The sequence below is a fragment of the Citromicrobium sp. JLT1363 genome (genome assembly GCF_000186705.1).
Classification (GTDB): domain Bacteria; phylum Pseudomonadota; class Alphaproteobacteria; order Sphingomonadales; family Sphingomonadaceae; genus Alteriqipengyuania.
In genome coordinates this window covers 278894-389819 of the sequence record NZ_AEUE01000004.1, presented here as the reverse complement: position 1 = coordinate 389819, position 110926 = coordinate 278894, and the positions used below count along the sequence as shown (strand labels likewise).

Annotated in this window: 110 protein-coding genes and 2 tRNA genes (2 of these 112 cut by a window edge); 60 read left to right on the top strand and 52 right to left on the bottom strand. The window is 61.5% G+C overall.

What is annotated here, in order from left to right; all coding sequences use genetic code 11:
* On the bottom strand, positions 1 to 586 hold the 5' portion of the coding sequence (locus ADAD_RS0108755) for an acetolactate synthase large subunit (protein ID WP_011413840.1). Its footprint begins 1055 nt before the window's first position; only the first 586 of its 1641 coding nucleotides appear in the window; it begins with the start codon at positions 584 to 586; its stop codon lies beyond the left edge, outside the window.
* Between the two features lie 425 nt (positions 587 to 1011).
* Between ADAD_RS0108755 and lspA the strand changes: the two genes are divergently transcribed.
* The gene (gene lspA, locus ADAD_RS0108750) at positions 1012 to 1578 is read left to right on the top strand and encodes a signal peptidase II (RefSeq protein WP_225899969.1); all 567 of its coding nucleotides are present in this window, start codon (positions 1012 to 1014) and stop codon (positions 1576 to 1578) included.
* Between the two features lie 26 nt (positions 1579 to 1604).
* On the opposite strand, the gene ADAD_RS0108745 is transcribed toward lspA, so the two are convergent.
* Positions 1605 to 2000, bottom strand: coding sequence for a MerR family transcriptional regulator (locus tag ADAD_RS0108745; protein ID WP_010412699.1), 396 nt, complete (start codon positions 1998 to 2000; stop codon positions 1605 to 1607).
* 227 nt (positions 2001 to 2227) lie between these two features.
* Between ADAD_RS0108745 and ADAD_RS0108740 the strand changes: the two genes are divergently transcribed.
* The 13 genes from ADAD_RS0108740 to ADAD_RS0108680 all read left to right on the top strand — a co-directional run bounded on the left by ADAD_RS0108740 (position 2228) and on the right by ADAD_RS0108680 (position 19770).
* The gene (locus ADAD_RS0108740) at positions 2228 to 2779 is read left to right on the top strand and encodes a cation transporter (protein WP_010412696.1); all 552 of its coding nucleotides are present in this window, start codon (positions 2228 to 2230) and stop codon (positions 2777 to 2779) included.
* A complete protein-coding gene (locus ADAD_RS0108735) occupies positions 2776 to 4707 on the top strand; it encodes a cytochrome c/FTR1 family iron permease (protein WP_011413838.1) in 1932 nt (643 codons plus the stop codon). Before ADAD_RS0108740 ends, ADAD_RS0108735 begins: the two co-directional genes overlap by 4 nt.
* A 159-nt stretch (positions 4708 to 4866) precedes the next feature.
* A complete protein-coding gene (locus tag ADAD_RS16845; RefSeq protein ID WP_137678721.1) occupies positions 4867 to 5211 on the top strand; it encodes a hypothetical protein in 345 nt (114 codons plus the stop codon).
* Positions 5212 to 5275: 64 nt separating this feature from the next.
* On the top strand, positions 5276 to 6529 hold the full coding sequence (locus ADAD_RS0108725) for a TolC family protein (protein ID WP_010412683.1): 1254 nt from the start codon (positions 5276 to 5278) through the stop codon (positions 6527 to 6529).
* An 11-nt stretch (positions 6530 to 6540) separates the two neighbouring features.
* Positions 6541 to 7689 (top strand): efflux RND transporter periplasmic adaptor subunit, encoded by a 1149-nt coding sequence (locus tag ADAD_RS0108720; RefSeq protein WP_011413836.1) that lies wholly within the window; start codon positions 6541 to 6543, stop codon positions 7687 to 7689.
* Positions 7690 to 7726: 37 nt separating this feature from the next.
* Entirely contained in the window at positions 7727 to 10990 is a 3264-nt protein-coding gene (locus ADAD_RS0108715) for an efflux RND transporter permease subunit (RefSeq protein WP_137678839.1), read from the top strand.
* 13 nt (positions 10991 to 11003) lie between these two features.
* Entirely contained in the window at positions 11004 to 11429 is a 426-nt protein-coding gene (locus ADAD_RS17215) for a hypothetical protein (protein WP_225982092.1), read from the top strand.
* A 116-nt stretch (positions 11430 to 11545) separates the two neighbouring features.
* Positions 11546 to 14041: a heavy metal translocating P-type ATPase gene (locus tag ADAD_RS0108705; protein ID WP_010412670.1), complete on the top strand. Its 2496-nt coding sequence runs from the start codon at positions 11546 to 11548 to the stop codon at positions 14039 to 14041.
* Positions 14038 to 14667, top strand: coding sequence for a cation transporter (locus tag ADAD_RS0108700; RefSeq protein ID WP_010412667.1), 630 nt, complete (start codon positions 14038 to 14040; stop codon positions 14665 to 14667). Before ADAD_RS0108705 ends, ADAD_RS0108700 begins: the two co-directional genes overlap by 4 nt.
* The gene (locus ADAD_RS0108695; RefSeq protein ID WP_010412664.1) at positions 14664 to 15530 is read left to right on the top strand and encodes a hypothetical protein; all 867 of its coding nucleotides are present in this window, start codon (positions 14664 to 14666) and stop codon (positions 15528 to 15530) included. The genes ADAD_RS0108700 and ADAD_RS0108695 overlap by 4 nt, the downstream gene beginning before the upstream one ends.
* The gene (locus ADAD_RS0108690) at positions 15530 to 16483 is read left to right on the top strand and encodes a cation diffusion facilitator family transporter (RefSeq protein ID WP_010412661.1); all 954 of its coding nucleotides are present in this window, start codon (positions 15530 to 15532) and stop codon (positions 16481 to 16483) included. The genes ADAD_RS0108695 and ADAD_RS0108690 overlap by 1 nt, the downstream gene beginning before the upstream one ends.
* Before the next feature lie 201 nt (positions 16484 to 16684).
* Positions 16685 to 18919: a TonB-dependent receptor family protein gene (locus tag ADAD_RS0108685; protein ID WP_010412654.1), complete on the top strand. Its 2235-nt coding sequence runs from the start codon at positions 16685 to 16687 to the stop codon at positions 18917 to 18919.
* Positions 18920 to 19113: 194 nt separating this feature from the next.
* The gene (locus ADAD_RS0108680; RefSeq protein ID WP_010412650.1) at positions 19114 to 19770 is read left to right on the top strand and encodes a peroxiredoxin; all 657 of its coding nucleotides are present in this window, start codon (positions 19114 to 19116) and stop codon (positions 19768 to 19770) included.
* Positions 19771 to 19868: 98 nt separating this feature from the next.
* Here the strand turns inward: ADAD_RS0108680 and ADAD_RS0108675 are convergent, their stop codons facing one another.
* Positions 19869 to 20513: a class I SAM-dependent methyltransferase gene (locus tag ADAD_RS0108675; RefSeq protein ID WP_010412648.1), complete on the bottom strand. Its 645-nt coding sequence runs from the start codon at positions 20511 to 20513 to the stop codon at positions 19869 to 19871.
* Between the two features lie 8 nt (positions 20514 to 20521).
* On the bottom strand, positions 20522 to 20884 hold the full coding sequence (locus ADAD_RS0108670; RefSeq protein ID WP_010412645.1) for a DUF3703 domain-containing protein: 363 nt from the start codon (positions 20882 to 20884) through the stop codon (positions 20522 to 20524).
* An 82-nt stretch (positions 20885 to 20966) separates the two neighbouring features.
* Between ADAD_RS0108670 and ADAD_RS0108665 the strand changes: the two genes are divergently transcribed.
* Positions 20967 to 21353 (top strand): MerR family transcriptional regulator, encoded by a 387-nt coding sequence (locus tag ADAD_RS0108665; protein WP_010412642.1) that lies wholly within the window; start codon positions 20967 to 20969, stop codon positions 21351 to 21353.
* Between the two features lie 47 nt (positions 21354 to 21400).
* On the opposite strand, the gene ADAD_RS0108660 is transcribed toward ADAD_RS0108665, so the two are convergent.
* Together ADAD_RS0108660 and ADAD_RS0108655 are read right to left on the bottom strand one after the other, a co-directional pair.
* On the bottom strand, positions 21401 to 21667 hold the full coding sequence (locus ADAD_RS0108660) for an AlpA family transcriptional regulator (protein ID WP_010412637.1): 267 nt from the start codon (positions 21665 to 21667) through the stop codon (positions 21401 to 21403).
* Position 21668: 1 nt separating this feature from the next.
* Positions 21669 to 22061 (bottom strand): hypothetical protein, encoded by a 393-nt coding sequence (locus ADAD_RS0108655; RefSeq protein ID WP_010412634.1) that lies wholly within the window; start codon positions 22059 to 22061, stop codon positions 21669 to 21671.
* 432 nt (positions 22062 to 22493) lie between these two features.
* On the opposite strand from ADAD_RS0108655, the gene ADAD_RS0108650 reads away from it, so the two are divergent.
* Genes ADAD_RS0108650 through ADAD_RS0108565 form a run of 18 tightly spaced genes read left to right on the top strand, consistent with a single transcriptional unit; the run spans position 22494 to position 40093 of the window.
* A complete protein-coding gene (locus ADAD_RS0108650) occupies positions 22494 to 22820 on the top strand; it encodes a hypothetical protein (RefSeq protein WP_010412629.1) in 327 nt (108 codons plus the stop codon).
* 26 nt (positions 22821 to 22846) lie between these two features.
* Positions 22847 to 23134: a type IV conjugative transfer system protein TraL gene (gene traL, locus ADAD_RS0108645; protein ID WP_010412623.1), complete on the top strand. Its 288-nt coding sequence runs from the start codon at positions 22847 to 22849 to the stop codon at positions 23132 to 23134.
* A gap of 12 nt (positions 23135 to 23146) precedes the next feature.
* A complete protein-coding gene (locus tag ADAD_RS0108640) occupies positions 23147 to 23716 on the top strand; it encodes a type IV conjugative transfer system protein TraE (protein WP_010412621.1) in 570 nt (189 codons plus the stop codon).
* Positions 23713 to 24468 (top strand): type-F conjugative transfer system secretin TraK, encoded by a 756-nt coding sequence (locus tag ADAD_RS0108635; RefSeq protein ID WP_010412619.1) that lies wholly within the window; start codon positions 23713 to 23715, stop codon positions 24466 to 24468. Before ADAD_RS0108640 ends, ADAD_RS0108635 begins: the two co-directional genes overlap by 4 nt.
* A complete protein-coding gene (locus tag ADAD_RS0108630) occupies positions 24468 to 25751 on the top strand; it encodes a TraB/VirB10 family protein (protein ID WP_010412616.1) in 1284 nt (427 codons plus the stop codon). The genes ADAD_RS0108635 and ADAD_RS0108630 overlap by 1 nt, the downstream gene beginning before the upstream one ends.
* Entirely contained in the window at positions 25748 to 26626 is an 879-nt protein-coding gene (locus ADAD_RS0108625) for a DsbC family protein (RefSeq protein WP_010412614.1), read from the top strand. The genes ADAD_RS0108630 and ADAD_RS0108625 overlap by 4 nt, the downstream gene beginning before the upstream one ends.
* Positions 26623 to 27207, top strand: coding sequence for a hypothetical protein (locus tag ADAD_RS0108620; RefSeq protein WP_228275084.1), 585 nt, complete (start codon positions 26623 to 26625; stop codon positions 27205 to 27207). The genes ADAD_RS0108625 and ADAD_RS0108620 overlap by 4 nt, the downstream gene beginning before the upstream one ends.
* Positions 27204 to 29753 (top strand): type IV secretion system protein TraC, encoded by a 2550-nt coding sequence (traC, locus tag ADAD_RS0108615; RefSeq protein WP_010412607.1) that lies wholly within the window; start codon positions 27204 to 27206, stop codon positions 29751 to 29753. The genes ADAD_RS0108620 and traC overlap by 4 nt, the downstream gene beginning before the upstream one ends.
* The gene (locus ADAD_RS0108610) at positions 29753 to 30157 is read left to right on the top strand and encodes a hypothetical protein (protein ID WP_010412603.1); all 405 of its coding nucleotides are present in this window, start codon (positions 29753 to 29755) and stop codon (positions 30155 to 30157) included. Before traC ends, ADAD_RS0108610 begins: the two co-directional genes overlap by 1 nt.
* Positions 30150 to 30530, top strand: coding sequence for a TrbI F-type domain-containing protein (locus ADAD_RS0108605; protein ID WP_007163821.1), 381 nt, complete (start codon positions 30150 to 30152; stop codon positions 30528 to 30530). Before ADAD_RS0108610 ends, ADAD_RS0108605 begins: the two co-directional genes overlap by 8 nt.
* Positions 30527 to 31033, top strand: a complete 507-nt coding sequence (locus tag ADAD_RS0108600) for a S26 family signal peptidase (RefSeq protein ID WP_010412590.1) — start codon at positions 30527 to 30529, stop codon at positions 31031 to 31033. The genes ADAD_RS0108605 and ADAD_RS0108600 overlap by 4 nt, the downstream gene beginning before the upstream one ends.
* Entirely contained in the window at positions 31033 to 31665 is a 633-nt protein-coding gene (gene traW, locus ADAD_RS0108595; protein ID WP_010412587.1) for a type-F conjugative transfer system protein TraW, read from the top strand. The genes ADAD_RS0108600 and traW overlap by 1 nt, the downstream gene beginning before the upstream one ends.
* A complete protein-coding gene (traU, locus tag ADAD_RS0108590; protein ID WP_010412584.1) occupies positions 31662 to 32675 on the top strand; it encodes a conjugal transfer pilus assembly protein TraU in 1014 nt (337 codons plus the stop codon). Before traW ends, traU begins: the two co-directional genes overlap by 4 nt.
* Positions 32672 to 33427, top strand: coding sequence for a type-F conjugative transfer system pilin assembly protein TrbC (gene trbC, locus ADAD_RS0108585; RefSeq protein ID WP_010412581.1), 756 nt, complete (start codon positions 32672 to 32674; stop codon positions 33425 to 33427). The genes traU and trbC overlap by 4 nt, the downstream gene beginning before the upstream one ends.
* A complete protein-coding gene (locus ADAD_RS0108580) occupies positions 33424 to 35145 on the top strand; it encodes a conjugal transfer protein TraN (RefSeq protein ID WP_010412579.1) in 1722 nt (573 codons plus the stop codon). Before trbC ends, ADAD_RS0108580 begins: the two co-directional genes overlap by 4 nt.
* Positions 35142 to 35954, top strand: a complete 813-nt coding sequence (locus ADAD_RS0108575) for a conjugal transfer protein TraF (protein WP_010412575.1) — start codon at positions 35142 to 35144, stop codon at positions 35952 to 35954. The genes ADAD_RS0108580 and ADAD_RS0108575 overlap by 4 nt, the downstream gene beginning before the upstream one ends.
* Positions 35944 to 37380, top strand: a complete 1437-nt coding sequence (locus tag ADAD_RS0108570) for a conjugal transfer protein TraH (RefSeq protein WP_029140023.1) — start codon at positions 35944 to 35946, stop codon at positions 37378 to 37380. The genes ADAD_RS0108575 and ADAD_RS0108570 overlap by 11 nt, the downstream gene beginning before the upstream one ends.
* 10 nt (positions 37381 to 37390) lie before the next feature.
* Positions 37391 to 40093, top strand: coding sequence for a conjugal transfer protein TraG N-terminal domain-containing protein (locus tag ADAD_RS0108565; protein ID WP_010412569.1), 2703 nt, complete (start codon positions 37391 to 37393; stop codon positions 40091 to 40093).
* Between the two features lies 1 nt (position 40094).
* On the opposite strand, the gene ADAD_RS0108560 is transcribed toward ADAD_RS0108565, so the two are convergent.
* Positions 40095 to 40304, bottom strand: coding sequence for a hypothetical protein (locus ADAD_RS0108560; RefSeq protein ID WP_010412566.1), 210 nt, complete (start codon positions 40302 to 40304; stop codon positions 40095 to 40097).
* A 123-nt stretch (positions 40305 to 40427) separates the two neighbouring features.
* Here ADAD_RS0108560 and ADAD_RS17210 point away from each other — a divergent pair, with 123 nt between their 5' ends.
* The 4 genes from ADAD_RS17210 (at position 40428) to ADAD_RS0108540 (ending at position 42228) form a co-directional block, all read left to right on the top strand.
* Positions 40428 to 40967 (top strand): thermonuclease family protein, encoded by a 540-nt coding sequence (locus ADAD_RS17210; RefSeq protein ID WP_011413817.1) that lies wholly within the window; start codon positions 40428 to 40430, stop codon positions 40965 to 40967.
* Entirely contained in the window at positions 40967 to 41098 is a 132-nt protein-coding gene (locus ADAD_RS17305) for a hypothetical protein (protein WP_267878786.1), read from the top strand. Before ADAD_RS17210 ends, ADAD_RS17305 begins: the two co-directional genes overlap by 1 nt.
* Positions 41098 to 41289, top strand: a complete 192-nt coding sequence (locus ADAD_RS0108545) for a DUF6961 family protein (protein WP_010412557.1) — start codon at positions 41098 to 41100, stop codon at positions 41287 to 41289. Before ADAD_RS17305 ends, ADAD_RS0108545 begins: the two co-directional genes overlap by 1 nt.
* Before the next feature lie 303 nt (positions 41290 to 41592).
* Positions 41593 to 42228: a S24 family peptidase gene (locus ADAD_RS0108540; protein ID WP_010412553.1), complete on the top strand. Its 636-nt coding sequence runs from the start codon at positions 41593 to 41595 to the stop codon at positions 42226 to 42228.
* 225 nt (positions 42229 to 42453) lie between these two features.
* On the opposite strand, the gene ADAD_RS16655 is transcribed toward ADAD_RS0108540, so the two are convergent.
* Entirely contained in the window at positions 42454 to 42666 is a 213-nt protein-coding gene (locus tag ADAD_RS16655; RefSeq protein ID WP_081432280.1) for a DUF3892 domain-containing protein, read from the bottom strand.
* A gap of 179 nt (positions 42667 to 42845) precedes the next feature.
* Between ADAD_RS16655 and ADAD_RS0108535 the strand changes: the two genes are divergently transcribed.
* Positions 42846 to 44555: a restriction endonuclease gene (locus tag ADAD_RS0108535; RefSeq protein ID WP_029140021.1), complete on the top strand. Its 1710-nt coding sequence runs from the start codon at positions 42846 to 42848 to the stop codon at positions 44553 to 44555.
* 320 nt (positions 44556 to 44875) lie between these two features.
* On the opposite strand, the gene ADAD_RS0108530 is transcribed toward ADAD_RS0108535, so the two are convergent.
* Genes ADAD_RS0108530 through ADAD_RS0108520 form a run of 3 tightly spaced genes read right to left on the bottom strand, consistent with a single transcriptional unit; the run spans position 44876 to position 48497 of the window.
* Positions 44876 to 46813 (bottom strand): AAA family ATPase, encoded by a 1938-nt coding sequence (locus ADAD_RS0108530; RefSeq protein ID WP_010412543.1) that lies wholly within the window; start codon positions 46811 to 46813, stop codon positions 44876 to 44878.
* Complete coding sequence (locus ADAD_RS0108525; RefSeq protein ID WP_010412541.1) at positions 46810 to 47313, bottom strand: ABC-three component system middle component 5; 504 nt, start codon at positions 47311 to 47313, stop codon at positions 46810 to 46812. Before ADAD_RS0108525 ends, ADAD_RS0108530 begins: the two co-directional genes overlap by 4 nt.
* Positions 47313 to 48497 (bottom strand): ABC-three component system protein, encoded by a 1185-nt coding sequence (locus ADAD_RS0108520; RefSeq protein WP_010412539.1) that lies wholly within the window; start codon positions 48495 to 48497, stop codon positions 47313 to 47315. The genes ADAD_RS0108525 and ADAD_RS0108520 overlap by 1 nt, the downstream gene beginning before the upstream one ends.
* Positions 48498 to 48738: 241 nt before the next feature.
* On the opposite strand from ADAD_RS0108520, the gene ADAD_RS16380 reads away from it, so the two are divergent.
* From ADAD_RS16380 to ADAD_RS0108505, 3 genes are all read left to right on the top strand, one after another.
* Positions 48739 to 49491: a restriction endonuclease gene (locus tag ADAD_RS16380; protein ID WP_010412535.1), complete on the top strand. Its 753-nt coding sequence runs from the start codon at positions 48739 to 48741 to the stop codon at positions 49489 to 49491.
* A gap of 420 nt (positions 49492 to 49911) precedes the next feature.
* On the top strand, positions 49912 to 50535 hold the full coding sequence (locus ADAD_RS0108510; RefSeq protein WP_010412533.1) for a helix-turn-helix domain-containing protein: 624 nt from the start codon (positions 49912 to 49914) through the stop codon (positions 50533 to 50535).
* Positions 50532 to 51746, top strand: a complete 1215-nt coding sequence (locus tag ADAD_RS0108505) for a type II toxin-antitoxin system HipA family toxin (RefSeq protein WP_010412513.1) — start codon at positions 50532 to 50534, stop codon at positions 51744 to 51746. Before ADAD_RS0108510 ends, ADAD_RS0108505 begins: the two co-directional genes overlap by 4 nt.
* 94 nt (positions 51747 to 51840) lie before the next feature.
* Here ADAD_RS0108505 and mobF read toward each other — a convergent pair whose 3' ends face one another.
* The 4 genes from mobF to ADAD_RS0108485 all read right to left on the bottom strand — a co-directional run bounded on the left by mobF (position 51841) and on the right by ADAD_RS0108485 (position 58362).
* Positions 51841 to 54753: a MobF family relaxase gene (gene mobF, locus ADAD_RS0108500; protein ID WP_010412510.1), complete on the bottom strand. Its 2913-nt coding sequence runs from the start codon at positions 54751 to 54753 to the stop codon at positions 51841 to 51843.
* Between the two features lie 48 nt (positions 54754 to 54801).
* Positions 54802 to 57141, bottom strand: coding sequence for a type IV secretion system DNA-binding domain-containing protein (locus ADAD_RS0108495; RefSeq protein WP_029140020.1), 2340 nt, complete (start codon positions 57139 to 57141; stop codon positions 54802 to 54804).
* Positions 57131 to 57460: a hypothetical protein gene (locus ADAD_RS0108490; protein WP_029140019.1), complete on the bottom strand. Its 330-nt coding sequence runs from the start codon at positions 57458 to 57460 to the stop codon at positions 57131 to 57133. The genes ADAD_RS0108495 and ADAD_RS0108490 overlap by 11 nt, the downstream gene beginning before the upstream one ends.
* A 680-nt stretch (positions 57461 to 58140) precedes the next feature.
* A complete protein-coding gene (locus ADAD_RS0108485) occupies positions 58141 to 58362 on the bottom strand; it encodes a hypothetical protein (protein WP_029140018.1) in 222 nt (73 codons plus the stop codon).
* 343 nt (positions 58363 to 58705) lie between these two features.
* On the opposite strand from ADAD_RS0108485, the gene ADAD_RS16650 reads away from it, so the two are divergent.
* Complete coding sequence (locus ADAD_RS16650) at positions 58706 to 58972, top strand: DUF6437 family protein (RefSeq protein WP_083825588.1); 267 nt, start codon at positions 58706 to 58708, stop codon at positions 58970 to 58972.
* Positions 58973 to 59038: 66 nt separating this feature from the next.
* Here ADAD_RS16650 and ADAD_RS0108480 read toward each other — a convergent pair whose 3' ends face one another.
* The 5 genes from ADAD_RS0108480 to ADAD_RS0108460 all read right to left on the bottom strand — a co-directional run bounded on the left by ADAD_RS0108480 (position 59039) and on the right by ADAD_RS0108460 (position 62585).
* The gene (locus tag ADAD_RS0108480) at positions 59039 to 59437 is read right to left on the bottom strand and encodes a single-stranded DNA-binding protein (protein WP_010412500.1); all 399 of its coding nucleotides are present in this window, start codon (positions 59435 to 59437) and stop codon (positions 59039 to 59041) included.
* 270 nt (positions 59438 to 59707) lie between these two features.
* Positions 59708 to 59977 (bottom strand): hypothetical protein, encoded by a 270-nt coding sequence (locus ADAD_RS0108475; protein ID WP_010412498.1) that lies wholly within the window; start codon positions 59975 to 59977, stop codon positions 59708 to 59710.
* A 71-nt stretch (positions 59978 to 60048) separates the two neighbouring features.
* On the bottom strand, positions 60049 to 60984 hold the full coding sequence (locus ADAD_RS0108470) for a DUF2493 domain-containing protein (protein WP_010412495.1): 936 nt from the start codon (positions 60982 to 60984) through the stop codon (positions 60049 to 60051).
* A gap of 219 nt (positions 60985 to 61203) precedes the next feature.
* The gene (locus tag ADAD_RS0108465; RefSeq protein WP_029140017.1) at positions 61204 to 61644 is read right to left on the bottom strand and encodes a hypothetical protein; all 441 of its coding nucleotides are present in this window, start codon (positions 61642 to 61644) and stop codon (positions 61204 to 61206) included.
* A gap of 11 nt (positions 61645 to 61655) precedes the next feature.
* Positions 61656 to 62585: an ArdC family protein gene (locus tag ADAD_RS0108460; RefSeq protein WP_029140016.1), complete on the bottom strand. Its 930-nt coding sequence runs from the start codon at positions 62583 to 62585 to the stop codon at positions 61656 to 61658.
* A gap of 362 nt (positions 62586 to 62947) precedes the next feature.
* Between ADAD_RS0108460 and ADAD_RS0108455 the strand changes: the two genes are divergently transcribed.
* The 3 genes from ADAD_RS0108455 to ADAD_RS15765 are packed head-to-tail and all read left to right on the top strand — an operon-like array spanning position 62948 to position 66451.
* Entirely contained in the window at positions 62948 to 64198 is a 1251-nt protein-coding gene (locus ADAD_RS0108455; protein WP_010412482.1) for a CBASS cGAMP synthase, read from the top strand.
* A complete protein-coding gene (locus ADAD_RS16375; protein ID WP_010412478.1) occupies positions 64143 to 65975 on the top strand; it encodes a ThiF family adenylyltransferase in 1833 nt (610 codons plus the stop codon). The genes ADAD_RS0108455 and ADAD_RS16375 overlap by 56 nt, the downstream gene beginning before the upstream one ends.
* Positions 65975 to 66451 (top strand): Mov34/MPN/PAD-1 family protein, encoded by a 477-nt coding sequence (locus tag ADAD_RS15765; RefSeq protein ID WP_010412476.1) that lies wholly within the window; start codon positions 65975 to 65977, stop codon positions 66449 to 66451. The genes ADAD_RS16375 and ADAD_RS15765 overlap by 1 nt, the downstream gene beginning before the upstream one ends.
* Before the next feature lie 117 nt (positions 66452 to 66568).
* Here ADAD_RS15765 and ADAD_RS0108440 read toward each other — a convergent pair whose 3' ends face one another.
* The 5 genes from ADAD_RS0108440 to ADAD_RS16645 all read right to left on the bottom strand — a co-directional run bounded on the left by ADAD_RS0108440 (position 66569) and on the right by ADAD_RS16645 (position 75339).
* Positions 66569 to 67291 carry a hypothetical protein gene (locus ADAD_RS0108440; protein WP_138619416.1) on the bottom strand — a complete coding sequence of 241 codons (723 nt, stop codon included), beginning with the start codon at positions 67289 to 67291 and terminating at the stop codon, positions 66569 to 66571.
* Positions 67288 to 67779 (bottom strand): hypothetical protein, encoded by a 492-nt coding sequence (locus tag ADAD_RS0108435; protein WP_010412469.1) that lies wholly within the window; start codon positions 67777 to 67779, stop codon positions 67288 to 67290. The genes ADAD_RS0108440 and ADAD_RS0108435 overlap by 4 nt, the downstream gene beginning before the upstream one ends.
* A 344-nt stretch (positions 67780 to 68123) precedes the next feature.
* On the bottom strand, positions 68124 to 70097 hold the full coding sequence (locus ADAD_RS0108430; protein WP_029140014.1) for a ParB/RepB/Spo0J family partition protein: 1974 nt from the start codon (positions 70095 to 70097) through the stop codon (positions 68124 to 68126).
* Positions 70098 to 70200: 103 nt separating this feature from the next.
* Positions 70201 to 74448 carry a strawberry notch family protein gene (locus ADAD_RS0108425; RefSeq protein WP_029140013.1) on the bottom strand — a complete coding sequence of 1416 codons (4248 nt, stop codon included), beginning with the start codon at positions 74446 to 74448 and terminating at the stop codon, positions 70201 to 70203.
* 75 nt (positions 74449 to 74523) lie between these two features.
* Positions 74524 to 75339 (bottom strand): DUF7146 domain-containing protein, encoded by an 816-nt coding sequence (locus ADAD_RS16645; RefSeq protein WP_425466598.1) that lies wholly within the window; start codon positions 75337 to 75339, stop codon positions 74524 to 74526.
* A 243-nt stretch (positions 75340 to 75582) separates the two neighbouring features.
* On the opposite strand from ADAD_RS16645, the gene ADAD_RS0108415 reads away from it, so the two are divergent.
* A complete protein-coding gene (locus ADAD_RS0108415) occupies positions 75583 to 76167 on the top strand; it encodes a lytic transglycosylase domain-containing protein (protein ID WP_029140012.1) in 585 nt (194 codons plus the stop codon).
* The gene (locus tag ADAD_RS17205) at positions 76143 to 76367 is read left to right on the top strand and encodes a DUF5818 domain-containing protein (protein ID WP_337442414.1); all 225 of its coding nucleotides are present in this window, start codon (positions 76143 to 76145) and stop codon (positions 76365 to 76367) included. The genes ADAD_RS0108415 and ADAD_RS17205 overlap by 25 nt, the downstream gene beginning before the upstream one ends.
* A gap of 7 nt (positions 76368 to 76374) precedes the next feature.
* Here the strand turns inward: ADAD_RS17205 and ADAD_RS0108410 are convergent, their stop codons facing one another.
* From ADAD_RS0108410 to aspS, 8 genes are all read right to left on the bottom strand, one after another.
* The gene (locus ADAD_RS0108410; protein ID WP_010412451.1) at positions 76375 to 77628 is read right to left on the bottom strand and encodes a tyrosine-type recombinase/integrase; all 1254 of its coding nucleotides are present in this window, start codon (positions 77626 to 77628) and stop codon (positions 76375 to 76377) included.
* Positions 77629 to 77806: 178 nt separating this feature from the next.
* Positions 77807 to 77883: transfer RNA gene (locus tag ADAD_RS0108405), tRNA-Met, on the bottom strand.
* A 91-nt stretch (positions 77884 to 77974) separates the two neighbouring features.
* Positions 77975 to 78499 (bottom strand): 2'-5' RNA ligase family protein, encoded by a 525-nt coding sequence (locus tag ADAD_RS0108400; RefSeq protein ID WP_010412448.1) that lies wholly within the window; start codon positions 78497 to 78499, stop codon positions 77975 to 77977.
* 8 nt (positions 78500 to 78507) lie between these two features.
* Positions 78508 to 79470 carry an endolytic transglycosylase MltG gene (gene mltG / locus ADAD_RS0108395; protein ID WP_010412445.1) on the bottom strand — a complete coding sequence of 321 codons (963 nt, stop codon included), beginning with the start codon at positions 79468 to 79470 and terminating at the stop codon, positions 78508 to 78510.
* Positions 79470 to 80729, bottom strand: coding sequence for a beta-ketoacyl-ACP synthase II (gene fabF / locus ADAD_RS0108390; RefSeq protein WP_010412442.1), 1260 nt, complete (start codon positions 80727 to 80729; stop codon positions 79470 to 79472). The genes mltG and fabF overlap by 1 nt, the downstream gene beginning before the upstream one ends.
* Before the next feature lie 94 nt (positions 80730 to 80823).
* The gene (locus ADAD_RS0108385) at positions 80824 to 81060 is read right to left on the bottom strand and encodes an acyl carrier protein (RefSeq protein WP_010412439.1); all 237 of its coding nucleotides are present in this window, start codon (positions 81058 to 81060) and stop codon (positions 80824 to 80826) included.
* A gap of 165 nt (positions 81061 to 81225) precedes the next feature.
* Positions 81226 to 82140 carry a tetratricopeptide repeat protein gene (locus ADAD_RS0108380; protein ID WP_010412434.1) on the bottom strand — a complete coding sequence of 305 codons (915 nt, stop codon included), beginning with the start codon at positions 82138 to 82140 and terminating at the stop codon, positions 81226 to 81228.
* 94 nt (positions 82141 to 82234) lie between these two features.
* Positions 82235 to 84055: an aspartate--tRNA ligase gene (gene aspS / locus ADAD_RS0108375; protein ID WP_010412431.1), complete on the bottom strand. Its 1821-nt coding sequence runs from the start codon at positions 84053 to 84055 to the stop codon at positions 82235 to 82237.
* A 181-nt stretch (positions 84056 to 84236) separates the two neighbouring features.
* On the opposite strand from aspS, the gene rnd reads away from it, so the two are divergent.
* From rnd to ADAD_RS0108360, 3 genes are all read left to right on the top strand, one after another.
* Positions 84237 to 85415, top strand: a complete 1179-nt coding sequence (gene rnd / locus ADAD_RS0108370; protein ID WP_010412428.1) for a ribonuclease D — start codon at positions 84237 to 84239, stop codon at positions 85413 to 85415.
* A gap of 9 nt (positions 85416 to 85424) precedes the next feature.
* Positions 85425 to 86345, top strand: coding sequence for a hydrogen peroxide-inducible genes activator (locus tag ADAD_RS0108365; protein ID WP_010412424.1), 921 nt, complete (start codon positions 85425 to 85427; stop codon positions 86343 to 86345).
* 172 nt (positions 86346 to 86517) lie between these two features.
* A complete protein-coding gene (locus ADAD_RS0108360; protein WP_237700797.1) occupies positions 86518 to 87480 on the top strand; it encodes a division plane positioning ATPase MipZ in 963 nt (320 codons plus the stop codon).
* Between the two features lie 12 nt (positions 87481 to 87492).
* Here the strand turns inward: ADAD_RS0108360 and ADAD_RS0108355 are convergent, their stop codons facing one another.
* Together ADAD_RS0108355 and pgsA are read right to left on the bottom strand one after the other, a co-directional pair.
* Positions 87493 to 88647: a GGDEF domain-containing protein gene (locus ADAD_RS0108355; RefSeq protein WP_010412418.1), complete on the bottom strand. Its 1155-nt coding sequence runs from the start codon at positions 88645 to 88647 to the stop codon at positions 87493 to 87495.
* Between the two features lie 143 nt (positions 88648 to 88790).
* Positions 88791 to 89360: a CDP-diacylglycerol--glycerol-3-phosphate 3-phosphatidyltransferase gene (gene pgsA / locus ADAD_RS0108350; protein ID WP_010412415.1), complete on the bottom strand. Its 570-nt coding sequence runs from the start codon at positions 89358 to 89360 to the stop codon at positions 88791 to 88793.
* A 127-nt stretch (positions 89361 to 89487) separates the two neighbouring features.
* Here pgsA and ADAD_RS0108345 point away from each other — a divergent pair, with 127 nt between their 5' ends.
* Positions 89488 to 90801, top strand: coding sequence for an MFS transporter (locus tag ADAD_RS0108345; RefSeq protein WP_010412413.1), 1314 nt, complete (start codon positions 89488 to 89490; stop codon positions 90799 to 90801).
* 9 nt (positions 90802 to 90810) lie between these two features.
* Here the strand turns inward: ADAD_RS0108345 and ADAD_RS16635 are convergent, their stop codons facing one another.
* Complete coding sequence (locus tag ADAD_RS16635) at positions 90811 to 91002, bottom strand: hypothetical protein (RefSeq protein ID WP_083825586.1); 192 nt, start codon at positions 91000 to 91002, stop codon at positions 90811 to 90813.
* 139 nt (positions 91003 to 91141) lie between these two features.
* Between ADAD_RS16635 and ADAD_RS0108335 the strand changes: the two genes are divergently transcribed.
* Positions 91142 to 92809 carry a thiamine pyrophosphate-binding protein gene (locus ADAD_RS0108335; RefSeq protein ID WP_010412409.1) on the top strand — a complete coding sequence of 556 codons (1668 nt, stop codon included), beginning with the start codon at positions 91142 to 91144 and terminating at the stop codon, positions 92807 to 92809.
* An 82-nt stretch (positions 92810 to 92891) separates the two neighbouring features.
* On the opposite strand, the gene ADAD_RS0108330 is transcribed toward ADAD_RS0108335, so the two are convergent.
* Entirely contained in the window at positions 92892 to 93062 is a 171-nt protein-coding gene (locus ADAD_RS0108330; RefSeq protein WP_010412407.1) for a CsbD family protein, read from the bottom strand.
* A 127-nt stretch (positions 93063 to 93189) separates the two neighbouring features.
* Complete coding sequence (locus tag ADAD_RS0108325) at positions 93190 to 93582, bottom strand: EVE domain-containing protein (protein WP_033193264.1); 393 nt, start codon at positions 93580 to 93582, stop codon at positions 93190 to 93192.
* Between the two features lie 196 nt (positions 93583 to 93778).
* On the opposite strand from ADAD_RS0108325, the gene ADAD_RS0108320 reads away from it, so the two are divergent.
* From ADAD_RS0108320 to ADAD_RS0108295, 6 genes are all read left to right on the top strand, one after another.
* Positions 93779 to 95455 (top strand): putative bifunctional diguanylate cyclase/phosphodiesterase, encoded by a 1677-nt coding sequence (locus ADAD_RS0108320; protein ID WP_010412404.1) that lies wholly within the window; start codon positions 93779 to 93781, stop codon positions 95453 to 95455.
* A gap of 40 nt (positions 95456 to 95495) precedes the next feature.
* Positions 95496 to 96305 (top strand): diaminopimelate epimerase, encoded by an 810-nt coding sequence (dapF, locus tag ADAD_RS0108315; protein ID WP_029140011.1) that lies wholly within the window; start codon positions 95496 to 95498, stop codon positions 96303 to 96305.
* Entirely contained in the window at positions 96302 to 97477 is a 1176-nt protein-coding gene (locus tag ADAD_RS0108310; protein WP_010412400.1) for a MiaB/RimO family radical SAM methylthiotransferase, read from the top strand. Before dapF ends, ADAD_RS0108310 begins: the two co-directional genes overlap by 4 nt.
* Positions 97474 to 98403 carry a signal recognition particle-docking protein FtsY gene (ftsY, locus tag ADAD_RS0108305; RefSeq protein WP_010412398.1) on the top strand — a complete coding sequence of 310 codons (930 nt, stop codon included), beginning with the start codon at positions 97474 to 97476 and terminating at the stop codon, positions 98401 to 98403. Before ADAD_RS0108310 ends, ftsY begins: the two co-directional genes overlap by 4 nt.
* Before the next feature lie 120 nt (positions 98404 to 98523).
* Positions 98524 to 99180 carry an inner membrane-spanning protein YciB gene (locus ADAD_RS0108300; protein WP_010412396.1) on the top strand — a complete coding sequence of 219 codons (657 nt, stop codon included), beginning with the start codon at positions 98524 to 98526 and terminating at the stop codon, positions 99178 to 99180.
* 101 nt (positions 99181 to 99281) lie between these two features.
* Entirely contained in the window at positions 99282 to 99572 is a 291-nt protein-coding gene (locus ADAD_RS0108295; RefSeq protein WP_010412394.1) for a GIY-YIG nuclease family protein, read from the top strand.
* Between the two features lie 31 nt (positions 99573 to 99603).
* Here ADAD_RS0108295 and ADAD_RS16840 read toward each other — a convergent pair whose 3' ends face one another.
* From ADAD_RS16840 to ADAD_RS0108240, 11 genes are all read right to left on the bottom strand, one after another.
* Positions 99604 to 99942 carry a hypothetical protein gene (locus tag ADAD_RS16840; RefSeq protein ID WP_139020393.1) on the bottom strand — a complete coding sequence of 113 codons (339 nt, stop codon included), beginning with the start codon at positions 99940 to 99942 and terminating at the stop codon, positions 99604 to 99606.
* Between the two features lie 4 nt (positions 99943 to 99946).
* A complete protein-coding gene (locus tag ADAD_RS0108285) occupies positions 99947 to 101896 on the bottom strand; it encodes a potassium transporter Kup (RefSeq protein WP_010412390.1) in 1950 nt (649 codons plus the stop codon).
* Positions 101897 to 102027: 131 nt separating this feature from the next.
* Entirely contained in the window at positions 102028 to 102732 is a 705-nt protein-coding gene (locus ADAD_RS0108280; RefSeq protein WP_010412386.1) for a tetratricopeptide repeat protein, read from the bottom strand.
* A complete protein-coding gene (locus ADAD_RS0108275) occupies positions 102729 to 103136 on the bottom strand; it encodes a cytochrome c-type biogenesis protein (RefSeq protein ID WP_010412383.1) in 408 nt (135 codons plus the stop codon). Before ADAD_RS0108275 ends, ADAD_RS0108280 begins: the two co-directional genes overlap by 4 nt.
* Positions 103133 to 103660 (bottom strand): DsbE family thiol:disulfide interchange protein, encoded by a 528-nt coding sequence (locus ADAD_RS0108270; protein ID WP_010412380.1) that lies wholly within the window; start codon positions 103658 to 103660, stop codon positions 103133 to 103135. The genes ADAD_RS0108275 and ADAD_RS0108270 overlap by 4 nt, the downstream gene beginning before the upstream one ends.
* Entirely contained in the window at positions 103657 to 105615 is a 1959-nt protein-coding gene (locus ADAD_RS0108265; RefSeq protein ID WP_010412377.1) for a heme lyase CcmF/NrfE family subunit, read from the bottom strand. Before ADAD_RS0108265 ends, ADAD_RS0108270 begins: the two co-directional genes overlap by 4 nt.
* A gap of 16 nt (positions 105616 to 105631) precedes the next feature.
* Complete coding sequence (ccmE, locus tag ADAD_RS0108260; RefSeq protein ID WP_010412374.1) at positions 105632 to 106111, bottom strand: cytochrome c maturation protein CcmE; 480 nt, start codon at positions 106109 to 106111, stop codon at positions 105632 to 105634.
* Entirely contained in the window at positions 106108 to 106266 is a 159-nt protein-coding gene (locus ADAD_RS17105) for a hypothetical protein (protein ID WP_010412371.1), read from the bottom strand. Before ADAD_RS17105 ends, ccmE begins: the two co-directional genes overlap by 4 nt.
* Positions 106263 to 106994: a heme ABC transporter permease CcmC gene (gene ccmC / locus ADAD_RS0108250; RefSeq protein WP_029140008.1), complete on the bottom strand. Its 732-nt coding sequence runs from the start codon at positions 106992 to 106994 to the stop codon at positions 106263 to 106265. The genes ADAD_RS17105 and ccmC overlap by 4 nt, the downstream gene beginning before the upstream one ends.
* 96 nt (positions 106995 to 107090) lie before the next feature.
* Positions 107091 to 108155, bottom strand: a complete 1065-nt coding sequence (locus tag ADAD_RS0108245) for a Leu/Phe/Val dehydrogenase (RefSeq protein ID WP_010412366.1) — start codon at positions 108153 to 108155, stop codon at positions 107091 to 107093.
* A gap of 57 nt (positions 108156 to 108212) precedes the next feature.
* Positions 108213 to 108289, bottom strand: a tRNA-His gene (locus ADAD_RS0108240).
* A 196-nt stretch (positions 108290 to 108485) separates the two neighbouring features.
* Here ADAD_RS0108240 and ADAD_RS0108235 point away from each other — a divergent pair.
* Together ADAD_RS0108235 and ADAD_RS0108230 are read left to right on the top strand one after the other, a co-directional pair.
* The gene (locus ADAD_RS0108235; protein WP_010412363.1) at positions 108486 to 109118 is read left to right on the top strand and encodes a prolyl hydroxylase family protein; all 633 of its coding nucleotides are present in this window, start codon (positions 108486 to 108488) and stop codon (positions 109116 to 109118) included.
* A gap of 113 nt (positions 109119 to 109231) precedes the next feature.
* Positions 109232 to 109549 carry a TraR/DksA family transcriptional regulator gene (locus ADAD_RS0108230; RefSeq protein ID WP_010412360.1) on the top strand — a complete coding sequence of 106 codons (318 nt, stop codon included), beginning with the start codon at positions 109232 to 109234 and terminating at the stop codon, positions 109547 to 109549.
* A gap of 92 nt (positions 109550 to 109641) precedes the next feature.
* On the opposite strand, the gene rpmE is transcribed toward ADAD_RS0108230, so the two are convergent.
* The 3 genes from rpmE to ADAD_RS0108215 form a co-directional block, all read right to left on the bottom strand.
* Positions 109642 to 109866, bottom strand: a complete 225-nt coding sequence (rpmE, locus tag ADAD_RS0108225) for a 50S ribosomal protein L31 (protein ID WP_010412358.1) — start codon at positions 109864 to 109866, stop codon at positions 109642 to 109644.
* Positions 109867 to 109967: 101 nt separating this feature from the next.
* A complete protein-coding gene (gene fabZ, locus ADAD_RS0108220; RefSeq protein ID WP_010412355.1) occupies positions 109968 to 110405 on the bottom strand; it encodes a 3-hydroxyacyl-ACP dehydratase FabZ in 438 nt (145 codons plus the stop codon).
* 46 nt (positions 110406 to 110451) lie between these two features.
* A protein-coding gene (locus ADAD_RS0108215; protein ID WP_010412352.1) for an OmpH family outer membrane protein crosses the window boundary here: on the bottom strand, positions 110452 to 110926 show its 3' portion. Its footprint extends 212 nt past the window's final position; 475 of the gene's 687 nt are visible here — the last part of the coding sequence; the start codon falls outside the window, past its right edge — the gene reads right to left on this strand; its stop codon occupies positions 110452 to 110454.

Here is a 110926-nt window from a genome sequence, read left to right as displayed (position 1 = left end):
CCGCGATGATCCGCTCGGCCGCTTCGTCGAGCGCCGCATCTCCGGCGACCGCATAACGCCTTTGATGCGGCGGTATGACCGGTTCGATCGTTTCCTCTTCAGCAATATCTTCCGGAAGCTCGAGCAGCACAGCGCCCGGTCTTTCTTCCTGAGCAAGTCGGAAACCTTCGCGAACGAGCGAGGGGATGCGATTGCCGTTCACGATCTGGGTCGAAGCCTTGCATAGCGGAGTAAACAGCGAAACAACGTCGACAATTTGGAACTGCGCCTGTTTCGATGTCTTTATCGGTTTCTGCCCGGTGATGATGATGAGCGGAAAGGCCCCGAGCGCGGCATAGGCCGCCGGAGTTGTCAGGTTCGTCGCACCAGGCCCGAGAGTTGCGAGGCAAACCCCCGCCTTGCCGGTCAGACGGCCATAGGTCGCCGCCATAAAGCCCGCACCTTGCTCATGGCGCGTCAATACCAATTCGATTGAGGACGTGCGCAGGGATTCCAGCAGGTCGAGGTTTTCTTCGCCGGGAACGGCAAAGATGTATTCCACCTTTTCAGCCTCTAATGCAGCGATAAACAAGTCAGAGGCTTTCATTTTCGATATTCCCTTTTCAGAAGCATGAATGCCCTACGGCAATGCTTTCTCACTACAACCGCAAAGAGAGTCACAGACGCAAGGAGCCTCGCCTCATTCGCACCATGCCGTTCAGCGAATGTTCTGAAATGCGCGTAGCCGCAAAAAGTATCCTAAAAACATGACCTTTGGATTTGGCAAGAAGGTAGGGACTCCGTTTCTTGACATTCCCACCGCCGCAGTATGAGTCCGCGATCCACCTCGTGTGCCCCCACGCGAAACCGGTGCAATTTGCGACATCGGCGAAAATGTTTTGCTTGCCCATCAAGGCATGGCGGAGACAGATATTTTCCCGCGCTGGGATCACGTGCCGATGACATTCGGATGCCTGAATGGCTGGGCCAGTGATCGGCGGGACAGTTGACCTCTCTGCATTGACATGATCGATGAGTACCGGGCCCAGACCTGATTTCTATCGTCCAGAGAATCAGAGATATCTGCCGATCATCCAAGGAACCAATATGTACCGAAGTCTTGGTCTTTCGATCGCCGTCGCAGTCTTCGCGAGCGATCTCATTTCAAAATGGCTTATTGTGAATGTGGTCATGGACCCTGCCCGCGTGATAGATGTTTTTCCATTCTTCAATCTGGTGCTCGGATATAATCGCGGTGTTACATTCGGCCTCCTGAGTTCCGGCAATCCAATCGCGCCCTATTTGCTGTCCGGGTTCGCGCTTCTTGTCGTGGGCGTTCTGGCCAGATGGCTCTGGCGCAGTACCGTACGCCTCGAATCCGCCGCGATAGGTTCGATCATTGGCGGTGCATTGGGTAACGTTGCCGACCGACTGGCGGACGGAGCGGTCACCGATTTTCTCGACTTCTATGTCGGCGGCTATCACTGGCCTGCGTTCAATCTCGCGGATGTCGGAATAGTCCTTGGAGTGGCATTGTTTCTCGTTACCTGGTGGTCCGGAGAAACGCAGCGCGACGATGGCACCGCGCCGAAAGTGTAGATTCTGCGCTTTTGCCAAGGCAATCTTCAGGCGGATTTTCTAGCAAGCCCGCCGATGATGCCGCAGTCGGTGGCAGTGCCCCCATCGCAGGCCCGTGCCAGGCCGATCAGTTCCTGTCTCATCGCCTGCAGCTGTTCGATCTGCTCTTCCACCCGGCGCAAATGATTTCGTGCCAAAGTCGCAGCGTCCTTGCAATCCCGGTTTGGTGCGTCCGACACTTCGAGCAGCGAGCGAACTTCGGACACCGAAAAGCCCAAACCCCGAGCCCGCCGGATGAATGCGAGCCGTTCGACATCGGCGTCTGCGTAAATCCTTCGTCCCGACTGGGAGCGCGGAGCGGGCTTCAGAAGACCGATCTCTTCATAATAGCGAACGGTGTTGACTTTGGTCCCGGTCGCGCGGGCAATTTTTCCTATCTGCATTCTTTAATCCTCGATGATGGCCATCGCAGGGTGTGTGTCTCCGCGACGCAATCGCACATCGGCCGTCAGACTTTCTGCGAAAGGTGCGCAGAAAGTCCTTGATCCTCCAGTAACTGGAGATTGTAAAGCTCAAAAATCATGAGTTTAGATGATTCGGAAGACTGTGTTGCACCGGCGACCCCGAGAGGGCGGTTGACGATCCGCAATACCGCCGCGCGCTTTGGATCGTGATTATCCTCAATGTCGGTTTCGGCATGATCGAGCTGGCCGCCGGGTTTTTAGCCGCGAGCCAGGCGCTCAAAGCCGACGCGCTGGATTTCCTTGGCGATGGCTCGATCACCTTCATCGGACTGCTTGCGCTCGGATGGACGGCATCGACGCGTGCTCGGGTGGCGCTCGCGCAAGGTTTGTTTCTGGCGGCGCTTGGTGTGAGTGTGATCGGCGCGGCGATCTGGCGCATGTTCGATATGGTGCAGCCGGAAGCCGGCATCATGGGCTGGGTGGGTTTTGTCGCCCTGCTTATCAACCTTGCCGCCGTTTTTGTGCTCGCTCGCTTTCGCAAAGGAGGCGATGCTCAAGCGCGCGCGATATGGCTATTTTCACGCAACGATGCCCTGGCCAATGTCGCGGTCATCGTCGCAGCCGGTTTGGTTTATTGGTTGGGAAGCGCATGGCCTGATATCATCGTGGCCGCTGCGATTGCGTTTTTGTTCCTCCATTCGGCTCTCGAAATTATCCGCCATGCGCGCAGCGATATGAAAACGCAGCAGATTGCATGATGAAATATTTGGCGCGCCTGTCCGGCATTTGCCTGGCCCTTCTGTTGTCGTTCGGCAGCGCGCAAGCGTTGGCGGCAGAACCCAACACGATCTGGCGCCTGCTCGATTACATGGCGGTAGATTATGCAGCTGCCGTCGAGGACGGCGAAGTCGTCAACGAAGTCGAATATGAGGAAATGGTCGAATTCGCCGGTACGGTACGATCGGGTATTGCGGAATTGCCTGAACGCCCCGGTCGCGTTCGGCTAGAGGCAAACGCGAAGCAACTTGAAGCCGATATCCTCTCGATGGCCCCCGTTGATCAAGTTGCCACGGCAGCCAGAAAGCTCGCTGCGGATCTCCTAGCCATCTATCCGATCACGCTCTCGCCTTCGAGGGCGCCCGATCTTGAGCGCGGAAGACTGCTGTACCAGGAGACTTGTGCCAGTTGCCACGGGGTGTCAGGAAACGGTCGCGGGCCGGCGTCTGCGGGCCTTGATCCACCGCCGATCGCATTTACCGACGTCGATCGCGCGCGTCAGCGCAGCATTATGGGTCTCTATCAGGTTATCGACCAAGGGATCGATGGCACCGCCATGCCCGGTTTCTCGCAGCTCTCCTCCGACGATCGTTGGGCCCTGGCCTTCTATTCGGGATCCGTCGCCTTTGAGGCGGTCGACGAAGGGGCGCGTCTATGGAAGTCAGATTCCGAACTACGCAAACGCTTTCCCGATCTTGCCGCTCTCACGAAGATCACGCCGGACGAACTGGCAGGAGAGATCGGGCAAGTGCGCGCGGACGCGCTCATGGCCTATCTTCGGGCCAACCCGTCGGCGATCGCCGATGTAGCGGGGCCTCTTGGCATCACACGTACCCGGCTCGCAGAAGCTGAACGCGCCCACGCGAACGGGAATATTTCCCGGGCCAAGGAGCTCGCACTGTCGGCATATTTGGACGGGTTCGAACCCGTCGAACCGATATTGGCGACACGCAATCCGGATCTTCTGGTGCGTATCGAGAGCGGGATGATGGACTTGCGTGCAGCCATCGACGCAGATCTGCCGACCTCTGCGATAAGCGAACGGATCCGGGCCATCGAGGGTTTGCTCGTACAGGCTGAAAATGTCCTTGCGCCGGAATCTGCGACGGGCTGGTCAACCTTCGTGGCATCTTTCGCGATCCTCCTCCGCGAGGGTCTGGAGGCATTGCTGATCGTGATCGCCATGATCGCTTTCGTGAGGAAGGCGGGACAGGATCGGGCATTGCGATTTGTTCATGGCGGGTGGACCGGTGCGCTGGTGGCAGGCGCGCTTACTTGGCTTGCGGCGACCTATCTTCTCGACATCAGCGGTGCCGGCCGGGAATCGATCGAGGCATTCGGTTCGCTGATTGCAGCGCTGGTCCTTCTGTCGGTTGGCGTCTGGATGCACGGAAAATCACAGGCAGACAATTGGCAGCGCTATATCCGCGACAAGCTTGGCAAGGCGCTTTCGCGCGGATCGCTCTGGTTCCTGTTCGGGATCGTATTCCTTGTCGTCTATAGAGAGGTCTTCGAAACCATCCTCTTTTACGCTGCGCTGTCCGCTCAGGGAAGTACGGGCTATCTGCTGGCGGGCGCTGCCACGGCCGGTTTGCTCCTTGTCGTCATCGCCTGGCTGCTGCTGCGCTACAGCCGGACGCTGCCGATCGGAAAGTTCTTTGCCTACAGTTCGGTGCTCATCGCCCTGCTTGCGATTGTCCTGATTGGCAAAGGGATCGCGGGCTTGCAGGAAGCGGGTGTGATCGGAATTGCGCCGATAGCCGGCGGTCCGCGACTAAGTATGCTTGGAGTTTATCCGACGTTCCAAGTGATTGGCGCTCAACTTGCAATGGCATCCGTACTTTTACTTGGTTTCTGGATTAATCACACCCGAGCATCAAACAATGACCGGTCACGCGATGCAGTGTGATATTATATCTTTCTATTACGGCGTTTGTGTCGACCCAGGTCGGTACATGAATAGCGCATTTGTTCGTTCTTATGCATTGAGCTGCGCGACGGCTTCGGAATTCGAAGAGAATATCGACTTGTGCCATGTGATTGGTCCTGCTAGCGGGGCCAAAGTGTCATGACCCTCCGTATGCCCCTTCTTGCCTTGAAGCCGTTTTTCGCCATGCTGATTCTCTTCGGCCTGGTGTTCAGCGTAAGCGTGGACGCGGCGGTATGCGGGCCTGAAATTGGCGAACTTACAAGTGTCGAAGCTGCAAGTAGCGAGACTGGTCAAGACTTGCCGGACAGCCCGAATGAGCAGCATGGCATCTGCGCCCACGGCCATTGCCATCATGGAGTCCAATTTGCAGGCAATGCGGATATCGGGGCCGGTGAGCGTTCATCCGGTGCACAGCATTTCTTCGAACCCGTCGGCCTGACTGCAGTCCAGCAAGCGATTTTGACGCCCCCTCCTCGAATCTGACGTCCAGTATTGCCGCCGCAATGTCGGCGCGCATTCGGCATGTCAGTAGAGGAAAAATCAATTCATGTTTGCCATTATTTGGCGAGGCGCCCTTTTTGCAGGGCTGAGCCTCGCAGTACTGCCCGGTGCGGTGCGTGCACAAGAACGCGCGGTGTTGACGCTCGACGAAGCTCTCGCGCGTGCGGGTGTGGACGAAAGCGCGCAGGTGCAATCAGACAATCCGCGTTTGATCGGGCCGCAGGCCGAAACGGACGCGGCACGCGCGCTTATCGATCAGGCACGGCTTCGGCCAAATCCTGAGCTTGCCTTTGAAGCGGAGAACATCGCAGGAAGCGGTGCCTTTTCAGGGCTGCAAGCAACCGAATATACGCTGTCTTTGAGTCAGCGCCTCGAGCTAGGCGGCAAGCGGGGCGCACGCATTCGCTCGGCCGAGGCCGAGGCGCGCGTGGCAATGCTTTCTGGAGAATTGTCGGTCGCTGAGCTGAGTCGCATGGTGCGCGAACGCTACATCGAGGCGGTCGCTTCAGCTGCGCGACTGGAACTTGCCCGCGACGTAGTCGAACGCAATCGCGAACTCGCGCGTATAGCTGGCCTGCTTGTCGAAGTTGGCCGCGAGCCGCCGCTGCGCTCGCTTCGTGCAGAAGCGGCCCTTGCTGAAGCCGAGGCGGAGTTTGAAGCCGCGCGAGCTTCAGAGATAGCGGCGCGGAGCGCGTTGGTGGCGCTCTGGGGTGAAACGTCCCCTCCCCCGGACGTGCCATCGGCGTTTCCCGGGATCGAACCTCCTGCGATGCTTCTTGCATCGCCTTCTGCTTTGCGTCTCCAAGTCGCGCGTGCCGAACGCGAGGCGGCGGACGCTGCGATCGACAGGGAGCGCTCTTTGGGTGTTCCCGATCCGGCCATCTCCGCCGGTGTCAGGCGGTTCGAGGAAAGCAGGGATCAGGCCTTCCTAGTGGGCGTCTCGATTCCCCTTCCTTTCCGCAATCGCAATCAGGGTAACATCGCCGCTGCCGAGGCCCGCTTCCGCGCGGCCTCCGCACGCGAGGCTGTCGCCCGCGCGGATTTCGAACTCGAAGTAACCCAGGCGCGCGGCCGCTTTCTCGCCGCCGAGGCTCGTGTAGAGACTCTGTCCCAAACCTCCCTGCCTCAAGCGGAAGAAGCCTTGCGCCTCGTCCGGATTGGGTATCGCAACGGCAGGTTCCCGCTGATCGAGGTTCTGGCTGCGGCCGAAGCCCGCGATGCAATCCGAGAAGCCTTGATCCAAGCCCAGGAAGATCGCGGTCGCCTGGCGGCGCAGTTGATCTGGCTTGGCGCCCAATGAGGAAAATACCCATGAACCGTAAGCGTTTGGCCGTACTGATCGGCCTGATCATTCTTGTTTTTGCGGCTGCTGTAATGCTGTGGCCGGACAACGGCGCAGAACCGCACAGCGAAGAGGAAACCGAAGAAAGCGATCTCCCGGAAGGACTGGTCCTACTCGGCGAAGAGCAGATTCGAAGCTCCGAAATCATGGTCGAGACCGTTGGTGAGGGCTCGGCGGTAGAGCTAGTGTTCCCAGCCACAATCGCCGCTAGCCCCACAGGCAGCGCGCGGATCGATGCGCGAGCGGCGGGCGTGGTGCGGAGCGTTCAAAAAACGCTGGGTGATTACGTCCGGCAGGGTGAAACCATTGCGCGTATCGAAAGTGCGGAAGCGGCAGCTTTGGCATCGCAATTGAGCGCGGCGCGCGCGCGCGTCAACGAATTGTCAGCCGCCTATGAGCGCGAACGCCGGCTTTTCGAAGCCAATGTTACGGCGCGGCAGGATCTCGAAGCGGTGCGCGCCAATCTCCAGGTCGCCCAGTCAGAACTGTCCCGCGCGCAGGCAGCGGTTGCGGCAGCGGGCGTGAGTGGCGACGGTCGGTCTTTGGCGGTTACCAGCCCTCTTGCAGGACGGGTAACGGCGGCGCCTATTGTCCTTGGTTCGTTTGTCGATGCGGGAGAGGAACTCTACCAAATCGTGAATCCTAATGCGATGCAGATCGAAGTCGCGCTCCCCTCTGCAGAAGCGAGCCGTATTCAGCCAGGCGATGAAGCCACGCTGGAACTTGCAGAAAACCGCGAGATCGGAGCGCGGGTCCGCTCCGTCACGCCATCGCTCGATCCTGAGAGCCGCAGCGCGACGGCAGTCCTTTCGCTCACGCGGTCCATCCCCGGTCTTCAACCAGGTGCCTTCCTGCAAGCGCGCATCCGACCTTCGGGCGAGGTCGACACGGGCCGCATGTCGGTGCCCGAAAGCGCGGTGCAGTCACTCGACGGCCAGGAAGTGGTTTTCGTGCGCACGCGCCGCGGCTTCCAGACCCGTCCGGTGGTGACCGGCGCACGTTCCGCAGGCCGCGTGGTGATCGAATCCGGTCTCGAAGCGAACTGGCGGATCGCAACCGAGAATGCCTTCCTGCTCAAAGCCGAACTCGAAAAAGAGGAAGCCGAACATGGACACTGATCGCATGCAGGAAACGGAGCACTCGCACCGCCACGGCCTGATCGGCATGATCCTCGACATGGCCGTGCGTTTTCGCTGGGCCATGGTCGTTTTGACGATCGGTGTCGCCATCTATGGCGTGATGAACCTTCTTCGGCTTCCCATTGACGCCGTACCCGACATTACGAACGTTCAGGTGCAGATCAATACCGAAGCGCCCGCCCTTTCCCCCTCCCAGGTCGAAACGCAGGTAACCTATCCGGTGGAAACCGGTCTCGCCGGGATCGATGGTCTGGAAATGACCCGTTCGATTTCGCGCAACGGGTTCAGCCAGGTTACTGCAATCTTCGAAGAAGGTACTGACATCTATTTCGCGCGGCAGCAGGTCAATGAGCGCCTGACGCCGATCACCGCTTCGCTGCCCGAAGGAGCAGAACCGGTAATGGGACCTATCTCGACCGGTCTGGGCGAAGTGCTCATGTATACGATCGAGTTCGAGCATCCGGGGGGCAAGGAAGCACCGAAGGGCAATGCGGTCGGTTGGCAGTCCGACGGAAGCTTCGTTACCGAACGCGGTGACAGGCTGGATAGCGATGTCGCTAAGGCTGCTTATCTGCGTACCATTCAGGACTGGGTGGTCGCTCCACTCATGCGGTCGGTCGATGGCGTCGCCGGTGTCGATTCCATCGGGGGTTTCCGAAAGCAATATCTCGTACAGCCCGATCCTGCTCGCATGACAGGCTACGGGCTTTCATTCGATGAGGTGATCGATGCGCTGGAAGCCGCCAACCTTGCCGAAGGCGCGAATTTCGTCGAGCGATCAGGAGAAGCCCTGCTGGCTCGTGTCGATGCACGGCTCGGCAGTGTCCAGGACATCGAGCAAGCAGTCATATCTACACGTGGAGGCGTTCCCATTCGCGTGGGAGATGTCGCAACGGTCAGCATTGGCGGTGATCTCAGAACCGGGGCTGCATCGCTGAATGGCGACGAGGCTGTGGTTGGTACCGTCCTCATGCGGGCAGGAGAAAACAGCCGCACTGTTTCAGCCCAGGCCGCTGAGAGGCTTGACGAAGTCCGCGCCTCCCTGCCACAAGGTGTGGTAGCCGAAATCGTCTACAATCGTTCGTCTCTCGTCGATGCAACGATCGCGACCGTCGAGAAGAATCTCGTCGAGGGTGCGCTGCTGGTCATAGCCATCCTGTTCCTTTTGCTCGGCAACATACGGGCCGCAATTATCGCCGCTCTGGTTATCCCTTTTTCGATGCTGATGGCATCGATCGGCATGAACCGGCTCGGAGTGTCAGGCAATCTGATGAGTCTGGGCGCGCTTGACTTCGGTCTGATCGTCGATGGGGCCGTGATTATCGTCGAGAATAGTGTGGCACGTCTTGCGGCCAGACAGGAGCATGAGGGCCGGCTCCTGACACTTGGCGAACGGCTGACGGAAACGCGGCTTGCCGCGCAGGAGATGATCAAGCCGACTGTCTATGGTCAGGCGATTATCCTTCTGGTGTTCGCACCGTTGCTGACCTTCACCGGAGTCGAGGGCAAGACGTTCTCGCCGATGGCCATCACGGTCATGCTGGCGCTCGCGTCGGCATTCGTACTCTCGCTGACTTTCGTCCCGGCGATGATCGCGATCCTGCTGAACAAAAAACTGACGGAGAAGGAAGTCAAACCGATCCGGATCGCCAAGGAACGCTATGGGCCTCTTGTCCGCAAAGCCATCGCCCGCCCTTGGCCGGTGATCGGGGCCGGTGCCGGCATTTTTGCCGTTGCTGCTCTGGTGTTCAGTTTCCTTGGCAGCGAGTTTACACCGCAGCTCGACGAGCGCGATATCGCGGTGCAATCATTGCGAATCCCTTCCACATCTCTCGAGCGGTCTCTGGCGATGCAGCGGCGAGTAGAAGATCGATTGGAGGAATTTCCGCAAGTGCAGCTGGTATTCTCACGTACCGGTACTGCGGAAGTGGCCAGCGACCCGATGCCGCCCAACGCCTCCGATGCGTATGTGATCCTGAAGCCGCGCGATGAATGGCCTGACCCGGATCTTTCGAAAGATGATCTGGTGGCAGAAATGGAGAGTGCTCTGGGAGGCCTGGTTGGCAATCTCTATGAGTTCAGCCAACCAATCGAACTTCGCTTCAACGAACTGATCGCTGGCGTGCGCGGCGATGTCGCGGTCAAGATCTACGGCGACGACCTGACCGCCATGACCTCGGCAGCGAACGAGGTCGCCGGGATTTTGCGCGAGGTCGAGGGAGCTGCGGATGTTAAAGTCCAGCAGGTCACCGGTTTCCCAACGCTTGATATTGCCTTCGATCGTCCAACGATCGCTCGATATGGGCTGAAGGTCGAAGACGTCGCTCAATCCGTCGCAATTGCTTTGGGCGGGCGGCCTGCCGGGCTGGTCTTTGAAGGCGATCGAAGGTTCGAGGTCGTCGTTCGGCTTTCGGATGCGACACGCGATGATTTCGATCAGCTTGGTGCATTGCCGGTGCTGCTTCCGAACGGAGCGACCATACCGCTGCGCTCGGTCGCCGAATTCCGGGTTGTGGATGGCCTTGCCGAAGTCCGCCGTGAACAGGGACGCAGGCTGGTGATCGTTTCCTCCAACGTGCGCGAGCGCGATCTTGGCTCCTTCGTTGAGGAAGCGAGGGCGAATGTCGAGGCGCAGGTCGAATTGCCCGCTGCAGCCTTCATCGAGTGGGGCGGCCAGTACCAGAACCTTCAGGCTGCGCAGGAACGGTTGCAGATCGTTATCCCGATCGCTTTCGCGGTTATTCTCCTGTTGCTCTATATGGCAGTCGGAGGCTGGGTTCCCGCTCTGGCTGTTTTCAGCGCGATCCCGCTCGCCCTCGCTGGCGGCATCTTCTCGCTGGCTCTGCGCGGAATGCCGTTTTCGGTTTCGGCGGCAGTCGGGTTCATCGCCCTCTCGGGCGTGGCGACCCTCAACGGTCTCGTGATGGTGACTGCAATACGCCAGCGTCTGGACAAGGGGATGGCGCTCGATGAGGCCATCGTGGAAGGCGGACTGGCGCGCTTGCGTCCAGTATTGATGACGGCTCTGGTCGCGTCGCTCGGGTTTGTCCCCATGGCGATCGCGACCGGCACTGGAGCGGAGGTTCAACGGCCTCTGGCAACGGTGGTCATTGGCGGTCTGATCACCGCCACTGCGCTCACCTTGTTCGTCCTTCCCGCGATCCTGAAGCTCGTCTTCGCCACCAGAAAGGATGACCGGACGTGGCGTCAACGCTGGTGGGACCGCCTGCGCCGCAACGTCACTCCCGAGGAACGGCAAGAGCTGCAAGAGGTTACGTGAATGGAGAGCATCAATGATTAGTAGCCAGCTCAGTGTGACTCTTGCCGGCGCCCTGATACTTTCAAGTGTTCCAGCATCGGCGCAGGATCAGAGCACGCTTGTTCCGATCGCCGGTGTCTGGAGCCTTGGTGAAACGCGGTCTTGTGATAGCGGACCGGCCTGGGTGTTTTTCGCAGATGGCTATTATGCCGAAGTGCAGCTTCCGGACGGTGGCCCCGCCGCCGTCGGAATTTGGCGAGACGAGGGCGATGCCATCGCTTACACCCACGCGCACATGCCATTTGAAGGTCATGAACGGCCGATGCGGGTTCGTCATCTTACCATCGAAGAGCGCACCGCCGAAAAACTGACAACCCGCAATTATCGCGGTGTCACGCGCACGTTTCACCGCTGTCCAGCGAATTCGCTGAAAGTGCCGGCAGGTCAGGACGCACATTGACGCTTTCGTTACGCAATATGCGGGCTTCGCTAGTCCCTATTCGGGTTTCGCGAACCTGCAAGCTTACGGGTCTGCGGCACCGGGAGCGGTCAATTTCCAATGGGAAGCAATAGGCAATGACGCGAACCATCGAACTCGAAGTCTCACCGCTCCTTCCCGACATCCCGAGCGAAACCGATCATTGCATCGCGCGCTTGCAGTCTTTGCTCAGCTCGCGGATCGGCGTGCACGAGGTCACGATATTGCCCGGCGAGAAAGATGCATCCGCCCGACTAGCGATATCATACGATGCCGATCGCCTGACTGTCGCCCGCATCAAGGAGTTGGCCCATGTGGCCGGAGCGGAAATCTCCGAACGCTACGGACACGTTGTCTGGCAAGCCGATGGCATCAATTCCACCCGCCGTGCCCAAACGGTCGCGGACCTGCTGGCCAGCAAACCCGGTATCCTCGAAGCAAATGCTGATGCGAGCGGGAGGTTCATCGCCGAGTACGACCGTCAGCTAACCGATGAGCCTAGGATTGCTGGCGAGCTCAAGAACCTCGGCGTGTCGGTTCTGGCGGGCGATGTCGCCAGGAACGCCGAGCACTCTTCCAAAGACCATGATCACGATGATGAAGATCGTGCCGGGCACAGTCATGGTGGCATTTTCGGCGCGAACACCGAACTCTATTTCTCGCTCGCCTCGGGCGTATTTCTCGCGACCGGGTTCGGGATTGAGAAGCTATGGTCTGGGCATCCAGGATGGCTGCCATTCGCATGCTATCTCGCGGCGTATTTCTTTGGCGGATTCTTTACCGTCCGAGAGGCGTGGGACAATTTGCGCCTGCGCCGGTTTGAAATCGACAGCCTCATGCTTGTCGCCGCTGCGGGCGCCGCCTTTCTCGGGGAATGGGCCGAAGGCGCGCTATTGCTGTTCCTGTTCAGTTTCGGCCACGCGCTCGAACACTACGCGATGGGCCGCGCCAAGAGGGCGATCGAGGCGCTCGCCGAGCTCGCGCCGGAAACGGCACGAGTAAAACGTGGAGATGACGTCGTTGAGGTTCCGGTCGAGGAGCTTGCGCTAGGCGACGTCGTAATCGTGCGTCCGAACGAACGCCTTCCGGCTGACGGCTTCATCTTGGACGGCGTCAGTGCCATCAATCAGGCTCCGGTGACCGGGGAAAGCGTGCCGGTCGACAAGAGCGCGGTTTCGAATATCGCTTCTGCGCGCGCAAATCCTGACAATCTTGCGGATGACAATCGCGTCTTCGCAGGGACGATCAACGGATCGGGCGCGCTCGAAGTGGAAGTGACCCGGCGATCGAGTGACACGACCCTCGCCAAGGTCGTCCAAATGGTGAGCGAAGCCGAGGCTCAGCAATCTCCTACCCAGCGCTTCACGCAGCGCTTTGAGCGAATTTTTGTGCCTGCCGTGCTCGCTTTGGCCGGCCTGCTCCTTTTCGCCTGGGTTGTCATCGACGAGCCGTTCCGCGACAGTTTTTACCGGGCGATGGCGGTGCTTGTGGCTGCCAGCCCCTGCGCTTTGGCGATCGCGACCCCGAGCGCGGTCTTGTCCGGAGTAGCCAGAGCAGCACGCAGCGGCATTCTGGTAAAGGGCGGCGCGCCGCTCGAGGATCTCGGCGCGCTCAAGGCCATCGCGTTCGACAAGACCGGTACTCTTACCGAAGGCGAGCCCCGCATGACCGATGTCCAACCCGCGCAGGGTGTATCTGAAAACGAACTGCTTGCGATTGCCTCGGCGGCTGAAAATCTGAGCGATCATCCCCTAGCACAGGCGATTGTTAGGGACGGCAAGCAGCGGCTTGGCGATGAGGCACTGCCCGAAGCTACAAGTCTTGAAAGCTTCACAGGCAAGGGGATCACCGCGCTTGTCGGCGGTGAGCGGGTGTGGATCGGAAAGCTCGAAATGTTCGGGCAAGACGGGGTCCCTCAGCTCGGTGCCGAACTGTCGGATGCTATCGAGTCCATGCGCGAGCGCGGGCGGACGACGATGGGCGTTCGCTCGGAAACGCGCGATCTTGGAGCGATCGGTTTGCTCGACACGCCGCGGGCGGCAGCAAAGGCGACGCTCGAAGCGTTGCGCGGCCTCGGGATCACCCGAATGATCATGATCTCGGGCGACGACCAAAGAGTGGCCGATGCGGTTGGAAAGGAAGTCGGCCTCGACGAGGCCTGGGGCAATCTCATGCCCGACGACAAGGTCAAGGCCATCCGCAAGCTTGCCGGCCAGGACAAGGTTGCGATGGTCGGAGACGGGGTTAATGACGCTCCGGCCATGGCGAACGCAACGGTCGGAATAGCAATGGGGGCTGCCGGCTCGGACGTTGCATTGGAGACAGCCGATGTCGCGCTGATGGCCGATGATCTCGCCCGACTGCCTTTCGCCGTCGATCTGAGCCGACAAACCCGGTCAATCATCCGGCAGAACATGATCGTCAGTCTCGGAATTGTTGTCGTGCTCATCCCGGCAACCATTTTCGGTCTCGGGATAGGCCCCGCTGTCGCGGTTCACGAGGGATCAACGCTAATCGTGGTCGCCAATGCGCTTCGCCTTCTGGCGTATAAAGAGAAGGGCAGCACAAAAGACATAGCAGAGAAGCCAGTATGAGCTGCAACGATGACTTCGATCTGGATTCGGCGGACAAGCGACGCACATTGTGGATCGTATTGTGGCTCAACGTCGCAATCGCGGTTGGTTTCTTTGTCGTTGCCTATTTTGCGGACTCGAACGCGCTCTTGGCCAACGGGCTCGACAATTCGTCGGACGCGCTTGTCTACGCTCTCAGTCTCCTTGCGCTGAGTCGACCGCGCTCCTGGAAGCGAGGCGCAGCGCGCTTTTCTGGCGTCATGCTTTTGATCTTTGCCGGCGGAGTGATTGCTGATGCCGTCAGGCGGTTTGTTGAAGGTTCTGAGCCGGGTGGCATCCTGATGATCGCGATGGCTGCCGTCGCGGGCATAGTGAACCTCTATTGCCTTCGCCTGTTGCAAAAGATGCAGAACAAGGACGTCAACATGCGGGCCGCCACCACATTCAGCTTCAATGACTTCATTTCGAACGGCGGGATTATCATCGCTGGCGTCATCGTTATGATCACAGGCGCGAACTGGCCGGACCTTGTGGTCGGCATCGCTGTGGCTGGCATAGCTCTTTACGGCGGGATCGATATCCTGCGCGACGCGCACAGTGACAAGCACGACGAGGCGGGAACGGTTCATGGCGAAACACGGGAATGAGCCTCGTCCACGAGATATTTGTAACTGAGGATTTGTCGGCGATCCTGACCTTGGCGATGCTGGCAAGCCTCGGCCTGGGTGCTGGCGTTGTCTGGGAAGAAAAGCACGGGCCTACCCCGAACGAAAATGGGTTCGCGGCGGCCGTCCACTCTGGCGCCCTTGCCGCACTTGCGCTTGTTTTGACCGGTCCTGCAGTTGGACAAGCAAGGGGTGACTTCATAGACGCAGCCCTGCTCCCCGCTGGCGGGACTCTCTATCTTCTGGCGGTGCTGATCGGAGGCTGGGCTTCGCATCGCGACTCAGTTGGAACCCTGTCCGACGCCGTGGGAAGACGCGGGCCGAAGATGACCATTGCGCTTCAAGGCGGTATTGCGCTGGGGTTTGGTGGCATCGCTCTGGGTGCAGCAGCAGCCGTGTCTGTCTTCGCCGGTTTCGCAGCAACACTAGGGGTTGGAATCACCTTTTTCCTGGTGGGGCGAAAGACAACAGCCGGATTTCGCGACAGCGCGATGAAACGCATGGATCGTCTAGCGATCCATGTTTTTCTGTCACTCGCCTTTGTTGCCGCAGCGGTAGCCGGGTTTTGGCTTCTCCACGGCATGAGCGAAACAGCGGACGCGCGGTTGGCAATTCTACTCGCAGGATACTTTCTTGTCTGGTCGGTTCATTTTTTGCTGCAAATCCCGGGCAGACTGGGAGGTTTGAATTTGGCAGCACTCGCGGCCTTCATCTCCGGGCTTGCGATGTTCGGAATGATTGCAGTCGGATTTAACGCCGCGATCGGAGCAATCGATAATTCCGATGCGATCCTTCAGCATCCGGATACCGCCGGCAACAAAATCGCAAATAGCGGAGAAAAGTGATGGCGCACTCGCACGATCAAGCTGGCCACAGTCACGGCGAGGAAAACCTTAGCGATCGTCAGCTGATCCTCGCGGTCGCGATCAATGTCCTCCTGACCCTTGCCCAGATTGTCGGCGGCATCCTTTCAGGGTCACTGGCGCTTATCGCGGATGCATTGCACAACTTCAGCGATGCGGCCTCTCTTGGTCTTGCGTGGTTTGCGCGACGCATAGGCCGGCGTCCGGCGGACAAGCTGATGACCTTCGGCTACGCCCAGGGAGAAGTGGTCGCCGCACTCATCAATCTGACGACCTTGCTGATCATCGGATTCTATCTGATCGTTGAGGCGATCAACCGTTTCGCCGCGCCGCAGCCGGTCGAAGGCTGGACCGTGATCTGGGTTGCCGGGATCGCACTTGTCATCGATCTCGTCACCGCATTCATTGTCTATCGCGGCGCGCATGACAGCATTAACATGAAGGCTGCCTTCCTTCATAACGTTTCGGACGCGCTGGCCTCGATCGGTGTGATCGTCGCCGGAGTGCTAATTATTCTATACGATCTCGTCGTCGCCGATCTCATCATCACTCTCATCATCGCGGCCTATGTCATCTGGCAGGGCGCGACGCTCCTACCGCGAACCGTTCGTCTGCTGATGGGAGCAGTGCCGGACGAGGTGGAATTTGATCAGATGGTTGAAAACCTGCGCGCGCTTGGCGGCGTGCAGGATATTCACCACGTCCATGTCTGGAATCTGGGAGAACATCACCGGGCGCTCGAAGCCCATCTCACTCTTGTTGATTACTCCCAAACAGCATTCGAGGGAGTCAAGCGACGCGCGCGGGCGATGCTGGAAAAGGATTTCGGCATCGCACATGTCACTTTCGAGCCCTGCCTCGCTACGGACTGCGATGATGCGCTGATCCCTGCCCACCCGGCACCCAACAACGGGAAAAACACGGTCGGTGATTAAGCTTTCGCTGGCCTGTTCCTGCCCGGCCGTTCGCAGACCCTGAGCCCTCATCGCGCGCCGGTCGCGGACGGTATTGCAGTCCAGAACCGATGCACCGCGAGCCGCCCTCACCCAATATGGGCATAAAAGCCTACTACTGCTATTGCGAATACGTCTCAATAGCAGTAGTAGGCTGGTAAATGTCTCGAAAGGATTCTTCACATGTATCGCGCTACCGCCTCGCTCATAGCAATTGCACTGGCCGCCCCTGCTTACGCCAATGAAAAAGACCCGACCGATGAGCGGCAATCGCAGGACGGGATAGCAAACCCAAGCGAATCGATTATCGTGATTGGCGGTCGCATCGATGCGTATGAAGTGGCCGGTGCGGCGGACCTAATCGATGGCGAGGAACTGAGCGAATTCGAGCATGGTGACGTCAACCGTGTCCTGCGCCAGGTGCCGGGGGTCAACATTCAGGAAGAGGACGGTTTCGGGCTATTCCCGAATATTGGCTTGCGCGGCGCGCCGGTCGAACGGTCGAGCAACATCACCTTGATGGAAGATGGCGTTCTCATTGCCCCTGCCCCCTACGCCGCTCCGGCCGCGTATTACTTTCCCGCGATCGGTCGAATGGACGCAGTCGAAGTGATCAAGGGCGCGGGCTCGGTACGCTATGGTCCTCGCACGATCGGCGGGGCCATCAATTTCCGATCGACTCCGATACCGACCGAGAGCCTGGCTGGCGAAGCTTCCGGCCAGCTTGGTTCTCGCGGCTATTATCAGGGTCATGGCTGGATTGGCGCTAGTGCCGACAATTTCGGGGCGATGGTAGAAAGCTATCAGCAAGGCAGTGACGGGTTCAAGACGATAGATGGGCTTCCCGGCGCCGAGACCGGTTTTCAACGTCAGGACTATCGCGCCCGCTTCGCCGTCCACACCAACCCAGATTCGCCGGTCGATGCTCGCCTCGAGTTCGCCTATGGTCGATCCGAACTTGAGGCGAACGAAACCTATTTGGGCCTCGCCGACGCGGATTTCGCGAGCGATCCGTACCGGCGCTATTCGGCCAGCCAACGCGACGTTTTCACGGGCGAGCACGATCAATATCGGCTCACCGGCACCCTCCGGTTGCCCGACGACACGCAGTTCGCGGTTACCCTATATCGCAACGATTTCACACGAAGTTGGTCGAAGCTACAGGACATCGATTTCGATGGTGATGGCAGCTTTGATGCCATCCAACCCGTTTTCGATGCTCCCTCCTCAAACGAGAGAGGCCTCGCAATCCTGCGAGGCGCAGACAGCGCTGAAGGTGCCCTTCGCATTCGCAACAACAACCGCGTCTATCGGAGCGAAGGCGTCCAGCTTTCGTTCGAAAGACCTTTCGAGACCGGCGAGGTCAGGCACAACCTGGCTGCGTCGCTCCGGTATCACGAGGATGAAGAAGACCGGTTGCAGAATGAGGAATTCTATACGCAAACGGATGGAGATCTCGTTTTCGTCCGGCAGACGGCTCCGGGCGCTCAAGCCAATCGCGAGGCGAAGGCGAAGGCGATCGCTTTCTATCTGGAGAACCGGATCGAGATCGGCGGGCTTACTCTGACACCCGGCATTCGGTACGAAGGCATCGACCTTACTCGACTGGACTATGATCGAGCCGACCCCGCTCGTCTCGATGGACCTGCGCGCATACGCAAGACCAACGTTGACGAATGGCTTCCCGCACTCGGTGCAACCTATGCACTGGGAGACGTGCTGTTGATTGCAGGCGCTTCGCGCGGTTTTTCTCCCCCCGGGCCCGGAAATCCGGAGGCACGAGCCGAGAAAAGCTGGAACTATGAATTTGGTGGGCGTTTTCGGAATGGCGCCATTCAAGCTTCCGCGATTGCGTTTTATTCCGACTATTCCAATCTGCTCGGAAACTGCACACAATCCGTGGGGTGTAGCGTCGGGGATATTGGCGACCAGTTCAATGCTGGGGCCGTCTCCGTGAAGGGGTTGGAGCTGGCAGCTTCGACGGAGCATCAAGTGGGTAGGGAAATTTCTATTCCCTTCTCGGTGGTTTACACGCTCACCGACGCGCAATTCGAAAGCAGTTTCGAGAGTGCGTTCTTCGGTTCCGTGTCCCAGGGCGACGCACTCCCCTACATCGCTCGCCACCAATTCTATGCCGAAACGGGGCTCGCATTTGGACCGGCATCCTTGCTCGTGAGCGCCAATTACACATCGCAAGTACGCACCGAAGCAGGTAGCGGGGATATTTCGCCCGATGAGCGTATTGACGAAAGGATTGTCTTTGATCTCGCCGGCCGGTTTGCGCTGACGGAAGGTCTCTCTTTGTTTGCCAGAGTGGATAATCTGTTCGACAATGCTTATGCTGTAGCGCGTCGGCCTTCGGGTTTGAGACCGGGGGCTCCCCGGCGCTTCGTAGCAGGCGCTAGCGTGCGCTTCTGAGTATCTACGCCGGCCGATGATCGCGCAATCTTGTAGGAGGCGGGAGCGCCAGTGAGCATTTCCGCCTCACTAAATGCAGGTGAGGTCGAGACTCACGCAATCGATTGCGCCGACATTCGACGTGCCGCAGGCCACACACCCGCCAAAATATGAGGACGGCGGACACCTCCCCCAGAATAAATAGGAGTTTTGACATGACCCTCTCCATTGGCTCGACAGCTCCCGATTTCACAGCGGAAACGACCCAAGGCACCATCACCTTCCATGATTGGATGGGCGACAATTGGGCTATCCTGTTTTCTCATCCAAAGGCATTTACCCCGGTTTGTACGACCGAGCTGGGTTACATGGCCGGTCTCGGCGAGGAATTTGCCAAACGCGACACCAAGATTCTCGGCCTGTCGGTCGACAGCAGCCAAGACAATCGCGACTGGCTACCCGATATCGAGGCGGTCAGCGGCAATAAAGTCGATTACCCGGTGGTCGGCGACAGCGACCTGAAGGTGGCCAAACTCTACAATATGTTGCCCGCCGAGGAGACTGGCAGTGCGGAGCAAAGAACCGCAGCCGACAATGCTACCGTTCGCGCCGTCTATATCGTTGGCCCGGACAAAAAAATCCGTGCGATGCTACTCTATCCGATGAGCAGCGGACGCAATTTCGAAGAAGTGCTCCGATTGCTCGATTCAGTCCAGCTCACCGAAAGTAAAGGCGTGGCAACCCCGGTCAATTGGCAGAGTGGGGATGACGTCATCATTCCACCGTCTGTTTCCGATAAAGAAGCGAAAGCGCGCTTCCCGCAAGGTTTCACAACGCTGCGCCCCTATCTGCGCACGGTTAAAATCGACTGACCAGCGCAAGCGGATGTGGTGTATTTGGGCTCGAACTCAACAGGGGAACCCGCATGAAGCTAGACAAAAGCAGTCACGCAACTGCGGCTTCTGCCGCATTACGATTTGGCACCGACGAATTCGTAAGCGCATCCTGCCAGAAACTCGCGGAAATGGAGTTCGTTCAGCTCTCGGCGGGCTGGTAGCCACGGGCGGAATTCTTCGTATTCGCGCGAGACGCCGAACGGTTTCGTAGCGAATATTCCGATTTCAATCAGCCATCGCGGCCAGCGCTCGGGGTGCTTCAGGCCAAGCAGGGCCATCCGGCCACCCGTCGGGAGAGCAGCTGAGGCGCGCTCGATGATCGCGGCGTAGTCAGGTGGCATTTCCAGTCGAAAGGTGCTGATGACTGCGCTGGTCTCGCTCGGAAAGCGGAAGGCGGCTACGTCTGACTGCACAAATTCGACATTGCTAGCTCGCAGGCGCTTCGCTCGTCGACGGGCTTGGTCGAGCATGCCTTGCGAAAGGTCGACCAGCGTCACCTTGCCGCTTGGTCCTACTCTCTCAAGCAGAAACGCGAGGTTTGCGCCGGTGACAGCACATAGATCGATCACATGGTCACCGGCCTTGAGTTCAAGCCGGTTAACCAGATCGCGTCGCCAGCGACCAAGACCGGCCCACCGAAACCCCGACACCAATCGGTCATAGATTCCCGCGTTCTTGTCGTAGAGACGTTCAACCTGTTCGTTGGATAGAATTGCCATGGCGCGTGCTAGCGAACCTCGTCCGAAGAGATGGTGAAAACCTCCGCGAGGTCGTCCGGGTATGGCATTGGCGCGAATGCGCTCACGTTTGCGCGTCCGGTATTGCCCCAGGGGAGCCGTCCGGTGAGATTACCAAGGGGAGCGAGCGCAAGACGTATGACCTGCCCCAGAACTTCGCGGCCATCGCGGGTTTCAACTGCATAGCCCAGCATCGTCATATGTGAACGAAGGTGCGGCCCGAAGAAGCCCTGGCCCAGAATATGTTCCCGCTCGAGCGCGGTCCAAGCCAAAGCCCGGTCACCAGACTGCCTGGCGGCACGGAAAACGCGCCGCTCAGCTTCGATAAGTTCAATAATGTCCTTCTTTGCCACAGGATTTTACCGTTCTGCTTGCATCTTCGAATCGTCTTATGCACCTTGTAGTGGCTACAAGGTCAAGCATTGCGAGAAACCCATGAAGATTGGTGCCCTGGCGCGGAAGACCGGCACGACCGCCGAAACGATCCGCTACTACGAACGGACCGGATTGCTGGAGGAACCACCACGCACCGCCGGAAACTACCGGGACTATGGCCCGACCGAATTGGCCAGATTGCGGTTTATCCGCCGCGCACGCGACCTCGGCTTCACCATGGCGGAGGTGCGCCAATTGCTTTCTTTGTCGGATGATCCATCGCAATCGTGCGAAGCCGTGGACTCTATTGCCAGCCTCCACCTACGCGAAGTGGATCGGAAGCTTGGTGACTTGCGAAAACTGCGAACCGAACTGCGCCATATGGTCGACGACTGCCAGCACGGAGCGGTTGGCGAATGCCGGATAATCGAAGTGCTTTCCGGCTAGCGGGACAGCGCGCGTTTATTCGAGCGGTGACGGGACGCAAACCATGATCATCTCGAAATTCGGGGCGTGTTCTGACATATCTCGTCGGTGCGTTCGACAACAGAACCGATCCAGTCATCGATCTCGGCTTCGACCCAAACCGTGCAACGGGGACCGAGCGAACGCGACTTTGGAAAACGGCCTTCGCGCATCCGCTGATAGATTGCCGTTCGGCGCAGGCCCACGCGCGCCATGACCTCGGGAAGACGAATGAGCCGGTCTGGCGTTGGCTCGACAGGAACGGCTTCCGCGTCCGTTTCGAGACCAGTCGTCATTTCAGAGAGCGAAGCTTTGTTCATCCTGCCGCTCCAGTTGCGCGAGGTGATCCGACAGGAGACCGGCGGTGCGGTGAGCGGTCCCCTTTGCCCAGCGCGGTCTCACATCGAGCAGCCTCTCGCCCAGCGCTTGATCCAAAGCAGACGGCAACTCGCTTATGAAGGTTTCAAGAAATTCCAGCACGCCGCTATTCTGCCAATCCTTGCTACGCTGCGAGTACCCCGCGAGTGCCAGCATCAGGGAGGTGCGCGGCGCGTGACCGCTCGCGTCAAGGATGGCCAGCGCCTCAAGCAGTGTGGCTGACCTTGTCCCGGCGAGGATGCGTCGGAGCGCGTCCTTGTTGATATTCGTCTGTGCGGCAATCGTCCGCCGGGACTTGCCACTTTCGTCCACGGCATGGTCGAGGAAAGCGGCGACTCCTCGCGATAGTTCTCCCCATTTGTCGTTTGTGTTTCGCGCCATTGTTCCTGCTTCCGGTGATCTTTAGCGAATCACCAACAGGCTAGGCGACGCGTCAAACTGTAGGAAAGGAAAAAGAACAAATAAGGAACTCGTAGGAAACTGGCTCATCGTCACACGATTTGATTCGCGCAGAGTCCGGTCCCTCGATCTCAGATTTCGGTATGGGTGGCGCAATGATCGGTATTCTTGGCCGCAATGTCTGCACCGGTCGCGCAAAGCCCGGTCAGATTGCCCAGAATCGACGATTTCTCTTGGTCGGAATGCCGCGTGCGGCAGTTTCCGTTTTCCTACACCCTGCCTTCCAATCGAGGAAAGAACATACAGCGAACGCATCGCTGCCAATGTTCGAAACGGAGTTCCTCGATGAACAATGCAATCACCCTTCCCCGCCCATCCGTCAAAGGCATTCGTGCCCGCGACTATATTCTTCCGGCCGCGATTGCGGTCGCCTGCGCCGGTGCCGCCTATGCCGGTGCCGACACGACCTTTGATCCGGCGCTGCAGAAGTTCACTGACTTCCTCGAAGGTTCGGGCGGCAAGATCATCACCGTCCTCAGCCTTGCCGGCGGTTTGATCGCGCTCGCCTCGGGCCGCTTCGCCCTTGGGCAGGTCGCGGTCCCGGTCGGTGTCGGAATTGGCGTCGGCACAGGCGTGCCGATCGTCACCTCGGTCGTGACCGCAACCATTTGATCGCGGTCTAACGACGGGAGGGCGGCATGGCCGACAGATACCTCGTTCCACGGCGGCTCGACGACCCGGAGCTCATCGGCTTCTGGACCATCGACGAGTTTGCGGGACTGCTCGTCCCCTTCGCGTGGGGCATCCTTTCGCAGCACATCATCATCGGCACCGGCCTATCGGTCATGACCTGGTTCGCCCTTCGAAAGGCGAAGGCATCAGGCGCAGGGTCGAAACTGGTCCATGCTGCCTACTGGTATCTGCCGGGGAGCTTCCTCGGGCTGAAAGCCACGCCGCCCTCCCACTGCCGCCTGCTCGCAGGCTGAGGGAGGACCCAAGTGAAACACGAATTCGCCTATGAGGAAGCGCAGCGTCACCTCAAACAGCGCAACCGCTTCGCCGCGCTGTCAGCCGTGCTGGGCCTTACCAGCCTGCTGGCGGTCGGCGCGGCGGCGACGCGCGAGGAAAGCGTCATTTTGGTGCCTGTCACGACCGAGCGCCTGACGCTCGGGAGCGGCGGTACCGATGCGCACTACCTCGAACTCGTAACCCGCGACACCGCGCTCATGCTGCTCAATCGCGCACCCGAGAGCCTCGACTACTGGATGGAACAGGTCCTCAAGGTGGCAGATCCGTCAGCGCACGGGAGCCTCAAGGCCGAGCTCGTCAAGATCGTCGACGAGCAGCGCGGTTCGGACATCAGCCAGGCCTTCGTCATCTCGCGGATGGAGGTCGACGCGCAGGCGCTCACCGCTGTCGTCACCGGCACGCTCAAGACCTTCGTCGGTGCGCAGGTGATCGCAAGCCAAGAGCGCAGCTTCGAATTCAGCTGGAACCGCCGCGGCCTCAGTCTCGGCCTCACCGGCTTCCGCCAGCTCCCAACCGAAAACGAGGAGGAGAACCCATGACACTCCTATCCCGCCCCTTCCCCGCCGCGCTGACCAGCGTTGCGCTGGCAATCGCCACGGCCGCCTACGCTTCACCGGCACATGCCGACCAGTTCGTCGAGGCCGCTGATGGCGCCGCGATCGACTGCGTGCTCGCGCGCGGCGCGCTGACCCGTATCGCCCTCATCGAGGACGGTTTCGCCAATGTCTCGAAGATGGCGAGCGGTTTTCCCTACAACGATTTCGAGGTGACCCACGAGCCGGTGCGCGGCGACATCTATGTCTCGGTGCCGCTGCAATATGCGAGCGCCAAGGTCAGCTTCTTCGCGACGAGCAGCGCGGGCTATGTCTACAAGTTCACCTGCCGCGTCGAAGGCGAGGAAGCGAGCCAGCTCTTCGTCACCAATCCCGCGCTCGCCAAATCCCAGGCGAGTGAATGGGAAGGCGCAGCAGTGACGCGCGACGAGGCCGCGATCCGGCTGATCGAAGCGATGGCCAGCGATGGGGTCCTGCCGGGCTTCCGCGCCCGTGCCGAACTTTCGCGACCACGCCACACCGACAGCCTCGAAGTGCAGCAGGTCGCGGAATACGAAGGCGCCGAACTGATCGGCCAAGCCTTTACTCTCCGTAATCTTGGCCCGGCACTCGTCGACCTTGCCGGTGAGCGCGAGGCGCCCGCCGGGGCGCTGGCCTTTGCCTATGGCCGCAACTCCCTCGAGCCCGGCGAGAGCACGCAAGCCTTCCTTGTCTTTACCAAGGGAGGGCTCAAATAATGGCCGATACCGACACAAGCTATACGCCCGCGGCAGCGCCAAAGGACGAGACGCGCGGCGAAGCCCGGCGCGATCTCAACCGCACGGTCGCGCAGCGCCAGAAGCTGTTGCTTGCCGGGATCGGCGGCGTGGCGCTCATCGCCGGTTCGATGTTCATCTTCGGCGGCGAGGATGAAGCGAGCGCCGACGGCGCGGGCGCAACCACGATCGAGACCGGCGCGCTGGTCAATCGCAATCTCTCGCAGCGCGAATTCGTCGCCACTTACGGCAACCGCCTCGATGCGCAGGGCAAGGCGATCAAGGACCTGCAGGAGACCCAGCTTCCCAGGGCTTCGATCGAGCAGGAGCTCGAAACGCTGCGGGGCGAGAACGCGCGGATGCTGAGCGACGGGCAAGCTGCGATCGATGCGATCTCGGCGGAGAACGCTGCCTTGCGCTCGGAACTCGAAACCGTCCGCACCAATCCCCCAGTTGCGCCGGTGGCCGCAGTCGATCCGCGGGCTCCGGGCTTCGCTCCCGGACCGCTCGAGCCACCCAGCGAACCCAAGGCAAGCCTGCTGAGCTTCTCAAACGACAAGCCGGGCACCGCCAAGGCCAAGGCAACCGAAAGCGCGCCGGCGCTGCTGCTCGAGGCAAGCCGCGATTACCTGCCGCCCAACAGCTATGCACCTGCCACCGTAATCGTCGGGGTCGACGCCTCGACCGGGGTCACCAGCCAGAGCGATCCGCTGCCCGTGGTGCTGCGGATCACCGGTCCGGCGCGCTCGGTGCTGCAGGGCAACAAGCTCCTCACCACCGATCTCACCGGCTGCCTCGTCAACGGCGCGGCGCGAGGCGATCTCTCGGCCGAGAAGGTTTACGTCAAGCTCGTGCGCATGACCTGTGCGCAGCCCGGCGGACGCTTCGCGGTGAGCGAAGTGAAGGGATTCATCGCCTTCGCCGGCAAGTCGGGCGTGCGCGGCAATGTCGTCAGCCGCGAAGGCAGCCTCGTCAGCCAGGCGCTGCTCGCCGGAATCGTCGGCGGGTTCGGCCGCGGCTTCTCGGCCAATGCCAACGGCATCTTTGCGCAGCCTGTCGGCAGCGACGGCAAGCGCGACGCGCTCTCGCCGACCGACATCCTCGCAGGCGGCCTGGGCCAGGGCGCGGGCGAAGCCGCCGACACCGTCAGCAAATACCTCATCGAACGCGCAGAACAGTACCAACCCGTCGTCGAGATGCCGACCGGCATCGCAGTCGAGATCGTCTTTCTCGACGGCGTCCATGTCAGGAGCACACCCCAATGAACTACTCGAACCAGCGGCCCGGCCTCAAGGCGCGCGCCGCGCACATATCGCTCGCCGCCGCCAGCGCAGCAGCCCTCCTTACAAGCGGCGTCGCGATCGTAACCGCCATGCCCGCGCAGGCCGCGATCACGCGAGATGTGGTTGAAGCGCTCAAGCTTCGTCTGCCCAGAACGCCGATCGACGCGCTCGATTGCACGACATTCGCGCCATGGTGCGAGGTCGTCTCGGGAGAGACGCTGTTCTACATCGACGAAGCGGCACGCTACCTCTTCGTCGGGCGGCTCTACGACATGGAGGAGCGGCGCGACGTGACTGCCGCGCGCCTGCTCGAACTCAACCCCGACCTGCTCGCCGCCGGCGCAGCCCGCCACGCCGGCGAGGACACTGGAGGGCGCCATGACGTTGCCGAAACCCGCGACAGGCAGGTCGCGACGCATGTCGATCTCAAAGCCCTTCCCAAGGAAGGCGCGATCCTGTGGGGCAATCCCAAGGGGCCGAAGCTGGTTGTCTTCTCGGATTTCCAGTGCGGCTACTGTAAGCGGCTCACCGGCGAACTCGAGAAGGCAGGCGTTCTTGTAGAGGAACGGCCGATCTCGATCTTCGGCGCATCGAGCCGGCGCAGGTCCGAGGCGGTGCTCTGCGCCGCCGATCCGATCGGGGCGCTCCATGCCGCCTATACCGGCAAGCACCTCGAACCGCGCGCCGCCTGCAAGAAAGCAGCTGCGCTCGATGCCAACGAAGCCTTTGCACAGGCCAACGGCTTTGCCGGAACCCCGGTAATCGTCCGGGCGCGCGACGGTGCGGTGCTGCACGGCTACCGTGATGCAAAGACACTGCGCGCCTTTGCCAATGCCAAGACCGGATCGAAGCAATGAGCGGCGGTGCGACCCGTGTCGGAGCGACGGCAATTCTCGCGTTGATGATCGCCGGCTGTGCGACGCTTGGCGGCAACGTCAAGGGCGACTTTTCCTGCCGGGCACCGGAGGGAAGCTGCGCGCCGACCTCGATGATCGACGATACCGCGACCCGCGTTTCACAGGCAGAACGGTCCGGTCATGCCTCTGCGGGAGCGCACAGGGCCGGTGATCGCGGATTGCGGATCGTTGTTGCGGGCTACCGCGACGGGACGGGCCACATCCACGAGGCCCGGGTTGTTCATGTCGTGCTGCCCGATCGCGCTGCCGAGCGCTGGCGCGCGCCGCGTTCGACCGGCGACGTGCTTCGCGCACTGGCGCGTCCGGCTGAAGCAGAAGTCGCCCCGCCCGCCGCCGCAGAAGCAATTCCTTTTCAGCTTTCCAATCCGTCCCCCCAGCAGCCTCCCGATGTCCTGGTCATCCCCTCGCAGGATCTGACGGAGCTGCCCGGCGCCAAAGCGCCGGACCCCGGGGCACCTGGTCGTCCCCCCTCCCCCGGCCAGGTGCCCCACCCCGTTCTGCCCGAAGGAGAGCCCAAGTGAACCTCTCGCTATCCTCTGCGCGCGACGCGCTTCTCGCTGGCCTGTTCGGCGATGCGAAAAGGGGCGATCATGCGCAGCCGCGTTTCGCGCTCGACATGCTGTCGGACTGGCTTCCGTACCGAGTCTATGACGAGGGCCCGGGGCTCTACCGCAACGCGCACTCGAAGGGCTTCATTCTCGAAGTCACCCCGCTCATCGGCGCCGACGAGCGGACAGGTGAGATCCTCGGCCAGTTCTTTTCCGAGAGCCTGCCGCAAGGCGCCTGCCTCCAAGTGCTGAACTTCGCGTCCCCGCGCATCGGCGCCATCGTCGGCCCGTGGTTCGCACCGCGCTACGAGCAGGGCGGGATCTACGAAGCGATTGCGAAAGCCCGCACCAACCGGCTCTACGATCTCGTCTGGAAGTCGGGCTCGGCACACGCGCCGTTTCATGCACGCCATGTGCGTCTGGTGCTCTCGCTCGGCGTTCCGGTGCCCGGAAGCGTCACCGATGCAGAACTCACCGAATGCCGCGACGGGATGTCGGGGATGCTGAACTCGCTCGGCCTTGCATCGAACAGGCTCGAGCCCGCAGGCCTCCTCGCACTGGTCGACGAGCTCACCTCGCCGACCACCGCGCGCGAACCCGATCTCACCCACTGGAACCGCGAGGACACGCTCGACGCGCAAGCGATCCGCCGCGACATCGAACTCGAGGTCGAGGACGACCGGCTGATCTTGCGCACCGAGCGCTTCCGCGAGACCGGGCGCTCGCGAGATGGCGTGCCGCAGGTAGGTGAATGCTATCCCGACCGCTTCGATATGCGCCATTACGGCGTGCGCTCTACCCCTGAGCGCTGGGCACCGTGGGAATGCGCGCGGCTCATCGGCGACATGTTCACCGACAAGCTGCGCTTTCCCTGCCCGGCTGCGACCATGCTGTGCCTGCATTATCCCGACCAGGAAGCCGCCTCGGCGCGCGCAGGCTACAAGTTCATGCGCACCACCAGCCTGTCGGAGACCAAAAGCGCGCGCTTCCTGCCCAAACTGTCGGAGCAGTCGGCAGAATGGAGACACGTCCAGGCCGAACTCCAAGCGGGCAAGAAGCTCGTCAAGCTGTTCTATGGTCTCACCACGATCTCGCCGCTCGGCGAAGGCGATGCGCATGAGCGCACGGTCAAGGCGATTTACAAGGCGGCCGGATGGGACCTTGCCGACGAGCGCTTCCTCCAGCTCCAGGGCCTCGTCGCCTCGTTCCCGTTGAGCCTCGCCGATGGTCTGGTCCACGACCTTGCGCGGCTCAAACGCTTTCGAACCATGCTCTCGACCACCGCGGCCAATATCGCCCCCCTGCAGGGCGAGTATCTCGGCGGGACGATCCCGCACCTGCTGCTGCTCGGACGGCGCGGCCAGCCCTTCTTCTGGTCGCCCTTCGAGAACAAGGCGGGCAACCACAACATCGCGATTTGCGGGAAGTCGGGCTCGGGCAAGTCGGTGCTGCTGCAGGAGCTATGCGCCGCGCTGCGCGGCGCTGGCGCCAAGGTCGTGGTGATCGATGACGGCCGGAGTTTCGAGCACTCGATCAAACTTCAGGGCGGCCGCTTTGTCGAGTTCACGCTCGCCTCGGGATTCTCGCTCAACCCGTTCTCGATGGTCGACGATGCAAGGGCGCATCAAGACGAGGATTACCGGCTCGACTGCTTTGCGATGATCAAGGCGATCGTTGGCCAGATGGCGCGGCCAAGCGCCGCGCCTTCGGACACGGAGCGCGGGCTGATCGACCGCGCGGTGACGCAGGTGTGGGAAGCGCTCGGCAGCGGCGGGGCGATCGACGACGTCGCGCATGCGCTCCATCAGAGCGAGAACGAGGCGGGCAAGGATCTCGCCACAGCGATCGCGCCCTTCTGCCGCGGTGGCAGCTATGCCGGGTTCTTCTCGGGGAAAGCGAGTTTCGCGCTCGAAGACGATTTCACTGTGTTCGAGATGAGCGACCTCGCGTCCCGCGAGGAGCTTCGAAGCGTTGTCCTCTCGGCAATCATGTTCATGACCGGTCAGGCGATGACGCGCTCTTCGCGCTCGACCAAGAAGCTGCTGCTGATCGACGAGGCCTGGGCGATGCTCAGGGGCGGCTCGATGGGCGAGTTCGTCGAGACCTATGCCCGCACCGCGCGCAAATATGGCGGCGCGCTTGCGACCGCGACCCAGTCCTTGAACGACTACTACAAGTCCGATGGTGCGCGCGCCGCGCTCGAAAACAGCGACTGGATGCTGGTGCTCCAACAGAAGCCCGAGACCATCGCCGATTTCCGCAAGGAAGCGCGGCTCGACATGGACGACCGGACCGAGACGCTGATCCGCAGCCTCAAGCGCTCGGGCACCGAGTACAGCGAGATCTACCTCAAAGGTCCCGAGATGGAAGCGGTTGGACGCCTGGTGCTCGACCCACTCTCGGCAACCATCTTCTCCTCCGATCCCGACACCTATGCCGCGATCCACCGCCATGTCGAAAACGGCATGCCGCTGGAGCGCGCAGTCGCGCTGGTCGCAGGCGTGGAAGGAAGCATGTGATGGTGCTCGAGACCACCACGCTCGTAGATCGCGTGCCGCTTCCGTCAGTCAGACAAGCCCGCGACAAGCACCGTGTGATCGACTGGCTGGCGCTGTTCCAGGGCACCTGCCTGGTGCTGATCGAAATGGCAAGCTTCGCGGCGAGCACGCTGCTGCTGGTCCTCGGCCTGCCGCTGTTCGTGTTCCTGGCTGTAGCAGGCTGGGATCTCACGGCGCTGTTCGCGCAGCTCGGCAATCTTGCCGACCATTACCGCACCGCTGAACCGGTCGCGCGCCGCTTCTTTGCGCAGGACCTCCAGATCGCATTTCTCATCGCAGCCGGGGGCCTCACCTTGCTGCGGCTGCCGGCTTTCCTGCGCCGCCTCGATCGCCGCCTCGCCGAAGGATCTCCCCGCCATGGATAGACTGCACCTCCCGCTTAGCCAGCTGGGCCCGAAACTCCTCGCCGTAGCGGTGCTCGTTGCCGCGCTCCTGTGGGGTGCGTGGATCACGCAGCAGGTCACCAGCTCCCCGGAGCAGCGGATCGTCACGGTCCGGCTCGCCGAGACCATCGGGACATTCGTCGAGGAAGCCGCGCGCGCCGATGCCGATCCGGCGGTCGTCCAAGCGGCTAGCCTTGCCTACCTCAAGGCCGCCGAAAGCGCCGTTGCCGACATGGGCCATGACGGCCGCGTGGTGCTGGTTGCCGAGGCCGTGCTCGCGGGCGCTGCCGAAGACGCAACCTCCGAACTCGAGCAGCGCATTGCGGACAAGCTCGCAGGGGAGATCCAGCCATGAGCCTGCCCCGCTCGATCCGCCGTTCACTGCTGCTCTCGGGGCTGGTCCTGCTGCCGCTCGCCTGGGCGCCGCTCGATGCCTTCGGCAAGGACCACGCTTTCCTCATCAATGCGAGCCCGAGCCTGCCAAACTGGGCGTTCTGGCTCGAAAAGCACGCGCCGATCATGCGCGGCAGCCTGATCTTCTTTGAGCCGCCGCAAAGCGAACTCGTCGAAAGGCATTTCGGAAAGGGACCGCAGATGTTCGGCAAGCGCGTCCTTGGCATGCCGGGCGATGTCGTGCGCCACGAGGGCGATGCGGTCTTCATCAACGGGAAGCAGGTCGCAAGCCTGCTCGAGGTTACCCGCCTTGGCGTGCCGCTCACGCGCGGTCCCGAAGGCGCAATACCGGAAGGTTGCTACTACACCGGAACCGACCATCCACGCGGGCTCGACAGCCGCTACGGCGCAATCGGGTACGTGTGTCGCGAGCAGATCCTCGGCAGCGGGAGGGCTATCCTGTGATGCGCTCCCTCCTTCCGATTGGCGCGCTTTTCCTCGCGGCGCTCCCTGCCAGCCTGCAGGCACGAGACTACGGCCAGCGCGGCGCGGTCTTCCCCGTGATCGAGCGCGACCTGCTCGAACAGATCCAAACGCGCCTCGCGCAGATGGAAAAATCGGGCGAGACCGCCCGGCTCAATCAGGAACTCAAACGTCGCACAATCGCCCGCGTCAACCGGCCCGATCCGGTTGCCGGCCTCATTCGCGCAAGCGCAAGCCGTCAATGGGCCTTCGACCCGACAATCACGCTTGCTGCCGATATCCGGGGCGCAAAAGGCGAGCTGATCCATGCCGCCGGAACGCAGGTCAATCCGCTCGACAGCGTCAAGCTGCGCGGCGACCTCCTGTTTATCGACGGCGACGATCCCTCGCAGATCGCCTGGGCGCTGGGGCAGGACGCGCACGCCAAGCTGATCCTCGTGAAAGGCGCACCGCTCGAGCTGATGAAGGCCCGTCAACGCCGCTTCTATTTCGATCAGGGCGGCAAGCTGACGCAAAAATTCGGCATCAGGGCCGTACCCGCGCGGGTGCGCCAGAACGGGCGGATGCTCGAGGTGAGCGAGATCACGCTCCCGCCGCGAAAGGCCCAACCATGAGCAACATCCGCGCCTTCCTGATCCTCGTCACCGCGACGTTGTCGTTCGCTCTTGCCTCGCCCGCCTCGGCCGATGCCGGGCCTGGCAAATGCACCGGGCAGTTCGTCAATCCGATCACCGACATCTGCTGGTCGTGCCTGTTCCCGATCTCAGTCGGCGGGCTCGAAATCTGGCCGAGCAATCGTCCCGATCCCGATAATCCCGACCTGCCGGTGTGCCTGTGCGGTCTGAGGCCCGGGATCGCCATGGGCTTCTGGGAGCCCGTCCGGCTCGCCGATGTCAGCATGAAGCCATGGTGCTTCGTGAACCTCGGCGGGATGAAGCTCGATCCCGGCTTCGATATCGGCTTCCGCTCGATCTCGGGTCCGTCGGCCGTGGGCGGCGCAAGCCAATATTATTCGAGCTGGCACGTCCACTGGTATGCCTATCCGCTGATCTACTGGATGGAGATCGTCGCCGATTTCCTGTGCCTTGAGCCGGGCTCAATCGACATCCTCTACATCTCCGAAATCGATCCGCTGTGGCAGGACAGCGAGCTCACCGCGATCATCAATCCCGAGGCCGTGCTGTTTGCCAACCCGCTGGCGCTTGCCGCGTGCGCTGCGGATTGCGCTGCTTCGACCGCGAACCTGCCGCTCGACGAGATGTTCTGGTGCGCGGGCTGCCAGGGTTCGATGTACCCGATGAATGGCAATGTCTCCGCTTCGATCGGACACGTTCAGGCCTCGCGGCTCGTGCTCTCGCGCTTCGCCTACAAGCTCCACCGCGAGCTCGTCTCATGGGGGACGATGGGGTCGAAGGGCCTGTGCGGCAAGTACCTGATGCCGGTGATGAGGAAGCAGCAATACCGCTTCCAGGCCACCAACCCCAACCCGGCGACCAAGGGCCGCTACGCCTGCCCGCCCGTGGGTGCCTCAACCACCTTCCAGTCCCCCGGACAGGTCATCCCCGCCATTGGCGAAGACATGGGATACCTCGTCTGGCGCAAAAGGAATTGCTGCGCGCTATGAGAAACGCTTTCCCCATACTCGTTGGCCTTAGTCTGGTGATCGCTGCCGGATTTGCCGCAGCTTCTGCGCAGGATGCCGGGCCCGACCTTGACCTCGCTGAGATCCGCGCGCGCGCGGCCGAACATGCCGCCGACGCCGAGGCGCTCGCCACATCGGTCAGGACAAAAGCGGATGCCCTCGCAGACGACGCGCGCGCCGCTCAGCAAACGGCTTTCGACAATCGCGCAGTCTATGCCGAGACTGCGCAGGCGACCGCGAATGCCGGGCCGCTCGATCTCGATGGCATGATCCGCGCCCAGGCCGATGCGGAAGTGGCAGCGATGGGCGAAACGCCCCGGTTCATCGCGTTTGCCTCCTTGGCAATGCCCGAACCCTCATTGAAGGCGCTGGTTCGCGATGTCTCGAGGGCCGGCGGCGTCACCGTATTGCGCGGATTTCCGCAAGGCGACAGCGCGCGCTTCAAGAAGCGCATCGCCGCTATCTGGAGCGATCGCGATGATGCCGGCGCGCTCGGGATCGACCCGCGCCTGTTCCGCGCCTTCGATATCAAGGTTGCCCCGAGCTTCGTGATGATCGCGAGCGATTTCAGCCCCTGCGACGGGTTCGACTGCAAAGACGTCTTGCCGCCGCACGACCGCATTGCCGGCAATATCAGCGTGGCCGAAGTGCTCGACACCTTCGCTTCGGGAGGCGGTCCGGGAGCGCAGCTCGCGCGCCTCCATTCCCGCAGGCTCGAAGGAGAACGGCCATGAGGCTCATACAATCGCTTCGCATAGGACTGCTCGGTCTTCTCGCCGTCGCCGCGCCCCTTTCCGCGCAGCAGCAGGACGCGCGGGCCGATGGCAAGGCCTTTGGCGAAAGCCTGCGCGGCGAAGCGCAAGAAGCTGCCAGATCGCAGCCCAATGCAGCAAACCTGCCCAACTACGACCGCAACGCCGTGCGAAACCTGGAAACGCTCGCCGACGATCCCGACCGGATCGAGAGCAATGCGGCCTCCGCTGTCACCGGACACCAGGGCTATCGGGCAATGCGCGACAGCGTAGCCAATCGCGCGCGCTTCGATCCGAACGAGATCGAGGACGTCATCGCGCGCAGCCTCGCCATCAACGAGACCCCGCTCGACTACACCAGCGGCATGGATATCTCGGGCGGCCAGGGCAATTGTGTCCCCCTGCCGCCCGGCTCGGGCACGGCGGGAACCTATACCGCGACCTGCAACACCGGCACGCGGATCGACCAGTCGGCGGGCCAATGCGCGGTGCCGCTCGTCGCCAACGTGACCCGGCGCCAGCAATGGCACTATCTCTGCAATGAGACGAGCACAGTCTATGGATATCCCTGGTGCTCGGCATTCGATGGTGGCTCGTGCCGGATCACCGGGTATCGGCCCGGACCCTGCCTCCAGTGGCGGCAGGACCAGTTCTACAGATACTGCATTGAACCTGGCGACCCCATCGCCGAAATCACATGCGACACTCCGGATGCACGCTACACGCCCTATGCGGTGACCACGGACAGCACGGTCGATACCTTTTCCGACGAGAGCCAGTGCACCGGATTTGCCGATAATGGCGATTGCGCGCTCGACGCAGAGATCTGCACCGATGCCGATCCCCAAACCCGCGTGGTCGACGGCGTCTCGGTTACGCGGCCCTGCTGGGAATGGCAGCGCAGCTACACCTGCACATCGCGCGAGGCGGCGAGCGACTGTTCGGACATCGAAAGCCAGGGCACTTGCCGCTTCATCCGCGAGGAATGCCTCACCGACGAGACGCCTTGCGAGACCTGGGAGCGCATCTACGAGTGCCCGCTGCCTGAGGCCAATAGCGCCACGCAATATGTCTGCGACGGCGATGTCTATTGCATTGACGGTAGCTGCGAGACGATCGAGCGCACCGCCAATGACGAGTTCAAAGATGCGGCGGTCGCATTGCACGCCATGGACGAGGCGCGCGGCCAGTTCGATCCGAACACGCTGACGCTGTTTCGCGGCACGCGCAACACATGCTCGTCCAAGGTCTTCGGCGTCCTCAATTGTTGCAAGGGCAAGGGCTTCCCGCTCATTCCAGGTATTAGCCTGCTGGTCGCGCTCGGCTGCAACCGCGAGGAAGTGCTGCTCCACGAACGCGATGCGCAGGGGCTGTGCGCCTATGTCGGGACCTATTGTTCGGACAAGTTCCTTGGCGTCTGCCTGACGAAGAAGAAGGTCTATTGCTGTTTCGAGAGCAAGCTCTCGCGGATCCTGCAGGAACAGGGCCGCAAGCAGCTCCCCAAGCCATGGGACAAGCCCAAAGAAGAACAATGTGAGGGGTTCACTCTCGACGAGTTTGCCCGGCTTGATTTGAGCCGGATGGATTTCAGCGAGGTCTATGCCGAGTTCACCGAGGCCGCGCGGCTGCCCGACGAACTCGAGACCAGCATCCTCATCCAGCAGAGGATCGAAGATTATTACGCAAGGGGCGGCCAATGACCCATCTGCATCACCTCACGGCGCTCGCGCTCGGCATAGCTGCCCTGCCCGCCACTCTGGCCCAGGCGCAGGAGCGGCAGGACACAAGATCGACCACCGCTGCCGACGCGCTCTACTGCCAAGAGCGTAGGCTCGGCTACTGGTTCTACTGCGTGAAGCCCGCTCCCATTGAAGAGCCACAACAGCCTGAAGCCGAGCCGGTCGCGGCCAGCCAAGAACTCGACGCGATCACCTCCGAGCTGCGCGAACTCAAAGCGCGCGCGATTCTCTATCCGACCGAAGCCAATGTCGCGGCCTATATCCGCTTTCAGCGCGCGCAGCTCGACCGCGCCTCGCTGTTCTCCGATGTCTGGCAGCGGGCGATCTGGCGGGACCCGGACCTCGACTACACGCTTGAGCGCCCCGTCGGAGCGGTCGCCAAGAAGCAGTGGCAGGATGCCCGCAGCGCGGAGCGCGATCACGTCATGGCAACGCTCTCGCAGCGCTACGGCCTGTTCTATTTCTTCAGTTCGACCTGCGGCCCGTGCGAAGTGATGGGCCCGATCGTCAAAGGCGTCGCCGACCGATGGCGGATTACCGTACGCGCGATCTCGACCGATGGCGGACCCTCGAGACACTTTCCCGACTATCGGGTCGAGACGAACCAGCGCGGCAAGCTTGGTCTCGAAGGCAAAGCCACCCCCGCCCTGGTGCTGTGGGATAGCGTGACCAAACGCCCGATTCCGATCGGCTACGGCGTGCTCTCGGCCGACGAGCTGCAGGACCGCATCTACCTTCTCACCTCCAAGGAAGCCGGACATGATTACTAGCATCCGCAATGCGGCATTGACCCTCGCCGCCGCCAGCATGGTTGCCTCACCGGTCGCCGCGAATGTTGGCGACAGCATGGACCGCTTCATGGATGACATGGGGGCGGCGGCGAATGTCACGGGCCCAACCGCCTTCGAAGGCCAGTCGGCGGGATATTACAGCCTCGGCAATGTCTGGACACGCTTCCCTCAGAAGACGACCAACATCGCCAATCTCCAGCTGCCGCGCGCAAGGGCGGGCTGCGGAGGCATCGATATCTTTGCCGGGTCTTTTTCCTTCATCAATGCGAGCGAGATGGTCGCGCTCCTGAAAGCCGTCGCCAACAACGCGGTCGGCTTTGCTTTCAGCCTCGCGATCGACACCGTCTGTCCCGAGTGCAACAAGATCATGCAGGAGTTTTCGCAGAAGGCTCAACTCATGAACAATCTCTCGATCAACTCCTGCGAAATGGCGCAGGGGCTGGTCGGCGGCCTGTGGCCCAAGGGCGATCTCGCCGACAAGGCGATCTGCGAAGCCATCGGGAATTCCGAAGGCATTTTCACCGACTATGCGGCCGCCAAACACGGCTGCGGCACGCGCGGCCAGCGCGCGTCAACCAACGAAGGCGGCGGCACCGACTACGCCGACGTCAATCCGGGCGTCGCGCGCAACTACACCTGGCACGTCCTCAAGAAGAGCGCCTTCTTCAATCCCGGCGGTACCTTCGACCGCGAGCTTGCAGAATACGTCATGACGCTGATTGGCACGGTCATCTACGTGCCGCCCAAGGATGATGAACCCGGCAAGTTCGTGCCCTTCGCGGGCGACGCGTCCTCGACGCTCGTAAGCGCGCTCCTAGACGGGACGCAGGGCCAGACCGTGCGCGTGTTTCGCTGCGACGAGACCGATCTCTGCCTCAATCCCACCTTCGAGCAGATGAGCCTTTCGAATGCGAAGGCCATCCGCCCGCGCGTCGCGCTCCTCATCGGCAATATGGTCGATGCGATCCGCGCCGATACCGCAATCGGCAATGCCGAGAAGGAACTGCTGCAGGTCGCCTCTGTCCCCTTATACAAGATCCTTACCGTCCAGGCCGCCTATGGACGCGGCATGCCGACCGACGATCGCGAAACGCTCGCCGAGATCGCCAGCATCGACCTGCTCTATGCCATCCTCGACCGGATCGTGTCCGAAGCCGGGCGTTCGATGGCAAGCTTCATCGCCGCCGATGAAGCCAAGCTTGCGATCTGGCGCGGCCAGGTCGCCGAAGTTCGCTCGGGCATTGTGCAGCGGCAAGCAACGGGTCAGGCCAAGGTCTCGGCGATAATGCAGATCATCGAGAAAACGGCGATGATCGAAAACGCTCTCGCCGCTTCGATGTCGCCCTCGATGTCCGCAGCGCTCGACTGGTCACGCGGCCTCCAGTCCCGCTCGATCATCCCCTGAGGCGAATACCATGGTCGAGATCTTCACTACCGGCGGCGGCGAGTACATCGTCAATGTCTTGAACGCCGTCGCCGCGTGGACCGGGGCCGGTGGCTACAAGAGCCTGATCCAGGTAGCGCTGGTCATGGGCATGGCGCTTGCGGTCATTGTCGTCGCGTTCAATCAGGACTGGCGCGCCTGGCTCAACTGGTTCCTTGGCGCGACGCTCATCTACATGTGCCTGATGGTGCCGCGCATGGATGTGCAGGTCACCGACCGCGTCAATCCGAGCCTTGCACCGGCAGCAGTGGCCAATGTCCCGCTGGGCCTAGCGCTCATGGCAAGCTTTACCAGCCAGGCGGGCGACTACCTTACCCGTTCCGCAGAGCTCGTCTTTGGCCTTCCCGACGATCTCAACTATTCGAAGAACGGCATGATTTACGGCGCGCGCCTGCTCGAAGCGACACGCTCGCTGCGCATTGCCGATCCCGAGTTTGCCGCCAATTTCGACGAGCATATCCGCCAATGCGTTTTCTACGACCTGCTCCTCGGCCGCTATTCGATGAAGGAATTGTCGGAGAGCAACGATATCTGGGCGACCATCGCGCCTGGCAGCGCCGCGCGTGCACAGCGCTTCGTCACCCGGCAGGCGGATGATAGCGTCACGGCCTCGATCATCACCTGCCGCGAAGCCTATACTGCGCTCTCCAACCAGTGGGCCGGGCTTATCGATGAGATGACACAGGTCGCCGGGCGCCAGCTCTACCCCCGGCAGACCGAAACGCTCGCGAAGGCCAAGCTCATCGCCGACCTGCCGATTGCCTATCAGTACCTCACTGGCGTCTCGAAGGATGCAAGCAGCATCTTCCGCCAGGTTCTGACCATTAACGCCATGAACCAGGCGATGCATGGCTTCGCCGGAGCAAGCGGCGCATCGAGCGTCGATGTGTTCGCTCAGACTCGCGCCGATATCCAGACCGAAAGGACCTATTCCTCGATCGCGCACAACGCGATGAAGTGGGTCCCGATCCTCAATGTCGTCCTGACGGTCGTATTCTACGCGCTCTTTCCGGTGCTCTTTCCGCTGTTCCTGATGCCCAAGACCGGACCGATCGCGCTCAGAGGATACGTCACGGGGTTCTTCTATCTCGCCGCCTGGGGACCGCTGTTCGTCATCCTGCACATGATCCTGATGCTCAAGGGCGCGAGCGATGTGGCGGCAGCGGGCGGCGCAGCCGGTCTCAGCCTAGCGACCTTCTCAGGCATGACCGACGTCAACAACGATATCGGTATCTTGGCCGGTTACCTCGTTGCATCGATCCCGTTCCTTGCCGGCGGGGTCGCCAGGGGCGCGCTCGCAATATCGGGACAGGCAACGAGCTACCTCAACCCGAGCCAGAACGCGGCAGAAGAGGCGGCGCGCGAAGCGAGCACCGGCAATGTTTCGCTCGGCAATACCAGCCTTGAGAACTCGAACGTGTTTTCGCGCCAGTTTGCGCAAGCCAGCCTCGCGCCCAACATTGGCTACGGCGCCGCGCAGACTCGAGCCACGGGCGAAAACGGCACCCAGACCACCGGCTTCCCTCAAGCCGAATTCGCCACCGTGCCGACCTCGAGCTATCCGTTCACCCCGACACTCGGGCGGGACTTCTCGAGCCGACTTGCGACCATGGCGAGCCAAAGCCGCGGCCAGAGCGAGACATTTTCGAACCTTGCCCAACAATCGACGAGTTCGGCTGTCACCCGCTTCAGCGAGCTGCGCGATGCCTACACCCGCTCGCGCTCGAACGAGAGCGTCAGTGGCACGTCAACGAGCGACAGCATCGGCAGCGCATTCAGCGAGGTCGACAACGCCTCGAAGACACTCCAGCAGCAATTCGGGCTCTCGCGCCGTGCCGCCGACGACATCACTGTATCCTGGTTCTTGAACGGCGATGCAGGGATCGGTGCGAAGAAGGAAGGTCGCATATTTACAGGTTCAGGTGGGATCAAAGGGGGACGCAACCAGAGTTGGACCGATAGCGATATCGGGATCGCTTCAGAAGACCGCTCACGCATTACAGGTGCGCTGCGCCAGCTCTCCGACAGCCGTAGTTGGTCTAGCACGCGGGAAGGTTTCTTGCGCGAGACGAGCTCTAGTTCGGAAGCACTGGTGTCCAGCAGCTCGGCAGGCATCACTACCTCGATCACAGAGGCGCAAAGCTATACGCGTGAAGCGCGCCGAGCCGAGGAGATCGCCAGCCGCCTCGAGAACCAGGCAAGCTGGTACGAAAGTGCCAATGCCGCAGGCACTCTCAACCTCAGCCAAGCTTATCGCGAATGGGGCATGGCAGAGATCGAGGCTAACCGGGACTACTACGGTCCCGTCCGCTTTGACGACATCGACTTCCAGATGAGCGCGCGCGGCCAGCAGCTCCAGGCGCGGTTCGTCGAAAGCTATGCGGACCAGCTAAATGCCGAGATCTCAGGTGACCTGGTCCTGCCGTCCTCTGCGCCCGTCGCTCGGCCCTCGGTGAGTAGTGCGGAAAGCGTCCGGGGATCGGTGCGGCTTGGAGGTGTGCCGGGAAGCCTGAGCACCCCATCCAGCGAACGAGAAAACATCGCCCGCGATGTCGATCGAGTCCAGCAACGGGGAGCACAGAGGATCGGTTCCGTAAAGGGCTACCTCGACGGAAAGACCCGCGATGCCAAAGGAGCCTCGGCCGAAGCCGCGGACGATGTGAAAGGATGGTAGCTCAAATCAGTCCGTCGTAGATGATCACATAGATTACGAAGCATGCGATGACGAAGGCGGTGAGATACAAAGCCTTCCTTTCCCAGGGATCAGCCCATGCTTTTTGGACTGAATACTTGGACAGACGATCCTCGGCGATGGCCCGGTCGACCTCCCGAAAGCCTTCCCAGTCCTGCTTGCTGCCATTGGGAGTGTTGTCTGGATCGCTCATCGCTCATTCTCCTTCTGGAGCAAGTCTGCACTCTCCCCTCTAGGCCGCCCCCTCGCGTTGCAGAGAAACTAGCCGAAAATCATCGGGAAAGCGAGCACGGTGTCTTGGCGTGAAGGTCCGGAAATGAAAGAAGGTGGCATGGCAGGAAGATCACCTGAGAATAATGTCTTCGATTTTCGCGCAGGAGTTTCCCGACAGAAGCAAGGCAAACTGCGCGGCCTGGCGCTGCTTGTTGCCGGAGGATTGCTCGTTGGAATTCTGGCCGGCGTCTTAGGCATCTACTGGCCTTTTGGCTCGGCAAGCGCCGAAGCGCGGACGACCCACAGCTTTGCCGTTTGCGGCATGGTCAGGCGCACCTGCGTTGTCGATGGTGACACTATCTGGCTTGAAGGCTTGAAGATCAGGATCGCGGATATCGACACTCCGGAAATCTCGCAGCCAAGATGCGATTACGAATACGATCTCGGCATAAAGGCACGTGACAGGTTGGTGGTTCTGCTCAATCAGGGAGAGTTCTCTGCAGTTCCAATCGGCAATCGAGATGAAGACCAATATGGTCGTAAGCTCCGGGTTTTGATCCGCGATGGCCGCTCGATCGGCGACCAGTTGGTCGCAGAAGGCCTCGCACGAACTTGGTCCGGACGCAGGGATCCGTGGTGCTGATGCGCGACTGGCCCGACAGCGATGATCCGTTGCCGAGCAACGAGCGGGAATGGGAATTGAAGCTCGAAGCATGGCTGCTGGGTATTCCGATTGTCCTCATGCTCATCGCAGGAATTAGGTCACTCTTCTGATGCTCACCCGTGATCAGGAGCTTTGGGGCATGGCGCTGTGGGTGGATAAACACCATGGCGACGCCGGAGGTGAATTCATTGCGTCGAAGATCGATCAGCTAAGCCAGGTCGGCGAGCCGGACGGGGCAAGACTTTGGCAAGATGTTGCCCGTCGCTATAAGCAACTTGTTGAGCGCAAGTCCCGTTCCTGATGGAACCGTTGGGATCTCCAGCCTCAACTGACTGCAGATAGGCTTCCAGTCGCTCCAGCGTTCGTCGACGCGGCCTTCGCCCTTGCCGGAGGTCGAGTACGAATCGAGGATCACCGACTGCGCGCCTACCGAAGCGTGTCGCCGAAATATGATTATCTTTCAAATGCTTTTCGATCCGTTCTAGCAAGGTCATGACCCTTTCGCTCCGACTCGCAAATCCCTTGTGTTCTTGGTATGTTCTTAGTAGGATCATATCCGCGAGTCTAGGAAAATTCCTACGATTGAGATTCGAAGGACAGGCGAATGGAACATGTGAGGGAGGAGCTCGACCGGCTGATCCTCAAGAGCGGATATGGCTACGCGTCGATATCGCGGCTGCTCGGCCGCAACCCTGCCTATGTGCAGCAATTCATCAAGCGCGGGTCTCCGAGAAAGCTCGATGACGAAGACCGAAAGACGCTCGCCTGCTTCTTCGGTGTCGACGAGCAAGTGCTCGGTGGTCCGGCAAACCCGGTCACCGATGGCATGGTCGAGATCCCCGTACTCGATGTGGAGGCATCCGCCGGCTTTGGCGCGGTAGCTGCTAGTGAGACTGCACACACCCGGTTTGGGTTCGATGAGCGGTGGCTGCGGCACCTGACTTCGGCCAAGAGCGCCAGCCTGTCGATCGTTGGGGTAAAGGGTGACTCGATGGAGCCCACTCTCAGCGATGGTGACGAGGTCCTGGTCGATGCATCAGATCATGGATCGCGATTGCGTGATGGGATTTATGTCCTTCGCTCTGATGATGCCCTCGTCGTGAAGCGTATCGCGATCAAACCAGGTGGTCGGCAGATCACAATTGCCAGCGACAATCCAGCCTACCCAACTTGGTACGACATGGACCGGTCTGAAGTACATGTGGTTGGCCGCGTCATCTGGTTTGGCCGCGCCTTGTAGCGGGAGATTCCGCGCATGGATCGCGGCAGTGGTCCACACAAACAATCGCACACTTGCACAGCAGGAAGCCGCCTAACGTTCTACCCGCGCGATCAGTGCGCCAGAGGGTGCGAGGCATTTACATAGACGAGAGTATGGGTGAGCTAGTTACGCACGCCCCATCGTCAGGAGCACGCATCGGATTGAGCGGGCTGGCCGCAGGGTAGAACACACACCAAGCAACGATCACCTATCCCGATTTACGTTATCCTTTTTCGAGTTGTCCGGGTTGTCACGCACATACTCGCGGCCGTTGATCTTTATCACGTGCGCACCGGGATGGTCGCCGCGTTTGACCTCCGCTACAGCGTTGCGCCGTGGAACGTTCTTTCGGTTTCCGATGTCATAGTGCTCGTTGCGACCGCCGGGACCGTCATTCTTACCTTTGATTTTTGTCATCCGCTTTACCTCTCTCAGAATTCCAATATTGAATCAGTAGCGCGGACCAAAGGTCAATACCGTGTCGAACGATGAGAATTTCTCAAGTGGGCGCAACATGGACATTAAATTCTGAATGGCGTGATCTGAAAAGCAGGTTTGACCGCGCTAGCGAATACCAGTTGATTGAAGGGGGCATCATGGCAGGTATAACAGTCGAAAGCCGATATCTCAGCGACATTTCGGTGGGTGATCTCAACGTCAAATGGAGCGCGCGCGGCGATCGTATCCTCCGCTACTACATCGACTTTCGCCATCGAACCTTGAATCTTCACCGCGAGCTTGGGGCCCCGGACTTGTCCATTCTGCAGGAGAAAGCGAATGCGCTTCTGGCATCATGGGACGAGAAGACCGACAAGCACAACGTGAAAACGATGTTCGCTGACGGCAAAGCCGAAGCGGAACGCCTCACGGTGCAGGCTGAACTCGAACGTGACCAGCTCTCGAATATCTTGTCGCACACGCTCGGGATCGACGACACGGTAGATTGGGACGAACTTCGCAGGAATGATGCCTTCGGGCGTTCCGACAAATTCGACAGAGCGCGTCCGCAACTGGAACGTGAAAATGCGCCGGCTTACGAGGAGCCGAAGATCACCTTCTGGGACACATTGTTCGGCAAGAAGGCGAGCCTCATTCAGCAAGCTGAGGAGACACACGCTGTTCGAATGGAGGAATGGCAACGACGCGAAGCGGCGCGGAAGGATGCGCACGATAAGTCAATTGTCGCCTACGAGATGGAAAGGTCCGCATTCCTGGCCAAACATGCTGAGGACAAGGCGGCGCATGATAAAGAGGTTGCAGAACATAACCGGGCGATTGAAGAGCTGATTGGATCCCTGCGAGAGGGACACGAAGAGGCGGTGATGGAACACGCTTCTCTCGTTCTGGAGGCCTCGAACTATCACGGCCTCATCGAGAAGGAATTCGTCCTCGATTATCGATCCCAAGACAAGACTTTGCTGGTCGAGTACGAAATGCCGAACCCCGACGATCTCCCGACCGTGAAGTCCGTCCGGTTCGTCCGAGCAACCGGCGAGCTAAAAGAAACCCCGCTGGCCGCCAGAGCTAAGAAGGATCTTTTCGAAGACACGATCTACCAGATTGCCTTGCGGAGCATTCACGAGGTTCTCGAAGCAGATGATTTCCAAAACATCGAGAACGTCGCGTTCAATGGCTTCGTCACCGCCATTAACCCCGCCAACGGACTCTCGAACCGCAACTGCATCCTCTCCGTTTTGTGCTCGCGAGCAGAGTTCGAAAAGATTGATCTTGCCCGTGTCGAGCCCAAGGCCTGCTTCAAGGCGCTGAGCGGCGTTTCCGCTGCTTCCTTGGCGGCGCTGGCACCTATCCCACCAATTATCACGATCGACAAAAGCGACCGCCGCTTCGTCGATGGCCGCGAGATTGCCGATACGCTCGATGCTTCGGTCAACTTGGCAGCGATGGACTGGGAAGACTTCGAACACCTGATCCGCGAGTTGTTCGAGAAGGAATTCAATTCGCGAGGGGGGGAGGTCAAGGTCACTCAGTCGAGCCGGGATGAGGGTGTCGATGCGATCGCATTCGACCCCGACCCAATCAGTGGCGGCAAGATTGTTATCCAGGCCAAGCGGTACACTCGGACTGTCGGCGTTGCGGCGGTCCGCGACTTATATGGCACCGTAATGAATGAAGGAGCCACCAAGGGAATTCTAGTGACAACATCGGATTTCGGTCCTGATGCACATAAGTTCGCGACCGCGAAGCCGCTTTCTCTTCTGAACGGAGCGAACCTATTGCACCTGCTCCGCAAGCATTCCTATGACGCGCGGATCGATTTGGCAGAGGCGAGAGAGGCTTTGGGTTGAAAAAGTTTCAAGACCGCTGGCGTCTGTGCTCAGAATGGCTCAATCGCCGTGCCGGAATGGGGCCGAAAAGCGAACGTCAGCTTTTCAGAATCCAGCGGTCAACAGCGGACGCTCCGAGAACGGCGAGAATTGGGGTAGCAAGGGCAAGGAGGCTCCGCACGAGGCTCCAAGGCGAAAGCCTATGGATTCGTTTGGATGCCTTGCCCGCGCGAGGGGCGACGGCCCTTAGGAAATCCGGTTAGCGATCGTCGCCCGAATGGGTCGAGACTGTAGGCGAGGTGCGGCGAACATGCATAGAGCGCGGGCCCACAGGCAACGGGCTACTCTAGACCCTCGAGAGACCGATTGGACTTCGTGTAGTGCGGGCCAATCACATAGTTATCGAGTTCGAGGTCCGGATTCATCATGGATGTCGTGTAGATGACCTGAAACGGAATGCTAAGCTCCGTGACCATCTCGACCAAGATACGTTGGAAGTTGTGGCTGCGTTCAGTCTGCATTCCCTTGTCTTCAATGTTGTCGAACAGGGCAAACCTGGGGTGGAAAAATTTCTGGTCTTCTCCCGCCGCGAGGAGAAGGCTCAAAATGCACGCATTCTTCAAGATCACATTGCTGCTTTCAGCAAAATTGAGATCCCCGTCGACAGACATTGCATCGTCGGAGAAATTCACGCTGACATCCTGAGCGGTCATGAATTCCGGCTGATCCATGTTGTCTGCGCGAAGCACAGAGGCGGCAATTCGGGAAACGCGTGACAGCGCAACTGATCTGCGTTTTGCGGCACTGAGTTCGAGGGCCTCTTGCCGAGACTTCAGCTTGTCCAGTTCTGCTTGAGCGTCAGCCTTCGCTTCCGAAAGCTCTTTCACGCGCGATGCGGTCACAAGCGACTTTTCGAGATAGTCGATTTCACGAGCAATTTGCCCAATGCGCAAGTTTTGCTCAGCCAGGAAGGCCTCTCGCGGTGACGAGCCATTGTCGTAGCCAGCAGCAAACTCTGCGATCAGTCTCGAATGTTCCGCACGGGCTTTCCTAAGTTTTGCTTTTTCCGCAGAAAGCCGCATTTCCTTTTGCGAATTGAGCTGGCGCGCCTCCCGTTGCTGCATCTCAAAATCGACGCGGATTGCATTGTAACGGGAGCGTTTGTCTTCGGGGTCAATCTCGGAATTGCAGACGTGGCAGGTATGCCCATCAACAGTCGGCGCAAGGTCGGTCAAGCAAGCTGGGCAGTGCGTGAAGTCGATGTCCCCAATCGCAAGCTGCGAGCTCTCAGCCAAGCCGACCTTCTCGATCATCTCTGAGAGAAAATCGAGATATTCCTCCAGATCACCCAGTTGGTAGCCGAGTTGCGACACTTCGCGCTCGAGCGCGCCAATCTGCTTAGCGCTTTTCGAAATTCGGTCGCGCATGCTTCGGCTTTTCGCCAAGAATTCTTTGACTTCATCGCCGTCAATCAGATCATCAACCTGCGAAATCCGTTGAAGCGCAGCTTCTCTCTCTGCCTCACGCTCTCGTATCTCCATTTCCAAAGTAGCGGGTTTGTTCAGAGTTTCATCAGATGGGAGGATCGAGAGTAGCGCCGAAAGCTGCCGACTCACCTCGTCATAGTGCCGCTCCAGTTCACGAATTTCGAGACTGATTTCGTAGCCCTCGTAGTCATTCACACCGCATAGCAGATCGCCAACGGCGCTTCGCATGGTCTTCGTGTCCCACGTGGATTCAAAGCGGAACAATCTGCCGGGGGGTGTATGCTGATCAGAGTATAAGAGGCGCAAAATCTGGTGCATTGTGATGTTTGATGCGCCTTCGCTCTTTGCCTCTGGGATCAACATGGACCTGAAGAGGAGTTGCGAAAAGCTTTCATGGTCCCCTTGTCGATGGACGGGGAATCGCTCCCAGCCGTCCGATCCAGCTTCAACACCCTCTTTGAGCGTGCCGAAGAAAACGCGGATCGGAGAGGTCTTGGAATCTGTGTTTCGCTTGAGCGCTAATCGCCCTTGGCTGGTGAGTATCTCAGCCTGAATCTCGTCACATTGCGCGGGGACCTTCTTCCAGTTGTCGAACTCGCCTCCGAGTACAAAGAAGGCAAAGTCTGCGATCGACGACTTGCCTGACCCATTGTCTCCACGAATGATGTTCACGCCCTCGTGAAACGCTTGATCGTAAACCGGGCGGCCGGATTTCAACACGCGAAGGCGGCGTAGCTGAAGTGTTGGAACGCGCGACGCGATCTCGTCTTTTTCCTGTTCGATCTCGCTCATGCAGCCAGCCTCCTCAGACCTGTCCGCTTCCTGAGCTCTTCAATATTGTCTTCACCGATTGCCAAGATATCAGAGACGATAAACTGCGCGAGCTTGAGTTCAGCAACCGAATGTTTGAGGCGCGTGTCCAGAAGACTGCGAGCATCGTCCGTCAAGCTCAATGCGCGTTTCTCGTAGAGGCGAAGATCGATCAGATTCTTTCCTACCATCGCGCGAATTGCGCGTCGCTGCACCGGCTCCATCTTATGAAAGAGGAGCGGCGCAGCCGGATAACTTAGGAAACTCTTTTCGGGTCGCGCAATGCCTAGCTCTCTGAAGTTGGACCTCACCTGCATGGGCATTGTAACGGAGTGCAGTAACGGCGGACTTGAGAGGAACAAATCTGCCATCTGGGCGCGTTCCATCGAGAGCCCTTCGTCATCGGCAAATGAAAGTATGGCCACCATCCGGCGTATGCAATCGAACGCGTCAAGCTGAGGATACCAGATACGATGCGCCATTACTCAGCATCCCAGCGAATTCGGCACTGCTCGGTAAGAAAGTACAGAGCCTGAAGGACCGTGATTCCCGTGACCGAAGAGTCCTCGGCATACTTCGCGCAAATCGGGTCGATCACGTCAGATTGCAGCGCGACCTGCACCTGATCGTCGGAAGCCCCCTTGCAGATATGCTTCAGATAGATGTTGGTGATGAATCTTTGCTCGACGTCGCTGAGCAGCAGGTCGTGGTCACGACGAGCACTCCCTGAGAGACCTTGGCGATAAAAGCTTTGAGCGAACTGATTTTGGTAGTCATTCGCGATCGAGTATTCGTCTTCTCGGTTCGCATCGATCATCTTGTCGAGCAATGATCTACGATCATTCTCCGAAGCAACGCTGAAATCTGGTGTCTCAAATGATTGGGTTTGAGCGGCAAATTCAGCTTCGGCCTTCTCCACAACCTGCCCGACATGTCTTGCGACACCAAGATACACCTGGTCGTCGCGATCGTCTGGTTTGCATATGGTGATATGATCCTTGTCGACTCCGATAGGGACACAGTTTCCAACACCAGGATCGGGCGAGCTGCGGTTGACAACCAAAAGACCGAAAACAGGAATGGTCTCGTAGTAGGTGACGGTTTTGAGCTCGGTACTCGCGTCACAAAGGTCGCGGTAGGCTTGTTTGAGATCGTTCAACACACCCATGCTGTTGGCAAGGAGTTCAATCTTGTTGGAGATCAATCGAGGAAGCACCTTTTTGCCCAAGGTGGCGAGCGATGCTCCTTCGTGGGGTGTAGCGATAAAGACAACCAGCTTAGTGGACTCAGCAATAGTCTTGTGCCCGGAATCGCTAGAATCCCGCGCCTTCCTCAATACGGACTTAGTGAGAAGGCCACCCAGGCTGTGCGCCACGAAGATCAGCGGCCGATCTCCAAAGCCTTTCGACGTTAGATAGTCCAAAACGCTCGCGGCCCGCTCGAACAAGTCCTGCTCCGTTTTTGCAAACTTGCTGGCCGGGTAGCCTAGGCTGTAAACGCCGAGACGCGGGAATAGTTCGTTGAGCCAAGATGGCCAAAGCTCATCCGACTTGCCGCATTGCCAAGTTTCAGAAGCGTCCCCGCTGAGCCCGTGAACGAAAATCGCATTTGCGACTGCGTCCTCCGCGTGCGAGATCGTCTTCAAATAACTACTTTGGTCACTCATCCACCCCCCATGGCGCCGAATTATCAGCAGCCGCTATATGCCAATTCTAGCGCGGACGGAATCAAAGCACAGAAATTCTCTCTTGAGAATATTGGATTTGACTTCATTTGAAAGTCGTCTCTCAGGCGATTTTATTTTGGGAAGGAATGTGCGGCATTAGGGCGAAATCCGAAGAACGTAAATCGATGCTTGCTGTGGTCGAGTGCTTCTATGAAGCAGAACGTGAGGTTAAGACGGCGCAATGATTACAGAGAGCATTCCCGAAAACTGGCGCGATCTCCAAGCATGCGTAGCTGAGATCCTCAGCCAGTGTGGTTTCAATGTGGACTTGGAGCGAGTCATTGAGCTCGGGCGAGGCAGGGCGGAAATCGACGTATATGCCGAGGAAACGCATCGCGACCGGCTCAACCGGATCATATGCGAATGCAAATATTGGAAAGCAGCGGTACCTCAGCAAATCGTGCATGCGTTTCGGACCGTCACTAGCGATGTCGGAGCCAATGCGGGCTACATTATCGCGCTAAGCGGCTTTCAGTCCGGCGCTCATGAGGCGGTCCAGCGCACTAATTTGCGCCTTGTGACATGGCAGGAATTCCAAGACGAGTTTGAGACAACCTGGCTCGATACGTTCTTCGCACCGACAATTACGACTGAGCTCGATGCCCTCATGACTTACACTGAACCATTCGCTCCAGCATGGTTCGACAAGCTTACTGAGACTGAACGCGAGGCATATGTAGCGCTCGCCCAAGAGCACGTACCACTTGGTGTGCTAGCAATGCGCCTCTCCATATATCACCAAAAACTCAGTCCGGGCGATTTTCCGTTGCTACCAATCCGTGGAAGCAAGCTCGAGACAGAGATACCGAATCTACCCGACAGTCTCTTGGATGCGAAAGGCTACGCCGAGTTGTCTTCGGATCTGCTCAAGCTCGGAACCGCTGCTATCAGTAAATTCAGAGCATACCGCGACCTCGCATTGGAAAGATCCTAGCGAGTGCACGCGAATTTCGGGTGAAGTGGCGTTAGGATTGGCGCGAGACGTTTCTGAAATACAGAGAAACAGGTTCGCGGCTACATTCAGCGCATGTCTTGCCGAACTTCAGCTTTTGGGAGCTGCTCAAGGTCGACTTAATGTCCGAAATGAGGGCGCATTTCCGCCGATGGCTTGCCTGACTGATCGGCAGATCTCTGGACGAGAGCTCCGTCATCGAAAGACCGATGAAAAGGCTGGAAAAAGTTCTGCGAAGTGACGACTGCTCGCGCTTTGTCGCCGTCAATCTCCGCCCATAATATGCGATGACATATGAGGATTCAGAAATTTATGCCTCTACATATTTCTGTTGCCCCTCTCACAAATAAGAGTATATGCTAAAACATATATACGTCGATCAACATATGCAGAAACATATTTATGAGCACGGCAATCGAAGACATCGCCGCAAGCATCAAAGTGGCTCGGATAGCAAAAGGCTTTACCCAGAAACAGCTGGGTGAGCGGGTGGGCTTGCCTCAAAGCCACATCTCCAAAATCGAAGGCGGGAATGTAGACCTACAGATTTCCAGCCTTGTCGAAATAGCGCGCGCGCTCGACCTCGAACTGAAGCTAGTGCCTCGAAGGACCGTACCGGCGATCGAAGGCGTTGTTCGCTCACAGCGCGAAAGAAGCGAGGCCAGTCGAACGCTCGCAACGATTGCCGAAACCAACCGGTTCGCTGAGCGACTACGGCAGAGCTATCCGAGCGTCACCGAGGTGAATGAGTTTCAAAGCGCCCTGAAAGATATCCAGACCATTAATTTCACTCCCGAAACGCTCAAAGCCATCCAGCAGGCTTTGCAGCCCGTCGCTCATCTGAAAAAGCATCTTCAGGACCTCGGCTGGGCGCTTGAGCAAAAAGAAGGAACGAAGAAACTCGCCCAGCAGATCGCGGCATCCACACGTGCCCTACGGCACGTCAGAAACCTGCAGGTTCACTCAATCGATCGAGATAGTGCCCACAGACTGCCTGCTTACCGGCTTGAGGACGACGCCACATGATCAACGCAGCGGCTCTCGATATCTTTCTGGGTGAGACGCGCGTTGGAACCATCGCACGGCTCGATGGAGATGCGAGCATCTTCACATTCGACGAAGTCTACCTTGCCGACCAGAATCGGCCAACGCTGTCGCTCGCCTACAAGGACGCGAATGGCGAGATCATTGATGAGACACGCAGCTATCGAACGAAGATCGAGCCGTTCTTCTCCAACCTCCTTCCCGAAGGAACGCTTCGCGACTACCTGGCTCGCCGCGCGGGCGTGAAAGCCGTGCGCGAGTACAAGCTTCTCGCACAGCTCGGGCACGATCTTCCCGGCGCAGTGCGCGCCGTCGCCGTCGATGCCGAGGAAACGGAGGCCGACGAGCTAGATGAAGAAGCCGCGGAGAAGCAGGCAGAGCGCGCGCTGCGCTTCTCGCTTGCCGGCGTGCAACTCAAATTCTCGGCGGTCAAAGCCCAGGGCAAGAATGGCGGACTGACGATCCCGGTCACAGGCAGCGGCGGCGACTGGATCGTCAAGCTGCCCTCTGCGAGACATCCGGACGTGCCCGAGGCTGAATTCGCAGCGATGAAACTGGCGGCAAAGATCGGGATCGACGTACCTGAAATCGACCTTTTGTCCCTCGATCAGATCGATGGCATACCCGAAGGTATCACCCGTTACGGAGAGTCCGCTTTTGCCATCCGGCGCTTTGACCGGGGGGAAGAAGGACCAGTGCACACCGAAGACTTCGCCCAAGTGTTCGGTGTCTTTGCAGACGATAAATACGAGAATGCGAGCTACCGCCAGATCCTCAATGTGCTGGCGATCGAGACCGATGAGCAAAGCGTGGTCGAATTCGTCCGCCGGCTCACCTACTCGGTGCTGATCGGTAATGGCGACATGCACCTCAAGAACTGGTCGTTGATTTATCCGGACCGGCGCAACGCGCTGCTGGCACCTGCCTATGACTTGCTTTCGACGCTCGCCTATATCCCAGGCGACGATGCTGCGCTCAAATTTGATGGCTCGCGCGAGTGGGCGTCCTACACCTATGATGTACTCGAGGCGATCGCCGACAAGGCAAGGCTGCCTGCAAGGCTGATCACCGCGACAGCGAAGGATGTCGTTGCACGGTTCGATGACGCCTGGAGCAGCGAAAGCGGACACCTGCCCTTCCCCGACGATGTGCGAAGCGCGATTGAGAGGCATCGCAAGACTCTTGCGATCTGAGAGTAGTTCCGAAATCCGGCCGTTCGCGCGCGGGCACGACCCTAAAGTACTGCCGGACCCAACGCGTCTGAAATTTGCTGCGCAAGGCGGCCTTTCAAATCCCGAAATCCAGTGTCTTGCTCTTGCTTCGGGCGATTTCCTTTTCGGCCTTGTTGGCCTCTTCCGGTTTCAGCTGATCAAGTTCGCCGTTTTTCTTTTCTGTCGGGGCCACCTGTGCGGTGACCTCGAGGGCCGAGGCCTTCTCTCCTTTGTTGCGTGCCACGGCTGCTCCGAGCCTGTCCGAACTATCGACGACCAGTGTCAGGTGATCGCGCAGCCTCGTGATCGTCACCAGGAACGTCTTCTGGTTCGACAGGTTGCGCTCGCGGCTGTCCATGACGGCTATGCCGCGATCGGATGTCAGACCCTGCGCCATGTGGGCGTTGAGCGCATAGGCAAGATCGATCCGCTTCAGCATCGGATCGTCCTTTTTGAGCTCGACCTGGTCTCCCTTGGAAGTTTCGAAAGTGACCTTCCCGCCGACAACGGCAACCACCCTGGCCTGGTCGGCATTGAACAGGCCGCGGCGATGATCGTTGCGGGTCCATCGGATCCGGTCGCCTTCATGGATCTCGAGCTTCCTCGGCTCATGCAAAGTCAGATTCTGGTCGCCCTTCCCTGCCCTGATCCGTGCCGGGTCGAACCGGAACCGCTTGCCGCGCTTGTCCGCAACTTCGACCTGCCTGCCCTTCCGGTCCTGTCCCAGGACACGATACTCGCCCGCTGACAGTCCCAGGGCCTGTTGCTTTCTCGAGACCTCGAGCACCCGGCCAGGCTGGTAGGCTGACAGATGTCGCAGTTCTTCGCGGGTCGTGTTGACGCGATCCAGCACTCCAAGCTCGGCCTTGCCCGGTCCGATCTCGCCATTGGCGAGAAGTCCCTGCTGGACGGCAGCATTGACCGCAGAGCGGATGGCGCGGCCCGAAGCGTAGATCGAGGTGCGCGAGCGGGTGTCCTTGTCGAGCGCCAACCAGGTGTTAGCCGCGACCAGCGCGCCATCGCCCCTGGCCTCGAGTGTGTGCGGCTGCAGGTGACGCAGCGCCGTGCGCACATCGCCCGCCTGCGCTGCCGCCTGCGCCTCGCGAACGACAGGGTCGCGCGCGCGCAGGTTGGTCGCCATTTCAGCGCGCGCCATGCCTGTCCGCTGCAGGAGCGCGAAGGGTTTGCCCGCATCGACTGCGCCGAGCTGCTTGCGGTCCCCCATCAGGACCAGGCGGTGAACGTCAGCCAGATTGGCGAGACGGACGAGCTTTTCCTTGTCCTCGTTTGAGACCATCGATGCTTCGTCGAGCACCAGCACATGGTCTTTCAGTGCCGCCTTTGCCTCCGCGCGAAGCGCCGCGTTGCCGGGATCGTCGAGCAGCTTTTTCCAGCCACCAAGAAAGCGGGCCAGCGTCTGCGAGCCGATACCGGTGTCGCGTTCGAGCATCTGGACGAGAGTGTTTTGGATTGCGAGGCCAATGACCGAGTGGCCCTCGTCGCGCAGCACCTCAGCGACTGGCTTCAGAACACTGCTCTTGCCGGCACCGGCAATTCCCTGGACCGCGATCGTTCGATCCTCGGACGTCAGGATCAGCTTCGCCGCCCCGAGCTGACCCTCGTTGAGACGGAACCCCTGCCCTGTCATTGCAGCGGCCTGGACACGATCAGTCGCGCTTTCCGGCTCAACTGCAGATGAGCTCGCACCCTTGCCGGCGGCAACCTCGGACACGATCCGCTGCTCGGTCAGCACCTCGTCACGCGAGGCGAGCCAGTCCTTGTGCTCTCCCATCCCTGCTATGAGATCGCCAGAGCGCACCAAGGCGCGGGTCCGTTTCTCGATATCAGCAATCGTCGCTGGCAACCCGAAATCGAGCGCAGCCTTGTAGAGCGCGGTGCGCTCGAAGGCAGCCTCGCGCTGCGAAAGATGACGCACCGCCGAAGCGACGGCCTGTGCCGCTGCGATCGTTTCACGGTCCTGTCTGAGGACCGACTTGGGCACAAGCGGATCAGCCGGATCGCCCCTGACATGCGCGACGAAGCGTCCCAGCCATGCGCGCCCGCGCTCGACAAGCGAGCCGAACCTGCCAGTTTCGATCGACTGTTTCAGTGAGCGGGTCTGCGCCCGCTCGACCAAGGGCGCGAGGTCCAGCCCGATCGATTTCGCGGTGTCGCTCCATTGCATGCCGAGGGCCTCGCGGTCCTCGATCCCGTCCTTGCTCGCGCGCGTATCGAGCGCGGCAATGCGGCCCGCTTCAAGACCAGAACCGCGCCGTGCATCGAGCACTTCCTGGCGGCGGCTCGAGAACGCCATGACCTGTTCGCGGGTGATACCGCGCGCTTCGAAATTGCCGTGCTTGAGGGTCGGTCCCGGCTCATAGCCAAGCTTCTCGACCGCGACGCGAAAGCGCGCCATTGCGATAGAATTGAGCGTGGTGTTGAGCTGCCAGAGCCGATCATTCTTGAGCGTTCGCCACTTGCCGTCCTTCCCTTGCGTGACATTGGCGATGACCGCATGGAAATGGAGGTTCGGCTCCTGGTTACGGTTGGTGTCGTGCTGGAACAGGCCGATCGCGAGGTTCCCGGTGGCCTGTGTGACGGTTTTGCCTTTCTCGACCATCCGGGTCTCGGCCGCATTCTTCTCAGCCCAGTGCAGCGCTTCGAGGACGGCTTCGCGGTAGGCGGCAATGATCCGCTCATCCTTCCCGACGAGCGCCAGCAGCGACCAGCTCTTGGGAACGGAGAAAGTGAGGTCTGTACCCGGGCGGTGTGCCTGCCCGGGATTGCCGACGCTGCTGCCGTCGGGCAGCTCGCCTCTCAGCAACGCGTCGAACGTTTGGGCCTCGACCTTGCCATTGAGACCAAGGCGCTTTGCACCCTCGCCCACCCACTGCCCCGAACGGTCGGCATCGGCGCTCGCGTAGTAATTGTCCGAGGCGAAGTAGCTCGCCGCGGCCGAAGGCGAGCGGACATTGGCGACGGAAAGCATGTGCTGGGATCACTTTCTCTTGGCCCTCGTCCCCTCCCCTGTTGGGCGTCACATGTCCGGATCAAAGTCCCCGTAATCGTGACCATGGTCCTGCCCCTGATCGGCATCGCGACTCTGCTTCGCTGCACCGCCAAGCAGCGACTTCTGCTGCTCTTCCTGGAGCCTCTGGTCAGCCTTGCCGCGCGCATCCTGCGCCCGCTGATGCGATGCGGGATCGGGAATGTCAGACCTCGCTGAAGGTGCATCCCGTTGCTCCTTGCCGCGTTGCTCCTCGGCTTTCGAAGACAGAGGAAGGTCGGATTGAGCCGGCCGCTGAGGGTCTGATGTCCCCCTTTCCTCTTGCGCATTCGGATCGCGACGCTTCCTTGTCTGGTCCGGTCGAGCCTGATCGCCCTTGTTGCTGCGACGGGTCCGGCGCAGTTCCTTTTTGTCTTCCTGGTCGGCTTTCTTTTCAGCGCTGTCGGAGCGATCGTGCGCGACCCTCAACCGTCGAGGATCACCATCATTGTCGCCTGTTTCAGAGGCTGCTCCGGCACCGCCACCTGCTCCTTCTTTGTCATCACCGTGGCGGGCCTGTGGTGGTAGCTTAGGCATATCCCGGGGAATGAAGCCTTCGGCCACCCGAGGCCAGTTGCGCGGTTCGAGGACCACGGGTGCCGCCGGAAATCCTTCGGGAAACTTGATGAAACCATGTAGGTTCTTGAGCTTCATCAGCTCGTCGGGAAGCAGCAGTGGGACGACCTGGCGCCGGGGCGTCAGGCTGACCGCATCGCGCGCATTGTTGTAGCCGTAGCTGTATCCTTCCTCCATCTCGCGAACCTCGCGGTGGCCGATAATATCGGAACACCAGGTGGCGGTCTCGCGGTCTGCTGTGCCGAGGATCAGCTTGGTTCGGGCAAGCGAGGACAGGGTCATGGCCATGTTCTCGCCGTAGACATCCTTGAGCTTGGCAAAGGCATGGATCCCGGTGACGATCGCGCCCCCGAAATTGCGCGCGGTCTGGAGGCCCTTCTCGAGCGAAGGCAGGCGATGCAGCGCGCCAAGTTCGTCGATCAGGAACCAGAGCCTGATGTCCCGCGAGCGCTGGCCCGCCATCAGCGTAATGATCGCGGTGTCGAGCCACAGGGTGAGCAGCTGCGAGAGCACGCTCATGTCGATGTAGCGCGCGGACAGAAACAGGATAGAGCGCGGTTCACCTGCCCCGTTGACCCACTCGCGGACCGAAAAGGGCGTCCCGTCTTCGGGCAGCATCTGGAGCGCCTTGGCGTTGACATTGAACACTGCACGCACCGATTCCGCCATGCGCGCCGCGCTCGGCGTGCTGATGGGACCGGCCATGGTATCTTCGACGAGACGGTGCAGATCGGAGAGATCGGCGTTCATGAGTTCGTGGGCGAGCGCGGCGTTGGTGCCCCGCCCTGCTTCGGCGAGCTTGAGACAGGTCTCGACGAACAGCGTGCGCGCGGCGAGCACCCAGAACTGTTCGGCGCCGCCCCCATCGTGCGGGACGAGGGACTCCGCTGCGGCATGGAATTCGGCACGCGTGGAGCAATCGTTGAACACGCTCCAGGCGGGGCAACGCGCGTCGAGCGGGTTGAGAATGATGTCGCGTTTGGGATCGTAGAAGGTTTCGACAAAGGCCCCAGTAAGATCGAAAATGACCGCACGTTCGCCCCGTTCACGGATCTCCCTGGTAAGCTCGGTTAGGACGACGGTCTTGCCTGTCCCGGTTGTGCCAACAAGCATCGCGTGACTCTGCTCAAGCCGCCAGGGCCAGCTGACCCCGGCCAGATGCGCGGGAGAATAGAAGCCCGCATCCCGCAGCGAAGCCGACCCGGCCAGACGCCAGCGCCAGCCCAACGCATCGCCATACTCGCGGGCACGGGCATCGCGGTTGTGTGCAGCGATCTCGCGGCTAAGGTCGCGCAAGGTAGCAAGCTCCGCCCCGCGTACATGCTTCTTTTGTTTGGACTTCTCGCCGAAGCGTTCGGCAACCCACCAGAAGAGCGCGAAGAGCGGCGCAAGAATGAACCCTGCAAGCCACAAGGCGCTGATGACCGCGCTCTGGAAAAGCGCGACCGCTTCGCGCATCGGCGGGTAATCGGTCACCACGGAAATGGGAAATGCGACGAGGCTCCCATCGGCCAGCTTGAGGTTCACAAGCTTGTCTGGATCGAACTCCATGAAGGCATAGCCAGAGGCATAGGCATGCATCCACAGGAGGTAGACATGGTACTCGTCTAGCGCCCCGCTTACGTCCCAATAGACGAGGCCGAGAACGACCAGGAGGGTCACGATCAGGGGCCCCTTGAGGCCTGCGGCAAACATGAAGCCGAAATGCCCGAGGAGCTGGCTGCCACGGGTGAAGTTGACGAGATTATGCTTCATCATCGCCTCCCATGGGTCGGGGTGCAACGATACCGAGGCGCTCCAGCCGGCGCTGGTAGGCTGCGACCGTTCTGTCGCGCAGTGTGCTGTCGGGATGATGCGTAAGCAGCGCATCCAATGCGACCGTGATGAAGATGTTCTGGCGCACTGGATCGGTCGCCGGGGTCCTCAGATCAGCTTCGGTTGCGCGCTGCCAGGCATCGAAGATGCAATCGCAAACAACGATACTCGCGCTGACCCTGCGCTCTTCTGCTTGTTTCCTGATCCATTCGGCGATCAGGGGCGTGACATAGGTCACGAACCGGTGGTGTCTTTGCATTTTTCCAAGTTCCTTGTGTTCAAAGAACCTGGCTCACCCTTCGAAAGGCAAGTGCCACTCTAGGCCGCAGCATGGGGTGTAGGAAAACGGAAAATTCACATCGCTTTTCAGCAGATTAAACGGATCTGTGCCGACTCGGCACGGACGAGAAAGCAAGTGGACCGCATCCGGCACAGAAGATGGTATCAGCGCATTTTCGTGAATTCGTGAAGCAATTCCGCGCCTTCCATTGCAGCACCCGCTGCGTACGGTGTGCCAATTCTGTTCCCCATTGTGCGGCGAAATCCAGTGATCATGGTCGCTCCTTTCTCTAAGGCATTTTCCAACTGAGCCCTCGGAGGCGCGAGCATCCAGTTCGCGACCGTAATTGAGCCTGATCTGCGTTTGAATGAATACCACGCACAAGGACCGCACACCCCGCAAAGGCGGCGGCAAAGGAGCGCGTGCGGTGCCCGGGACCGGGGCCTGTCGGTTCCCGCGGCACCGCGCCGGTCCGACCCGCTGTCGTTCGGGCGTGCGTGCGGGGCCCAGAACAAGAAGGCCGCGCCCGCAGGAGCACCGCCGAAGGCGGGGCGGGACCGAGCGCGACCCCAGCCCCGCTCCGCTTTTCGTCCCGCTCCAGTGCCAGCGAACACGAAAAAAGGCAGGAACCGTCACCGGCTCCTGCCCTCGTATGGTCGTCAGTATTCGTCCAGCATGGCTCCATGGACCGTGTGCACCACGCGGCTGGCGAGATGCGCAGGCAGTGCGTTGTAGTCACCCTCGTCCAGGGCGAAGTAGCCCAGGTCTTCATCTTCCACCACGTGCTGGTCGAAGAAACTGTGCTGGGCGCGCCTTTCGGCAACTGCAAGCGCTTCGAAATAGCTGTGCGCGTTCATGTCCAAGGTGCTGAGTGTAGTCATGATATCCTCCTGAAACCTGTCGCTGAGACGACAGGAAACAGGCGGAGGGGCATGGGGCCGGCGGGTCAGGGATCGCCCCGAGGGCGACCGCGAAGCGGCGGTGGGGGCAACGATTTTGTCGGACCGGAGCAAAGCGCAGGGGAGGCAAAATGGTGGGGCCCCGCCGTCCTTGACGCGCCGGCCCCATGCCCATCACCCTTGGAATTCGGTGAGCCAGCCCCCTCCCCCGCTCCGTTACGTAGTGCAAGGGACGACCAGCGCGATTGGACTTTCCTACAGGCTGTGCCCGGGTGCATGTTGATCGAAGGGAGGAACCACCGAGGGGTGCAGGAAAGGAACCCCGATGCCAACCAAACGAAGCGCTGTCGCAGCACTCCGGAAACTCGAGGCCGACCGGCTGGCACTTGCCGAGCGCCAGAAGCTACTTGAAGCTCAAGCCGCCCTAGAACTGGGACGCATCATCCTGGGAACGGGGCTTGAGACCTTCTCGAAGAAGGCGCTCGCAAGAGTTGCCGGAGAGCTCGGAAAGCTCGGTGAAGAGGCGTCTCTGCAGAAGCTGCTTCCACCGGCTCGCTCGTCTCCTCGCACCGAACAGCCATCCGGAGAGTAGGAACAGCAAGAAGGGGCCCTGTCCGGTTGGACAGGACCCCTTCGGGAGGGAGATCGACGGGAGAGTTCAGTCGATATCGGGAGCGTCGGTGTTGTCGTTCTCGTCGGCCGACCCATTGCCGCGGGAGAGGAAGTCGACCTTGTCGGCGAGGATCTCGGTTCCGTAACGGGTAACCCCGTCCTTGTCCTCCCACTGTGTGTAGTGGATGCGGCCCTGGACGCTGACGAGCTGGCCCTTGGAGCAGTATTGGCCGACGGTCTTGGCGAGGCCGTTGAAGCAGGTCACCCGGTGGAACTCGCTTTCCTTGGCGGTGTAGCCGTTCTCGTCCTTGTAGGTCTTGCCGTCCTTGTCGCGTGCGGGACGATCGGTGACGACTGTGATCCCGGCAACGTTGGTGCCGCCTTTGGTCTCGCGGGTGTCGGGATCGCGAGCGATGCGGCCGGTGAGGATTGCGATATTGGTCATGGTGTAAGTCCTTCAGTTCCTCAAACCGGAGACCATCTCCGGCTTGCGAACATCCAGAAGAAGCAGGACATGGGAGGACTGCACCGCAGGAGCGAAGCTCCAAGGGAAACCTGTTCATGACGGGTGGTGCGGGCAGGCGCGCGAAGCGCGACAACACGGCCGTCAAAGGAACGGGTTGCTGTCCTCAGCTGGCCTGGTTCAGGACTGTTCGCGACAAAAGCCGGATGGGTATCGGGTGCGGGTCTGAAGGCTCGCGTGTTCCCAATGCAATCAGCTTGCCCCATCGTCTTCCGATGCCGCTAGGAGATCCATAAAGTTGCGCGCAGCTTCCCGGTCTTCCTCGTTCTCGAACGCCACATCGAGGTCGGGGGCGGACCCGAACATGTGCAGGAACGACCACAGTGCAAAGCGCTTGCCCCGGTCCTCCTCAAGGCCGAAATCGACCCGGCAATGCTCGATGCCGGCTGCAGATGTGTCGGGAGCAACCGCGGAGAGGTCGGTGGTAGCAAAGTAGCGCTGCAGCAGATCGTCAAGTTGCATGACCTCATGCATAGTCGGGTCGGCGCCGAATGCACATCCAGGCAATTCTCATGCAGATGATGAAGGGCCCCTCAGGACCCGGGAGAGGTGCCCAAGTGGCCACGACGATCGACCACGGTGATCCGGCGCGCCTTGGCATCGATGACGAGCCGTTCGGTCACGCCATTGCCCGGAAAGGCGACAACGTAGCGCGGATTGAGTGAGAGCATCTGCTCGTTGCGCTTGAAGCCGGCGCGGGCACCAAGCCGACGATCGAGCGAATAGGTCAGCTGCTGGACTTCGCGGCGTTCAGCCCAGCTCGCGGCGAGTCGATCGGCACCCTTGCCGTCGCCGCCATGGACCAGGAAGAGATCGGGAACCACATCGCGAACCTTGTCGAGCGTCGCCCAGATATTGTCGGCGTAGACACGCGCATCCTCGGCGCTCTCGAAGCTCTGGCGACCACCGGCGAAAACGACCGGAGTTCCTTCCGGAATCAGAGCGTGACGCCGGTTCTCAGCACGTGCGCGGAGGAAATCGCGGGCATCGATCACAGCCGAAGTAAGGTGGCGCGAATGGCCCGTACGCGAGCCAGAAACGGGCTTCCACGAGGAACCGGTCTCGTAGCGATAGAGTGCTGCCGCAGCCTCGCGCATCTGCTCGAAGGCCAGCATACTGGCTTCGGCAGCCTGCGCGCGTTCGACCTGCTCTTCCAGATTGCTCGAGTGCACTTCGGAGCCATCGGCTGATGCGAGGAGGACCCGGATCTCGTCGCTGGCCCGGTCGAGCTGAGCGGACTTCCGACTGGCGGCACGGTGAAAGAGATTGACCACGCCCCATGCAATGTCCTCGGCATCGGCCTCCAGGGCCGTGTCGGAAAACATCGCGAAAAGATCGGACCAGACTGCAGCGAGGGTCTGCTCGATCGCGTCCTCGCAGGGAAAGTCGGTTTCGTTGAAGGGAGCTGGCCTGATGCTGAGCCCTGAGAGGTCGAGGCCGCTCAACTGGTCGATGAAGCTGTCGTACATGGGGTGTCTCCTGATCGCGGGGACAAGGAGAGGAGGCACCATTGCCTCGACCCTGTCCGCCGGAGCCCGATCAGGGCCGGGACAAGGGGCGCGACGCACCGCGTAGCGGGAAACCTGCGGCCCTAGGCTGGCGCGGGCAACACGGGCCGACGGGCCGCAGGTTGCGGCGCGCCCCGACCGGCCCAAGGGCCTTTCCCGGCGGTCAGGGATGAGGCAGGATCATGACTCGGTGTCACAGGTGGATCGGGAGCGCTCGAAGATCGCTTCGCCATTCGAGAACCGACCGACCATGCGCAGCTCACCGAACAATTCGATGAACCTATCCGACACTTGGCCAAGCCAGTGTCGTGCCCTTGCCGTTCGTGGGTTGTAGAAATCGGCCTCCCAGTACCGGGCATCGTCGCGTTCGGCGAGCCAGACCGCGGCGAGCCCGCAATAAGTTGAAACGCCGCAATCAGCGAAGGCGTTTCGCAGGAGAATGCGATCCTCGCGCCCGCGCCATCCGTCGAAGGTTTCGAACGAAGGAAAGGCCACTTTCGCGGTATCGATGACCTCGTCGACCAAGCACTGGTAGACCCAGTCGAAATCGTCGTCTTCGCCCTCATCAAGCAGGCGAAAGGCAACCACGGAGCCGGTTGGATAGCTGACAGAACGTCCCATCTCACTGCTCCTCAGGCTGCATCAGCAAGATCGATGTCGGGCTCGCCTTCCAGAGATTGGTAACCCCCAAGGTCAAGCAACAGGCTGGCCGCTTCCTCGGCCTTGGCCGCCGCGGTCAAGATCGCGCGCTCGTCCGATTTGAGGATCTTGAGCCAAGATGCGATGTAGCTGGCGTGATGGTCGAGATGGGTAACGGGAAGACCCAGTTCGGCCCCGAGAATGGCCGAGGAAAGTTCGGCGATCAGTTCCTCGGCCGCATAGGCGTCGCTGCCGAAGCGGTTCTTGAGATCGCGGTCGAGCCGCGAGGAATGCCCCGTCCAGTGCGACAGCTCGTGCGCGAGCGTCGCGTAATAGTGGTCATAAGCTTCGAATAGTTCGGCTGGAGGCATGGTGACCCGGTCACGCTGCGGCTCGTAGTAGGCCTGGGCACCATGATGGCGCAGGTCTGCGCCGATATCGGCAAAGAAGGCATCAAGGCGGTCTTCGCGTCCTTCGGGCTCAAGCGCGGCAATGAGTGGCTTGGGATGATAGAACTCGGGGAGGCCGTCGCACTGATCCGCGTTGAACACGGAATAGGCTTTGAGCACGCGCCGGTTCTCGGTGTCAGCTTCGCCTTCGGCGTTCTCGACCTCCTTGGTGTAGCTCTTGTAGAAGATCGCGATGGTCGATTTCTCACCCTTGCGGACCTGTCCGCCGAGCTGCTGACACTGGCGGTACGTCATCCAGTAGGGCGAGGCGTAGCCACAGCCATCGGCCACCATCCACAACCAGAAAGTGTTCATGCCGCGGTAGGGTGTCCCGCAGGACCGCAAGGGCCGGGAGACCGGCACACCTCGCCAAGGCTTGACCCAGGGTTTTGTTCCTTCCTCGAGCTTCTCGATGATGGCGGCGGTGATGCGCTGGGCAGGCGATGTCGAAACAGAGCGGCGGGACTTGGTCATGGGAGATCTCCTGATCGCCGGAACGGAGTTGTCCCGGCTCAGGAAGAGCAAAGCTCCCTCCCCTCTCATTAATCACTGCCGCTATGCGCCCCAAACGCGGTCATTTTGGATTTAAGTGGGCTTTCCCAAGAGCGGTCGGTCAGGGCCTTGCTTTGAGCTGCCACTCTTTCACGCCAAATTCTAGCCGTGGAACCATCGTTGGCCTCTTACGCAACGATAGATGAGAGACGTTTTAAGGAGCTGGCTCCCTGGCGCGATCAGCGCGACTGGGAATAACCTTTGTTCGCCCCTTGTTCTTTGTTCGGCGGTTCCTATCTTTATCCAAAGCGGGCGCCAGGCGTCGGAACTAAGGAGCGATAAACATGGGGGCGAACGCTCACAAGACCTTGTTCAGTTCAGGCGATCACGACAGCTATCTGCGTGCCCTGACGGTCGACATACCCGAAAAGGAAGCGCTCCAGGTTGCCCGTGACGAAATCCGGGACGAGATTCGCAGTGGCCTGCGCAACTGGAGCGACCACGTCGACCGCAGGCAATTGTTCGAAGCGCGCGCGCTCGCCTCGGATTACCTTACCGACAGTGACCTGGCGCTACGGCCGAAGTTCCGTATGCAAGGGAGCTGGTCCTACCACACGCTCAACCGGGCTACCCATAACCCACCGCAGGAGATCGACCTCGACGATGGCGTATTCCTGCCGGTATCGTTCCTGAGTCAGAATGGCGGTGCCCATCCCATTGTCGCTAGCGCCGGCTACTTCGCGGCGGTCGAGCGCATCCTTGCTCCCATGTGCGATCGCAACGGATGGACGCTCATCACTGACAAGCCTTCCTGCGTGCGGGTCGAGATTGATGACGACGCGCATGTCGATCTCGCGCTCTACGCCATCCCTGACGAACAATTCGAGGTTCTCCTCGAAAAAGCCGAAGCGTCGATGCAATTCGACACTAAGATGCGCGACGAAAACATCTCCTTTGCCGAGCAAATCTATCCCCGTCTGCCAACTGACCAGATCATGCTCGCGCACCGTCGCGAAGGCTGGAAGCCGTCCGACCCGCGCAAGCTCGAGGACTGGTTTCAGGAAGCGATAGACGTGCACGGTCAGCAGCTTCGGCGCGTCTGCCGCTACCTCAAAGGTTGGCGAGACCATAACTGGACCGCTTGCCGACTCAGCTCAATCGCCCTGATGGCCTGCGTCGTGGCCGCATACGATGAGGCGACTGCCGCAATCGCGGAGAATCGTGACGACCTTGCACTCCAGATGGTGGCGAAGCGGCTCCCCGAATTGTTGGAGCGCAGCATTCCGAACCCCGTCGTACATGGCCAGTATCTCGACGAGGGCTGGACGGGCGAATGCCGCGCCGATTTCATCGCCAAGGCACACGACCTAGCGACGCGGATCGACGTAGCATTGGCGTCCAATCAGTCCGGCACGGTGATCGAGCATCTTCGCGCGAGCTTGGGCACGTATCTGCCCGACAACGAAGATCTCGTGGTGATCGAAGCGCAGATCGGTGCGGCGCCCATCCTCCAGTCTGGTATCCTCAAAGACTTCGCCGATGAGCCCGACGCTCGCGAAGCCGTCCAGAAAGGCGGCGACGGCCGCTATGGCTGAAGCGCCTGGCGCGACCCAGTCGGACGTCGAAACAAAGGTCGGTAAGTGGCTCGAGACCAATACGGGGGCTCGCCCGCTCGAGGAAGCCGAGTTACAGCGCTATAGAACGAAGGGCGCGAGATGCGGGTGGCGTCTCGACGTAGCAATATGCGATCATCCAGTGGCACTGGATCTGGTTATTGACTCTCGTTTCCCATGCAGCCGGCCAAGGGTCGCACTGGCCGAGCCGCCGGGCTATCCAAGCTATCCGCACGTCGAGGAGGACGGACGGCTTTGCATCATAGAGGATAGCGACGAGCTCGACCACTCCCAGCCAATCGCCATCGTCAAGGCCGTGCTCGGTGGCGCGGCCAAAATCCTCGAGCAAGGCATGGCGGGCACCAATCAAGCGGAGTTCCAAAGTGAATTTTTGTCATACTGGAACCCGACCTCAAATGGTAAATCGATCCATAGCCTGGTTGATCCGTGCGGTGGCACGCGACGGGTAAAGCTGTGGCGCTCGAAGGCAGGCTATTTCGTCGCCGAGGATCGCGCGACGTTGAACGCTTGGCTCGCTAACCGGGCGGGCAAGGGATTGCCGCGCGGTGCGGAATGTTCTTCCGCGTTGCTCCTGTGGCTTCATCAGCCGCTGCTGCCGTCCGAATACCCGGACACGCCGGAAGACGTGCGCGACCTGGCGGCGCGGCTCGGAGAGCCAGCATTGTCTACGCTCGACGCATTTCTCGGACGCGATCAGCAGGATTGGGTAATCTTGCTCGGCGCCGAAGCCGATAACGGACCCTGCATCGCAGCGGTGACAGTCTTGTCCAGGAAGCGGCATGGCCGCAACCGTTCCAATGGGACTAAAGGGTTTCGCAAGGGCAAAGCACCGCAAGCAGTAGTTCTGGAGCAGGCGCGCCACGGCGTCCTCCTCCGCCATCGCGTCGAGCGCGCCGACCCTTGGTGGGTTCACGGGCGCGATGGTAATTCCGATCTCACGACGCTCCGCACTTCGCGCGTGGTGATGGTCGGCTGCGGCTCTTTGGGATCGCCGATCGCCCGTTTGCTGGCCCAGGCGGGCGTGGGCGAGATCGACCTTGTCGACCCTGACCAAATGAAGCTCGAGAACACGAGCCGTCATATACTCGGTGCGGACACGTATCGACAAAGCAAGGCAGCCGCGCTCGCGCAACGTCTTCAGCGGGACTTTCCCCATTCGCGCGCCACCGGCCATCCCACCGGCTGGCAGGAGCTTGCCGTCGACCATACCGACGTTCTCTCGCAGGCGGACTTGGTGGTCTCAACGATCGGGAGCTGGTCACACGAGGCCGAACTCAATGTCCGCCAGCTCATGACCGGGCACCCTGCAACGGTCCTCTACGCTTGGGCCGAACCGCATGCGGCCGCAGGCCACGCGGTCCTCATCGGCAAGTCCGGCGGCTGCCTCGCTTGCGGCCTCTCGTCAACTGGGCAACCTCTGTTCTGTGCGGCAGAGTTTCCCGCGTCCACGCTCCAGCGCGAGGCGGCTTGCGGCAACTATTTTCAGCCTTACGGCGTGCCGGAGATCACCGCGATCGCCAGCATGGCTGCTGACCTGGCTCTCGATCATTTACTCGACCGCGCCGGCGACGGCGTTTACCGGATAGCCAGCGGACGCGAGCCAGCGATCGGCCGGGTCGGCGGCTCTTGGACCAATGATTGGCGGGCGGCGACGCAGAACCGGCCTTCGGCGACTATGGTCGAGCGTGTCTGGAGGCACGATCCCGTATGCCCCGCCTGCAAAAACTGCGATCGCTGATGCTGCTCTATCCCGTCGGTGCCTCGGGCGAGGTGATCCAGTTCGAGCAGGGTGTCCTCGACCATTTCGACCGGAACCGCCAGCATCGCTGCTGGCATCGCGAAGGTGGCGGCCAGCTCTTTGCCCGGATCGACGGGCATCGAATCCTCGTAAGCGAAGCGACCGGCCCGAGACCGAAAGATAAGCGCGGACGAACATTCTTTGAACCAGACCGCGGAAGCGAGCAGGTCGAGATTGAGGCCCTATTCGCGCGTGACCTGCACTATATCGGCGACTGGCACACGCATCCCGAACGCTGTCCCGTGCCTTCGGGCCGCGATAACGCCACTATGGCAAGCCGGGTTCGCCTGTCCCGGCATCGCCTCGCCGGCTTCGTGTTCGTCATCGTCGGGCAGCTTTCGCCACCAAGCGGCATGACGGTCCTCGTTCACGACGGAACATCAGGGCATGTGCTGTCCCCGGCTTATATCGAATAAGCGGCTGATCCGTCGTAGGGTCAGATTGCCCGTGATGCTGCGGCACGGTCATCCAGTTGCGCCTCGTCGAATATTAGCGGCGCATTCCCCCCCAATCGATACGCGTACAGGTCGATCTTACGCGGATTCGCGGCGCAAAAGCCGTGCGAGAAGTGGAGGCGGTACGACGCGACGCATCACTATGGTGCCGGCCGTGTTGAGCGCCGCTTCTGCCTTTCGGTTCGTCCAGTAATGTCCAGAAAGTTCGTCGGTCTTTTCAAAATACTCGACAATCCCGGCTCCAAAGTGTTGCCGCGCATCGGTCGGTGGGAGAGCCGCGCTGTCGAGCTGTTCATAGACATAGCTGAGCTCTGGCCGATCTGGCTTTGCCCAGCGCGATCGCACAAAACGTGTGCGGCTGACCTTGTTTGTTCCGTCTGGCGTAATTTCAATAGAGATATCGAACAAACTCGATTCGATGGTAACTGATGCCATCGTCACCAGTTCGTCGTCACTCGTAAGCGGTGCAGCAACCGCATCGAACTTGGGAACTTCGCGTTTGGCAGCCAAATACATGCGTTCGACTTTGGGCCAATTCGACCGGATCTCTGCACGCCATTCTCCGTCGAGCCATGGGAACCACCAATATTTCGCGAACGTAATCAGGTGCAGCACGCGAAGGACTGGCCGGATGCTGAGAAGGACAAGAGCACCGCTCATGACCAGTGCAATCTTAGACGACCATTCGAGAAGATCGCGGGGAGTTTCTGCATAGCCGAACTGCAGAAGACCAACGCAGGTCAACACGACTAACAGCACCAGAATGCTAATAACCAAATTTCGACTCATGGCAAAGATCATCGGGGCGCCCTCTCTGCTCGGAGTGGCACTTCGCGCGCTGCGCGATAGACCTTCTCTTCTCCCCTTTGAAAAACTGCCAGGCCGAAATCGCGACTTGAGATACCAGTCACCTGTACGCCAGGGAGCATCGAGCCAAATAATGCGGCGAGATACCGTCCCCCGAAGCGCTTTCGGCGATCGATGCGCGCCGAAGGCACGATCGGTGGCGAGAAATATTGGGCGACTTTCTCAATCTTAAGTTCTGGTGTCAAAACATGAAAGCCGTCGTGAAGCTCATGCCAAGGGTGCGAGATACGAGCCAATGCCGTTGCAGTTGCAGCATCGTCCAATAGCTTGCTTGTCGGGCGCAACGCGATGAGCGGCAAAGACTCTGGTGACGCCGACACGATTATGCCGATCCCAGAAAAATCCGTTTCAGCGAGGGCATCGACTTCCTCAAGAAGTGCCGTCATCTGCTCGATTATATATTGATTTTCCGCCAGCTTCATTCGAGCAAACTGGACGCGAGATTAGCAGAACGCAAGGTTGTGTGACAGTCCCAAGCAGTGGACAGCTTAACCAGGCTCTCACGTGCTACGACAACGTCTGCTGTCTGGTCATCAGGGTATGCGAAGCGAGCCATGCAGATGAAGTCAGTCGGATATCTGAACCCGTTATTAGCCGTCTTGGACAAAGCTTCACAAAAGCAATGATCGATTGCGCGGGCAGCTATTCGTGGCTCACTACCTAATAGTTGTTTGGCTACATCCATCCCAAGCTCTGACATGGAAAAAGCGGCCCGTCCCGATTGGGACGGACCGCCCGCCGAGTGACCTGGACCTGTCAGGAGGGGTCAGGCAGCCTGCTCGGCAATTTCGTCAGTCGCGTCGTCGCTGACCGGCTCGTCACCTTCAGCGGCAACCGGTGCGACCTGCTCGGCACCGGCGAAACGCATGATCGAAGGCACCCAGGCCTGCGCCCGTTCCTTGACCTCGGGCTCGCCAATGAAGTTGCCCGAGAAGATGCGCTCGGCTGCGCTCGCCAGTTCGGTTTTCTTGGAGGCTGCATAGCGACTGACCAGTTCGGGACCGCCGGCGGCATCGAGCGCTTCGAGCGTGCGGGCCTTAGCCACTCGGTCAAAGTAGTTGTTCGCCGTGGGACGCCACCATTGCGCGGTCTCGATTTCAAGGAGCGAGCCGAGCGCCTCGTGCATCGGCACCGAACGCTCGCCTTCGCAGGCAAGACTGGCAACGAGTGCACGCGAGACGACATGACCAAGCCAGGCCGAGCGCGCCTCGTCGGTAAGCGCCCGGAACCTGGCAAACCGCTCGACATCGCTCTCGCCAGCACGCCAGCTTTCATCGAGCGACCCCGCGAATTCGGCCAAAGCAGCACTCGCCGGCGCATCCTTGGCCTCAAACCCGGTGACCGGGCCGGACGCTACCGATCCGACAAGCGTCGACGCTTTCTTCGCGTGCCAGTCGTGCCCATCGGCATCGGCGAGCGTGAAGACCATGAAGTCGAGTGCCAGTGCCGGATCGTTTGCGAGATGGATCGCGAGGATGTCGCGGCGCTGCATCGCGAGCTCGTCGAGCAGGCGCTGGGACAGCGAGCTCCCTTTAGGCTTCGCCGCTCCGCTCTCCTCGACGGCCTCGACCACACATTCGTCAGCGATGACTTCGGTCTCGGTGTAGTATTGCTGGACCAATGTCGGCTCGCCATTTCGCGAGAGGACTAGGAAGGCGCCAGCTTCGGATTTCAGCTCGTCGGCGAGTACCGGCGGCCGATCATTGATCGCGCGCATGGCGCGGTCGATTACCACGAGTTCCTGTTCGGCCTTGGCGACCTCATCCTCGTCGCTGTCCTCGTCTTCGAGCACGGCGGCGACGCGGTCGTAGTCGGCCTCAAGTTCGCCGAGCTTTTGCGCTTCTTGTTCGGTCATCGGTGCAGGCTCGCATGGTAAGCGGCCCAGACCTTCGATGAGGTCATGGCTGACGTAGTTGCCAAGCGTCGGCCGAACCCAGGCAAGTCCATATTCAAGTGCGGTCTTTTCTGCGGCTTCGTCCATGGCCTTGTGCGCGAGGTCCTCGAGCAGCGCGATATCGATCCAGCTTTCACTGGCATCGTCGTCGAACAGTTCGCGTTCAATCCGGCCACCCGCGGCGAGGTAGGCATCGCGTCCGACGAGCACGGCACGCGGATCGGAACCGCGGACCGTGGCATCGAGCACCATGCGGCGGATGGTGTCAGGCGTGATCTGGTACCAGGCGTCCTGCAGCTCGGCATAGACATGTGCCTGACGCTCCACGTCGGAGATCGCGCCATAGGCCTTGGCCATGTCGAGCGTGATCGTGCCCTCGGCGAGTGCTTCGAAGACGCAGGGTGCGAGACTTGCCAAACGCAGGCGCCCTTCGACGAACCGGACGGTGAGGCCGAAGCGGCGCGCCACGTCTTCCGTGGTAGCCCCTGCCTCGATGATGGAGGCGAAGGCCTGTGCCTCGTCGGCCGGGTTCATTGCGAGACGCTGGAAGTTCTCGGCAAGGCTGGCTTCTCGCACTTCGCTTTCGTCGCCTTCGATGACGAGGCAGGTGACCTCATGGCTTTCGGGTAAAGTGCCCTCTTCGGCCAGCGCCTGCAGCGCGGCGAGACGGCGACCTCCGGCCTCGACCTCGAACTTGCCGCGCTTTCCTTTGCGCACGACGAGATTCTGCAGCAGTCCGCGCGCAGCGATGTCTGCCCGTAGCTGGAGGTCGGCCAGCACGTCGCTAGACTTGCGAACGTTTCGCGGGCTCGGGACGAGCTTCTTCAAGGGAATTGACTGGATCATGGGTGTTCTCCTGATGGAATGAAGGCGCAGGTGAGGATCACGAGGCCCACAAGCCCAAAGGGCTCCCTCCACTCTCATTCTGAGTTGGGGTCGGCCCGAGCGATCAGGCGGCAAGCGTGGGAAGAACGGACGAGGCTGCGGAGACTGGCACGAACAGCCGCGTGCGGTAACGGATGATCTCGGTGAAGCAGCCCTTGCCCTTGTACCAGTCGAGGCGATCCGGCGAGAAACCGGTCAGTTCAAGGCGCTGCTCGCCGCCGACCAGTGATCGCTTGACGGTCAAGGCATCGTGGCTTGCGAGGCCCAGCGGCTTGCCGCTGGCGATGACGAGCTCGCCGATCTGCTCAGCCGATGGTCCGGCAACTCCGGAAAGGCCAAAGGTCTCGGCGATTGCGGCGAGATCGACATCGAGCACTTCGCGGCCGATGATCGACTGACCGTCCTCGGCAACGAGCCGGGTGACGCGGACATGATCGCCTGGCAGGCGCTTCCAGACCGGAAGCAACAGTCCGGTGGCGAGATGCACGCGCTCGGTCACCGGTGACTTGGCCGCTTGCTCTTCCTCGGCACGCCAGGCCCTCGTGAATGCGGTGACGCCAATATCTTCCCAGTGGCTTTCAGCGAGTGCCTCGATTGTCCAGTTCGCGGAGTTGAGCGGGCGCAAAAGGCGTCGGCGTTCGATCACTGCCCCGTCGTCGGCGATGAGGCGGCGGGTCGGAACCGACAGCGCGACCTTGCCCGAGCGCGCATTGCGCATCGGGATCGCGTGCGTACTGCCAATCTCGTGCATCCGCACCAGGCGCTTCAATCGCAGAGGCCGAAGGTGCTTCGTCACTTCGAGCGAGACGAGACGGGTCTCGGCACCGGTCACGGGGTCTGTGCGCAGGAGTTCATCGGCGAGGACCGTGAAGCGATCGACCCTCACGGTTTCCAGTCCCTGATCAAGCGTTCCGGCTTCACGCGCAGCTTCGATCCGCGCTTCGACGAGACCAAGGTATTCGTCGAATATGGCGTTCTGGAGCGCGATCGGCAGCGCGAGAATGCGGTTGAGCCAGCGTTGGATCGTGGGGAGATTATCGGTCAATCCGCCATCGGGGCTTTCAAGTCGGAGGCCGGTCCGCTCGACGAAATTGCCGAAGCTCGTGGCCTCGAGCTTGCCGTCATAGAGCAGCTGGAACCAGCGGCTGAGCGCTTCGCGCGCGTAGTCGCTTTCGAGATTGTCTGCCGGGTCGAACAGGTTCTGTCCGCCGGTCTGGCGCTGGCCACGAGTAAGCGCGCCCAATGCATCGAGCCTTCGCGCAATGGTCGAGATGAACCGGCGTTCGCCCTTTACGTCTGTGGTAACCGGGCGGAACAGCGGCGCGGATGCCTGGTTAGTGCGGTTGGTACGGCCAAGACCTTGGATGGCGTTGTCGGCGCGCCAGCCCGGCTCGAGCAGGAAATGGACCCGGCGCTGCTGGTTCCTGGCGCCCAAGTCGGCATGGTAAGATCGACCCGTGCCGCCGGCGTCCGAGAATACCAGGATGCGCTTGGTGCCTTCCATAAAGCTTTGCGCTTCGGCGACATTGGCGCTGGGGCTACGCCGTTCGAGGCATTGCTGACCATCGCGTCCGATCACCAGCCTGCGGGTCCGGCCCGTAACCTCGGCGACGGCCTCGGTTCCGAAGTGCTCGATGATCGCATCGAGCGCGGTAGCGATGGGCGGCAGTGCGCAGAGCTGTTCGATCAGCGCATCGCGCGCGGCCATGGCGCGCGGGCAGAAAACGGGATTGCCCTCCTCGTCGCTCATTGCCTCGGAACGAAGATTGCCATCCTCGTCGGCGAAGACCTGCATCAAACGCACCGGAAAGCTCTTGCTAAGGTAGTCGATGACATATTCACGCGGGGACAGATCGATATCGAGCGCTTCGCGTTCCTCGTCGGATAGGTCGGCGAGACGCCGGTCGAGCATGGCCTCGGCGGTCGAGACCAGCTGCACGACTACCGAATGGTCTTCGCCCAGCGCCGCTTCCATCGCGGGGATCAAGCTCGGCAATTTCATCGAGAGCAGAAGCTGGGCAAAGAAGCGCTGCTTGGTGCCTTCGAAGATCGACAGCGCCGCAGCCTTGGCGTTGCGATTGAGCGTGTCGCCGCTGTCCTCGTCGACCACGCGGGTTGCTTCGAGCGCTGCTTCGAGATTGCGGTGAATGATCGCCCAGGCATCGGCGTAGGCGTCATAGATTTTGACCTGCGCTTCGGTCAGGCTGTGTTCGAGGATCTCGTACTCAACCCCGGCGAAGGACAACGCACGAGCAAGATAGAGGCCCTGAGCCTTGAGGTCGCGGGCGACGAGCTCCATCGCCGCGACGCCGCCAGCGCGGATCTCTGTCATGAACGCCTCATGGGTCGGGAAAGCAGTCTCGGGTCCCCATAAGCCAAGCCGTGAGGTGTAACCGAGGTTGGCGATATCCGAAGCGCCGGTGGCAGACGCGTAGAGCACGCGGGCGCGTGGGAGATGGTTTTGCAACCTGAGGCCCGCCATGCCCTGTTCGGAGCCCTTGACCTTGCCGCGGGTTGAAGAGCCCCCAAGCGCATTGGCCATCGCGTGGGCTTCGTCAAAGGCGATCACGCCGTCGAAATCCTCGCCCGCCCAGGCAAGGATCTGGTCGAGCCGCGTATCCTCAGCGCGTCCCGAGCGCAGCGTTGGATAGGTGACGAAGAGAATGCCTTCGGACATCGTCACGGGGTGGCCGAGTTTCCAGCGCGAGAGCGGCTGGAGATCGAGCGGCAGCCCGCCAAGCGCTTCCCAGTCGCGGCGCGCATCTTCGAGCAGCGCCTCGTTCTTCGTGATCCAGATATGGCGACGCTCGCTGGCGAGCCAGCGGTCCATGATGACCGCTGCGATTTGCCGTCCCTTGCCCGCTCCGGTCCCGTCACCGAGGAAAAAGCCTTGGCGGTATTCATGACCGTCTTCGGACAGTTCCAGCGCAGTGCCCTCCTGGCTGACCTTGAACTGGCCCGGTAGGTCGCGCGCGAATGCCTGGGCAGCGTAGACCAGTGTCTCGCACTGAGCCTCGGATAAAAGGCCATCGGCCTGCCAGTTGGTGGGAAGACGAGGCCGCACTTCCGGCTGCGGAGCCGCGACCGAACCCATAGCGACCGATTCCACGAGCGGGGTGGGATGGGCCGGAGCGCCTTCGAACGCGATGCGACTGGGCCGGTAAGGCAGGTAGATGCCTGTCTGTTCAGGTACCGGCGCGGAGTCGGCCAAGACCGAATAGGCAAGAGTGGTCGCATTCGCCTTGGCTGCTGCTGTCGCTGCGAAAGGCGCCACCGGACGGACCGGAGTGCGTTGGGTCGAAGTCTTGCCAACTCGGCGAATTGGCTTGCTGAACGGCAAGCGATGGAGGCTGGCGGGTGTTTGCGCGCGGCGCGGAAGTGCGGTGATAAGCTCGTGGAGCTCGACCAGGTCGCAGGTGTCTCCGGTGATCGCGGGCGAAGACGCAGTCTGCGTCTTGTCGATCACGACCAGGCGAACGGCGATCCCCGTCCCTGTCCGGCGAAACATCTGCTCCAAGCGGACATTAATCAGGAGCGACGCTTCGTCCTGTGCTTTGGCGAATGTGGAAGCGTCAAAGCCATCGGGCATGATGGCGACTATCCTCGCCCCATTCGCAGCCGCTCGGATCGCACCGCGCAGGTGACGCATAGCGGTCTCGCGGTCCTCGCCGCGTTCATGGCTATGAGCGAATGGCGGGTTCATTAGCACGACCGATGGAACCGGGCTGCGAAGCAGGTCGGCGATCAGTTCCCCGTCATGCGCAGTGATCGTGGCCGCGGGGAAGATATGGCCCAGCCCGTTTCGTCTTGCCAGATCGATCTCGTTGAGGACCAACGAGGCGTCCTGGAGGCTGCCCCAGAGAGCGAGGGCGCCATTCCCGGCGGAGGGTTCGAGTAGCGTGTCGTGCGCAGAGATGGCTGCGGCCTTTGCCATCAGCCAGGCCAGCATCGGCGGGGTCGAGAACTGCTGGAGCTCGACCTGTCCTTCGCTGCGAACGTGCCGGGGCGGCAAGGCTGCTTCGAGCCAGTCGAACCGCGCTTCGGTTTCGTGCACGCTGGTCGCCAGGTCTATGCGCGAAGATTCGCGAAGCCAGAGCAGCGCCCCGATCTCGACCGCGTTATTGTAGTCGTCGATGCTCCAGGCGCTTCCCCAGTCAAGGGCGCCGGTCTCTTCGGCGAACAGCCCGGAAATGTCGGCACGGGTAAGATGACGACCCGAGGTGAGAAGCGCGGCAATCCGGGCACCGATGGCGAAGGCCAGGGGCACTGCCGGTATCTGCTCGCCGGCGGGAAACAAGTCTGACTGAAACATGGCAATTCGTCCTCCTGATGAGGGCATCGGGACAGGCCCTCTGCCGGATCAGGAATTCGAGAAGCTCTCTCTCCTCTACCGCGCCGCTTTGCGGCGCAGCCATGCTGTAAGTTCATCGTTCCAGTCGGTGTCGCGTGAGGATGGTTTGCGAACGTGGATCGTCCGCCCATCGCGGGCATAAGCGGCCAAGCCACGCGACGCGGCCAGCTCGCCGCCAGCATCGTGATCGACGAAGAGGTGAAGCTCGGTCACGCTCTCAGGCACGCTGACGAGACCAAAGCGCTCATTGCCCAGGGTCGCCCAGACGGGAATGCCGGTGAGAGCATAGGCCGACATCGCGCTCTCGATGCCCTCAGCGAGGCCGAGCTTGCCGGAGGCCGGAGCGAAAAGGCGGACAGCAGCTTCACCGAGCGCGCCGAGCGCGCGTTTCGGCTTTTCGAAAGCGGCCTTGCCTGAAGCCTCGGTAGACAGGAACGTGCGGTGGATGGCGATCGGGCCCTCGTCGAGGCTGACTGCCGCGATCATGGCGGGCAGAAAGCGGGCCCGTACTTTCGGGCCAAGCGGCGTTCGTGGATGAAAGCGGAGCGCCGGAGATGCGGCGAGGATGCCGCGGCTCTCAAGGTAGGCCTTCGCCGGACTGGCACCCAATGGTTCCGCTTCGCGCCAGATCCTCAACGCTGCTGCCGAGGGTTTGCCCACTCTGGTCGACTTGAATTGATTCTCGGCTGAAGAACCCGAGAAAAACCTGGCCACCTCGAATCCTTCGCGCGCCAGTGCGGAAAGCACGCTCTGCTGATCGCAGCCCGCAAAGCAATGGAAGAGAATAGCCTTTCGGCCGAGCGTCACGCCGAGCGAAGGTGTGCGGTCATCATGCGCAGGGCAGCAGGCCATGCCCCTTGTGCCTGACCATTTGCCCCCTCGGTTTTCGCAGATCCTTCGGGCGGTGTCCTCGAGCGAATGACGTGACAGGGTTGAATTCGAAACGGGCATACCAGCTCCATCGCCTCACAATTGCCCCCTCCAAACGAACCCCTCTTCTCTCGGATAAACTTGCAAAAAACGTTTTCCTACACCCATGCGTTCTATTTATGTTCTCTTGCGGATCGAGGCAAGGTGAAAGGTAATTCAATGCGAATGTCGCTGGTGGCTTGCGGTTGCGGTGCGCTCGCGATTGCGATTTCGGGATCCGCGCACGCGCAGGAGTTTCAGGTCTTCGACCATGACCTCGGCACAGTTCAGGTTACAACCGACAAAGGGCGCGCTTTCAACCCGACTGCAATCCACTTGGGCAAGCCAGATGGCGGCGCGGCCTATATCGATAGAAGCTTCAAGGAAGCCTTGTATGAGCCACTCATCCGGCAAGCTGAAGCGCGATACCAATTGCCGCCTCGACTGCTTCAGGCCCTGATTTGGCAGGAATCGCGGTTCAACCCGATGGCGATCAGTCCAGCTGGCGCAGCCGGGCTCGCTCAACTCATGCCGGGAACGGCAAGGGAACTTGGTGTCCGCAATCGCCACGATCCGGCTGAGAACATCGATGGCGGCGCGCGGTATCTGAAGCAGATGCTAGAGCGCTTCGGTGCGATCCATCTCGCGCTGGCCGCATACAATGCTGGACCCGGCGCTGTGTCGCGAGCCGGCGGGATACCGAAAAATCGGGAAACACCTGGATATGTGAAGAGCGTTATCGACCGATGGATGGCATACAGTTCGATATGACTACGAATCGGAAAAGGATCAGCGGACGGCTCGAGCACCTTCCTCGGGGAGCTGTAATTGTAACCGATGCCGGAGATCATTGGGTTCTCGAAGACTACGAACCCTCAAACGAAGACTTTGGATTTGAGGTTACCGCAGAGGGTATCGTTGTCGGGTTCGACCGCCTTCGCGTCGAATGGCTGGGGCAGGTGCCCGCCTAGGAGCAGGTCACGCGGCTCTCAAAACTGCAATGTTTTGCGCTTTGCCGCCGATGGAATCGAGGAAGTCTGCCCAATCCTGCAGCATTGCACGACGGGGAGCGAGATATTCGGCAGCATTGTATGCCCCGCGAACCTCGTTCTCTTCGCTGTGTGCCAATTGCAGTTCGACCCAGTCTTCATGATATCGGCGGATCCACATCGGTGGATCGCCGACCTCGACCAGCTGCTCATTCGCCCAGGTGCTCGCCAGACCCCTGAAGCCGTGAACAGTTTGTCGCCCGTGGTAACCGAGCCGATAGAGACCATAGATCATCGTATTCTCGGAAAGCGGCATCTTGGGCTTCTGGCCTGGAAAGACGTATTCGCCTTCGGACTTGCTGATCATATCTTGAGCAAGAGAAGCGGCTTGTCGCGACAATGGCACGATATGCTCGCGGCCCATTTTCATCCGATCAGCGCCAATGCGCCAAACTGGTGAATCTCCGACTAGACCTTCAAACTCGTGCTTCTTGGCGAACCGGAGTTCCTTGGTCCGGACCCATGTAAGAAGAGCAAAGGTCAATGCCGCCCGCGTAATTTCGGATCGTCTCTCACCCTCTTCCTGGTATCGCTCCATCTTGATGATGAGTTCGGGTAGCTGTGCCAGAGGCAGCTTCGCCATATGCTTGACCCGAGGACGTGGCTTCAAAGCCCCCCGAAGATGCGCCGTTGGATCGGAATCGCAAAGTCCGCTGGCAATCGCGAACTGGAATACCTGACCAATACATTGCTTGGCCCGTCGACTGATGTCGAGCGCGCCGCGCTCCTCGATCTTCCGAATGACCTTCAGGACTTCTGGTGGAGTTATCTCATGCATCATGAGCTCGCCTAAGACAGGAAGCACGTCCTGCTCCATCCGCGACCACACGCGCTTCGCATGGGCGGGATTGAGACTACTTGCTCTGTTCTCATGCCACATGGTGGCAATCGCCCTGAAGGTCTTAGCCTCTTCGAAGTCCCGACCCGGTTTGTGAACCATCGGGTCCCTGCCTTCGGCCAGCACACCCTTGGCAGCTCTCTTGAGTTCTCTTGCGGCCGCTATTCCGACTTCGGGGTAGGCACCGAAAGAAAGCAGCTTCTCTTTCCCGTGGTACCGGTATTTCAGCCGCCAGAGCTTCGAGCCGTTCTTTTGCACGAGGAGGAATAATCCCTCCCCATCCGCAAGCTTGTATGGACGCTCAGCCGCCTTCGCTTTTTTGATCTGAATCTCACTCAAGGCCATTGGGGGTATCGCTCCTTTTCGCTACCCCCGGAAAATACCCCCAAAATACCCCCACACCAAATCCGGCTTCAAGCGAATGCATGCGCACGCAGGCGGACGCGAATCACTCACATCATTCTGTTTTAATTGAGTTTTACGGATGCATGCGGAAGCAAGCGAACCCATGCGGATTCGAGATTGGTAGCGGAGGAGGGACTCGAACCCCCGACACGCGGATTATGATTCCGCTGCTCTAACCACCTGAGCTACTCCGCCCCACAGGGCTTCGCCGGAGCACTCGGCTCTACGGCAGGCGGCGCTCTTACGGTGGGGGCGCAGCCTGGTCAAGGCGTGTCTTGCGTGCTTCTCATGCACGCGCTTTACCACGGAAATTCACGTCCTGGATCATGGTCCACGGGCCGCCTTCGTAACGGTGGATGCCAAGCCCGCGAAAACGGAAAGCCCGTTCTTCCACCTGCAGCGCGAGTTCGGCTTGAAGCGCCTTCGCGGCCTTGCTGGAAACCTTGTTCTGGACCGTAACGTGCAGCCGCTTGCCACCCTGGTCCTGCTCGGTCAGAAGCCCATGGAAATGCTCTGCAAGCATTGCCCGCAGGCGAAGCATGCCCTCGCTCTCCAGTCGAATTGCCGTGCCGCCGCCCAGCGACATGACACCGATAATGCGCGCATCGACCGGGGCGAATTCCTTTGCCAACTGGCGGGCGTGCTGGATCACCTCCGCCTCGCAGAAACCCGGCAAGGCATGGAACAGGGTGACATGGGCGGCGAGGTGATTACGCTCCGGCGGGAAGTGCGCATTGCGCAGACCGGTGGCCCAGCCCTGTAAACCTTCGGGCAATTGCGCGGTCACGATAAGTGGAGCGTCGCCGGACATGCCGAAGCCTACATCTCGCCGCGCTCGCGCCTCAGCTTGTACCATTCGGCCACGTTCGCATTGTGCTCTTCCAGCGTTTCGGCGAACACGTGCCCGCCCGATCCATCGGCAACCATGAACAGAGCATCGGTTTCCGCCGGGTTGAGCACTGCCGCGATCGCTTCGCGCCCGGGATTGGTGATTGGCCCGGTCGGCAATCCGACGCGCGTGTAGGTGTTGTAGCCATTCACCGCAGCAATTTCGGACTGGCGGATGCGGCGCCCGAGCGGCTTGCCTTTGGTGATCGGATAGATGATCGTCGGGTCGGCCTGCAGCAGCATGCCTTCCTTCACACGGTTCGAATAGAGCCCTGCCACCATGCGGCGTTCTTCCGCGATACCCGTTTCCTTCTCGACGATGGAGGCAAGCGTTACCGCGTCCTGGATATTGTCGACCGCGATATCCTGCGCGCGCTTTGGCCATGCCTCCGCGAGATAATTGCGCATCGCGGCCTGCATCCGCGCGAGCACTGCCGCACGATCCTCCCCGCGCTCGAAATCATAAGTGTCGGGCAGCACGCTGCCTTCCTTGGGCACCGGAATTTCGCCGGTAAGCAGGTCTTCGGCCATCAGCGTCTCGAAGACCAGAATGGAGGGCGTGCCTTCGGGTATCGTGACGAACCGGCGGATCACCTCGCCATGCTGCAGCGTGTCGAGAATACCCGCAGGACTGGTTCCGCCGGGCAGCAGGAACTCGCCCGCCTTGATCGGATCGCCGCTGCCCAGCACCTTGGCTCGCAGCAGAAAGGCATCCTGCCGGGCGATCAGGCCTTCTTCCTCCAGCTGCTGCGCAACCGATGTCAGTGTCGATCCCGACCGGACGATGAAGGAGGTATCATCCTGCGCCGGGCCCGGGCCGTACCAGCCCCACGCGAACCAGCCGCCCGCCAGCGCGATTGCGACGAGCACCAGCGCGAGGAGTGCGCGGATCATCAGTCCACTTTCTTCATCACGAGGCTGGCATTGGTGCCGCCGAAACCGAAGCTGTTGTTGAGAACTGCTTCGACCTCACGCCTTTTCGCGGTGTGGGGCACGAGGTCGACGCCTTCGGTGCCATCGTCGGGATCGTCGAGGTTGAGCGTGGGCGGCACGATCTGGTCGCGGATGGCGAGGATGCAGAAGATGCTCTCCACCGCGCCCGCACCGCCAAGGAGGTGACCGATCGCGGACTTGGTGCTGCTCATCGACGCGCCGCTCAGATCATCGCCGAAGACCCGCTTTGCTGCCGCCAGTTCGATCGTGTCGGCCATGGTGGAGGTGCCGTGGGCGTTGATGTAGTCGACATCGCTCGGCTCGAGCCCGGCCTTGCGCAGCGCCATCCGCATCGAGAGTTCGGCACCCTTGCCCTCGGGATGCGGCGCGGTAACGTGGTAGGCATCGCCCGACAGGCCGTAGCCGACGACTTCGGCGTAGATCTTGGCGCCGCGTGCCTTGGCGTGCTCGTATTCCTCCAGCACGACAACGCCCGCGCCCTCGCCCAGCACAAAGCCTTCGCGGTTGCGGTCGTAGGGGCGGCTCGCCTGCTCAGGCCGGTCGTTGTAACCGGTGTTGAGCGCACGGGCCTGCGCGAAGCCTGCAATGCCCAGCGGGTTGATGGTCGATTCCGAACCACCGGCCAGCATGATGTCGGCATCGTCGTCGCGGATCATGCGCGCCGCATCGCCGATCGAGTGCGCGCCGGTCGAGCACGCGGTGACCACCGCGTGGTTGGGCCCCATCAGGCCGTAGCGGATAGAGACCTGACCACTGATGAGGTTGATGATGCGTCCATGGACAAAGTGCGGGGAAACCCGGCCCGGGCCGCGCTCATGCAGGTTGACCGATTCGTACTCGATCCCCGGAAGGCCGCCGATACCCGCACCAATCGAAACACCGGTGCGCTCCTTCAGGGCCTGGTCCATCTCGGTAAGGCCGGCATCTTCCATCGCCTGCCCTGCCGCGTCGAGTCCGTAGACGATGAAAGGGTCGACCTGGCGCTGAATCTTCGGATCGACGCGCTTGTCGGGATCGAAGCCCCACTCGTGCTCCTTGCCCTTCACCTCGCAGGCAATGGTCGCCTTCTGGTTCGACGCGTCGAAGCGGGTGATCGGCCCTGCGCCGCTCTTGCCCGCGATAAGGTTCTTCCACGAGGTTTCGACATCGCTGCCCAGCGGGGTGACGAGGCCAAGTCCGGTTACGACAACGCGGCGCATTCACTTCTCCATAAACGAAATCAGGCCCGGCCCGCTGTCCGGGTCGGGCCTGTAAGATCGGGCGACATAACGTCGCCGCCAGAGCAGATCGGGCTTAGCCCTTGTGCTCTTCGATGTACTTGGTGGCATCGCCGACAGTGCTGATCTTCTCAGCCGCATCGTCGGGGATTTCCACGCCGAATTCTTCTTCGAAGGCCATCACCAGCTCGACGATGTCGAGGCTGTCCGCGCCCAGATCGTCGATGAAGCTGGCGTCCTGCGTTACCTTGTCGGCTTCCACGCCCAGGTGCTCGACGACAATCTTCTGTACGCGGTCGGCAGTATCGCTCATTCCCTATGCCCTCTCGACATCTTGCTGTTGCTAATCGCTCAACGCCCTATCCAAGCGGTTGATCCCGCGCAAGGGGGGTAGAGCGCGCAGTTTCACAAAGCCTGTCGAGCATTTGGCCCGGGCCGAGCCGCCTTGCCTTGGCCCGCTGCACCAGCTGAGGGTCGCCTAATAGCTCTCGCGGCGTTCCAGCTGGCGTTCGGCCAAAAGGTTCTGGCCGATACGGTGGAGCCCGGCCTGAGCCTCATCGTCGGAGGTCTTGTCCACCAGCGCTTGCCGATAGTAGCTTTCGGCCGTCGCGAAATCGCCGATCTGCTCGGCACACAGCCCCAGATTGAACAGCAGGGAGGGATGCCTTCCCAGGGCGGGTTCCAGCGCAGCAAAGGCATCGCACGCCGCGCGCTCGTCCTGCTTGGTCAGTCGCACCGCGTCGCGGAAGGCCCGGGACACATCGCGCGCCATGCCCTTGCGGCGTTCCATGATCCGAATGTCCTCGAAAGCCTGGACCGGCGCGAGCGCGCGGCGCACATCATCGGCGGCGGAGGCCAGTGCGCCGTCGACGACCGGCGCGACAAGCGGCTCGTCGTCGTAATCGGGGCAATAGCTCAGCACCTCGTTGCGCGAAAGCTGGCTCGACCACAGGATGGTGCCATCGGCGGACCGCAGCGTGGCGCGCGGGCGAACGTCGATGGCGAGCCGCAGACACGCGAGGTCCACCTTTTCGCGGCGGATGCATTTCCCATCCTCGTCTTCTTCCACGCAAACCTTGCGCCGCTCGGAAAACTCGGATTCGGTGACGCGCACCCACGCGTCGCCATCGAGGATGGCATCGGCATTTTCTGCCTGCGCGCGGTGGATCAGCGTGAACAGTGGCTGTCCGTCTATCGCGGCATCAACCAGCCGATCCTCGATGCGATTGGCGAAGTCCCGCCCCTCACGCCCGGTAAAGCGATCGATCGCGATAGTCCGCATCGCAGCGGCCTCGTCGCTTTCGGCCGGATAGATCGTCTCTATCCGCAGCGTCTCGGCCTGCGCATTCGTGCCAACCAAAAGCATCGCAGCCGCCACGATATACTTCAGCATCGTCGTCGCTCCCTGTTTTCACAGAGATCATGCACGGCGAACCTGTCGCGAGGATGAGCGGTCGCCAGAGCGACCGTTCAGCAGTCTTGATCGCTCAGGCGTCGCCTGCGCGATCGACCCGGGTCGCCTCGGGCGCGTCGGGTTTGGGCTGTTCCACCGTGCGGATGCTCAGCTCACGCAACTGCTTCGGCGATACGACCGAGGGCGCGCCCATCATCAGGTCCTGCGCGCGCTGGTTCATCGGGAAGGCGATGACTTCGCGGATATTGGGTTCGTCCGCCAGCAGCATCACGATCCGGTCGATCCCCGGGGCCGAACCGCCGTGCGGCGGCGCGCCCAGCTTGAACGCCTCGATCATGCCGGAGAAGTTCGCATCGACATCTTCTTTTGAATAGCCCGCGACTTCGAACGCCTTGTACATGATGTCCGGACGGTGGTTCCGGATCGCTCCCGACGAGAGCTCGTAGCCGTTGCAGACGATATCGTACTGCCATGCCTTGATCTCGAGCGGGTCCTGGTTCTCCAGCGCGTCCATCTCGCCCTGCGGCATCGAGAACGGGTTGTGGCTGAAATCGAGGCGCTTCAGGTCTTCGTCGTATTCGAACATCGGGAAGTCGACGATCCAGCAGAACTTGAAGCAGCCCTGCTCGATCAGTTCGAGCTGCTCGCCCACACGCGTGCGTGCGGCACCGGCCAGCTTCTCGGCTTCCTTGGGCTTGCCAGCCGCGAAGAACAGACCGTCGTTTTCGCCCAGGCCCAGCTCGTCGTAGAGCTTGGCCATTTCCTCGGGCCCATGGTTCTTGGCGATCGGCCCGCCGAACTCGCCGCCCTTGCGGGTGACGTAGCCGAGGCCCGAATAGCCTTCCCGCCGCGCCCAGTCGTTCATTTCGTCGAAGAACTTGCGGCTCTTCTCGTTGGTGTTCGGCGCAGGGATCGCACGCACGATGCCGCCACCGCCGACGATCTTCTCGAAGATGCCGAAGCCGGACTTTTCGAAGTGATGCGTCACATCGGTAATGATGATCGGGTTGCGCAGGTCCGGCTTGTCGCTGCCGTACTTGAGCATCGCCTCGGCATAGGGAATGCGCGGGAATTCGCCTGCGGGCGTCACGCTCTTGCCGCCCGAGAATTCCTCGAACACGCCCGCCAGCACCGGCTCGATCGCCTGGAAGACGTCTTCCTGCGTGACGAAGCTCATCTCGAAGTCGAGCTGGTAGAATTCCGGGCTGCGGTCGGCGCGCAGGTCTTCGTCGCGGAAACACGGCGCGATCTGAAAATAGCGGTCGAACCCTGCGACCATCAGCAGCTGCTTGAACATCTGCGGCGCCTGCGGGAGCGCGTAGAAACGGCCCGGATGCAGGCGGCTCGGCACCAGGTAGTCGCGCGCGCCCTCCGGGCTGGATGCGCCGAGGATCGGCGTCTGGAATTCGGAGAAGCCCTGGTCGATCATCCGGCGGCGCAGCGAGGTGATCACCCGGTTACGCAGCATGATGTTGTTGTGAACCCGCTCGCGCCGCAGATCGACGAAGCGGTACTTTAGGCGGATATCCTCGGGATATTCCTGCTCTCCCGCGACGGGCAGAGGCAGTTCTTCCGCCATCGACTGGACCGTGGCGGACTTGGCGAAGACCTCGATATCGCCGGTCGGCAGGTTGGCGTTGCGCGTTTCCTGCGAACGCGCCTTCACCACGCCATCGATGGTGATCACGCTTTCCGACTTCAGCGAATCCAGCAGCGCCAGCGCCTCGCTGTCCTCGTCCGCGACGATCTGCGTGATGCCGTAATGGTCGCGCAGGTCGATGAACAGGACACCGCCATGGTCGCGCTTGCGGTGGACCCAGCCGGACAGGCGAACGGTCTCGCCGACATCGCTTTCGCGAAGCTGTGCGCAAGTATGGGTGCGGTAGGCGTGCATTGTGGAACTTTCCGGTTCGGGGATTAGGCGCTAGGGGCGTGCCGAAGCTGAACGGCGAAAGCCCTGAAAGCTTGCGCGCGCTAACACGCGAATGGCCCGGTTTTGTCAAGCCGGGCGCGCTCGATTGGAGGGGCCGCGATGGCCCGAGGGCGGCACTCCGCCCGGCAGAGAAAGATCAAATATGAAAATCCACGACCTTATCACGACCACAGATGCACTGGCCGACCTTTGCGAAAGGCTCGGCAAGGGCGACTTCGTGTGCGTCGATACCGAGTTCATGCGCGAAAACACCTACTGGCCGGAGCTCTGCCTCGTCCAGATCGGTGACGAGAACGAGGCTGCGGCCATCGATCCGCTGGCTGACGGGATCGACCTCAAGCCGCTGCTCGACCTGCTGTGCGAGAACGAGGACGTGCTGAAGGTCTTCCACGCGGGCAGCCAAGACGTCGAGATTTTCTTCAACCTGACGGGCAAGACCCCCCACCCCATCTTCGATACGCAGATCGCGATGATGGCGATCAGCCAGTCCGAACAGATCGGCTACGCCAATCTGGTCGAAAGCTGGCTCGACAAGACGATCGACAAGGGTGCGCGCTTCACGGACTGGAGCCGCCGCCCGCTGACCGACCGGCAACTGGAATATGCCATCGGCGATGTGACCTATCTCGCGAAGATCTTCCCGAAGATCCTCAAGAAGCTGATGAAGACCGAACGCGGCGCCTGGCTGAACGCGGAGATGGACAAGCTCGCCGATCCTGAGAATTACGCCATCGATCCTGCCAAATCATGGAAACGCATTCGGGCACAGGGCCGCAATCCCCAGGTGCTCGGGCGACTGAAGGCCCTTGCCGCATGGCGCGAGGGCGAAGCGCAGCACAAGAATATCCCGCGCGGGCGGATCATGCGCGACGAGACGCTGGCCGACATTGCCTCTCACCCGCCCAAGAAGCAGGCCGACCTCGCCAAGGTGCGCGGGCTTTCCAATGTCTGGAAGGACAACGAGATCGGCAACCGGCTGATGGAAGTTCTGGAAGAGGCGGAGCCGCTCCCCGCGTCGGAAATGCCTCAGCGCACCAACCGAGGTGCACCGCTGGGCAAGGAAGGCGCGCTGGTTGCCGATCTTCTCAAGCTACTGCTGAAGATCCGGGCCCGCGAAATCGACGTCGCCCCGCGCCTGCTGACCCGCTCGGACGAGCTTGAACAGCTGGCCGCAGGCGTGCGCGACCTGCCGATCCTGCAGGGCTGGCGGCGCGAGGTGTTCGGCAGCGATGCCCTCGATCTGGTCGAAGGCAAACTCGCCTTCGCGGTCGAGCAGGGCAAGCTCAAGATGACCCATATCGACGACGAGGTGGAAGGCTAGGCACCAGGCATGTCCACTTACCTGCCCACCATCCGCCAGCTGCAATATCTCGTCGCGTTGCACGAACATGGTCATTTCGGCCGGGCCGCGGACGCCAGCTTCGTGTCGCAATCGACGCTTTCGGCAGGTATCCGCGAGCTCGAAACTCTTCTCGACGTGACGCTGGTGGAGCGCAGCCGCCGGGTGGTCCGCTTCACGCCGCTGGGCCACCAGGTGGTCGAAAAGGCTCATGCGCTTCTTCGGCAGGCCGAAGACCTGTCCGATCTCGTGCGCGCGGCCGGGCAGCCGCTGACGGGTACTTTGCGCATGAGCGTGATCCCGACCATCGCACCCTTCCTCCTGCCCCGCCTGTTACCGCGTTTGCGCAAGGATCGGCCCGAGCTCGAACTTTTCCTGCGCGAGGAAACGAGCAGCGACGCGGTCGAATCGCTGCACCACGGGCGGGTGGACTGCGTGCTGCTTGCCCTGCCCTTCTCCACCGGCGAAGTAGAACAGGCCCTGATCGGGAAGGACCGCTTCTTCGTCGCCTATCCCGGCGACGAACCGCGCGATCTGCCCGAGGAAATCCGGCCGGAGACCATCGAGGACGGCCGGCTGTTGCTGCTGGAAGACGGGCACTGCCTGAAAGAGCACGCTCTGGCCGCCTGCAACCGGCCCGAACTGCGCGCCGCCACCAGCATGATCGGCACCAGTCTGCACACGCTGGTCCAGATGGTCGATAACGGGCTTGGCGTCACCATGCTGCCCGAAATGGCGCTGGAGGCCGGTATTCTGAAAGGGACGAAAGTTATCGCGCGCCCGCTCGACGCGCCAGCGGCGACTCGGGATATCGCACTGATATGGCGCAAGAATTCCCCCCGCGAAGCAGACTTCCTTCTGCTCGCTGACGAATTGCGTGCCGGTCAGGCGCAGATACGCCGCGGCGCCTGAAACAAAAAATTCGGAAAATTAGAGACAGACGCCGTCGATTTATGGCACATGATCGTTCCATCGAAGGATGGGGCCGTTTCGCAACTTAACACCAAGGGCAATCACGCCACGCTTCGAATATAATACTTTTAAATAGTTGCAATCACTGGGGTGAATGTAAGGCATGACGGCAATGTGGAAGCGCACCGATAGCGACGCGGATGCCATAACGTCCGATCGTTCCCGGTTCGATGGGGAAGCCCCGGGCAAGGTCTTGGGCGATATTGCCCCCCGCCCCAGACTGACCCCCCACGTCATCACATTCGCCAATGAAAAAGGCGGCGTGGGCAAATCGACCCTCGCTTTTCATATCGCCGTCGCGCTGGCCCATGCTGGCCAGAAGGTCGTGGCAATCGATCTGGATCGACGCCAGCGCACGCTGGAACGCGGGCTGAGCTATCGCCAGGGGACGGCATGCAATCTTGGCGTCACACTTCCATCGCCCCATTATTCGGTGCTGGATTACCCGAGCACGGCGGCCCTCTACCAGACGATCAACCGGTTGGGGCCCGACGCAGATTTCGTGATCTTCGACGCTGCGGGCGCGGATTCGCCGATCTTCAGGCGGGTCGTCGCGCTTGCCGACACGCTAATCACCCCGATCAATGCATCGTTTCTCGATCTCGAACTGCTGGGGCGGCTCAACCCCGTCAGCGGCGTGCCCGAAAGGGCAGGCTGTTTCGGCCAGACGGTTTCGGAACTGCGCGAGGAGAAGCTTGCCCGCAAGATGGGGCTGATCGAGTGGATCGTGGTGAAGAACCGCGTTCGGGCTGCGGAAAAACGGCATATCGGCAGGGTCGATGATGCGCTGGAGCGTCTCTCGATCAGTCACGATTTCCGGATTGCGCAGGGATTGAGCGAGCGTGTCGCCTTCCGCGAGCTTTTCCAGTTCGGCCTCACCCATCTCGATCTCGATCTGATCCCGGACATGATCCGGCCCCAGGCGTCCAGCCGCGACGAGATCGAGGCGTTGATCGCGGATCTCGGCCTCAGGGTCGAATCGCGCGATGCGGGCGGCGGACCGACGCGACGCAATGCGCGCGTACTGAAGCGCACACGGCAGGATTTCCGGGCGGCGCTCAACGCGGTGCTCTGAGGCGAGGGGCGCTTACGAAGCCTGCCGAGAGTCCCCAGGATCGACCGCCAGCCGGATCTGGTTACGGCCGCCCTCCTTCGCCTGATAGAGCGCCTCGTCGGCAGCGGCCAGCGCCTCGCGCGGGTCGGTGTAACGTGCGACATCGGCAATGCCGCCGGAAAATGTCACGATCCCGAAAGGCTTGTCAGTCCGCCGGTTGATCATCCGGCGCTGCGCAAGCTCTTCGCGCGCGGCCTCTATCCGCGCAAAGGCCTCGACGGGAGTGACCCCGCGACACAGCATGACGAATTCCTCGCCCCCATGGCGTGCGATGAAGCAATCGCCACGGCAGGCAGAGGTAAGCGTTTCGGCAACAACCTTCAGAATGCGATCGCCGGCCTCGTGGCCGTGCGTATCGTTGATGGCCTTGAAATGGTCGAGATCGCAGAATGCCACGCTAAGCGGCTGTCCTTCGGCAAGCGCTTTCTCATAACTTTCCTGCAGGACCTTCTCGAACGCGCGGCGATTGGGCAGTCCGGTCAGGTAGTCCACCTCCGCATCGCGGCGCGCCCGATCCAGATTTTCGCGCAGAACTGCGGTTTCGCGCTCGCTGGCGCGCAACTCCTCTTCGGTCTGGCGCGAGCGGGCCAGCATTGCCTTTGCGAAATCCGCAAGGCCCGCGATAACCTCCTCCGTACCCTGCGTCTCCGCAAGATCGTCGACCTGCCGCTCCAGCTCGTCGCCATATTGCGAAGTGACCCGCCGTACCGTGCTCGTCGCGCGGGACAGTTCGTCGATGCCGTGTTCCAGCCTGTCGGCAAGTTTGCTGACCGCCTGCCCCCCATCGCAGGCATCGCCTCCGGTCGCCGCTTCCAGCCATTCGAGGGTGATCGGCAACCCGCGCGCGCGCCGATCGTCGATGCCGCGGACAAGGCCGGGATTGGTCCCGGAGCACGCCTCATAAGCTATCCGCAAGGTCAGCGGCGTGACGTCGAGATCATGGGACTGCATGAAAGTGCGAATCTGTTTGAGCTGGCGGCGACGGGCGCGCGTCAGCGAACGGCTGGATACCGTCGGTGTGGTATTTCCCTCGTCGATCGGTGACCGCAGGCCTGCGCCCCGAATGCCCACTCGGTGCAGGATACCCTGGCCGTATTCACCCGATCCGTCTGCCGCTATCGTCGCCATGCCGTCCTTTAAGCAGGCGAATCTTTATTCCGAGCTAAAGAGCGCCGGAATATTTCATCTGTTGGGAAATCAGCGACATAAATAGTCGCACAAGATCCGATCAGCGAAATCGCCACGAATTCGGGGGTCCGTGGCTCCGCGAATCAGGTATCCATGTGCTTCAGGCCAACCCGCAGGTAACCGTAGCCGGTGATGCAGGTGAGGATCGCCGCGAGCCATAGCGAAACGAGCCCGATCCAGCGGATCGGTTCGATTTCCGGCAGCGCACCGGAGAGAATCAGCACGCCCAGCGCGATCATCTGCAGGGTCGTCTTCCATTTGGCGAGGCGACTGACAGGGACCGATATCTGGATACCGCCCAGGAATTCGCGCAGGCCCGACACGATAATCTCGCGCATAAGGATGATGAGGCCCGCAATAACATGGGCATCGCCTACGATCGGGCCGGTAAGCCCGCCCTTGGCGGTCAGGATCAGGATGACGGCTGCCACCATTATCTTGTCCGCAATGGGGTCGAGAAACTGGCCGAGTTTCGAAACCGTGCCCTTCGAACGCGCCAGCATGCCGTCGAAATAATCGGTGATCGCGGCCGCGCAGTATAGTGCCAGCCCCAGCGCGTAGCCCAGCTGCCATTCCGGCCACCAGAGGAACAGCACCAGCAGTGGCACGGCAAAGATTCGCGAGAGCGTGAGAAGGTTGGGAAGCGTAAGCATTGGATACTGAATGCGCTTAACCGACCTGGGGTCCGATAAAAAGAGCCACCTCGCCCTTTGCGTGGAAAGGCAGGCTGCTTTAACGGGATGAAAATTCGCGCGCACCTGCGTGCACCGGAGTGATTGTATGACCACGTTGAGACTGCTGCGACGGCGGCGATTCCTGCCGCTGTTTTGCACCCAGCTTCTCAACGCCTTCAACGACAATCTCTACAAGACCGCGATGGTGCTTTTCGTGGTCTACGCGATCTACAGCGATCCCGACGCGGAAACCGCATTCAGTGCGGTCGCGTCGGCCCTCTTCATAGCGCCCTTCATTCTTCTCTCCGCCATCGCCGGACAACTGGCGGACATGCGCGACAAGGCGAAGATCATCCGCACCGTCAAGCTGTGCGAAATCGGCCTGATGAGCCTTGGTACGATCGGCCTGTTCCTCGCTTGGAAGGGGTTGCTGGTAAACACGCTCGCCATTCCGCTCATGCTGTTGGCACTGTTTCTCGCCGGGGTGCAGTCGACCTTTCTGGGCCCCATCAAATACGCGATCCTGCCGCAGCATCTGCGAAAGGGAGAAGTGCTGGCCGGCACGGGTCTGGTAGAGGCGGGTACCTATCTCGCGATTCTGCTGGGGACGATCATCGCCGGCTGGATCCCGGTCGAGGCGGCGATCGTCCTGATTCTGGCGACGGCACTGGTCGGTTACGCAAGCAGTCGAAACATCCCTGCGGCCCCGGCCCTGGGCGAGGTCGAGCCCATCGACTGGAACATCGTGCGCTCTTCGCTTGCGCTGGTGCGATCTGCGAAGAAGGACCGCGTCATCTATCTCGCCATCATTTCGATCAGCGTCTTCTGGATGGTGGGCGCGATCCTGTTCATCCAGTTTCCGCCGCTGGCCAAGAACGTCATTCACGCCAGCAAGGAAGTGGCCACGCTGTTCATCGTGATGTTCTCGATCGGCATCGCCATCGGCTCGGTCATCATCAACCAGCTGCTCAAGGGAGAGGTTTCGGCGCGTTACGCCCCGGCCAGCGTCGTCGGAATGGGCTTCTTCATCGTGCTGTTCTATCTTTTCGTGCGCCAGTGGCCTGCCGATCTGGAGGGCTCTTTCCTCACCGTCCCACAATTCCTCGCGTATCCGCTGGCCTGGGTCCTGCTCGCGGTGTTGCTGTTCATATCGATTGCGGGCGGGATTTTCGTGGTGCCCCTTTATGCCTTTCTCACCACGCGCGTTTCTGGCGACAAGGCATCGCGCACCATCGCGGCCACCAACATGATCAGTTCCACCTTCATGGTTGGCGGTGCAGTACTGGCAATGGCGATGACCTATATCGGTCTGGCAATTGCGGAACAGGTGCTAGCCAGCGTCGCGCTATGCCTGCTGACCAGTTGGGCCGCGCGCAAACTGCATGCGGAAGAACACCTGCCGAGCGCCCATTTCGATTAGGCGGACCGCTCAGAAGATGAAAACCAGCGCCCCTACCAGGCAGGCCACGTAGGCTCCCAGAAAACCCAGCCAGTCGTTCTTGGCGAAGGACCAGCGCGTATTCCTCACCATCCGGGCGCGCTGCAAATCGGGCCGCACCATCAATGATGCGCGGAAAGGGTGGCGGGCGGATTCGTCGGTAAGGACAAGCGATCGTCTCATGGGAAGCGGGGCTTAACCTTTTGGTAAGCATTGGCGAGTGTCGCTTCGCGTGCGTCCGCGGTTGGGACAGGCCCGTCCAGGAAGGCTTAATGCGGGCACCCGATTGCCGAGCGGCCTCCTGCGCATTACGGGCGGAGCGATGGCAGACAGCACCACCCCCGAGGCCGCGCGCCTCCTCGTCGATTGCCTTGCCAAGCAGGGCTGCGATCGGATTTTCACCGTTCCGGGAGAGAGCTTTCTCCCCGTGCTCGATGCGCTGGTGGATACGTCTCAGGTCGATGTTGTGACCTGTCGGCAGGAAGGCGGAGTGGCCTTCATGGCCTGTGCCGACGGCGCGATGACGGGCAAGCCGGGTATCGCATTCGTTACTCGCGGCCCCGGCGCGACGAATGCCAGCATCGGCGTGCATGTCGCCATGCAGGACAGCCAGCCGATGATCCTGTTCATCGGCGATGTATCGCGCGAGATGCGCGATCGTGAAGGCTTCCAGGAAATCGATTTTCCCGCCTTCTTCGCGCCGATTTCCAAGTGGGCAGCCCGGATAGACCGGGCGGATCGAATCCCGGAATATATCGCCCGCGCCTATGCCACCGCGATTTCGGGCAGGCCGGGCCCCGTCGTGCTCGCCCTGCCGGAAGACATGCTCTACGACGCCACCACTGCGGAGGCGCGCGCAGAGGTGGTACGCCCCGCACAGGCGCCCTGCCCCGACGCAATGCAGGCGATGATGGCGCTGATCGGCGATGCTGCTGCGCCGCTGGCGATCATCGGCGGCGCGGGCTGGAACGCCAAGGCGCGGGAGTACTTCCAGCTGTTCGCCGAAAGGCTCGGCCTGCCGGTGGCGACGGCGTTCCGCCGGCAGGACGCCATCTCTCCATCATCGCCCGTCTATGCGGGCAACCTCGGTTACGGCCCCAACCCCAAGCTTATCGAGCGGGCCAAAGCCGCCGATCTGCTGCTGGTGGTTGGCGCGCGGCTGGGCGAGGCGACGACCGACGGCTATTCGGTGCCTCCGCTGGTCGACAAGGATCGCACGCTGATCCACATCCACCCCGATCCAGAGGAGCCGGGCAGCGTCTACCCGGCAGACCTCGCGATCTGCGCCAGCATGGACGAGTTCGCGGAAAGCGCGGCGCTGTGGGCGGGCGAAGACCCGATTTCGTTCGATGCAGGTGCACAGGCCCATGCCGAGTGGGAGGAATGGGCCACAGCCCAGCCGGACGACACCTATCCGTTGAACCTGGCCCAATGTGTCCAGTTCATGCGCGATACGCTGCCCGCCGACACGATCATCTGTAACGGCGCGGGCAATTATGCGGGCTGGTGGCACCGCTACTGGCGCTATGCGGGCCATCCCAGCCAGCTCGCGCCTACCTGCGGAGCGATGGGCTACGGCGTGCCCGCAGCGGTCGCTGCGGCGAAGCGGTTCCCCGAACGTATGGTGGTCGCCATTGCGGGCGATGGAGACTTCCTGATGAACGGGCAGGAGCTGGCAAGCGCAGCGCAGGCCGGATGCGATCTGATGGTAATCGTGGTCGACAATAGCGGCTACGGCACGATCCGCATGCACCAGGAGCGCGAATTTCCCGAACGCGTCTCTGCCACCTTACTGGAAAACCCGGACTTCGCCGCATTCGGCGCGAGCTTCGGGGCATGGTCCGCCACGGCAGACACCACGCAAGAGTTCAAGGATGCACTGGTTGCCGCCGAGGGACGCTCGGGATTGCGGTTGATCCATGTCCGGATCGACGTCGAACAGCTTGCCGCGAGCGGCGCCACGGTCAGCGGGCTGCGCGCCAAGGGGTAGGCCCACGAAAAAGGGGCGGCGCCGCGATGGCACCGCCCCTTCGTGTTTCGTCAGGCCGTCAGGCCGTCAGGCCGTCAGGCGATCAGATGTCGTCGCCGAGGGCGCCCTGGACTTCGCCCTTGGTCTGCTGGGCCTTGCCCTTGGCTTCCTGGCCGCGGCCTTCGGCACGCGTTTCAGGATCGTTCGACTTCTGCTTGGCTTCGCCGATCGCTTCGTTGACGTTGCCTTCGACCTTGCTCTTCAGTTCACCCATGTCCGTTCTCCGTTTCTTTAGCGTCGGCATCATCGCCGATGTGTAAAAGAAACGGAGAAACAGGGATTTACGTTCCCCTGACGCGGGGGAAAGCGCCAGAACGACCGGGGCTTGCGACCAAAAATTATCAGACCCCTGCCATGGCGAGTATCTTCGACCACTCGTCGGGCATGACCTCGCAAACCGAAAGGCGCGAAAGCTTGACCAACTGCATCTCCGCCAGCTCGGGCTCGGCCTTCACATCCTTCAACGTAACGACGTGGGGCAGCTTGGTCTTCGGCTTTACCTTCACCGCCGCCCACTTGCCGCTCTCGTCCGTCGGATCGGCCATCCCGGCCTCGACGATTTCGACGATTCCCACGATCTCGCGCCCGATGTTGGAGTGATAGAAGAAAGCCTGATCGCCCACTTCCATCGCCAGAAGGTTGTTCTTCGCCTGGTGGTTGCGCACGCCATCCCAAACGCCTTCGCCATCGGCTTCCAGATTGTCCCACCCGTATACGTCGGGTTCCGATTTCATCAGCCAGTAACGCAAGGTGCTCGCCTCCCTTCAAGAATTCATACGGCCCGAACGCTCGGCGCGCACGGCAGTGCCGCAAGGCACATGCCACCTGCATGGCATTTTCACGAATTTGCAAACGGGCATTTACCCGATTTTCAGTACCCAGTGGCATTGATGGCGGTCGACGGAACGAAAACCACCCAAGGGACCAGCAATGAACCGCCGCGCGGGGGACAAGACGGAGCAGCGGCCCCGCCTGAACAAGGCGGAGAGGGATATCGTCCTGCTCGGCATTGCGACAGCCGCTATCATCATGTTCGTGGGTATCGGCGGAACGGTGATGCCGCAGGTTGCCCGCCATTACCTCGACGGGAGCGTAGGCCCGCCGGAGACCGCGCTGGTCAATGCACTGCTTCTCAATATCGCGCTCATCATCTTCGGTTGGCGCCGTTATGTCGATCTGCGACAGGAGATTGACCAGCGCCGCGAAGCCGAGGAACGCGCGCGGCATCTTTCGCAGATCGATCCGCTCACCGGATGCTACAACCGGCGTTGCGCGACGGAGAAGCTGATCGAAGCAATTACCTCGGAAGCGGATGGGCGCGACACCGGCTTCGTGCTCATCGACCTGGACGGCTTCAAGGAAATCAACGACACGAATGGTCACCTGGCCGGTGACGAAGTGCTTTTGTCGATCGCCCAGCGGCTCAGGGATCTGGTGCCGACCGAAGGAATCGTGGCGCGGCTTGGCGGCGACGAATTCGCGGTCGTTCTACCAACACAGAGCGAGGATCTGGAACAGGTCGAACTCTGGGCGAGCCGGATGGTCGCCCACGTCGCCAAACCGATCGAGACTGAAGTCGGCGCGCTGGAAGTCACCATCTCTGCCGGTATCGCCCTGCAGCGGAAAAGCGACCCCATCGACGATGTCGAGTCCACCGCGCGCACACTGATGCACCGCGCGGATCTGGCGATGTACCACGCCAAGCGCGCGGGCCGTAACCGCTATTGCTGGTTCGACAAATCGATGGAGGAGGAAGCGCGTATCCGCCGCGAAATGGAATCGGCGATCCGCGCAGGTCTGGCACGTGGCGAGTTCGTCCCTCATTACGAACAGCAGATCGATCTGGAATCGGGCGCACTGGTAGGCTTCGAAATGCTGGCCCGTTGGGATTCGCCCGAGCTGGGACAGGTCGGACCTGACATTTTTATCCCTGTTGCGGAAAATTGTGGCCTCATCGGCCCGCTGTCGGAATCGCTGATCAGGCAGGCACTGGACGATGCAAAGGACTGGCCCGCATCCCTCACGCTGTCGGTCAATGTTTCGCCGGTGCAGCTGCGTGATCCGTGGTTTCCGCAGAAACTTCTCAAGCTTCTACTGGGCAGCGAATTCCCTCCCGCACGGCTGGACGTGGAGATTTCGGAAAGCTGTCTGCAGGAGAATCTGACGGCGGCTCAGACGATGATCGTCAGCCTGAAGAACCTCGGCGTGCGAGTCAGCCTCGACGATTTCGGCACCGGTTTCACCAGTCTCACGCAATTGCGCACCCTGCCCTTCGATCGCGTGAAGATCGATCGCAGCTTCGTGGGCGAACTGCGCAAGGTTGCCGAGGCCGCTCCCGAGCTTGAGTTCGACCGGGCGGACCGGGATCACATCGTGGGCACACTGGTCTCGCTGGGCAAGGGCCTTCAGATCCCGGTCACGGCTGAGGGGGTCGAGGACAATTCGATTCTCGAAACCCTGCGCACCATGGGAGACATGAAGGGCCAGGGTTATCTCTACGGCAAGCCGGAAGATGCCGCCGCGGTCATGAAGCGTCTGCGACAACTCGACATGCTGTCGAACATGCCCGGAGCGCAGCCCGAAGGCATGGAACGCAAGAGCGCCTGACCTTTACCTTGGCCCGCACCCACCATAAGTGCGGATCACGATGCGGCTTTCCTTCGTCAAGATGCACGGCCTGGGCAACGATTTCGCGATCCTCGACGGGCGCGACGCCGAATTGCCGCGCCTGTCGCCCGCCCAGATTGCCGCGCTGGCGGACCGGCATCGCGGCATAGGCTTCGATCAGCTGATCGTCCTGTCGCCCTCGCGCACTGCGGACATGGCGATGCGCATTCACAACGCCGACGGAAGCGAAGTGGAAGCCTGCGGCAACGCAACGCGCGCGGTTGCAGTTCTGCATGGGACGGCAGCCTCCATCGAAACCGAAGGGGGTTTGCTCCAGGCCCGTCCAGATGCGGCAGGGGCTGAAGTTGCCATGGGCCGCGCACGGTTCGACTGGCAGGACATCCCGCTCGCCTATGCGATGGACACGCGCGAAATGCCGCTGGGCTGGGACATGCTCGAACGGCCCAGCGCGGTAAGCGTCGGCAACCCGCATCTGGTTTTCTTCGTCAACGACGTCGAGGCGGTTCCGCTGGACACGCTCGGGCCTGAGATCGAGCACGATCCGCTGTTTCCCGAACGTATCAACGTGAATGTGGCGCAAATCCTGTCGCGCAATGCGATCAAGCTGCGCGTGTGGGAACGCGGCGCCGGGTTGACCCTCGCGTGCGGAACCGGGGCCTGCGCCACCGCGACGGCCGCCTACCGGCAGGGGCTCGTCGACGGCGAGGTGACGGTGAGGCTGCCCGGCGGCACACTCACAATCCGGCACGATGCGGAAGGCGGCATCCACATGGCGGGCCCCGCGCAGGAGAGCTATCGCGGCACCTTCGAACTGGACCATTTCTCGTGAGCGCGGAACGGGTCATCTCGCTCGGCTGCCGCCTGAACCATGCCGAGAGCGAGCGGATCGCCGCGCTGGTGGAGCGCGAGCGCGATCTGGTGGTGGTGAATTCGTGCTCGGTCACGCGCGAAGCGGTGCGCCATACGCGGCAGGCGATCCGCCGCGCGCGCAAGGCGAACCCGCAAGCGCGCCTGCTGGTCACCGGGTGCGCGGCGGAGACCGACCGCGAGGGCCTGGCGAACATGGCCGAGGTCGATGGTTTCGTAGCCAATGGGGCGAAGCTCGATGCGCGCAGCTGGAATGTGCCCGAACCGCCCGTGGCGCTGCGCCAGCAGGGCACGCGCGCCTTCATCGGGGTGCAGAACGGCTGCGACCACGCGTGCACCTTCTGCAGCATCCCGCAGGGTCGTGGCGCGAGTCGGTCGGACAGCATTGCCGACGTCCTGCGCGCGGTCGACACACGGCTGGCCGAGGGCGCGAAGGAAATAGTGCTGACCGGCGTCGACCTGACTTCGTGGGGCCATGACCTTCCGGGCGAGCCCGGGCTTGGCACGCTGGTTGCCGCCATATTGCGCGAATTCCCGCAATTGCCGCGCCTGCGCCTGTCCTCGGTCGACGGGATCGAGATCGACGAGGCGCTGTTCAACCTGATCGCGACCGAGCCGCGCGTGATGCCGCACCTGCATCTCTCACTGCAGCATGGCAGCGATCTGATCCTCAAGCGGATGAAACGGCGGCATAGCCGCACGCAGGCGATCGACCTTGTCGCACGGTTGAAGCAACAGCGCCCGGAGATCGCTATCGGAGCCGATCTGATCGCGGGCTTCCCGACCGAAGCCGACGCCCACCACGCGGACAATCTTTCCATCATCGCCGAGTGCGGCATCGTCCACGGGCATGTCTTCCCTTATTCGCCGCGCGAGGGGACCCCCGCCGCGCGCATGCCCCAGATCGAACCCGCAACCATCAAACGCCGCGCGGCCGAGCTGCGCAGCGCGGTTCGCCAGACGCGCGATATCTGGCTCGAAACACTGGTTGGCGCAGAATACGAAGTGCTCGCAGAAAAGGACGGCAGCGGTTACACGCCGCATTTCGCCCGCGTGGCGCTGCCGGAAGGCACGGTGCCGGGCCAGCTCGTTACCATCCGCCCCACCCGGATCATCGAAGGAATGCTCGCATGAGCGACGACGGCTCCTCCAGCTGGAGCGACCGCCTGTTGGGCGGCTTCAGGAAAACATCGGATCGCCTGACAGAGAACATTGCGCCGGTCGGCAATGCCCGGCTCGACGACGCGACGCTCGACGAGATCGAGGATGCGCTGATCATGTCGGACCTCGGCCCCGAGGCCGCGGGGCGCGTACGCGATGCCCTGCGCGCGCAGCGGTTCGGCAGCGAGATTACGGAGCGCCAGTTGCGCGAAGCCGTCGCGGAGGAAATCGCCGCGATCCTGCGCCCGGTGGCCAAACCGCTGGAGGTGACCGCCTTCCCCCGCCCTCAGGTGATCCTGGTGATTGGGGTCAATGGCAGCGGCAAGACCACCACCATCGCCAAGCTCGCCCATCTGTTCATGGAAGACGATTACGAGGTGATGCTGGCGGCGGGTGACACCTTCCGCGCGGCCGCCATAGGCCAGCTGCAGACCTGGGCGGACCGCGTCGGCGTTCCGCTGGTGCGCGGGCCGGAGGGCGGCGATCCGGCCTCCATCGTGTTCGACGCGGTCAAGCGCGGGACCGACGAAGGTACCGACGCGCTGATCGTCGATACTGCAGGCCGCCTCCAGAACAAGCGCGAGCTGATGGACGAGCTGGCCAAAATCCGGAAGGTCCTCGGCCGTCTCAACCCGGAGGCACCGCACGACGTGGTGCTGGTGCTCGATGCGACAAATGGGCAGAACGCGCTGAGCCAGATCGACGTTTTCCAGGAGGTCGCGGGCGTCACCGGGCTCATCATGACCAAGCTCGATGGCACCGCCCGAGGCGGCGTGCTGGTGGCGGCAGCGCAGAAATACGGGCTGCCGATCCATGCCATCGGCGTCGGCGAGCAGCTCGACGATTTGCGGCCCTTCGATCCGGATCTGGTCGCGCGCGTGATCGCGGGTGTGGCTTAATTACTTGCGAATCTCCTTCCGTTCGTGGTGAGCCTGTCGAACCGCGAACGTGGGCGCAAAGTTCGGCCTAAGGGCTGCGCCCATCCACGATTTCGACAGGCTCAGGACGAACGGAACACCATGTCTACCGACCCCCAAGAGACTCCCAAAACCAAGTCCGGCTGGCTCAATGTCGCGATCGACTACGGTCCGCTGATCGTGTTCCTGCTCAGCTATTACCTGTTCCAGCCCGATGGCGAGGATTCGGTCGGCACGCTGCTGGCGATCATCAAGGCGACGGGCGCTTTCATTGTCGCGGCAATCGCAGCGCTGATCACCAGCAAGCTGGTGCTGGGCCACGTTTCCAAAATGCTGATGCTCTCGACCGTCCTGATCGTGGGCTTCGGCGGCATGACGATCCTGCTGCGCGATCCGTTCTACGTGCAGGTCAAGCCGACCGTGCTCTACGCCTTTTTCGGGGTCGTGCTGCTGATTGGGTGGCTCAAGGGCAAGGCCTTCCTGCAATGGCTGCTGGAAGCCGCGTTCGAAGGCCTGTCGCAGGAAGGCTGGCTCAAGCTGTCGCGTAACTGGGGGTTCTTCTTCCTGTTCCTCGCCGTGCTGAACGAGGCCCTGCGCATGTCGGTGAGCTTCGAGACATGGCTGTGGGCCAAGCTCTGGGTGTTCATGGGCCTGAGCCTCGCATTTACCTTCACCCAGATCCCGATGCTGCTGCGCCACGGCCTGGACCCGGAGCGCAACGAGGGCCTGCCCGACGAGGAACCGCCGACGGGGGCGTGACAAGGGACGTCATCCCAAGCCCTTCGTCATCCCAGCGGAGTCGCAGACGGCGCATCGCGCCAATGCTGGGATCGCTGACAGCTAGGCGCTAATAATGCCGCATGGGCGGCTGGACCTACATCATGACGAACAAGCCGAACGGCATGCTCTACATCGGAGTGGCTGCTGACTTGGCTTCGCGGATTACCCAGCACAAAAACGGCAAGGGTTCGCAGTTCTGTCGCCGCTATGGGCTAGATCGCCTCGTACTGGCCGAGCATCACGCAGACATCCGCGATAGAATTGCGCGTGAAAAAGCGATGAAGGCCTGGAGGCGCGCCTGCAAGATCGAACTGATCGAGGCAGCCAACTCGGAATGGCGCGATTTGTCTCAGCATCTCGCGGGACTTTGAGCGATCCCAGCTTTCGCTGGGATGACGACCTTTATTCGTCGCCTTTAGCAGGCGAGGTGTCGTCCGAATTTGCTTTCCGTCGATTTCGTTTCACAACACGATCGGAACGCGTGGTGGAAAAGCTCCCGATCCCGACGAGCTGGCGCCGCAAAATCCAGAAATAGATTCCGGCCGAAAGCGCGAAGCCAACGGTCAGAATTGCAATGCTCCACCCGTAAGAGGAACGCTCAACCAGCATTGCCGGAATGAGAAAGATTGCCGAAGGCGTAAATGCCATCAAGCGATGACCTAAAGTAGGCCGACCCGCCCAATCCACCTTGATCCACTCACGATCAATGAGCCGGCGCAGATAGGCGATCGGCACCGTCACTACCCTAAATCCGCACCTGGCTCCCCAGCTCCACGACCCGATTGGTGGGCAGGCGGAAGAACTGCATCGCGCTGGCCGAATTACGCAGCATCCAGGCGAAGATCTTCTCGCGCCAGATCGGCATGCCCGGCTTCTCGCTCGGCAGCAGGGTCTGGCGGCTGAGGAAGAAGCTCGTTTCCATCATGTCAAAAGTGCCCCCGCAGCGGCTCATGCTCTTGAGGCCTTCGGGCACGTTGGGTTCGTCCATGAAGCCATAGTGCAGCACCGCGCGGTAGAACCCGCTGCCGATCTCGGTGAATTCGCAGCGCTTGTCGGCATCCACGTAGGGCACGTCCTCGATCTCGACAGTCAGGATCACCACACGTTCGTGCAACACCTTGTTGTGCTTGATGTTGTGCAGAAGCGCGGACGGGACGCCCGCTGTGCTCGACGCCATGAAGATCGCGGTGCCCGGCACGCGCGTGGCGCTGTTCTGCGCGGACTTGGCAAAGATTTCGATCGGCAGCGCGACTTCGCCCATCCGGTCGCGCATCAGCTTGCGCCCGCGCGCCCACGTGGTCAGCAAGGTGAAGGCGATCAGGCCCACGATCAGCGGGAACCAGCCGCCATCGGCGATCTTGGTCAGGTTCGCCGCGAAGTACGCCCCGTCGACGATCAGGAACAGCAGCACGATGGGCGCGGCGACCCACCATTTCCACTTCCACACCCCCACGAACAGTACGCCCATCAACAGCGTGTCGATGGTGACGGCGCCTGTCACGGCAATGCCGTAGGCACTGGCGAGGTTGGACGAGTTCTGGAAGGTCAGCACCAGGATGATGACCGCGATCATCAGCGCCCAGTTGACCGCCGGAATGTAGATCTGCCCCGCCTCGCTCTCGCTCGTATGGCGGACCGACAGGCGCGGAATATAACCCAGCTGCATCGCCTGGTGGGTGATCGAGAACGCGCCCGAGATCACCGCCTGGCTGGCGATGAAGGTGGCGACCGTGGCGAGGAACACCAGCGGCAAACGCCACTGCTCGCTGGCGAGGAAGAAGAACGGGCTCTCGATCGCCTGCGCGGCAGCCTCTGCCGGCAGGCTGATCATCATCGCACCCTGCCCGAAATAGTTCAGAAGCAGGCACGGCATCACGAAGCCGAACCAGCTGAGCCGCATCGGGCCGCGCCCGAAATGGCCCATGTCCGAATAGAGCGCTTCGGAGCCGGTGACAGCCAGCACGACCGACCCCAGCGCGAGGAAGGCCAGCCAGCCATCGAGGATGAAGAAATTAATCGCATGGTGCGGGCTGAGCGCCCACAGGATTTGCGGGTGCTGGATGATCTGCCAGCTGCCCAGCAGCGCGATGACGGTGAAATAGACGATCATGACCGGCGCGAAGAGCGCGCCGACCTTGGCCGTTCCGCGCCTTTGCAACAGGAACAGCCCGACCAGCAGACCCAGCGCGATGGGGATGACGAAATCCTGCAGTCCCTCGTCCACCACGGTCAGCCCCTCGACCGCAGACAGCACCGAGATCGCGGGCGTGATCATCGAATCGCCGTAGAATAGCGAGGTTGCAAACACGCCCAGCAGGATCGCCAGCCAGCCATATTTGGACTTGCTGATGGAGCGGGAGATCAGCGCCACGAGGGCCAGCGAACCGCCTTGCCCCTTGTTGTCGGCGCGCATCAGGATGCTGACATACTGGATCGCCACGATCAGCGTCATCGACCAGAAGATCAGGCTGACCACGCCAAGCACATGCGCGGCATCCAGCGCCAGCGGATTGGGACCTACGAAGGTTTCGCGGAAAGCATAGAGCGGGCTCGTGCCGATATCGCCGAAGACGATACCTACGGCCCCCACGGCGAGAGTCGCGGTCGACGCCTGGTGCGCCGTCGTGCCCTTCGCCGGCGGCACAGCGCTGCCGTTGGCTGGTTCAGGGCCCGATCCGGGTGCGGAAACGCTCATGCAAAGATTGCCATACTCAAGCCTGCGAGCCTCCGGCAGGCGCGGTCTTCACCCTTGGAGGGGAGACGCGCGCGGTTAGCAGCGCCCGTGTGCAAGTGCAACATGCCTCACGATCAGCCCCACGCCCCGGGTCACGGGGCGGGCGCACCACCGGGCGGCGGCATCATGGGCCCACCCTGCGGCCCTGCCTGCGACGCCCGGTCACCAAGTACGCCGATCACACCGTCCAGCCGTTCCAGCTGCTGCGCCACGAAGTCGCGGCCTCTGGCATCTTCTGGTGCCCCGGCAAGCGCATCGGCCCACAGGTCGCGCGCCTCGGCCAGAGCGCCCGTGCGAAGCGCCAGCAGGCCCTGGAAATATCCCGGCGCAACATTGGCGGGCGACGTTTCCCGCGCGCGCTGGAAAGCATAGGCGACGGGGGGCGTGATCGTGCCGCGCGTATGTTCGGCCAGCGCCAGCGCAAGGGCGAGCCATGCCTCGCCGTCGTCGGGCTGCTCGCTTACCGCGTTTCGCAATAGACCGGCCGCATCCTGATGCTGTCCGCGGCGGGAAAAACCGTCTGCGGTGACCACGAAGCGCGAGGGCAGAATACCTTCCACATTGTAGAACCGGCGCCGCGCATCGATCAGCGCGTCCGAGGTGGGCGAGACGTCGCGCACTGCCTGGTGGGGCGAGCCCGCCAGATCGGGCGCGCCCTGCCAGGCATAGCCAGCAAGCGCGAAGACCAGCGCGGTGGCGAACAAGGTCCAAACGCGCCGGCTTTCTCTCGCCACAAGAAGGGCGGCGCCAAGGGCAACGAGCGCAAGCCCGCCGACGGCAATCCAGGTCCCGATCATTCGCCGTTCCTCCCCAGACGCCGGACGAGCACCACCAGTGCAATCAGCAGGAACAGGATCGGCAGGGCGTAAAGCGGCCATGTCGCCGACCCGATACCGGGGCGATAGGTGATGTAGTCGCCATAGCGTTCCACCAGCCACGCGCGGACTTCCTCGGGGCTTTCGCCCGCCGCGATACGGCTGCGCACCTGGTGGCGCATGTCGCCCGCCATGGGCGCGTTGCTATCGGCAATCGACTGGGACTGGCAGGTGAGGCAGCGCAGTTCTTCCATCAGGTCCTGCGCCTGCGCCTCGGCCTGCGGATCGGCGAGCTGCGTGTTGGCGAGCGGCGCGCTGGATACCGCCTGCCCCGCTCCGGGCGCGGCAACCGCAAGCGCGATGGCGGCAAGACCGGTCGCGATCATCGTGCATCCTCCCACGCCGCGTAAATCTCGTCCACGTCATCCGCGCGAATATCGCCGATATGCTGGTAACGGATGATCCCGTCGCCATCGACTACGAAGGTTTCGGGGATGCCGCTGGAACCGAGGCCGAGCTGCAATTCGGCAATATCGTCACGCGCGATGACTTCGTACGGGTTGCCGTAGTTTTCCAGGAAACGGGCAATCGCCTCGGGTTCGTCGCGAATCGCCACGCCGACGATCGGGACCCCACGCTCGGCAAGTTCTTCCAGCTGGGGCGCTTCGGCGATGCACGGCACGCACCATGTCGCCCACACGTTGAGCAGGCGCGGCTGGCCATCCGCGAAACTTGCCGATGCCACGCGCGGCGCCTCGTCCGTGGCACCGGGAAGATCGAACGCGGGCAGCGGCTTGCCGATCATGGTGCTGCGGACGAATTCGTCCTTCGGCTGCGTCAGCTGGTAGCCCGCAACGCCCAGAAACACCGCGAACAACGCCAGAGGGAGGATCAGCCAGAGCCGCTTCATGCCCGCGCCCTCCGCTCTTTCTCGGCCCGGCGGCGCGCCACTTCCTCACGGATTTTGCGTGAGCGTGCGCTGCCCCGCAGGTGGCCGAAGATCGACAGCAGACCTCCCAGAGCGATCAGCAGCGCACCGTACCAGATCAGCGTCACGAAGGGCTTCCACCACAGGCGCAGCTGCCAGCGACCCTCTCCTGCCGCATCGCCGAGGATGGCGTAGAGCTGCCCGTCCCAGCGGGTGAGCAAGGCCGCCTCGCTGGTGTTCTGGGCAGGTTCGGTGAAATAGCGCGCCTGGGGCTGCAGTACCGTTTCGCTGCCGCCACGGCTCACCAGGATGTCTCCCTGAAGCGCGCTCCAGTTGGGCCCGGCAACCGGCTCCACCGCGCGCAGGCTGGCCGTGAACGGGCCGACCTCGACCACGTCTCCTGCCTCTACCGCCACCAGCCGCTCGATCGAGAAGGCGCTCTCGCTCGCCATTCCGAACAGGCTCACCGCGATACCGAAATGCGCGAGCATCGAGCCCCAGAGCGCCAGCGGAACCCTGCGCAGCTTGCGCCCACGCAGTGGAAACCAGCTCGCCAAAGCGAGTGCGGCGGCCAGAGCGAGCCCGATCGTCGACAGCACGCCCGCCTCCGTGAAGAAGACCAGCACCGTCAGCCCAGCAGCGAGGATCGCCACGCAGAGCGCCACCGGTACACGGACGCGCGAAAGCTTGTCGCGCTTCCAGCGCAGCATCGGCCCCACCAGCAGAACCAGCAGCATCGGAACGGCGAAAACCGCGGTAACCGGGTTGTAGTAAGGCGGGCCGATGGACACCCGCGTGCCGAATGCCTCCGCCAGCAGCGGATAGAGCGTGCCGAGCAGCACCACCGCCAGAATGGCGCTGAGCATCACGTTGTTGAACACCAGTGCGCCTTCGCGGCTGATGGTGGCAAACCGCTTGCCCTCCGCCAGTGCGCCCGCCCGCAAGGCGAACAGGGCGAAGGCACCGCCCACGTAGAGCGCCAGCAAGGCAAGGATGAAGCCGCCGCGTTCGGGATCGACGGCAAAGGCATGCACGCTGGTAAGGATGCCCGAGCGGACCAGGAAGGTGCCGACCATGCTCATCGAGAACGCGACCACGCCCAGCATGATCGTCCATGTGCGCAGCGCATCGCGCGCGGCCAGCACGCCGACCGAATGGAGCAGCGCGGTAGCCGCAAGCCACGGCATCAGGGACGCATTTTCGACCGGGTCCCAGAACCACCAGCCGCCCCAGCCCAGCTCGTAATAGGCCCAGTAACTGCCCGCCGCTATTCCGAGCGTGAGCGCGATCCAGGCAGCCAGCACCCACGGCCGCATCACGCGGGCCAGCTCCGGCCCTGCCTGCCGCGTCACCAGCCCGGCGACCACGAAGCTGAAGGCCACCGACAGCCCGACATAGCCGAGGTAGAGGGTGGGCGGATGCAGCGCGAGGCCGATATCCTGCAGCAGCGGGTTCAATCCCGCACCGAAATCGGCGGGCGGGTTCAGGCGCGCAAAGGGGTTGGAACTGAACAGAAGGAACGCGATGAAGCCCAAGCCGATGAAGGCCTGCGCGGCGAGCATCGACTTCATGAAGCGATCGTCCATGCGCCGCTCGAACGCGGCGACCAGCGCACTGCACAGGCCAAGGATCGTCACCCACAGCAGCATCGAGCCCTCGTGGTTCCCCCAGGCGCCCGAGATGCGATAGATGAGCGGCTTGTCCGCATGGCTGTTTGCCGCAACCAGCGCGACCGAAAGATCGGTGACCGCAAAAACGCGCAGCAGGCACGCGAAGGAAACGAGCAGCACGAGGCCCTGCACGATAGCAGCGGGCCGCGTGAGCGCGCTCACCACGCCGTCATCCCCGGCGCGCGCGCCGAGCACGCCCGCGAACAGCTGCAGCACGCACAGCCCTGCGGCGAGCCACAGGGCAGCAAGGCCGAGTTCGGCGATCATGGCCTGTGCGCACCCATCATTGCGCGGCGCTCTCTTCCAGAACCTCGTGCATGGCCCCGTCGCTCAGGCCTTCGAGTTCGCGCGGCGTGTAGTTTTCGTCATGCTTGGCGAGCAGGGTCTCCGCCTCGAACGTGCCGCCCTTCGCAAGGCGCCCGTTCGCGATCACGCCCGAGCCTTCCACGAACAGGTCCGGCACGATACCTCGATACGTGACAGGAACGGCATTGCCCTCGCGCCCGACCACCGCGAACGCGATGGTCACCCCATCGTCCAGGGTGCGGATAGAGCCGTTCTGGACCATGCCACCGAGCCGGATCGCACGCCCCGGCTCGGGCGGGTTCTCCGCGATATCCTCCGGCAGGTAGAAATAGTCCGCCTGGCTGCGCAGGCCCCACGCCGCCAGAAGCCCCGCGGCGATCAGCACGAAAAGCGCGACCAGCACGAGGATGAGGCGCTGGTGCTTGGGCGCCAGAGTGGAGTTCGAAGTGACACTCATTTCTTCCGCTTCCCTTCGCTACGCGCCGCATCGCGCAGCCGCTCCGCCCTGCGCATGCGCTGCCAGCAGAAGGCCAGCAAGGCGACAATCGCCGGAATCGCAATCGCATAGGCCGCGATCACGTAGTCCCACTGGTCGAGTGCTTCGCGGATCATGCGTCCGCCTCGGCTTCCATCGCCCGGCGGCGCAGGCGGGCCTCGGCCTGGGTCTGCGCCAGCAATGCCCGCATGTTCATCAGCACGCAGGCGGCGAAAATACAGGTGAAGCCGATCAGCGCGATCAGCATGGGCCACAGGAAGACCCCGTCGATGCTGCTGCCGCCGGTGGTGATGCTGGGCGGCTGGTGGAGCGAGTTCCACCACACGACCGAACGGTTGATGATCGGGATATTGACCGCGCCGACCAGTCCGAAGATCGCGGGCAGCCGCGCGGAAGCGCCCTCGCGCTCCACCGCCTGGCTGAGCGCAATATAGGCGAGGTAGAGGAACAGCAGGATCAGCATGCTGGTCAGCCGTCCGTCCCACACCCACCAGGTGCCCCAGGTGGGCCGGCCCCAGATCGATCCTGTCACGAGGCACAGGGCGGTGAACACCGCGCCCGGCACCGCGGCGGCGCGTGCGGCGAGCGCTGCCAGCGGATGCCGCCACACGATGAAGGCGAGGCTCGCCCCCGCGATGGTGCCCCAACCCGCCATGCCGAGCCATGCGGTCGGCACATGGATGAAAATGATCCGCACCGTCTCGCCCATCAGCCGGTCGGGCGGCACGGCGATAAGGCCCCACAGGATGGCAGCCGTAGAGGCCGCCAGACCTACTCCGACAAGGATCGGGGTCAGCCTGCGGGCAAGCGCAAGAAACCGGCGGGGATTGGCGAAACCGTGCATGTCTTTATCGCGCGTCCCTATGCCCATCCCACGCCCTTCACGCAAGGCGCGCGAAGGCGTTCGGACCGGCCGGAAGGGGCGATCACTCCGGCGTGATTACCCCCGTCCGATCAGCTTCTGGGCCATCGCATCGGCGACCCGGTCGGGGGAGGATCCGGTGGCCTCGCTTTCCCGCCAGATGGTCTTCAGCCGATCGGGAATCAGGGCGATGCGCTTGCGCACTTCGTTGATATCGCAAGGCGCGCTTTCGCGGCGGCACAGGTATTCCATCGTCACGCTGATGATGCCGCCCGCGTTGATGACGTAGTCCGGCGCGTAGAGGATGCCGCGCTGCGCAAGTACGGCGCCATGCTCGGGCCGGGCGAGCTGGTTGTTCGCACCGCCCGCCACGATGGCGCAATCGAGCCGGGCGATGCCTTCCTCGTTGAGGATCGCGCCCAGCGCGTTGGGGCTGAAGACATCGCAGCCGACCGACATGATCGCTTCGGCCGATACGGTGTCCGCCCCCAGCTCGCTCGCCAGCGCCTCGGCATTGTCAGAGTTGATGTCTGCCAGCGTCAGCTTCGCGCCGTCTTTCGCCAGCAGCCGGGCGACACCGCCGCCCACGCTGCCTGTGCCCTGCACCGCGACATGCACGCCCTCGACGCTGTCCTTGCCCAGCTTGTGCTGCACAGCGGCCTTGATGCCCAGATAGATGCCCAGCGCGGTGAACGGGCCGGGATTGCCCCCCGCCTCGCCTTCGCCGACCGGCAGGCCGGAGACGTATTCGGTGCGCTGCTTCACGGCCACCATGTCTTCCACGGAGATGCCGACATCTTCGGCCGTCACATACTTGCCGCCCAGCCCTTCGACCGCATCGCCGAAGGCAGCCAGCATCTCAGGCGTCTTCGCGCGGTCTTCGGATGCGAGGATCACCGCCTTGCCCCCGCCCATCGGCAGACCGGCCATGGCGTTCTTGTAGCTCATCCCGCGGCTCAGGCGCAGCGCGTCTCGCATCGCCGCGCCGGGCTGCGCGTAATGCCAGAAGCGCGTGCCGCCCGCTGCGGGGCCGAGGTGCGTCGAATGAAGCGCGATAATCGCGGTGAGGCCCCGCTTTTCGTCGTGTACGAAGTGGACAACCTCATGGTTGTCGAAATCGGGCTCGGTCCAGAACGCGTTCATCGCCTTTGCATCATCCCAACAGTGTCATTCGGGCCTGTCGGGACATGCTGGAGAAAATGGGGCGATCGAGGGGTCTCGAACCCCCGACCTCCGGTACCACAAACCGGCGCTCTAACCAACTGAGCTACGATCGCCATATGCCCCGGCGCAGCCGCGCAAGGAAGGTGGCAGTTACGCGCACGAATCCTTGCGTCAAGGGCAGAACGCGTGCGCGATATTCGCTTGCGGCGAAAAAGCCAAACACAAAGCGAATTTGACAGAATTTAGAATTCTGACGCATTATTATTACGCGCCTTGCAAAAGGCCCTGTGTCTCGCGCATGGGGCCGGCATGCGCGATCCGGGCGAATCCGATGCCAGAGAGTTGGCAGCCAAGGGCATGCAGCGGCTGCCCTACGACAAGCTGGAGCTGTTGCAGAAACGCGGGTTTCTCGACGCCGAATTCTGCGCCGAACTCATCACCATGATCGAGGCCAAGCGGCGGCCTTCCACGCTGGCCGATTTCGATGGTGACGAGTTTTTCCGGACCAGCGAAACCTGCGATCTGCCGATGGACGACCCGCGCTCGCAAAGGCTCGACGCCATGCTGGCCGACCTTTCGGGAATCGACCCCGCGTATGGCGAGCCGTTACAGGGCCAGCGCTACGCCGTCGGGCAGGAATTCAAGGCGCATTGCGACTATTTCAACCCGGATGGCCAGGACTGGGAGAAATATTGCTCGGTCGCGGGCCAGCGCACCTGGACCTTCATGATCTATCTCAATGAGCCCGAGGCTGGCGGCGTGACTCGCTTCAAGACGATCAAGAAGAGCTTCCAGCCGGAAACGGGCAAGCTGATCTGCTGGAACAACCGGCGCCCCGACCAGTCGGTCAATCCCAATACGATGCACCACGGGATGAAGGTGCGCAAAGGCATGAAATACGTGATCACGAAGTGGTATCGCGAGAAGCCATGGGGATGGTGAGGCATGATCCGCGGTGCAGAAACTTCGACCGTCTTCCGGAATTGAGCGAGATCAATATCCACTCCACCGCTTCCTGCTAGTACTTTGGAGACGAAGGTCACAGGAGAGTGGCAATGAACGACTACGGCGATCTGCGCGAACAGCTCAAGCAACGGCTCGCGGACCTGCTCGAGCGGGCCGACGTGATCGAAGACGATCTGCGCCACGCCCTCGATGCCGATTCGAGCGAACAGGCCATCGATCTGGCCGATGACGAAGCGCTCGAGGGCGTCGATGGCGTTCTGCGGCAGGAGATAGCGCAAATCCGGATGGCGCTTCTGCGGATCGAGAACGGCACCTATGGCAGGTGCAGCCAGTGCGGGAAGCCGATCGCTCGCGAGCGGCTGAAAGCGCGTCCTATCGCGACACGCTGCGTCGCCTGCGCCGGGTAAAGCGGGCCAGCCCGGTTGCGCTGACGAAAAAGGGCGGCCCCGTCGGACCGCCCTTCCCTCGCGGCGCGAACGCCGCAAAGCTGGTAAAAGCGTTACTTCTTGAGGCTGAGCCCGCCGAAGCGCTTGTTGAACGCGGCCACGCGGCCACCTTCCTGAAGCTGCTGCTTGCCGCCGGTCCAGGCCGGGTGGCTGGTCGGATCGATTTCCAGCGTCAGCGTGTCGCCTTCCTTGCCCCAGGTGGAGCGGGTCTGGAATTCGGTACCATCGGTCATCTTGACGTTGATGGTGTGATAATCGGGGTGCCCTTCGGCCTTCATGTCATGTCTCCATAGCCTCGGAACGGTTCCGACCGGTCCAGCTGTTGGGTGGGAAAGGCGCGCGGATAGTCTCATCGCGCGCTATTGGCAAGCCTTCTCGCCTATTCGGGCGGGTCGGCGATCATCGCGGTGAACTCGCATTCGCAGGTCACCTTGCCGTTCACGCTCGCCTTGCCGGCAAACTTGTAGACGCGGCTGCGCTTCTGCAGGAACGAGACCTTCAGATCGAGCAGACAGCCCGGCGTCACGGGCGCGCGGAACTTGGCCCCCTCGATGCCCATGAAATAGACCAGCTTGCCGGTTCCAGCCAGTTCAAGCGTCTCGATCCCGAGGATCGCGGCGGCTTGTGCAAGCGCCTCGATCTGCAGGACGCCTGGCATGATCGGCGCGCCCGGAAAATGGCCCTGGAAGAAATCCTCGTTGAAGGTCACCGCCTTCACCGCGTGGATATCTTCCCCCAGCGTCAGGTCTTCGACCCGATCGACGAGCAGCAAAGGGTAACGGTGCGGCAGGGCCTTGAGCACCTGCCGCACATCCATCGAGCGCGCTTCGCTCGCGCCGGAATTCTCTACCTCGGCGATGGTCTTAACGCCCGGTCGGCTGCGCGGGAGCCTGCGGCTGGCCCGCCTGCTGCTGCGCCTGTGCCATCGCCTGCTGCTGCGCGAGGCCGAGCAGGATCTGCTGGATACGCTGCTGCAGCGCGACCGACTGGCGGTTCGGCTGCCAGCCCTGCGGCGGCGTGGTCTGCACGCTCGGCATGCGGGAGTTCAGCGCGGCTACGATGTCGCCGGTGACATTGGCGCTATCCGGGGCCGACTGGACCGCATCGGGCGACAACAGCATCTGAATGCCCTTCTGCTGCATGACCTGGTTCTGCGCGTTCTCGTAGTCGTTAACCAGCTGTTCGATCGCATAGGTCTGGGCGAGAGCGATCGGCTGGTAGAGCTGGCCGATCTGCTGTTCCTTCTGGTTGATCTGCTGGACCACCGCCGGATTGGCCTGCACCTCCGCCTCGGTCAGCTGGCCGTCGGAATTGGTATCCAGGCTCTGCTCCAGCGCA

Excerpts from the sequence above, each read along its gene's own strand:
- lspA (WP_225899969.1), top strand. The coding sequence starts at position 1,012 with ATGAGTACCGGGCCCAGACCTGATTTCTATCGTCCAGAGAATCAGAGA.
- ADAD_RS0108745 (WP_010412699.1), bottom strand. The coding sequence starts at position 2,000 with ATGCAGATAGGAAAAATTGCCCGCGCGACCGGGACCAAAGTCAACACC.
- ADAD_RS0108735 (WP_011413838.1), top strand. The coding sequence starts at position 2,776 with ATGATGAAATATTTGGCGCGCCTGTCCGGCATTTGCCTGGCCCTTCTG.
- ADAD_RS16845 (WP_137678721.1), top strand. The coding sequence starts at position 4,867 with ATGACCCTCCGTATGCCCCTTCTTGCCTTGAAGCCGTTTTTCGCCATG.
- ADAD_RS0108725 (WP_010412683.1), top strand. The coding sequence starts at position 5,276 with ATGTTTGCCATTATTTGGCGAGGCGCCCTTTTTGCAGGGCTGAGCCTC.
- ADAD_RS0108720 (WP_011413836.1), top strand. The coding sequence starts at position 6,541 with ATGAACCGTAAGCGTTTGGCCGTACTGATCGGCCTGATCATTCTTGTT.
- ADAD_RS17215 (WP_225982092.1), top strand. The coding sequence starts at position 11,004 with ATGATTAGTAGCCAGCTCAGTGTGACTCTTGCCGGCGCCCTGATACTT.
- ADAD_RS0108705 (WP_010412670.1), top strand. The coding sequence starts at position 11,546 with ATGACGCGAACCATCGAACTCGAAGTCTCACCGCTCCTTCCCGACATC.
- ADAD_RS0108700 (WP_010412667.1), top strand. The coding sequence starts at position 14,038 with ATGAGCTGCAACGATGACTTCGATCTGGATTCGGCGGACAAGCGACGC.
- ADAD_RS0108695 (WP_010412664.1), top strand. The coding sequence starts at position 14,664 with ATGAGCCTCGTCCACGAGATATTTGTAACTGAGGATTTGTCGGCGATC.
- ADAD_RS0108690 (WP_010412661.1), top strand. The coding sequence starts at position 15,530 with ATGGCGCACTCGCACGATCAAGCTGGCCACAGTCACGGCGAGGAAAAC.
- ADAD_RS0108685 (WP_010412654.1), top strand. The coding sequence starts at position 16,685 with ATGTATCGCGCTACCGCCTCGCTCATAGCAATTGCACTGGCCGCCCCT.
- ADAD_RS0108680 (WP_010412650.1), top strand. The coding sequence starts at position 19,114 with ATGACCCTCTCCATTGGCTCGACAGCTCCCGATTTCACAGCGGAAACG.
- ADAD_RS0108675 (WP_010412648.1), bottom strand. The coding sequence starts at position 20,513 with ATGGCAATTCTATCCAACGAACAGGTTGAACGTCTCTACGACAAGAAC.
- ADAD_RS0108665 (WP_010412642.1), top strand. The coding sequence starts at position 20,967 with ATGAAGATTGGTGCCCTGGCGCGGAAGACCGGCACGACCGCCGAAACG.
- ADAD_RS0108660 (WP_010412637.1), bottom strand. The coding sequence starts at position 21,667 with ATGACGACTGGTCTCGAAACGGACGCGGAAGCCGTTCCTGTCGAGCCA.
- ADAD_RS0108650 (WP_010412629.1), top strand. The coding sequence starts at position 22,494 with ATGAACAATGCAATCACCCTTCCCCGCCCATCCGTCAAAGGCATTCGT.
- traL (WP_010412623.1), top strand. The coding sequence starts at position 22,847 with ATGGCCGACAGATACCTCGTTCCACGGCGGCTCGACGACCCGGAGCTC.
- ADAD_RS0108635 (WP_010412619.1), top strand. The coding sequence starts at position 23,713 with ATGACACTCCTATCCCGCCCCTTCCCCGCCGCGCTGACCAGCGTTGCG.
- ADAD_RS0108630 (WP_010412616.1), top strand. The coding sequence starts at position 24,468 with ATGGCCGATACCGACACAAGCTATACGCCCGCGGCAGCGCCAAAGGAC.
- ADAD_RS0108625 (WP_010412614.1), top strand. The coding sequence starts at position 25,748 with ATGAACTACTCGAACCAGCGGCCCGGCCTCAAGGCGCGCGCCGCGCAC.
- ADAD_RS0108620 (WP_228275084.1), top strand. The coding sequence starts at position 26,623 with ATGAGCGGCGGTGCGACCCGTGTCGGAGCGACGGCAATTCTCGCGTTG.
- ADAD_RS0108610 (WP_010412603.1), top strand. The coding sequence starts at position 29,753 with ATGGTGCTCGAGACCACCACGCTCGTAGATCGCGTGCCGCTTCCGTCA.
- ADAD_RS0108605 (WP_007163821.1), top strand. The coding sequence starts at position 30,150 with ATGGATAGACTGCACCTCCCGCTTAGCCAGCTGGGCCCGAAACTCCTC.
- ADAD_RS0108600 (WP_010412590.1), top strand. The coding sequence starts at position 30,527 with ATGAGCCTGCCCCGCTCGATCCGCCGTTCACTGCTGCTCTCGGGGCTG.
- traW (WP_010412587.1), top strand. The coding sequence starts at position 31,033 with ATGCGCTCCCTCCTTCCGATTGGCGCGCTTTTCCTCGCGGCGCTCCCT.
- traU (WP_010412584.1), top strand. The coding sequence starts at position 31,662 with ATGAGCAACATCCGCGCCTTCCTGATCCTCGTCACCGCGACGTTGTCG.
- trbC (WP_010412581.1), top strand. The coding sequence starts at position 32,672 with ATGAGAAACGCTTTCCCCATACTCGTTGGCCTTAGTCTGGTGATCGCT.
- ADAD_RS0108580 (WP_010412579.1), top strand. The coding sequence starts at position 33,424 with ATGAGGCTCATACAATCGCTTCGCATAGGACTGCTCGGTCTTCTCGCC.
- ADAD_RS0108575 (WP_010412575.1), top strand. The coding sequence starts at position 35,142 with ATGACCCATCTGCATCACCTCACGGCGCTCGCGCTCGGCATAGCTGCC.
- ADAD_RS0108570 (WP_029140023.1), top strand. The coding sequence starts at position 35,944 with ATGATTACTAGCATCCGCAATGCGGCATTGACCCTCGCCGCCGCCAGC.
- ADAD_RS0108565 (WP_010412569.1), top strand. The coding sequence starts at position 37,391 with ATGGTCGAGATCTTCACTACCGGCGGCGGCGAGTACATCGTCAATGTC.
- ADAD_RS0108560 (WP_010412566.1), bottom strand. The coding sequence starts at position 40,304 with ATGAGCGATCCAGACAACACTCCCAATGGCAGCAAGCAGGACTGGGAA.
- ADAD_RS17210 (WP_011413817.1), top strand. The coding sequence starts at position 40,428 with ATGAAAGAAGGTGGCATGGCAGGAAGATCACCTGAGAATAATGTCTTC.
- ADAD_RS17305 (WP_267878786.1), top strand. The coding sequence starts at position 40,967 with ATGCGCGACTGGCCCGACAGCGATGATCCGTTGCCGAGCAACGAGCGG.
- ADAD_RS0108545 (WP_010412557.1), top strand. The coding sequence starts at position 41,098 with ATGCTCACCCGTGATCAGGAGCTTTGGGGCATGGCGCTGTGGGTGGAT.
- ADAD_RS0108540 (WP_010412553.1), top strand. The coding sequence starts at position 41,593 with ATGGAACATGTGAGGGAGGAGCTCGACCGGCTGATCCTCAAGAGCGGA.
- ADAD_RS16655 (WP_081432280.1), bottom strand. The coding sequence starts at position 42,666 with ATGACAAAAATCAAAGGTAAGAATGACGGTCCCGGCGGTCGCAACGAG.
- ADAD_RS0108535 (WP_029140021.1), top strand. The coding sequence starts at position 42,846 with ATGGCAGGTATAACAGTCGAAAGCCGATATCTCAGCGACATTTCGGTG.
- ADAD_RS0108530 (WP_010412543.1), bottom strand. The coding sequence starts at position 46,813 with ATGAGCGAGATCGAACAGGAAAAAGACGAGATCGCGTCGCGCGTTCCA.
- ADAD_RS0108525 (WP_010412541.1), bottom strand. The coding sequence starts at position 47,313 with ATGGCGCATCGTATCTGGTATCCTCAGCTTGACGCGTTCGATTGCATA.
- ADAD_RS0108520 (WP_010412539.1), bottom strand. The coding sequence starts at position 48,497 with ATGAGTGACCAAAGTAGTTATTTGAAGACGATCTCGCACGCGGAGGAC.
- ADAD_RS16380 (WP_010412535.1), top strand. The coding sequence starts at position 48,739 with ATGATTACAGAGAGCATTCCCGAAAACTGGCGCGATCTCCAAGCATGC.
- ADAD_RS0108510 (WP_010412533.1), top strand. The coding sequence starts at position 49,912 with ATGAGCACGGCAATCGAAGACATCGCCGCAAGCATCAAAGTGGCTCGG.
- ADAD_RS0108505 (WP_010412513.1), top strand. The coding sequence starts at position 50,532 with ATGATCAACGCAGCGGCTCTCGATATCTTTCTGGGTGAGACGCGCGTT.
- mobF (WP_010412510.1), bottom strand. The coding sequence starts at position 54,753 with ATGCTTTCCGTCGCCAATGTCCGCTCGCCTTCGGCCGCGGCGAGCTAC.
- ADAD_RS0108495 (WP_029140020.1), bottom strand. The coding sequence starts at position 57,141 with ATGAAGCATAATCTCGTCAACTTCACCCGTGGCAGCCAGCTCCTCGGG.
- ADAD_RS0108490 (WP_029140019.1), bottom strand. The coding sequence starts at position 57,460 with ATGCAAAGACACCACCGGTTCGTGACCTATGTCACGCCCCTGATCGCC.
- ADAD_RS0108485 (WP_029140018.1), bottom strand. The coding sequence starts at position 58,362 with ATGACTACACTCAGCACCTTGGACATGAACGCGCACAGCTATTTCGAA.
- ADAD_RS16650 (WP_083825588.1), top strand. The coding sequence starts at position 58,706 with ATGCCAACCAAACGAAGCGCTGTCGCAGCACTCCGGAAACTCGAGGCC.
- ADAD_RS0108480 (WP_010412500.1), bottom strand. The coding sequence starts at position 59,437 with ATGACCAATATCGCAATCCTCACCGGCCGCATCGCTCGCGATCCCGAC.
- ADAD_RS0108475 (WP_010412498.1), bottom strand. The coding sequence starts at position 59,977 with ATGCAACTTGACGATCTGCTGCAGCGCTACTTTGCTACCACCGACCTC.
- ADAD_RS0108470 (WP_010412495.1), bottom strand. The coding sequence starts at position 60,984 with ATGTACGACAGCTTCATCGACCAGTTGAGCGGCCTCGACCTCTCAGGG.
- ADAD_RS0108465 (WP_029140017.1), bottom strand. The coding sequence starts at position 61,644 with ATGGGACGTTCTGTCAGCTATCCAACCGGCTCCGTGGTTGCCTTTCGC.
- ADAD_RS0108460 (WP_029140016.1), bottom strand. The coding sequence starts at position 62,585 with ATGACCAAGTCCCGCCGCTCTGTTTCGACATCGCCTGCCCAGCGCATC.
- ADAD_RS0108455 (WP_010412482.1), top strand. The coding sequence starts at position 62,948 with ATGGGGGCGAACGCTCACAAGACCTTGTTCAGTTCAGGCGATCACGAC.
- ADAD_RS16375 (WP_010412478.1), top strand. The coding sequence starts at position 64,143 with ATGAGCCCGACGCTCGCGAAGCCGTCCAGAAAGGCGGCGACGGCCGCT.
- ADAD_RS15765 (WP_010412476.1), top strand. The coding sequence starts at position 65,975 with ATGCTGCTCTATCCCGTCGGTGCCTCGGGCGAGGTGATCCAGTTCGAG.
- ADAD_RS0108440 (WP_138619416.1), bottom strand. The coding sequence starts at position 67,291 with ATGATCTTTGCCATGAGTCGAAATTTGGTTATTAGCATTCTGGTGCTG.
- ADAD_RS0108435 (WP_010412469.1), bottom strand. The coding sequence starts at position 67,779 with ATGAAGCTGGCGGAAAATCAATATATAATCGAGCAGATGACGGCACTT.
- ADAD_RS0108430 (WP_029140014.1), bottom strand. The coding sequence starts at position 70,097 with ATGATCCAGTCAATTCCCTTGAAGAAGCTCGTCCCGAGCCCGCGAAAC.
- ADAD_RS0108425 (WP_029140013.1), bottom strand. The coding sequence starts at position 74,448 with ATGTTTCAGTCAGACTTGTTTCCCGCCGGCGAGCAGATACCGGCAGTG.
- ADAD_RS16645 (WP_425466598.1), bottom strand. The coding sequence starts at position 75,339 with ATGGCCTGCTGCCCTGCGCATGATGACCGCACACCTTCGCTCGGCGTG.
- ADAD_RS0108415 (WP_029140012.1), top strand. The coding sequence starts at position 75,583 with ATGTCGCTGGTGGCTTGCGGTTGCGGTGCGCTCGCGATTGCGATTTCG.
- ADAD_RS17205 (WP_337442414.1), top strand. The coding sequence starts at position 76,143 with ATGGATGGCATACAGTTCGATATGACTACGAATCGGAAAAGGATCAGC.
- ADAD_RS0108410 (WP_010412451.1), bottom strand. The coding sequence starts at position 77,628 with ATGGCCTTGAGTGAGATTCAGATCAAAAAAGCGAAGGCGGCTGAGCGT.
- ADAD_RS0108400 (WP_010412448.1), bottom strand. The coding sequence starts at position 78,499 with ATGTCCGGCGACGCTCCACTTATCGTGACCGCGCAATTGCCCGAAGGT.
- mltG (WP_010412445.1), bottom strand. The coding sequence starts at position 79,470 with ATGATCCGCGCACTCCTCGCGCTGGTGCTCGTCGCAATCGCGCTGGCG.
- fabF (WP_010412442.1), bottom strand. The coding sequence starts at position 80,729 with ATGCGCCGCGTTGTCGTAACCGGACTTGGCCTCGTCACCCCGCTGGGC.
- ADAD_RS0108385 (WP_010412439.1), bottom strand. The coding sequence starts at position 81,060 with ATGAGCGATACTGCCGACCGCGTACAGAAGATTGTCGTCGAGCACCTG.
- ADAD_RS0108380 (WP_010412434.1), bottom strand. The coding sequence starts at position 82,140 with ATGCTGAAGTATATCGTGGCGGCTGCGATGCTTTTGGTTGGCACGAAT.
- aspS (WP_010412431.1), bottom strand. The coding sequence starts at position 84,055 with ATGCACGCCTACCGCACCCATACTTGCGCACAGCTTCGCGAAAGCGAT.
- rnd (WP_010412428.1), top strand. The coding sequence starts at position 84,237 with ATGAAAATCCACGACCTTATCACGACCACAGATGCACTGGCCGACCTT.
- ADAD_RS0108365 (WP_010412424.1), top strand. The coding sequence starts at position 85,425 with ATGTCCACTTACCTGCCCACCATCCGCCAGCTGCAATATCTCGTCGCG.
- ADAD_RS0108360 (WP_237700797.1), top strand. The coding sequence starts at position 86,518 with ATGTGGAAGCGCACCGATAGCGACGCGGATGCCATAACGTCCGATCGT.
- ADAD_RS0108355 (WP_010412418.1), bottom strand. The coding sequence starts at position 88,647 with ATGGCGACGATAGCGGCAGACGGATCGGGTGAATACGGCCAGGGTATC.
- pgsA (WP_010412415.1), bottom strand. The coding sequence starts at position 89,360 with ATGCTTACGCTTCCCAACCTTCTCACGCTCTCGCGAATCTTTGCCGTG.
- ADAD_RS0108345 (WP_010412413.1), top strand. The coding sequence starts at position 89,488 with ATGACCACGTTGAGACTGCTGCGACGGCGGCGATTCCTGCCGCTGTTT.
- ADAD_RS16635 (WP_083825586.1), bottom strand. The coding sequence starts at position 91,002 with ATGAGACGATCGCTTGTCCTTACCGACGAATCCGCCCGCCACCCTTTC.
- ADAD_RS0108335 (WP_010412409.1), top strand. The coding sequence starts at position 91,142 with ATGGCAGACAGCACCACCCCCGAGGCCGCGCGCCTCCTCGTCGATTGC.
- ADAD_RS0108330 (WP_010412407.1), bottom strand. The coding sequence starts at position 93,062 with ATGGGTGAACTGAAGAGCAAGGTCGAAGGCAACGTCAACGAAGCGATC.
- ADAD_RS0108325 (WP_033193264.1), bottom strand. The coding sequence starts at position 93,582 with ATGAAATCGGAACCCGACGTATACGGGTGGGACAATCTGGAAGCCGAT.
- ADAD_RS0108320 (WP_010412404.1), top strand. The coding sequence starts at position 93,779 with ATGAACCGCCGCGCGGGGGACAAGACGGAGCAGCGGCCCCGCCTGAAC.
- dapF (WP_029140011.1), top strand. The coding sequence starts at position 95,496 with ATGCGGCTTTCCTTCGTCAAGATGCACGGCCTGGGCAACGATTTCGCG.
- ftsY (WP_010412398.1), top strand. The coding sequence starts at position 97,474 with ATGAGCGACGACGGCTCCTCCAGCTGGAGCGACCGCCTGTTGGGCGGC.
- ADAD_RS0108300 (WP_010412396.1), top strand. The coding sequence starts at position 98,524 with ATGTCTACCGACCCCCAAGAGACTCCCAAAACCAAGTCCGGCTGGCTC.
- ADAD_RS0108295 (WP_010412394.1), top strand. The coding sequence starts at position 99,282 with ATGGGCGGCTGGACCTACATCATGACGAACAAGCCGAACGGCATGCTC.
- ADAD_RS0108285 (WP_010412390.1), bottom strand. The coding sequence starts at position 101,896 with ATGAGCGTTTCCGCACCCGGATCGGGCCCTGAACCAGCCAACGGCAGC.
- ADAD_RS0108280 (WP_010412386.1), bottom strand. The coding sequence starts at position 102,732 with ATGATCGGGACCTGGATTGCCGTCGGCGGGCTTGCGCTCGTTGCCCTT.
- ADAD_RS0108275 (WP_010412383.1), bottom strand. The coding sequence starts at position 103,136 with ATGATCGCGACCGGTCTTGCCGCCATCGCGCTTGCGGTTGCCGCGCCC.
- ADAD_RS0108270 (WP_010412380.1), bottom strand. The coding sequence starts at position 103,660 with ATGAAGCGGCTCTGGCTGATCCTCCCTCTGGCGTTGTTCGCGGTGTTT.
- ADAD_RS0108265 (WP_010412377.1), bottom strand. The coding sequence starts at position 105,615 with ATGATCGCCGAACTCGGCCTTGCTGCCCTGTGGCTCGCCGCAGGGCTG.
- ccmE (WP_010412374.1), bottom strand. The coding sequence starts at position 106,111 with ATGAGTGTCACTTCGAACTCCACTCTGGCGCCCAAGCACCAGCGCCTC.
- ADAD_RS17105 (WP_010412371.1), bottom strand. The coding sequence starts at position 106,266 with ATGATCCGCGAAGCACTCGACCAGTGGGACTACGTGATCGCGGCCTAT.
- ccmC (WP_029140008.1), bottom strand. The coding sequence starts at position 106,994 with ATGCACGGTTTCGCCAATCCCCGCCGGTTTCTTGCGCTTGCCCGCAGG.
- ADAD_RS0108245 (WP_010412366.1), bottom strand. The coding sequence starts at position 108,155 with ATGAACGCGTTCTGGACCGAGCCCGATTTCGACAACCATGAGGTTGTC.
- ADAD_RS0108235 (WP_010412363.1), top strand. The coding sequence starts at position 108,486 with ATGCGCGATCCGGGCGAATCCGATGCCAGAGAGTTGGCAGCCAAGGGC.
- ADAD_RS0108230 (WP_010412360.1), top strand. The coding sequence starts at position 109,232 with ATGAACGACTACGGCGATCTGCGCGAACAGCTCAAGCAACGGCTCGCG.
- rpmE (WP_010412358.1), bottom strand. The coding sequence starts at position 109,866 with ATGAAGGCCGAAGGGCACCCCGATTATCACACCATCAACGTCAAGATG.
- fabZ (WP_010412355.1), bottom strand. The coding sequence starts at position 110,405 with ATGGATGTGCGGCAGGTGCTCAAGGCCCTGCCGCACCGTTACCCTTTG.